This is a genomic window from Algoriphagus persicinus, from assembly GCF_035156415.1.
Classification (GTDB): Bacteria; Bacteroidota; Bacteroidia; order Cytophagales; family Cyclobacteriaceae; genus Algoriphagus; species Algoriphagus persicinus.
The window spans coordinates 1-115,343 of record NZ_JAYEEY010000010.1; the positions used below are offsets into that span (position 1 = coordinate 1).

The following is a 115,343-nucleotide window of genomic DNA, read 5'->3' on the forward strand; positions in this document are numbered from 1 at the left end:
GAGAATAGTCCTCCATCATTATATAGCAAGTTGACCAATTGAGAGAGGTACATGAAAGAGCTCTCATTCATTCTGAAGAGTTCAAGTCTGACCTTATCTCCTTCGTCGAAAGAATAATTCAACTCCAGACCCTCTTCAAAAAATCTTAAGCCGAATGTATCATCGAACAGCAAATAATCTTCGCGGTCATTCTTCAGTGTATCGTTTTCTATCACTCGGATTCTATAATAATTATTTTCTTCAAATGGGATTTCACCATACACTTTTATATAATATCCTTCATCCCGAAAGAGACGATCTTCTTGATATTGATAGGTAACGCTATCGACTGTAGGGGGAGCTAGTAGCGTTCCTGAAGACCTGTACTCATTATTATTCCAAACTACATGTAATTGATAAGTCTCTCCCACCTTTGCTACTTCCCCAGAATAAAGCGGCAGATAACTCTGGGATATCTCATTGAATAAAAAAGGTAGTTTTAATGTACTGCTTGGACTGCTAATAAAAACCTGTGCATCAGACACTACCTTGGTCTCTACCAAATCAAAATAATTTCTTGCCAGCGAAATATTTACTTCATTGTAGTAAGAATCATTAGTCCAAATGGCTTCGATTATCGGTACTTCTCCGTCGATGGTGGCCAATGGAAGGTTTACTTCTTCTTGGCAAGAAAAAGCCGCTATTCCTAAAATCACAATCCAAACTCTCCTCATATCAAAACTGGAAATTATAGGTGATCGATGGTAAAAAGGTAAATAAATAGGTCATTACTATACCCTGCTTAGTTGACACTACCGGTCCATCCTCACGACCATCGTATCGGAAATTGTCATTATAAATCTCTCTGAATTCATAGGCAAAAGGATTTTTTCTTCCATATAAATTATAAACTGAGAAGTTCCAGCTCCCTTTCCATTTTCTTCCTTTATCGGCATTTTTCCAAGTGATGGAGGCATCCATTCTATGATAATCCGGAAAACGATCCTCATTTCTATAAGCTGAATACAACGGGACAGATTGATAATCCAGGTCATACACTCCAATAGGAAATGAAACGGCCTGCCCTGTAGTGTAAATAAACGTCAGGCCCGCAGACCACGACGGGGAAAATTCATGATTGATAACTAGGGTAATATCATGTGGCCTGTCGAATCTCGGATTGTATTTCTGTCCCAAAGAAATATCAGGAATCTTCCTCCAAGTTCTGGAATAGGTATATGCCAGCCAACCCGTCGTTTTACCGATATTTTTTCTCAGCAAAAACTCCGCTCCATAAGCCCAGCCATTTCCAGTGAGAAGTTCAGTCTCTACATTATCCGTAAATAATACCTGGGCTCCATTGCGCAGATCGATTACATTTCTTAGATCTTTGTAGTATCCTTCTACAGAAAATTCCCAGCGGTTTTCATTGAAATTACGAAATAGCCCAAGTGAAATCTGATCAGATCGTATCGGAGGCACATAAGTTCCTGCCAGAATCCAGCGATCTATCGGCAATCCTGCCGAGCTATTTGATGCTATTTGCACATATTGAAAATTGCGGTTGTATGCAGCTTTCACCGAAAACTCATCGTTGATCAAATATCGGAAAGCTATTCTTGGCTCTAGTCCCTGATAAAACTTCATATTTTCAAGCATTTTGTATCTCACCGTATCTATGATCGGACTATCCGGACCTACTTCGTTGCTTTCATAGATGTAGTTGACACCTTTCCCTATTTGATTGAAAAAACCCCATCGAAGTCCGACTTCAGTGCTGAGTTTGGGGGTGATAGCGTAAGTGATACCTGCAAAAGCACTATTGAGTAAACCGTTCTTTGGATTAGTCAGGATTGACCCTATACTGCTGTTCTCCGCAGGGTTCAATGCTATTGGGGCAAAATGATACAACTGACTTTGAAAACCCCAATAGCTTTGGATTTTATCATTTTTAAGAAATGTCCATTGCCCCTTTACGCCTGTTTCAGAAAGTCTGTTTTTCCATTCAAAACCCGTATCAGGATCATCGAATTCTACACGGTAATTATAGCGTGAATGATACCCTTGTAAATCGAAAAACAACTTCTCAGAAATATTCCTACTCCATTGAGTTGAGGAAATCCAATTTGTCCATCCCAATCCAAATTGATCATCAAGACCAAGAAAATCGCTGCCCTGATAGCTGGATACTGTCAGTTTATCTCTTTCACTTAGAATAAAAGCTAATTTTCCGCTTAAATCATGAAAATTAAGTTTGTTGTTTTTAATGTCTTGGTCATTTGAAAGTTTCAAAAACACATCTGCATAAGTCCTTCTTCCAGATATTACAAAGGTGGACTTATCAGAAAAAAGTGGCCCGTCTAGTGTCAATCGCGACGAAATAGTACCTATTCCTCCTTCTCCGTGAATCTGTTCCTTATTTCCTTCCCGCAAAGTCACATCAATCAGAGAGGATAGTCTCCCTCCAAAAGAAGCTGGCATATTACCTTTGTAAAGCTCCACTTGATCCAGCGCATCGGGATTAAATACTGAAAAGAATCCAAAAAAGTGAGAAGCATTGTAAATAGGTGCGCCGTCCAATTGCACCAAATTCTGATCTGCCGAACCACCACGCACAAACAATCCGGTAGTCCCCTCCCCCGCTGTCTGCACTCCTGGCAGCAATTGCAGACTCCGGAGCAAATCTACTTCACCAAAAAGAGCTGGAATGTTTTTAATAGTTGCGATTGGAATAGTCGCCTTGCCTGTTTCCATATTTCTGACTTGCTCATCAGGTCTCCTCTCCCGGATGATTATTTCATCGAGAGACATTTCTTCGGGTTTGAGGAAAAATCGTTGGGATTTTTCCAGATCTTTCACGGTGATGACACGTGTGGAAGTTTTAAAGCCTATAAAAGAAACTACAATCCGGGTAGGCAAGGAGTTGATTTTTATCTGAAAAAAACCATTGACCCCTGATACGACTCCTGAAGAAACTTCATTTTCCCAATAAACACTAGCCCCTTCAAGTGGTGATGAGTTGCTTACATCAAGCACTTCCGCAGTAAAAACGTTGGTTTCCTGTGCATTAACCTCAGAAAATGTCAAAACAAAAAGCGATAGTAGTATGAATTTACTCAGATTGGCAAGTGGCCTCATGCTTCAATTATTAGAATACTGAACCTAAAGCTAGACGATTCCAAAAAATTAATGTTTGTTAATAATGAAGAAGATTTGAATTTAGCCCCACCACTTATCGAATTCACCCTTTTAAAGTAATCTTTATTTTATAATTTCAAGCTATGATTTGGGCTTATCCGGATGTAAAACTCACCCTATTGCTAGCCGGTATTTTCGGTTTGCTGTACTTTATTTATCTATTTCGCTACTGGAAGATCAACCGTAAGCTTATCGTAGAGAAGCGAAGGCTATTCACCAAGATGGTCATCAGAACTAGCTATTTTGTGTTATTCCTGATTGCCTTTGCCGGCCCTTCCATCGGCACATCGATGAAGGAAATCCAGGAAGAAGGTAAAGATATCTTCATCGCAGTGGATCTATCCCAGTCGATGAATGCTACCGATATTGGCCCTAGCCGACTGCAGCGTATCAAGTTTGAATTGAAAAACTTAACCAAAAGTTTTCCTTCCGATAGAATAGGCCTGATTATTTTCAGTTCCGAAGCTTTCATGCAGTGCCCGCTTACTTTTGATCAAAGCGTACTTCAATTATACATAGATGGGCTGAATACAGGTTTGGTTCCTAATTTTGGCACCGACCTCAATAGCCCGCTGAGGATGGCTGAAGAACGATTTATGAATGATGAAAGCCCAGAGGTGAAGTCCAAAACAATTATCCTGATTTCTGACGGAGAAAATTTCGGAGATGATCTTGATGATATTGGCTCTCGCTTGAATAGTGAAGGAATAAAAGTCTTTTCCTTAGGAATTGGGACGGTGGGTGGCAGTAGCATCCCCAGAGGGAACGGTTTGGTAATAGATCCTCAAACCGGCAAACCTGCACAAACGATCCTTGACCGTGTGCCTCTTCAGCAGATTGCTGTCGAAACTAATGGACAGTACTTTGAGATTTCTGATGAAGTTCAAGAAATCGGGGATTTAACAGCTGCATTAGAGCGAGTAGAAGGCGGAGTCACAGGGTCCAGAGTAGTGGAGGCTTCCGCAAATAAATATTTTTATTTCCTATTGGCAGGTCTAGTCCTCTCTTTGCTGGACATGATGTTGCCAATTAAAACTATCAAATTATAAATGAGCTGGAGTAAGCTAACCTTAGCAATTTTCCTTTTGATTCCCGCATCTTGGACTCGGGTTTCCAGGTTGAATACAGCCATTGACTTGGCAGCAGAAAGCTACGCCAAAGCTGAATATGAGCAGTCTATCACGAATCATCAGCTTCTAATTGACGAATTTGGATATGCTTCTCCGGAGCTGGATTACAATCTCGGATTGAGTAATCAATATGCAGAGAAAGTAGATGAAGCCAGTGGTTTTTACGACAAAGCTTCAATTGCTCCAAATAAGGTGCTTTCTTCCTTTGCTTTTAATCAAGGAGGAGTGATTTTGGGAAATAAAAAGGAATATGAACCAGCGCTGAGCAAATTCAAATCCGCGCTGATCCAAGATCCTACTAATGAAGTCGCCAGATACAATTATGAAATGCTGGCAAGGTGGTTGCAACGGGATGAGGAGCGCAAAAAAGAAGATCAAAACAAACCTGAACCATCTGACTTTGCGAAGCGAAAAAAAGCAGAGGCAGACCGGATGGTGGAACAATTCCGCTTCAAAAATGCGTTGAACCTTATGAATGAAGCTATGCAACAAGACGAAACAGTTGCTGCTTATCAAGATTTTATCACGAGCCTACAAGAAATCACAGAGATCGATGAGAAATAAATTTCTATTACTTGTGGCATTTGCTTTCAGCCTAAGCTTATCCTACAGCATAGCCCAAACCTCCGGCGAATACTTCAATCGTGCGGCTCGCTCCTATGTCAAAACTGAAAAGGACCAGGCCTTAGCCACTGTGAATGATGGATTGTCCAAATTCCCTTCAGATGCAAAGCTTCAAGCATTAAAAGAAAAGCTCGAAAAAGAACAAGAGGAGCAGGATAAGCAGAACCAAGAGAAGCAAGACCAGCAGAACCAGGAGGAAAAACAGCAGCAGGAAGATCAGGAAAGCCAGGGAGAAGATGGTGAACAGCAAGAATCCAAGGAAGATGGCGAGAAAACCAATGAAGACAAAGCCAAAGAATCCCAAGCTGGAGATCCATCAGAGCAAAGTGACGATAAGCCAGGAGAAAATGCAAACGATCAGATGGATGCCAATCTAGCTGACAAGCAAAAAGCCATGGAAGAATTTAAAGAAAAGCTGAAGGCTATGAATCTCACTCCTGAGCAAGCTGCTCAAATCCTAGAAAGCATGAATGCTGCCGAGTTACGCTACATTCAGCAAAACAAGAAAAAGGCGACAGAGAGACCTAAGAGAGGTATTCCTGATTGGTGAAAATGTCGGATGCTGGATGTTAGATGACCGATGAACCATCTACACCGGGCATCCTACATCGGTCACCTAACAGCAACAAAACCCAACTAATCATGATCAAAGAAGTATATATCGTTTCAGCCATAAGAACTCCTTTGGGAAGTTTTGGTGGTAAATTAGCTGGGCTGACAGCAGTTGAGTTAGGAAGTATTGCCATTAAAGGTGCCTTAGAGAAATCAGGTGTGAAATCAGAAGCAGTTCAGGAAGTTTTTATGGGGAATGTGATTTCCGCAAATCTCGGACAAGCGCCTGCCAGGCAAGCATCGATTGGTGCTGGAATCGGCTACAATGTTCCCTGTACGACTGTCAATAAAGTTTGTGCTTCCGGCATGAAAGCGGTGATGTTTGGTGCTCAGTCCATCATGCTAGGCATCAATGAGGTAGTAGTGACAGGGGGAATGGAAAGCATGTCAAATTCACCTTTCTATGTACCTAAAGCGAGATTTGGCTACAAATATGGAAATGCTGAATTTGTGGATGGCCTGGTAAAAGACGGGCTTTTCGAAGCGTATTATAAATTCCCGATGGGAAACTGCGCAGACAACACTGCCAAGGAAATGAACCTCAGCCGTGAAGAGCAAGATGCGTATGCCATTCAGTCTTACCAGAGATCCGCAGACTCATGGGCAAAGGGCTATTTCAAAGATGAGGTGGTGCCGGTAGAAATGAAAGGCAGAAAAGGCGAAACTATTGTCATAGACGAAGATGAGGAATACAAAAATGTAATGTTTGATAAGATTTCTTCACTTAGACCTGTATTTGATAAGGAGGGAACTGTCACAGCAGCCAATGCCTCTACGATGAATGACGGAGCTTCCGCTTTGGTGTTAGTTAGCAAAGAAAAAGCAGAGGAACTGGGACTTAAGCCACTGGCGAAAATCAGAGGCTTTGCCGATGCCGCTACCGATCCACTTTGGTTCACCACGGCTCCTGCCTTGGCTATCCCAAAGGCGATCAAGCATGCAGGATTAACTGCTGAGGACATAGACTTTTACGAAATCAATGAAGCCTTTGCAGCCGTAGCATTAGCCAATCTTAAGGAATTGAACTTGGACAACAACAAAGTCAACGTCTTCGGTGGAGCAGTCTCTTTGGGACATCCACTTGGCGCTTCAGGAGCCAGAATTATCAGTACGCTGAACTCAGTATTGCATCAGAAAAACGGCGCCATAGGTGTTGCCGGAATATGCAACGGGGGAGGTGGCGCTTCTGCGCTGGTTATTGAGAAAATGTAATTTTCAACCATTATTTAACCACAAGATTTTTTGTCTTGTGGTTTCTTTTTACCCATGTATAAAACACTCCTTCTTATCGCGATTGCGTCCAGCATACTTGCCAATATTACATTGGCTCAGGATACTGTACGCACCTATTATGATGAGGAAGAAACCCTTATCAAGGAATTGTACTTCACAGTGAACGGCATAGCAAATGGTGAAATTAAGCGATTTGACGAAGAAGGTAAGCTAGTTCAGATTGGTCAATTGAAAAATGAACAAAGATACGGGCTGTTTATCGATTTGAATCCAGATACCGGTGATACGGTGAGGATAATCCCATTTGTGGATAATGTCAGGTCAGGACAATCGAAAAGCTTTTACCCTGATGGAAAGCTAAAACAGATTTCTACCTACCAGGATAATAAAATTGAAGGTCACGTGATTAGCTATTTTGAATCTGGGCAGATTAGTGACCAAACCAATTTCAAAAACAATAAACCTGATGGCCTAAGCGAATCCTTTTATGAATCGGGAAAGCAAGCGTCCAACGTGTATTTTTCAGAAGGTAGATACGATGGGCTTTTTGAAGAATTTTCCGAAAACGGGCAGCTCATCGTCTCAGCTACTTATGATGAAGGAGAATTGGATGGGCGGGAAACGCAATATTATGAGGACGGACAAGTGCTATCTAAGATTGATTATTCTAAAGGGCTGTTGGATGGGATCTATGAACTGAACTATCCTGATGGATCTCCTGAGCGAAGGGGGATTTATAAAAAGGGATATGAGGAAGGTGCATTGATTTCATATCACCAAAATGGGACTGTGAGAGAGAAATCCTTGTTCAAAAAAGGTATTCCTGTGCAGCCAACAGAGAAATATTACGCATCCGGAAATATCGAGCAGAAAAAGTCCTTTGATAAACTGGGAAATCCTGTTTTGGAAATAAATTATTTTGAAAATGGCCAAGTTCACTTCGCCGTCAATTACTTCAACAAGGAGCTTCAAGGTGAGATGAGAATTTACAGAGAAGATGGTTCATTGGAGGAAATCAGACGTTTTCAAGCTGGAAAACTACAGGGTAAACGTGAGTATTTTGATGAAAATGGAGGCCTCGTGATTATGGAAACCTACGAAAACGGAAACAAAACCAATAAATAATAGATCCGGGAAGAGAAGAAAGGCAAAGCTTTTTCTATTTTTGCCCAAACAATAAAAGGATGAGTAACGCAATCAAAGAAACCCATTTTCGATTTCCCGGACAGCAGGAATTTTACAAAGGTAAAGTTCGTGATGTTTATATGTTTGACAAAGAATTGGTTGTAGTTGCATCTGACAGAATCTCAGCCTTCGATGTAGTGTTACCCCGCCCAATTCCATACAAAGGGCAGGTTCTGAATCAAATCGCTGCCAAATTCCTGGCAGCCACTGCTGACATTGTACCGAATTGGGTAACTTCTATTCCTGACCCCAATGTCACGATTGGTATCCGTTGCGAGCCAATCAAGGTAGAAATGGTCATACGCGGGTATATGTCAGGACATGCTGCCAGAGAATATAAAGCTGGTAAGCGAATCATCTGCGGGGTAGCGATGCCTGAGCATATGCGCGAAAATGATCCTTTTCCTGAGCCACTTATCACTCCTACTACCAAAGCCGACGAAGGGCACGACGAGGATATTTCCAGAGAAGAAATCCTGAAGCAGGGAATAGTAAGCGAAGCAGATTATACACAACTGGAAAAGTACACCCGGGAATTATTCCAGCGAGGTCAGTCCATGGCCAATGAAATGGGGCTGATTCTGGTGGATACTAAATATGAATTTGGAAAAGTCGGCGATCAGATTCTCCTGATCGACGAAATACATACACCTGATTCTTCTCGCTATTTCTATGCCGATGGCTACACGGAAAATCAAGAAAAAGGTATTTCGCAGAAACAACTTTCAAAGGAATTTGTGAGGCAATGGTTAATTTCGAATGGTTTTCAAGGTAAGGATGGACAATCTGTACCTGAAATGACAGACGAAATTGTAGAAAGCATCTCTGATCGCTATATTGAGCTCTTCGAAAAAATAACTGGAGAAAAATTCCATAAAGCAAACACAACAGAAATTGAGTCTAGAATTGAAAAGGCAATTCTTTCACATTTAGGCTAAAAGAACAATCAAATCATACTATGAAATATTCAATTGATAAAAAAGAACAGTACGTCATCTTCACTCCACAGGAAGAAAAATTGGATTCTTTACTTGCTCCGGTTTTAAAATCTGAATTCTTGACAATTCACGCTGAAGGCTTCGAAAATCTTGTTCTGGACATGAGCGAAGTGAAATATGTAGATTCATCCGGACTAAGCGCATTGCTAGTTGGCGATCGGGAATTTACTAAAAACGGTGGTGTTTTTATCATCTCCAGTGTTCAGGATCATGTGATGAAACTGTTGAAAATCTCTATGCTTGACAAAAAACTTAACTTGGTTAGCTCCCTTGAAGAAGCAAGTGAAGCCATCTTCATGCATGCAATAGAAAGCGGAGAAGAAGAAGAAGAGGAGGAGGAAGGTTGAAACCAGACTTTGAAGTCACCATATTAGGAAACACTTCCTCCATCCCCGTGCATGGAAGACATCATACTGCCCAGGTCGTTAGATTTGGGCAGGATTTTTTACTGATCGACTGTGGAGAAGCCATGCAGCTCCAGGCACACGCTTTCAAGATCAAAGTCTCCAAGATCAATCGTATTTTCATTTCCCATCTACATGGGGATCATTACCTAGGGCTGGTAGGATTGCTCTCAAGCTACAATCTAGGGAAGCGAACCACTCCCCTGACTATTTTCGGACCGAAAGGACTAGATGAGATAATTACGACCAATTTTAGATTTAGCAACACCAAGCTACACTATCCACTGAACTTTGTGGAAACAAAGGATGATGGACTGTATTTGATATTGGAAGACAGCCTCTACGATGTGTTTAGTTTTCCACTCAAACACAGACTTCCTACCACTGGTTTTTTGATTCGAGAGAAAGCTGGACTTCGAAGTATGATCAAGGAAAAGCTACAGCAAGCTCCTATTCCATTCGCAGCAATTCAGGCTTTGCGCTCAGGAGAAAATTTTAGGGACGATCAGGGCAATCTTTTCAAGGTCAAAGATTACACCTATCCTCTACCTCCTTTACGGACATATGGCTATTGTTCCGACACGGTTTTCAATCCTGATTTAAAACACTATCTGAAAAATGTAGATTTACTTTATCACGAATCTACATTTATGGAAGACAATAAGGAGCGGGCTGCCATGACATTTCATAGCACAGCTATGCAGGCAGCTGAAGTGGCCAAAGTCAGTAAGGTCAAAAAGCTATTGCTTGGCCATTTTTCGTCAAGATATGTGCATTTGGAACCACTGCTTGATGAAGCGAAGAGTGTATTTCCAGCTAGTATATTGAGTGAGGAAGGTCAGACTTATGCCATATGAACAAGACCCAAAACTCCAGAAAGACTAATCTTTTCATCATACTGGGAAGCATCTTTCTGACCAATGCAATTTTGGCAGAAATCATTGGAGTTAAGATTTTTTCTGCTGAGAAAACTCTTGGTTTTGATCCTGTCAATTGGACTTTTTTCAAAGAGTATCTATTGGATTTCAACCTGACTGCCGGCGCGATTATCTGGCCCGTTGTGTTCATCACCACCGACATTATCAATGAATATTTTGGTAAAAAAGGGGTGAAGAAAATCTCTTTTATTACAGCCGGATTGATTGCCTATGCATTTATCGTAATCAGCTTAGTCACGGTCTTAACACCGGCAGATTTCTGGTTGGATGTGAATGCTACAACTCCTGATGGAGAGCGTTTTAATATCAGCTATGCCTTCAATACCATCTTCCGCCAGGGATTGGGTATTATTATCGGTTCACTTACAGCATTTCTCCTAGGTCAACTGATCGATGTCTATGTGTTCCAAAAGCTGAGAGCTATCACCGGAGAAAACAAGATTTGGCTCAGAGCCACTGGATCTACTTTAGTCAGCCAGTTCATCGATTCATTTGTGGTACTGGGTATCGCTTTTTATGTGTTTGGAAACTGGAGTATCAGCCAAATCATCGCGGTAGGAATAATGAATTACCTCTACAAAATGACGGTTGCGATCATTCTTACTCCTCTCCTATACCTTGCTCATGGTATTATTGACCGATACTTGGGAAATGAACTTGCTGAGAAAATGACCGTGGAAGCGAGTGAGAATACATCGTTTTTATGAGATAGGATTGAAAGTTGCTTCGATTAAAAACTTTTCTAACATGAAATCGATAAAGCCAGCTTTATCAATAGCTTACTTAAAGCAATCTTTGAAAAGACTATCTAAGGAAGAAAAGAAGGCGCTATATTTTTCCATGGAAAAGGAACTAGCGAATGATAAAGTAGAAGATCCCATATCTAAGTATTTAATATCAGAAAAATCATTGTCCAAAGATTGGCTCTTGAAGGAAGAAGATGAACAGTGGAGAAATTTATAAAATCTCAATACATTCAATAGATTCCCCTGAAAAAAACCTTCCCTCCTAGCCATACCAAATATTTTTCGTCAAAATCCTCCGTTATCTCACGATTATTCTAAATACTTTTGGAAGCAGTTTGGTATTCCAAAATAATAATCCTACTTTTGTGCCGTCAATAAGACAAAGAACAATTTTTCGTGCCGTGAATTCCTTACTGTCGCTTGTCGGGATATTTATTAGGACCGAATGGCAGGGAAATTAAGGAAACATCATGGATCAAACACTCAAGTTCTCAGACTTGGGAATTTCTTCAGAAATTCTTAAGTCAGTGGAAGAGATGGGCTATACCCAACCTTCCCCAATTCAAATTCAAACAATCCCTTTTATCCTACAAGGTAGAGATGTCATAGGACAGGCTCAAACCGGTACAGGTAAAACTGCTGCTTTTGGTATTCCAATCATCGATTTGGTGGATGCTGATTTAAACAAGCCGCAAGCAATCATTCTATGCCCTACCCGCGAACTTGCTGTTCAGGTAGAAGGCGAAATCCAAAAACTTGCCAGGTATCACAGAGCAATCAATTCTGTAGCTATCTACGGTGGAGAATCTATTGATCGTCAGATCAGAGTTCTCCGTAAAGGCGTTCAGATCGTCGTAGGTACTCCAGGCCGTGTACAAGATCACATCAACCGTGGCACATTGAAGCTTGACTCTGTCGGCATCATAGTTTTGGATGAGGCTGATGAGATGCTAGATATGGGTTTCAGAGATGATATCGAGGCGATTCTTAAGGAAATGCCACAGGAAAGACAGACAGTATTCTTCTCTGCTACTATGGCCAAGCCAATTATGGATTTGACTAGAAAGTATCAGACAAATCCTGAAATTGTTAAAATTGACAAAAAGGAACTTACTGTTTCTAACATCGAGCAAACATTCTACGAAGTCAAAAATCCATTGAAACTGGAATTGATGGCTCGTCTGATGAACGTCCACAACATCAACCTAAGCGTAGTATTCTGTAACACTAAGAGAATGGTAGATGAGGTGACTGAAGGCTTGATCGCTAGAGGAATATCTGCTGATGCACTTCATGGTGATCTTTCTCAAGCTCAGCGTGATAAAGTAATGGGCAAATTCCGTAAGGGACATTGCAAAGTATTGGTAGCGACTGATGTGGCAGCAAGAGGTATTGACGTGGATAATGTGGAAGCCGTATTCAATTTCGACCTTCCATTAGACGAAGAATATTATGTACACAGAATCGGACGTACTGGCCGTGCAGGCAAAAGCGGTAAAGCAATCAGCTTTGTGACTGGCAGAAGAGATAGCTTCAAGATGAGAGATTTGGAAAGATATACCAAAGCTACTATCACCAAGATGTCCCCTCCTTCCGCTACGGAATTGATCGAATTGAAAAAAGCAAAATTCGTAAAAGACGTAACTGAACAAGTACAGAAAGAAGAAGACAATCAAATCTTCGAAGCAACTATCGGACAGATGCTTGCTGAAGGACTTACACTTGATCAAGTTGCAGTGGGTTTGATCAAACTAGTAATGGGTTCTTCCATTAAAGAAATGGCTGATCAGAACTTTAGCATAGACGCATCCGGTGGAGACAGAAGAAGAGAAGGTGGACGTGACGGCGGAAGAAGTGAGCGTTTCGGAAGAGGCGAACGCAGTGAAAGAGGAGGAAGAAATGAAAGAGGCGGTGAGAGAAGAAGAGAATTTGGAAGCCGTGAAGCTGGCTCCAGAGATGGTGGTAAAAGACCCGAAAGAGCTCGCGAAGCGAACATGACCCGTCTATTCTTAAATCTTGGTGCAAAAGATAGGATCCGTCCAAATGATATCGTAGGTGCAATCGCAGGTGAAACCGGTGTACCAGGACGTAGCATTGGCGGAATTGATATCTATGACAATTTCTCTTTCGTGGATGTTCCTTCCAAAGACGCTGATCAAGTGATCAACGGAATGAAGAACAACACCATCAAGGGCAAAAGTGTCAGCATGGAAGTTTCAAAAGGTTAATAGTTTAAAAGGTTTATACTGTACTAAAGCACATTTCCTCGGGAAATGTGCTTTTTTTGTGTCTAAGTAAATTTACCTATGCAGCTCTTTTTTCAAGAAAACATAACCCCTCCCCATATTGCTCTTGAGCCAGATGAATCCAAACATCTCTGTAGAGTGCTGCGCAAAAAGCAGGGAGATCATGTCTTCGTCACAAATGGACAAGGGACTCTATTTGAATGTGTACTACTCGATGCTAATCCAAAAAAGACTAGTCTCAAAGTTATTTACACCACCAAAGTAGAAGAGGATAATTTCCACATCCATCTAGCCATTGCTCCTACCAAAAGCCCAGACAGAATGGAGTGGATGGTGGAGAAAATCACAGAAATTGGCTTTCATGAACTTACGCTTTTGGAAACCACGAACTCTGAAAGAAGTTATCTGAAGACTGATCGGTTGGAAAAAAAAATAATATCTGCCTGCAAGCAAAGCCTCAAGTATCAAATCCCCAGTCTTCATTCCATTTCAAAGCTGAATGAAATTTTAGAAGCCGAAGAATTTGAAGATTATCAGAAATTCATCGCCTACGTGGATCAAAACCATAAGCATCATTTGTTTGACTGTGCCGAACCCAAAGGAAAATACCTCATTTTAATTGGCCCAGAAGGTGATTTTGATCCAATAGAAATTCAGAAAGCATTTCAGGCAGGTTTTAAACCTGTGTCGCTTGGTACAGCCAGACTCCGCACGGAGACCGCTGGACTTGCTGCAGTTCAGATGCTGCAAACACTAAACCGATAAATTAATCGCTTTTTTCTTAATGAGTTAAAGTTCTTCTTGAAGAAACTATTGCATTTTCATTAATTTAGAGTCAAAGACAATTTTTACCGTGCCGTACAAAGAGCGAGAAATAGAAAAGAAATATCATTCCATCGGAGAAGTAGCGCAGATGTTCAAAGTTGCGCCTTCGCTGATTCGATATTGGGAAGGTGAGTTTGATATAATCCGTCCTAAAAAAGATAGAAAAGGCAATCGCCGCTACACCAAGATCGATATCCAGAAGATCAAATACATCTATCATCTGGTAAAGGAAAAAGGATATACCCTACAGGGAGCCCAGGAGGTAATTAAAGCTGGTAAAGAACAGGGATTTGATAAAGTTCAGGCGGTACAAAGGCTCCAAGAAATCAAAGATTTTTTAATAAATATCCGGGACGAATTCAATGCAAAATCAAGCTCATGAAGATTTACGATATCATCTAGCATTAGCTCTAGCTCCAAAAATAGGCCCCGGAGTCTTTAAAGCTATAGTCGCTTATTCAGGATCAGCAGTCCATTTTTTTAAACTACCCAAAGGTAAAGTTGCCAAGACTCCAAAAGTGGGAGATAAACTCTTATCACTTCGAAATCAAGAAAATGAATTGCTTCGTGCAGCCGACGGGCTGATCAATGAATGTGAAAAAAAACATTATCAAATTCTCACCCCACTTCACCCTGATTTCCCACATCGTTTTAAAATGCAGGAAGATAGTCCTGTGGTGATTTTCGCACAAGGCAACAGCAAGTTAAATTTTGATCGCACAGTGGGAATAGTGGGTACTCGAAGTGCCACTTCGTATGGAAAATCCGCTACTCGGAAGATTATAGAGGATCTGCTGGTTTATCAACCAGCCATTATTTCTGGCCTAGCCTACGGAATAGACATTGAGGCTCACCGCGCAGCGCTAGCTGTGGGGTTGCCCACTATAGCAGTTCTCGGATCTCCCATCGGTCATATATACCCTGCTGTTCATAAGAAAACGGCAGAAGCAATTATGGAATCCGGCGCATTGCTCAGTGAATATGCACCGGGCAGCCCGATGGTTCCAGGTAATTTCCCAGCCCGAAACCGAATAATTGCCAGCCTCTCTGACGCACTCATCGTGGTGGAAGCCGCCGAAAAAGGAGGAGCTTTAATCACCGCAGAGATTGCATACAGCTACGATAAGGATGTTTTTGCCGTTCCCGGAAATCTACAATCTCAGTATAGCGAAGGCTGTAATTTGCTGATCAAAAAGATGAAAGCGAATATCTACACGGGTCCTAATGACGTAGCAGAAGCGCTTTTCTGGAGCAAACCCGGAGAAATCAAAATGCAGAAACCTAAAATTGACTTGACAAACCGTGATGACGAAGAACAGCAGATTTTGAAGCTATTGATGGACAATGGTGAGATGGAAATTGACTCCCTAAGTCTAACTACAGAAATCCCGCTTGGACTTCTTTCTTCTAAACTTTTATCATTGGAATTTGAAGGAATTGTCAAGTCACTTCCGGGGAAAAAATATAGAATACTGATCTAGGATGACGCAAGACTAAGGGTTAAACACAAAATTTGCCAGCTTCATAGCCTCAGTGAATTCTGCTTTATTGAGTTTTAGGTCAAAACCTACTGATTCCAAGGTTTCAATCATCACCTCTGTTGCCATATTTCCCACTAGCTCATCATTCGCCATTGGGCAACCACCAAAGCCTTTCAGCGCACTATCAAATCTTCTGCAACCTGCCTTAGCTCCAGCTTTTATTTTTGCCGCAATAGCTTCTGGTTTGCTATGCAGATGTGCACCGAATTCTATGTGGGGAAAGGCTGATATCTGAAGTTTTAACAAACTTTCGATCAATACCACATCAGCCACACCTACAGTATCTGATAAGGAGATTATCTTTACCCCCAGCTGATCCAGCTTTTCTACTAAGCCTGCTACCAATTCCGGTGAATAAGGATCTCCATAGGGATTACCAAAGCCCATACTCAGGTAAGTGACCAAGGTTTTGCCCTTTACTTCACAAAGGTTCTGAATCTCCTCTACAGTACCTAAAGCTTGCTTGATGCTGGCATTTGTATTTCTCTTCTGAAAAGTCTCTGAGACGGAAAGCGGAAAACCTAAATAATCAATCTCAGGAAAGTCCATAGCATCTTCTGCACCTCGCACATTGGCAACTATTGCCAAAAGCTTGCTCTTAGCATGGTGCAAATCCAATAAACTCAGTACCTCAGCCGTATCACGCATTTGAGGAATTGCCTTTGGACTCACAAAACTCCCAAAATCAATGGTATCAAATCCAACCTCCAATAATTGATTGATATACGCAGCTTTGATAGCTGTATCAATAAACTCAGGCATTCCCTGCATCGCATCCCGTGGACATTCTATCAATTTAATCATGGCTCAAGTTACCAAAGATCAGCTACTCTCTTACTGATATGCCAAAGGAAGTGGGTTTCTTGATGTTGAAATCAGTCTCCCTTTATTCTACGGAAATCACTGACACCTATATACAAAATGTATAGAGAATGGAGTAGTTGGGCAATAATTCTCATAAACTGGGGAATATGACAAATACAAGCAAATCAACAAGCCCGGAGAAAACCAAGGAATAGAGCGAATAAAAGCACTTTTCAGAATCCTTTCTTAGGCTAACGAAAGCTTGGAAACAGTATTGCAGCTGCTTCTATAGAATTAACCATCAACAACCTTAAGTAATAATATCAAACCAATAGATAAAATGAAAACTAAAGCAACCCTAATTATCGGAGCAGCAGTAGTAGCAATGTATTCATGTGATACCAAAAACTACACGGAAGCTGATCGTGTACAAGCCACCGAGAACCTTGAAAATTACGTGGACAGCGTAGAAACTGCTGTCAAGATTATACCGGTTCATAACTGGTCAATAATCGACGAACGGTATGACAGTTTAGATTCCAGGGCTGAGAAAGTCTATAATGACCTAAAAGCGGACGATGATAATCTTGAAATGATTGAAGAACGCTATGAAACCGTGGTAAAAAATGCCAAGTCAGAAGCTGAAAACTTCGAGAGAACCGCCAACATGCACATGGGAAATGTGGAGACTTGGTGGGAGAAAATGGCTGAAAACATGGAATCTGGAACCAAAACCACCACTGAAGAACTTGAAGAATCTACTCAAGAAAGTATGGATTGGCTGGAGAAAAACTTCGACAAACTAGGTGATGAGACCAAGAAGAAATATGAGGAAATCACCATAAAACTTAATAAAGACTAAAAACTACCAATCAAGCAAAAGCCTTTTGAATTAACTTTCAAAAGGCTTTTTTGTCATCAAATAACGCTTAATCTAAAATATTTCCTTAGCAATCTTGTATGTAGTTTCAGCTTTACTCATCGTATAGAAATGCAAGGAAGGCACCTTCCTATTCACAAGTTCCTTGCACTGCTGAATAGACCACTCTACCCCCACTTGCTTGACTTCAGCATTGGTTTGGCACTTTTCCAATTCATCCATCAGCGGATCAGGCAAGGACAAAAAGAAAGTTCGTGGAAGCATGGTGATTTGTCCAATAGTGGTAATCGGCTTGATCCCAGGAATAATAGGAACCATAATTCCAGCGGCTCGAACTTGGTCTACAAATTCAAAGTATTTCTCATTGTCAAAAAACATTTGAGTCACGATATACTCAGCTCCTTTGTCAACTTTTTCTTTTAAATATTTCAGATCAAACCTCATAGAAGGTGCTTCAAAATGCTTCTCAGGATAACCCGCTACTCCTACACAAAAATCAGTTTGGAATCCTATTTCGGTTTCCTCATGCAGGTATCTCCCTTGATTCATTTTTAATATCTGCTCTACTAGTTCACTGGCGAAGCCATGACCTTCAGTTTCTGGGACAAACTTTCCTTCAGTCTTTGGCGCATCTCCACGTAGCGCAAGCACATTTTCTACTCCTATGAAGTTTAGATCAATAAGTGCGTTCTCTGTTTCTTCTTTGGTAAAGCCCCCACACAGCAAATGTGGGACAGCATCAATGTGAAAGCGATTCATAATGGCAGCACAGATGCCCACCGTTCCCGGGCGTTTTTTAGTGCTGATTTTCTGCAGCAATCCATTGGGATGCTTCTTATAGATATACTCTTCTCTGTGATAAGTCACATCCACAAATGGTGGCTTGAAATCCATCAGAGGAGCGATTCCCTCCAGCAATTCTTTCAGGCTTTGGCCCTTCAGCGGAGGTAATATTTCAAAGGAGAATACCGTGTTTTTGGCATTCGCTAGGTGTTCTGTTATTTTCATCTGTTTATATTTTTCTTTCAAAGGTCATAACCTGTCCCGTGACTAAGGAAACGGGATAGACTATTCCGAACTCGATTCGGGAGAATCTCGCATGATTGATAATCATCACGCTCTGTGTCGCCTTCGACATACTTGATTTTATGAAATAGGTTCTACTAGAGTTAAATTAGGTTGATAGGCTAGGTTCGGTGAGAGCAAACGCTCCGCATCTTTGAGAGCTATTCCTTTTCGCTCTGCATAGCTGGCCACTTGATCCTCTCCTATTTTGCCAAGTCCAAAATATTTACTCTCTGGATGACCGAAGAAATATCCGGAAACTGATGATGTGGGATACATCGCAAAGCTGGATGTCAATTCGATTCCAATTTCCTTCTCCATATCTAGCAGCTTGGAGATCGTCATCTTTTCTGAGTGCTCAGGGCAAGCAGGATAGCCCGGGGCAGGACGGATTCCTGGATATTCTTCTCTGATCAAAGAATCATTTTTTAGATTTTCATCTTTAGAGTAACCCCAATATTCCTTTCTCACCTGTTCATGGATGTACTCAGCAGCAGCCTCAGCCAGCCTGTCTGCGATAGATTTGAACATAATATCATTGAAATCATCACCATCTTTCTGGAATTCAGCCAATTTGGTTTCCATTCCTATACCTGATGTCACTGCAAAGCATCCCATATAGTCTGTCTGCGTAGGATGTAAATAATCAGCCAATGAACGGTTAGGTACACCTCTACCTTTTTTACCTTGCTGGCGCAAAAAGTGAAAAGTTCCTGCTTGATTTCCGTCCACATCAAATACTGCTGCATCATCATCGTTTCTTCGTACTGGATAAAGGCCAAAAACGGCATTCGCAGAAAGCCACTTTTCAGCAATAGCCTTATCCAGCATTTCATTCGCTTCATCAAAGACTTTCTTGGCTTCGACTCCGACTATAGGATCCGAGAAAATCTTGGGGAATTTCCCACTTAGCATCCAGGTACTAAAGAATGGAGTCCAATCGATGTACTTGCGGACTAAGTTCAAATCCAACTCTTTCAGCACTGTTCTGCCAAGTTTCTTAGGAACTACAGGCAGATATGAACTCCAATCAATCTCAACTGGATTGCCTTTGGCTTGCTCGTAGGTTACTAATTGTTTGAGTGATTGTTTTGCCTCATGCTCTACTCTAAGTTGCTTATAGATTTCTTTGTATTTCAGTCTATAAGCCTCCTTAGTTTCTTCAGAGATCGCTTCTCCAGCGATAGGAACAGATTTGCTTGCATCCATTACATGGATTACTGTCCCGCTATAAACAGGATCGATTTTTACGGCAGTATGAATCCTGGATGTGGTAGCACCTCCGATTAGCAAAGGAATCTTGATTCCTTGTCGCTCCATCTCAGAGGCCACATTCACCATTTCATCCAAGGAAGGCGTGATCAAACCACTCAGTCCGATGATATCCACTTTATTCTTTACAGCTTCATCTATTATCTTCTGAGCATCCACCATCACGCCCAAATCTATGATTTGATAGCTATTACAGGCCAAAACCACACCCACGATATTCTTTCCTATATCGTGCACATCGCCTTTTACAGTGGCCAAAAGGATTTTTTTCAAAGAAGATTCTTCTTCACCTTCTTTGGGCAGTGGCATAAATGGTTCCAAATAAGCAACTGCCTTTTTCATCACGCGGGCAGATTTCACCACCTGAGGCAGGAACATTTTCCCCTCGCCAAAAAGATCACCTACCACATTCATCCCATCCATCAATGGCCCTTCTATTACCTTGAGCGGATTTTTAAGTTCTATTCTCGCTTCTTCAGTATCTTCTACGATAAAATCCAAAATTCCCTTCACCAAGGCATGTTCCATACGCTTAGATACCGGGTCAGAACGCCAAGCTTCGTTTACTACATCCTTCTTATCTGCCGATTTTACCGTCTCTGCAAACTCAAGCATACGCTCGGTAGCATCTTCCCTTCGATCAAAAAGCACATCTTCTACTCGATCAAGCAAGTCCTTGGGAATATCGTCGTAGATCTCCAACATAGTTGGATTCACGATTCCCATGTCCATTCCGCTCTTGATCGCATGGTAGAGAAATGCCGCGTGCATTGCTTCTCTCACCGGGTTATTGCCCCGGAAAGAAAAGCTGACATTACTCACGCCTCCACTCACCTTGGCACCAGAGAGATTTGCTTTGATCCATTTGGTAGCATTAAAGAAATCCAACGCATTTTTTCTATGCTCATCCATTCCCGTAGCTACTGGGAAGATATTCGGGTCAAAAATGATATCCTGAGGATTAAACTTCACTTGATCTACCAGCAGTCTATAGCTTCTCTCACAGATCTCTATTCGTCTCTCGTACGTATCAGCCTGTCCATCTTCATCAAAAGCCATCACCACCACAGCAGCACCAAATTTCTTGACAGTTTTGGCTTGCTGGATAAATTCCTCCTCTCCGTTTTTCAACGAGATAGAATTCACTATTCCTTTTCCCTGTACGCATTTCAATCCAGCTACAATGATCTTCCATTTGGAACTATCAATCATAATCGGGATTCGAGAAATCTCCGGCTCTGAAGCAATAAGATTCAGGAATTTGACCATAGCAAATTCACCATCAAGCATTCCTTCGTCCATGCAGACATCCAGCACCTGCGCACCGCCTCTTACTTGATCCAATGCTACTTCCAGTGCTTCATCGTAGTTCCCATTCAATATCAATCTGGCAAACTTCTTCGAACCGGTGATATTGGTCCGCTCGCCTACATTGACAAAATTGATTTCCGGGGTAAAAACCAGAGGCTCTAAGCCCGATAGTTTCATGTAATTAATTCTTATCATCTTCTCAGTCCAACGTTTCTTCTAATTCTTCTTCTTGTAATTTTCTAGGCTGAAAATTGGCAGCCATATTTGCTAAGGCCGAAATATGCTCAGGAGTGGTTCCGCAGCAACCTCCCAGGATGTTTAGCATTCCTTCTTTCAAAAAGTCTCTCACTTGATCTGCCATTTCATTGGCTCCCTGATCGTACTGGCCAAATTCATTCGGCAAGCCTGCATTAGGATAAGCACTTACGAAGAAGGGGGCTTTATTTGCAAGTACTTTCAAATAGGGTCTTAATTCTTTGGCTCCCAAAGCACAATTCAATCCAACTGAAAGCAATGGTACATGAGATATTGAAATCAAAAATGCTTCCGTGGTCTGTCCTGAAAGTGTGCGTCCGGAAGCATCCGTGATTGTCCCGGAAATCATGATTGGAATTCCACCCTCTTTGGGGTCTAATGGAATATTTCTTTCCTCATATACATCTTGAATAGCATATAATGCTGCTTTAGCATTCAGTGTATCAAAAATCGTTTCTACCAAAATTATATCAACTCCACCATCTAGCAGGCCTCGAACTTGCTCAGCATAAGCTTCTGCCAGCTGATCAAAAGTTACCGCACGGTACCCTGGATCATTTACATCAGGTGAAAGCGAGGCTGTCCTATTTGTTGGGCCTATAGCTCCAGCGACGAAGCGGGGTTTCTTAGGATTTTTGGTAGTGAATTCGTTAGCCACCTCCCTCGCTAGTTTCGCAGATTCTATATTAATAGTATATGCCAAATGAGAGAGCTCATAATCTGCTTGAGCAATGTTAGTAGCAGAGAAAGTGTTGGTTTCAATAATATCTGCTCCTGCTTTGAAGTATTCTGCATGAATATCCTTGATGATCTGAGGCTTACTCAAAGACAACAGGTCATTGTTTCCCTTGAGTGATTTAGGATGTGAGGCTAGTTCGGGAGTTCGAAAATCCTCCTCAGTCAATGTATATCGTTGAATCATGGTACCCATGGCTCCATCGAGTATCAAAATTCGCTGAGAAAGTTGTTGAAGTAGGGATTCCGTTCTGTTTTGCATACTTTTTTTTTTGATTCAAAAAGCTTGTCGAGCAAAACACGGAGAAAAGTACCAAGTACTTGTCCGCTCATCTGTTCCCGATGAATCGGGATGGGAGTTAGCACCTTGGCTACAGGTTGCTAAGACGTCATTGGGCCCTTCCCTCAGTCTTTCTCGATAAGCTGCCCAAAGTTAATACCATTTTGATAATAAAACAGGAGATTTACCTAAAAGGACACACTAAAAGTAGAGTTAGATTGACTAAAGGACAAAATCATGGCCTCACGCCTACTCCAAAACTCAGATAAGGTCCCCCAATATAATTTGCCATACCAAAATCCCCAAGGTTGTAATTTGCCAAGGGGAGTTCATATCCTGCTGCCGCAGTAAATACAAGGTCAAAAAGTTTACGTTTTGTCATTGGAAAGCCATATTCTACAAAGACTTCTGGTTTTAGCATTAACCCACTGTTTTTCATATACCCGTCAAATTCACGCTGCTCAAATAGCTCTGGAAAATCAGGTTTTCCATTTTTCGTAAGAGTATATCGAATATTGCCAAAGCCAAGACCTGCTAATGCTCCCAATCCAAAATTTCTATATTCAATCAAATTGAATCCCATATTCCCGAAAACTCTTAAGCTATTTAAAGCGTGCTCTTTTTCAGTAGTTGCATTTCCGCTGATGGCAAGATTATAGAGCTCTGCACCATAAAGTAACCGCTCCGTATTCCCTAAAATCCTCAAGCCCCAGTTGGACGGAGTCCCATTGAGTGGATTGAGACCGGCAGCTTTCAACTTTGCATTGAATTCTTTGGCAGTAGTGAAGTGAATACCTCGAATCAACGAAATACTGATGCTGGCGTCTTTGTAGAAGAAATTTCGATCAGGAAGTGAAATCCCAGCGCCTACTCTTACAAATGCTCCGTTTTGGGCGTTGTCAAAGGATATTCCATTCATATTCCATTTCCCTTCCAGCGGACTGAAGGCATAGCCCAATTTGGTTATAAGCTGCAGTGCCTCAGATCTACCGGGCAGGTCCAAATCATAACTCAACTGAAAGCCAATTTCTGTTAGGAAATTACCATAATGGAATGTTCCCTTTTGTATATCCTTTTTCCTAAGTATAAAACCCTGCTCTGGATTCGCCAAAAAAGCATCTAATTCATCAGGTTGGTCTGAGGGTAGCATTTGAAAGTTGAGAAAACCAACGCCTAATGACATGTAATGTATCAGCTGAAAGCGGGATTCTTCTGTGAATGAGTAGCCAATATTTAACAAGGCCCTTGAAGTCCTGTATCTCATCCTAAAATCATCTAACTCACTAACTCCGCCTCTATTATGGAATATATCCATCCCAAGTACAAAATCGTTGATTCTAGCCTGATAGCCCAACCCTATGGTATGGTACCTATTTCTTAGTCCTGACAAGCCTCTGCTATCCAGTATTTTGTCAAATTGATTGAGTTTTCCTCCTGAAGTGCCCATGAGCGCATAGAAGGAAGAGCGTTTGGTGACTAATTGCTGTCCATGCGATTTAGCTATACTAAAAAAGATGAATAACAGGACGATGTATCTACTAAAAAGGGGCATTGAATGGTCGATTTGAACTAAGCTGGGGAAACCCTCAGCTTCTAGGCAAAATTAATGCTAAACCGATATCAGCGGAGATCTTTTGACTTAAGATATTGAGTTAATTTCTCATATAAACCTTCCGGAGTGAAGGGCTTTTCTATAAAATCGTCAATCTCAAATTTTCCCATCTCCTCCTTAATCTCTTGATAAGAAGTAGCAGAAAGAACTAGTATGGGAATCTGACTTTTGTTAGAATCCTTGTTCGCACGAATGACTTTGGCTACCGAAAACCCATCAAGTACAGGCATCTGAATATCCAAGAGTATGATATCAAATTCACCTCGATCAAACTCATCAAGTGCCTCTTGTCCATCCGAAGCAATTACTAATTTGCCTACCTGCCATTTTCTGAGGAATTTCTTGATCAGGATCTGGTTTACCAGGTTATCTTCTGCCACCAAGATTGATGCATCCTGCAAGGATTTTTCCTTGTATTCTAATTGCTGAGTATGATCAAAACTATTTCTTTCCACACTTATAAATATCAAAGTAAACTCGAAGATATTCCCTTTATTCAAAGTTATCCAAAAGTTAATTTTCGAACCATGAAGTTCAATTAATCTTCTTACAATAGCTAATTCAAGTCAAGCAACTTAAAATTTTTAAGGTATCAAATCATTACTAAGTCACATTCCAAGTAGCTCCTTGAAAGGCCCAAAGAAGTAATACGAATTTTCGCGCAAACCTTTTACCCTATATATTCGTGAATTCGGACAGCAATATTTATTTTAAAACTAACAACATATCACGATGATAGTAACTACCACAAATTCACTTGACGGCTACACCGTAGAGCAATACCTAGGAATTGTTTCAGGAGAAACTATAATTGGTGCCAACGTTTTTAAAGACTTTTTCGCGAGCATCACCGACATTGTAGGTGGTCGTTCATCCGCTTATGAGCGGGTTTTGCGAGAAGCAAAAGCAACTGCAATGTCTGAGATGGAAATGCAGGCTAGAGCTTTTGGAGCAAATGCGATAATCGGCATTGACCTGGATTATGAAACTATCCGTGATGGAATGCTGATGGTCACAGCAAGTGGCACTGCTGTGAAAGTGCTGAAAAACTAAAATATAAGTCCTGGGATTTCAGGACTTTTTTATTTGCACTAAGATTGTTTCGGCTGATGCCTTTTTACAAAAATGGTCTCCGACGATTACATTTGGAGCTGTCTTGCACATATCCATACACTTGGTTTTGATGAATTTACAACTCCCTTTGAGTGCTGCTTCATCAGTCATCCCTTTCAGTTCTTTGTATAACTTCTTGGCTCCTTGTTTTTTACAATCGGAACCATTACATATAAAAACTAATTTCCTGGTATGTTTCATTATCCTACTGAAATAGCCTGCATCATCAATCCACAAAGATAAGCACCATACGTACCTGCAGCATACCCAAGCACAGCCAATAGCACACCAACAGGCGCCAGTGATGCATCGAAAGCTGCCGCGACAATAGGGGCAGATGCGGCGCCTCCTATATTAGCCTGAGATCCTACTGCTACGTAGAAGAATGGCGCTTTGATTACAAAGGCGACGATAAGCATGATGATGATATGAAAAATCATCCATACAATACCGACAACAAATAAAAGAGGATTGTCCAATACAGCCCCGAGATCCATTTGCATGCCTATTGTCGCCACGAGCACATAAAGTAATACACTGCCCATACGCGAGGCTCCTGCTCCTTCTAGTTTTCTTACCCTGGTGAAGGACAATAAAAGTCCCGCAGTAGTGGCTATGACGACAATCCAGAAAAAAGCTGAATCTAAAGAATATTGCCTCAGATCAGGGTAATTCTCCCCTATGTAGGGAGCTAAGTAATCTGCTATCAAATGAGCTAAACCAGTCACACCAAATCCAACTCCTAGAATAATCATGGTATCCGACAGCGTCGGGATTATCATGATGCCTCTCCTGAATTCTTCAATTTTATCCCGAAGCTCATAGATTCTGCTGCTATCGGCTTTGAACAGTTTGTCTATCTTTTCGGGCTTTGCTGCCCAATATAACAATACTGCCATCCATAGATTTGCCACCAGCACATCCACCGCAATCATCTGACTAAACAATGCTGGACTAGGGCCAAATACTTCCAACATGGCAGTCTGATTAGCTCCACCCCCGATCCAAGAACCTGCAATAGTAGCTAAACCTCTCCAGACTTCATCGGGTCCACTCCCTCCTAATAAATCAGGAAACAAAGTACCAACCGTCAGTAAAGCCATCGGTCCGCCCAGCATGATCCCAATGGTACCCGCCAAAAACATAGTGAGTGCCTTAGGCCCTAGTTTCAAAATCCCCTTGATGTCAATACTGATCGTAAATAGAACCAATGAAGCCGGAAGCAAATACCTACTTGCTACCTGATACAATGAGGAACTTTCGCCTGAAATCAGCCCAAAAGAATTTGCAAGTGCTGGTATGAAATAGCAAAGCAGGACAGTAGGAACTACTCCATAGAACTTCTTCCAAAAAGGTTTATCACTAGCTGAAGTAGCAAAAATTATAGCCAGAATGGCCATAAGCAATCCAAAAACTACAGCGTCATTCGTAAGCAGGGGAGTATTTTCTTCCATTATATCTGGGTAATTGACTGCAACAATACCAACAATTGTCCAAAAAGACCAGAACTCTAATTCTTTCCGTTTTCCAGAATCTGCAAAAACTCACTTAAAATCATCGCTGTCGCTCCCCAGACCATCTCTTGATCCACTTCAAAATAGGGCGTATCCAAGCGGAAATTATTACTGAATTCTAAAATTTTCTGCTTGCGAAAAGCTGGCTCATAAAGTGTGCTCACGGCAGTCTGGATGATTCTTGCCACTTCTTTTTCTTCTGGGACAAAATCCGGCACCACCTCAGAATATCCCAAAATAGGACTTACCAAAAAATTGCTGGTCGGGATAAACAAATCACTCATCCGGCCAATCAGTTTGACTTGCTCAGGAAGGATCCCGACTTCTTCCCATGCCTCGCGAAGAGCAGTCTCTATTTCATCCTCGTCTTCTACTTCCATTTTCCCTCCAGGAAAAGCAATCTGTCCACTGTGAACTCCCGGATAAACAGGCCTTTTGATAAGAGGGAAATACGCCTTGTTTTCATGAGGATAAATCAATATCAAAACAGATCCTTTGCGATGATCTTTTGGAAGTTTTGGGTTAAACCTCCGAATATCAACAGGGTTGGGTGACATGGAAAGCTGCGCTTCTTGGCCGGGCAGTGGACGTTTCATTCCATTTTCCAACAAACTTAAAACGCTTCTAAAATCCATTATCCTAAATCTATCTGTTTGATTTTCTTATTAATGTAGGATTGAGATTCATAGGTCGGAGCCACTCGTTCAAATCGAAATTGCTTCAACAAATGATGCTCCACATTGATCAGCCAGGCCATAGGCCTATATCCAGACTCCTCCTGAAAAAAGCCAAATACTAAAAACTCTTTTTCGTTCAGCCACATACCATCTTCAAACATCCCCGATGGCCCCATGAAAAGTAAGCGCTCTTTCATCCCATCTGCTTTATACCAAACTACCTCCGAATCTGGATTCAAAAATGGAGACTCGACTGCTTCCTGAGCTTCTACTTTATAACTGTATATATCTATAGTTCCATTCCCAGTCGGATGAGGAAACTGATAAGGGTAAAGAGGGTCTCCACTTAGGATGGGGTTTTTCTCTGGCATCTCCATGGGATCTATGGAATCAGTCATCACTAAGTCAAATTGTGAAGCATCGAACATCCCAAGATCGGTACTCCAATGGCTATACCAAGTTTTATTTTGAGCTAATGCCTCATCTATCAGCGCTCTATTTCGGTTTATTTCTTCTTCACTATCCGAAATGTTTTCAACACGCTCATTAGCTTGTTGAGCTTTAGGATCACAAGCTAAAAGAGACATTAAAGCAATGCCAACCGTAGTCAAATAATAAAACGTGAATTTTGAGCTCCTCATGGAAGATTGAATTGAGAAGGTTAAGCTAAGTCAGGACGACTAAAAAACAAAAAAGGTTGGGACATTGACCCAACCTTTTCCTGCTCTCAAACCTATTAAACCTATTGTAGATATTCGTTTTATAAATACCTGCGAAAATTAGAAAATGTTTTCATATCCTCCAAACAATCGATTGCGAAAGATTTTCAAAATTATATTTCCCCAAAGATATTCTTTTATAAACCCTTAAAAATCAATGAAATTATATCTTAGCTAAACTTTTAAATATTTTATATATTTTTTTGTTTTTGCTCAATGTCCGAATAGTTTACTCTCTATGATTACAATACTAGCACAGCAAGTCGCCACTAAAATCCATAATGGCTTCATTACTTACATGAAGCTCTTCAATACTTATACTCGATTGGCTCCAAAATATTTCAGCGAAAGAGCCTGGCAAGCCACCCATCTTAATAACAAACAGCGACTTCGCCTTTACAAGGATTTGCTCTTTCCTCTGGCTGCAGAATGCACAGAATTACTGGCTGACCAAGCAGCTGATTCCTCCAGCTGGATGAAAATAAAATATGAGTATCAAGGTCTGATTGCTGATAGACCTGATAAGGAATTAGCTGAAACATTTTTCAATTCAGTAATCAGAAAAAGTTTTCCGAAAATGACCATTGATGAGGAGTTGATGTTTGTCATGGAGGAATTTGATTCCTGTACCGTAAGAGAGTCAGTTGAACTCCTGAGAACATACCCTTCTTTCTTAGGATTGGAAAAAAACATCCGGCAAATCCTCGATGATTACGATTTCGGAGTGCCTTTTATGGACAAAGAGCAAGACATCAAATTTCTGATAGCGGAAGTCAGAAAAGTGATTTTAACAAGATACCGTGTTGGCACAGATTCTAAAACACAGATTCTAAAATCAGTTTTCTATAGGAACAAGGCTGCCTATCTCATAGGAAGGACATTTTTAGGGCATAAATGGATGCCTTTTATCATTCCTGTGCTGCATGGAGAAAAAGGAGTATTTGTAGATACCTTGATCTTTGATCCTAATCTTATGAGTAGCATGTTCAGCTTTACACGGTCATACTTTATGGTCGAAGCTGAAATACCCTCACAAGTAGTAGGCTTTCTCAACTCTGTCATTCCACACAAGAAACTTCACGAGCTCTATAATGCCATCGGGTTCAATAAACATGGCAAAACCTTATTCTATCGGGATTATCTACATCACATGGATGCCAGCGATGACCAATTCGTAGTGGCTGCCGGAATAAAGGGCATGGTAATGACTGTGTTCACTTTGCCGTCTTTAAATATAGTTTTCAAGTTGATTAAAGATCATTTTGAACCACCAAAAACCATGACCCGGCAAGAAGTGAAGGGTAAATACAAATTGGTATCCCTCCATGATCGTGTGGGCCGAATGGCAGACACCCATGAATTTGAATACTTCAAAATCCCTATTGGGCGAATCAGTGGCGAGTTGATGACAGAGCTGCGGAAGACAACTAATTCACTTTTGAAGGTCACTGATTCTTATTTAATTATCAACCACTTATACACCGAGAGAAGAATGGAACCTTTAAATCTATTCTTGGAGCATTGCAGTACGGAGGAGGGAATGCGTGCATCAGAAGACTATGGCAGAGCTATCCTGCAATTGGCTCAGGCAAATATTTTCCCAGGTGATATGATGACCAAAAACTTTGGACTCACACGGCAAAAGCGCGTAATTTTTTATGATTACGATGAGATCGAATTTTTGACAGATATGAATTTCGGAGAAAAGCCAAAGGCAGAAACTTATGAACAAATTTACGCTGCTGAGCCCTGGTATTCCATCGCAAAAAATGATGTCTTCCCAGAAGATTTTAAACGGTGGATGATTGGCAGAAAGGACATTAAAGATCATTTCCTAGACTATCACAAAGACCTTTTTGATCCATTGTATTGGCAGGAAGTACAGCAAAGAATCACTGCGGGGGAACTGATACACGCCTTCCCCTACCCTGACGAAATCCGCTTTCGCCCAGATGAAAAAATTTAAGATTTTAAGTTTATTTCATTGGTATGTCAGCAAAAGTTATTTTTGCAAGCTGGGTTCGGCCCAAAATCACCCCACTGAATGAATTCTGAATCACAAGAAAATACATCTATCACGGAAGTAGGTAATACAAAAACCTTAATTCTGAACACCCCGGATGACGATCAAAGACCGGTCTATATTGCGGGCAATTTCAATAACTGGATGACTCAAGATCGCCGTTTTCTTATGAAAAAAGTCGCAAAGGGAAAGTATGAATTTACTTTTCCCACTGGTGATAAGTTTGAAAAGGAGCTAATCTACAAGTTCACCAAAGGTGACTGGTCCGAGGTAGAAATTGATCGATTTGGAAACAGAACTCCAAACAGGCATTGGTATGACGGCAATGAGACCAAAGTAGAAAAAGTAGCCAAATGGCGTAAAAACTGGCTACCCTACCGGCCAAGTCAATTACCTGAAATACATTTGATTTCTGAGGAATTTGAAATTCCGCAACTCAATAAAACTAGAAGAGTGTGGGCGCTATTACCGCATGATTATAGCACTAGCGAGGAAGAATACCCTGTACTATACCTACATGACGCTCAAAATCTATTCAACGAAAACGCTGAATTCGGAAACTGGCAAATAGACAAGAAACTAGCCGTAATGTCGGACTATGGAATTGGCAAAATCATTATCGTTGCTGTAGAACATGGGGAATCAGAACGCCTTCAAGAATATAATGTTGGAAAAACAATTCTTGGTATAGGAAGCGGCAAGAAATACATTCGATTTATCACAGATACATTAAAACCTTTTGTCGATAAAACGTACAGAACCAAACCTGAACGTGAATTTACGGGAATAGGCGGAAGCTCGATGGGGGGATTAGTAAGCATTTTCTCTGGCCTGATTTATCCTGAAGTTTTTGGAAAGCTGATGGTCTTTTCACCCTCTCTTTGGGTGATCCCAAAAATCAAACTGGGATTTCTTGATATTTTTGAACCTCAGGATACCAGACTTTATCTGTATGCCGGTGGCGATGAAAGTGAAACGATGGTAAAACATGTCACTAAATTCCGTAAGCGCTTACTCAAAAGAGAGAACTTGAAGGGAAAAATGAAAGTACATCTGAGCATTAATGAAGAGGGGCAGCACAATGAGACGTATTGGAGCGATGAGTTCCCCAAAGCCATAGAATGGCTATTTTTCAGTACTAAAGAAGACTAAATCAGCAAAAGCGACACACTATGCAATTCCATATCCCTACCGAAATGAGTGAGAATTCAGGACTTCGGATCATTCCTTTGTTGGGTGAAAATTCAGAAGAAATTCTAATAGAAAAACTCAACGGATTTTCGGTCAACGCCTCCCTTTTCAAAGGAAAAAAAGACAGTTCCTACCAGTTGGACATCAATGGAAAACTGATTTTACTTATTGGATTGGGAGAAAACACGGACGTTTGCAGTATGGAAAAGTCATTCCGAAGGGTACTTTCCAAAAATAAAGAGCTGGTAGAAACTACTGTTACAATTGATTTCCCCGATAATTTCCCTGCAGAATTAATTGAAAGTGCCTTGATTGGCTTTCAGCTTGGAGCATACAATATTGGTTTTTTCAAACAAAAGAAAGAAGGACAACAGGACTTTGAAAACTTAGAAGTCAGTGTGATTTCCTCAATCATTGAGCTGCAACCAACACTTGATCGTGCTGCTAAGATTGCGTCAGCGAAAATTGAAGGATTCAAATTAGTTGATCTTCCCCCAAACGTAGTGACCCCAGAATACCTCGCAAACTGGGCAGCGGAGAAGGGAGCCAAACATGGCTTTTCGGTTAGGGTTTTTGGCGAAGAAAAAGCTAAATCAGAAGGATTGGATGCCTTTTTGGCTGTAGCCCGTGGCAGTGCAAAGGCACCAAAGTTCATCATCATGGAGTATAGAAGCCCAGATGCCAAATTCCACTTAGGTTTGGTAGGAAAAGGAGTCACATTCGATACCGGAGGTCTGAACATCAAAACTCAGGGCATGGTGTATATGAAATCCGACATGGGTGGAGCTGCGGCAGTACTAGCTGCCACCCAACTTATCGCTTCGCTAAAACTTCCGATTAATCTCACCGCAATCGTTCCTGCTGTAGAAAATTCAGTAGATAAGGATGCATACCTTCCATCGGAGGTCATTGGTTCACATGCCGGGTTGAGCATAGAAGTGATCGATACCGATGCTGAAGGTCGGCTGATCTTGGCTGATGGGTTGTCTTATCTAGTGAAAAATTATCAGGTAGATCAACTCATCGATCTGGCAACTTTGACAGGGAGCAGTGTGGGCACTTTCGGATATGAATGTGGTGCTCTTTTCTCCAATTCTGACGCTATTTCCGATGCCCTGAGCAAAGCTGGAATGCAATCCGGAGAGAAAGTATGGCCACTTCCGATGTGGGAATCCTATCGCTCTGAAATGGATTCTGAAATTGCAGATATCAAAAATTATCATGGCAAGCCAATAGCAGGAGCTATTACCGCTGCCAAATTTCTTGAAGCTTTTATTCATGAGCATCCTGCTTGGGCACATCTGGATATAGCGGGAGTGGCATTCGGAGATAGTGAATTTTCGAAAACCAAGTCAGGGACTGCTTTTGGAGTCCAATTATTACTTAAATTCATCGAAAATCAAGTGTAATTATGGACGATCAGGGCAAGACTTTTCTTTGTATTTCTAACTTTTTCAAGGGAAATGCTTTTTTGACTCAGCTGAAAAAGCAAGGCAATCGGGTGTTTCTAGTCACTTCTGAAAAGCTAAAAGACAAGCCTTGGGCATTTGAGTACATTGATGAAATTTTTTATATGCCTGGCCAGGATTTGGATTGGGATCTTGATCTATTGATAAAAGGCATCGGAGGATTGATGAAGAATCACAAAATAGAAAGTATCGTTGCCCTAGATGATTATGATGTAGAAAAAGCCACCTATCTACGTGAGAATCTTAGAATTCCAGGGATGGGCCAAACTACGGGACGATTTTTCCGCGATAAGCTCGCCATGCGTATAAAAGCGCATGACTCAGACATAAAAGTCCCGGCATTTGCACCGCTATTCAACGACGACGATATCAATCAGTTTGCTGACCATATCCCAGCTCCCTGGGTGCTAAAACCTCGATCTGAAGCCTCTGCACATGGAATCATCAAAGTTCATGACAAAGAATCTCTTTGGGAGAATATTCATGAACTGGGAGATAATCGACTGTATTATTTGGTGGAGCAATTCAAGCCAGGAGATGTCTATCATGCCGATGGATTGATGCTGGATGGGAAGAATCTTTTCTGCTCAGTATCGAGATACTTATCTACCCCTATGGAAATTTCCCAAGGTGGGGGGATCTTTCGTTCGGCAAATTTGAAGTATGGATCTGACGATGAAAAGGCGATCAAAAAAGCAAATACTGCGATTATGAAGGCATTTGGAATGAAGTCAGGAGCTACACATACAGAATTCATCAAGTGCCAAGAAAATGGAGAAATTTACTTCTTGGAAACTTCCTCCCGAGTAGGTGGAGCACATTTGGCAGAAATGGTAGAGGCTGCCACAGACATCAATCTCTGGGCAGAATGGGCCAAAATTGAAGATTCGCTAGCGAAAAACTATACCTATAAACTCCCACAGGTTGCCAAAAACTACGCTGGGATCTTGCTGACACTTTCTAAATACGAGCATCCTGATTTGAGTAGTTTTGATGATCCGGAAGTTTACTTTCGAGTTCCACTTGAATACCATGCTGGCTTGATCGTAAAGTCCAAAAATCAGGATCGAGTGATGCAACTATTAGATAATTATGCTGAGAGAATCGCTCGAGAATTTTCTACTGTGGCTGATGCGCCTGAACTTAAAAAGTTTCACTAATTCGGTTAGATAGTAACTCGACCAATCCGTCAAAACTTCTCCTCTACTCCCAGTCCAAAAAGGGCAAAGTCGTATTTGACAGGGTCAGCAGAGTCAAACTCTCGGAGTTTCTGGGTCAATTCCATCGCTGTCCTCCAGTCGGTTTGCTTTCTGCTGATTATACCCAGTTTCCTCCCCACCCTATCCACGTGAAGGTCACAAGGGCAGATCAACTGAGACGGTGATATTTTCTTCCATAGTCCAAAATCAACTCCCTTATCATCATCCCTTACCATCCACCTGAGGTACATATTGATACGCTTGCAAGCTGATTTGCGGCTTGGTGTAGCGATGTGCTTTCGAGTACGTGGCGGAGAATCAGGAATGGAAAAGAAGAATTCCTGAAACTTCATTAAAATAGATTCCATTGAATCTTTCTCGCCTGTTTGCCCGAGTAGAAAAGCTTCCTCCAGAGACTCATGCTTTTTAAAAAACCAACTCAAAAAGTGGATAAAATATAAGGTATCGATGTCATTGAAGGTTCTATGCTTGAAGTTCAAAAACGGTTTTAAATCATCTTCTTTGTGATTCAGCAAAAAGTCATGAGGAGCATTGTCCATCATCTGGAATAATTCCACACATTTATTAATGATTGTTTTGCGCTGTCCCCAAGCCAAAATAGCGGCGAAAAATCCTGAGATTTCAATATCCTCTTTCTTGGAAAATCGATGTGGAATGGAAATCGGATCAAGTGCGATAAAACTAGGCTGGTTGTATTGCTCGACTTTCTCGTCTAAAAAATCCTTGAGATTATGCATCAAAGAGCAACTTTAACTTCGCCTCCCTGAGTACCATCAAACCATTTGAAGCAAAGTTCATTCTCTATTTTTTCTGAAACATGCCAATCAAAACACTTGATGTTCGTAAGTGAGCGGAGTGAATCCTGGTCTGGATCATACAAGCAAATATCAAAATCCGGTAAATCCTTAGATTCTGTGCTATTCCATTTTTCCAGAATAAAGCCCTCTTCGAGTACGCGGACTTTTCTCCCAAAAACATAATCTGAAAGAACTGAAGGAACTCCGTCTTTCCTTCTAAACTTAAATCCAGAGGGTCCAAACACGATATGCTTGATCAATTTGGCCTCCAACAAATCCCCCGAATTTGGCAAGTCTTCCCACTCAGATTCTTTCAGCACTACTTTCTTCCCTTCAGGACGAAGTCTATTCAGAAATCTGGAAAGCAAGGAAAACACATACGTCACACCGATAAATAGCAAGCCAAAACTCGCCAGTATCGGATAGGAAATAATAAAGATCAGATTCCAAATAAATCGGAAAATGTGGTGAAATATGAGTTGGACTTTATTCATAGCTCGATTGCAAAAGTAGCAGTGGCTCAGTGGAAACCAAAATTCCCTTTAAAAACTTAAGGAGCAAACTATAGGTTCAAAACGAAAGAAGACCGCCATTTTTGACGGTCTTCCAATAGGTTTGATTTGCTGTGGCTAATACATCACTTCAACGGGGAACCTACCATTCACAGCTTTCAGCTGGTCAAATGCTGCCTGAGAAAGCTTGATCACCAATTTGGCATTGTCTCCTGTTTCAGGAAGTGTCCCTACTACTCTAGCAAAAATCGTCACGTCATTTTCCTCATTTTTCACCCGCATGATCGTGCCCACTGGAGCAGTTCTGTGAAGCACCAGGTATTTTTTATGACCGCCAGTGCCTTCGATAAGCTCAGCCTGACCAGTTTCCTTAATATTTTTAAAACCACCGGAAGTATTGGAATCTGCGGGCTCCACCATCATTTCATCCACACTGGACACGACTCTGGGCGTTCCTATTACAGGGACAGTAGATTCTTGCATGGCACCACGACCTACTTTCAACACCTGGCCTTGCTGCAAATTGTTTGAAGTCAATGCATTCCAGGTAATTATATCTTCTACACGAGTAGAATATTGACCAGCAATAGAAAATAGTGTCTCACCACTCTGAACAGTATGAGATCTCCATTCTCCAGGAACCATTGGCTTGCTCATTGGTTCAACTGCCTCAGGATTGGCAGGTCTGATCGCTTCAGGTCTGGGAGATGACTCTATTTTCTCCTTTACTTTTGGAGCTTCTTCAGCATTCTTCGCTGCTTTTTCATTTGCCTTGGTTTCTGATTTACTAGATACGGTACTTGTAGCCACGGCTACAACAGCTGGTGAAGGATCTTTGGCCACAGCGACCGGCACAGCAGGCTCTATAATCAAGGACTGACCAACACTCAGGTCATTGCCTTTCAAGCCATTGTCTTTCATTACGCTTTCCACAGTGACGCCATATTTTTTGGAAATGGAGAAAAGTGTTTCCCCCGGTACCACATTATGCAATACAGATCCAGCAGGAAGCTCAGCCATAGATACAAATGGAACTTTGATTGTCTGGCCAATTTTCAATCCTTCTTTTAAGACAGGGTTTGCATTGACAATATCACCGACGGCTGCCTTATATCGACGGGAAATACCAAATAGTGTCTCCTTTGGATCAACCTCATGTAGGATATAGGACTGCTCTCCTATGCGCTCCACTCCCACCGAATCGATAGAAGAAAGCTCGGAAGCCATTGATAATGAAGAGGAAAGCAATAAAATAAGAAGAAAGGACCAGAAAAACTGTGATCTATTATTCATAGGGATGTGCTGAGTTGGGAATAAACGAATTAGAAATACAAGAATAATTTCCAAAGTCACGTGGCGCAAGAATTATGCTAGAAAAGAAATGGACTGATCAAGATGATGTATTATGGACAAAGATCAAGGAATAGTCAGAGAATCGGAATTTAAGCGTTAAAAATACTTCCACAAATCACAGCTATCTAAAGAAAATAGTCAGTTTTTACGCGTATTTCGTATCTTTTATCCTTCGAACCTGCAGATCCAAAATGAAAATCTATTTCAGTTCATTACTCATCTTCCTTGTCCTTTCTTCCCAACTTGTTCTGAGCCAAAGCACTACTGGAAGTGACAAGAAAGTTTTCACCTTCAAAATCGATACGGATATAGATCCTGCTATGACTCGTCGGGTGAAGCTGGCGCTGGAGCAAGCCGAACTAGATGATGTGGATCTGATTGTTATTGACATGGACACGTATGGTGGAGCAGTAAATGATGCAGATGAAATCAGGACTATGATTCTCAATTCTACGATTCCTATATATGTATTCATTAACAAAGATGCAGCATCGGCTGGAGCGCTGATTTCCATTGCTACAGACAGTATTTATATGGCTCCCGGAGCAAGTATAGGTGCAGCTACAGTGGTCAATGGTGCAGATGGAGCTGCGGCACCTGACAAATACCAATCCTACATGCGCTCGATGATGAGAAGTACCGCCGAAGCAAAAGGACGTGATCCTAAAATCGCAGAAGCGATGGTAGATGAGAAAATCGAGATTGAAGGAATATCGGAAGCAGGCTCAGTGATCACATTTTCTGTGACTGAAGCGGAAAAGAATGGCTTTTGTGAAGGTCAGTACGATTCGATTCAAGCAATTCTAGCTGCACAAAACCTTGCTGATGCTCAAATAATTGAATACGAAACTGGCATCGCAGAACAGATAATCGCCTTCTTTTTAAATCCTGCGGTAAGTGGATTTTTGATCTTGATTATAATCGGAGGCTTATACTTTGAGTTGCAAACTCCTGGTGTGGGCTTCCCTATTCTAGCCTCTGCAGTAGCAGTGATTCTTTACTTTATTCCCTATTATTTGAATGGACTAGCTGAGAATTGGGAGATTTTGGTCTTCATTATTGGAGTTGTTTTATTAGCAGTAGAATTGTTTGTAATACCTGGTTTCGGAATATTTGGCGTACTCGGAATCATCGGGATTTTGGCAGGATTAGTACTTGGGATGATTCCCAATCAAAATTTCAACTTTGATTTTGTTCCAGCCACAGATCTATTTGCAGCCTTGCTCACAGTTATTTTAGCTGCCATCGCTTCGGTGGGGCTAGTCTTCTGGCTTACTCCCAAAGTCAATGAATGGGGAGCTTTCAAAACCATCACACTTGCCTCGACGCAGCAACGAAGTGAAGGCTATACCTCCTCATCCTATGCAGACACACTTAAAGGAAAGACAGGTGTAGTTCACTCTAGATTGAGACCAAGTGGGAAAATTGAAATAGATGGAGATATTTACGATGCATATTCCAGAGGGGATTTTATTGATCAAGGCGAAAAAATCATTGTCATTTCCACCGAAGGCACTTCCCTGAAAGTAAAAAAACATGAGGCTTGATAGAATTTGGTAAGTTTGCGCCATGAATACCTCTCAGACGATATACGACCTGATCGGCGAAGAACAAATCCGCATACTTACCAAGTATTTCTATCAAGAAGTCTTGAAAAATGAAGTCTTGAAAAAGCTCTATCCCGAAGATCTGGATCCTGCAGAAGAACGTCTTTTCTTATTTTTACTTCAAGTATTTGGAGGACCTGAGACTTACTCCGAGCGACGAGGTCATCCACGTCTGAGAATGAGGCACGCCAAATGGAAAATTGATGCTGCCATGCGTGATCATTGGATGAATGCAATGCTCCTCGCACTTGACCATCTTGACCTAGACCCAACTGTTCGCGAAACTATGATGAGTTACTTTGTTAATGCAGCTAATCACATGATCAACCATGAGTAACCTGCTTGCAAGACTGTATTCGATTTACGCCATACTAATCTTTGCACTTAGTTTCCTGATTATTTTCCCATTTATTCTGCTTTGTATCTGGATTCCTTGTTGGAAAAAATATGGCAGAAAGATCAATCGATACTGGGCACGAGGATATTTCCTGTGCATTTTCCTTCCTGTGAAGATTGAGAAAAGTGAAAAGATAGAAAAAGACCAAACTTACATTTATCTGGCAAATCACTTCAGTTACCTAGACATAGCCATGATGGGATTTATTCCAGGTGATGTAGTATTTGTAGGGAAAGCCTCCGTTCGCAAAGCCCCACTTTTCGGCTATTATTTCAAGAATCTTCATATCGCTGTAGATCGAGACAGACTAAGAAGTCGTGCTGAGACGATGAAACGCACTGATGAAGCACTTCATGCTGGTAGTAGTGTGATCATTTTCCCCGAAGGAGGAATCTTCACCAATAATCCTCCTGAAATGATTCCTTTTAAAAATGGAGCTTTTCGGCTGGCCAAGGAGAAACAAATCCCAATTATTCCTGTCACTTTATCCTATAATCACCTAATTTTACCCGACGACGGGAAACTACTAATTCACTGGAGAGCTGCTAAGATGATGCTCCACGAGCCGTTAATTCCTGAGAGGTATGATTCTGAAAGAGCTTTGAAAGAACAATGCTTCCAAGTAATTCAGTCTCAACTCAACCTAGATAATTCAAACACATAAAATCGAGCATGACTCAAGCGCCACACAGCCGGATGATTATAACCTGCGAGATTCAATCCCGTTTCCTTGGTCACGGGACAGGTTATGACCTATAAAAAACAAATTATAAACAAATGAAAATAGATACCAATTCAATCAAGAAAATCGCCCATTTGGCAAGATTGGAATTTGACGAAAGCAGTGCTGAAAAAATGTCGAAAGACATGAGCCAAATCCTCGACTGGGTGGAGCAATTGAACGAAGTGGACACTGAAGATGTAGCCCCACTAACCACCATGTCATCAGAAGTGAATGATATGAGAGAGGATAAAGTAGGGCATCAGTTGGCGCATGAATCTGGGCTAAAAAATGCACCCAAGAGAGACTCTGACTACTTCCGTGTACCCAAAGTAATGGAATAGCATCTTTGAAAAACACCTTGAAAATCTCCCAAGTATTTAAAATAATCACCCTCCTATTTATTGGTTCAGGTGGGCTTTTTGCGCTGTATTACTTGATTTTTGACCCACAGCCCTACATCAATATTCAGGCAGGCTCATTTCTGGATACAATAGCAATCCCATTTGACTGGGTACAGATCGGCCCCATTTCATTTCCGATCAAGGTCGATAATTACCTGGTTTTCCAGGAGTTTAAAGCGCTGGCTCCCGAGATTCATCTAAGTGAATCTTATTTTTATGCCGGACTTGTCTGGCTCGCAGCAGTATCAGTGCTCACTTTACTTTCTGAATTCAAAAAGGCATACTTCCTAGTTGGCGCTATTCTTTGGATTGTATTGCTCACTTTTAGCAATTTCAACGGTCTCAATATTGGAGGCCAAAGTGCCAATTATCCCCTGATCCTACTTCTAGCAGGGACACTAGTCCCTTTGATCTATTTTCACCTCTGGGGTCAGCACGTTCATTTGGCTATCAAATGGCTGGCAATTTTTAGCAGCACATGCTCTTCACTAGTCATCCTTTTCACACTAAGTCCAATAACCAGTCCCGCAATCTACATCGCAGAGCACAGCCTAACAATTGGCTTTGGTCTTGCACTGGCATGGATCTTTTGGAATGGACACGGAATACTTTCCGGGATCTACATTTTGCTCGCTAGAGCCAATCGCTATCTAAACCTGAACATAACTGTCCAAATAAGTATCATAGCATTACTGTACTTAGGCACGCTTTTCTTTCTTCTTCTGGACTTACAGGGAGAATTAAATTTCTCTTTTCCCGCCTTCTCACCTTTACTTCTCCTTTTGCCACTTGGCTTGTTTGGTTGGATTTCCATTGGAGAAAAAGTAACCCAAAGCGACCAGTTAATATCTACTCCTGGCATCATCAAAGCACTTCATTTAATTGGGTTTGGACTTGCGTTATGGCTCGTCTGGAAATTAAAATTATCAGGCAATCAACCTGCAGAAGAGCTTTTCAAACATCTGCTTGTTTATTCCCAACTTGGTTTTTCTTTATTTTTCTTTATCTACTTATTGGCAAATTTCATGTCTGTCATGAACTCTGGAAAAGCAGTTGAAAAAATTCTTTACAAACCATATTCACTTGTATATTACCATATTAGAATAGGTGGATTAATCGTAATTCTAGTTATCACTACCTATACCGGTGGAATAGTGGGCGTTCAGGCCAATGCCATGACCAGTAATATTCTTGCGGATTATTACTATCAGATAGACAAGAAACTTGAGGCGAGCATTTTATACGAAAATGCCTGGATGCGTTATCGCAAAAACCCAAAAGCCAAGTTTGCCACAGCTCAATTACTGCTAAATCTTAAGCAACCAACTCTTGCTAAACAAAATTTGGAGGAGAGCTTTACCGAAGCACCTCAAGTAGATAATATCTTGCTCCTGAGCGAGAGACTTCACGATGAAAACAAAGTTTTTGAAGCTATCTATTACCTAGAAAAGGGACTTTCTGTTTTTCCAAGCGAACCACACTTGCTCAATAATCTGAGTTTGCTCTATACCAAAGTCAACAAGTCAACTGAAGCGTTAGATTTGATGTCTAAGTCTGAAAGTGCTGATCCAATTTTGAATTCAAATCTCAGTGCTTTAAAAACCAAGCTTGGTCAGCCAGAGGTCAATCCAACTCATTCGTCAGATTTGATTTCACAACTCAATGAGCTGGCGGCATCAAATGCTTTAGCCAATATTCCATCTGAAGAACTCGTACAATCCATAAAAGATAAATTGCAGGCAGAGACCTCTCCCATGCATATTAATGCTGGATGGAGGAATTTAATGTCGGAGATCAATAGAAATGACCCGAGTACAGACTTGGAATTGCTAGATAGCTTGGGGCAGAAACCTGAAATGACAGACTATCTAATGGATCTTCAGGAAACTGCAGTGATTAGAAGTCTGGCGGCCGGCAGAGTAACTGAGGCAGTGAAAAACCTAAATGGTTTAGCATTTAGAAACCCAACTGATGCCGCCTACTATTTGCAACTTTCCGGAAGTATTTTAGCTCAAAATCTGGATTTCCGAAAAGCTGCCAATGAATTTATCGCCGCAGAGGAAAAAGGGTTTCAAGGATTCACCACCCATCACTGGAGCATTTTCGGGCTTGCGGGAATGCCTGAAAAAGCAGTAGAAATTCGTGAAAAATATCAAATTCAACTTCCTGCTTATCTGTCTGATACAGATAGTGCCATTCCAGAATACTTCAAAATCATCAGCAGATTTCACCAATCCATCCCTCAAAATCTACTGTCTCAATGGCGTGCACTTCCTGAAAGTGAATTAAAAACGGACATAGCAATTCGCTTGATTGCTTACAAGTCTCATGGCTTGGAAAAACAAAATTTAATCGAATTAGAAAAGTTTATATCTACCAAAATAGGTTTACAAGCTGAACTTAAAGCCTTTGTGAACAATCCGGATTTGAAGAATAAGAGCTCGGTAAATTCATTTATTTCCTGGATCCATGCCAGTCAGGATCCAAGTGCCAATCCATATCTTAGTCCTTTGATTATAAGTGAATTAGTGACAAAAACAGATCCATTGGATCAATATGAAATCTTGAATTCTGCTACCGAATTCAATCAAGACCCAATCCTATGGATCAAGAAAATAAAGGCTGCGAGAGAGAGTGGACTCGATACCTACGCGAATGAATCCTTAGAACTTTTAAAACAATGGATAAGTCCAGAAGACCTTGTACAAATCCAAAACGAGAACTATTGATTCCTATTAACGTTTTTTGTGTAAGTAGAAATTTATTTTTCACCCCCAAAATAGTAACTTTAACAAACCCCCAGCCATGACGAAAATTATAGAAACCCACGAAATCAACAAAACATACAGAATGGGCTCTGAAATAATTCAAGCGCTCAAATCAGTCTCCATTTCTGTTGACAAAGGAGAATATGTGGCTTTCATGGGGCCTTCCGGTTCGGGAAAATCAACGTTGATGAATATCATCGGCTGTTTGGATACACCTACTTCAGGAACCTATGTCTTGAATAACAAAGATGTCTCGGACATGACCGAAAATGAATTGGCAGAAATTAGAAATAAGGAAATCGGATTCGTATTTCAAACATTCAATCTGCTGCCCAGAGCAAGCTGCTTAGAAAACGTAGCCCTTCCCCTGGTATATGCTGGAATGAGCAAATCTGATCGGGAAGAAATTGCCTTTCAGTCACTTGATAATGTGGGACTTGGAGATAGAACTAGGCACCGCCCCAATGAGCTTTCGGGAGGTCAGCGTCAGCGTGTAGCTATTGCAAGGGCTTTGGTAAACACACCGAGTATCATTCTAGCTGATGAGCCCACCGGTAACTTGGATTCCAAAACATCCTACGGTATCATGGAACTTTTCCATGAATTGCATTCTAAAGGCAATACAATCATCATGGTGACACACGAAGACGAAATTGCTCATTACGCCCATAGAGTTGTTAGATTGCGTGATGGATTGGTCGAATCAGACACGATAAATCCGAATCCTACACGAGGCATGGCAATGCATGTCTAATCACACCTTATAATTTCAAATAGATTCTTATTTTTGTCCCGAGAGAATCAAGGACAAAAAGATGAAAATCTATACGAAAACAGGCGATCAAGGAACTACCTCATTATTAGGCGGGGGGCGTGTTCCCAAATCTAACTTGCGAATAGATGCTTATGGCACTGTGGATGAACTCAACTCATACATTGGCCTACTTCGAGATCAAGCCGTAAATGAAAGTAGAACTGATTTATTAAAGGAAATTCAGGATAGATTATTTACACTCGGTGCAGACCTAGCTTCGGCTCCCGGTAAAGACAGGGTGAAAAAGCCGGATTTGCATCATGAGGATATAGAGATACTAGAGCAGAAAATAGATCAAATGCAAGCATTGCTCCCTCCTCTCACATCTTTTATACTGCCAGGAGGTCATCAATCCGTTTCATTTTGCCATCTTGCACGTACAGTCTGTCGTCGTGCTGAGCGGATAGCAGTTGAACTAGCTTCTTTAGAACTTGTTTCTGAATTAGTCATTCAATATTTAAATCGCCTCTCAGACTTTCTTTTTGTACTTGGCCGAATGATGGCTCATGAACTTAAAGTAGATGAAGTAACCTGGAATCCCAGAAAATAATAATTAGCTACCTGGCTCAGCCAGCTTAAAGGCAAAACCAATGAAGACACAACTTGCCCTACCGATAACTAAAGTGGAGAACTCTAGATTACCGGACACAGATTTTTCCAACCTAGTTTTTGGACGTACAATCAGCGACCACATGTTTGTGGCAGATTTCAAAAATGGTGAATGGACTGATCTAAGAATTGAGCCATATGCACCACTTAGCCTAAATCCAGCCAACGCGACACTTCACTATGGCCAATCAATTTTTGAAGGATTGAAAGCCTATAAAAATGATAATGGAAAGGTCATTGTCTTTCGCGCAGATGCAAATTGGAGAAGGTTGAATAAATCAGCAGAAAGGATGTGTATGCCCTATCTTCCAGAAGAGATTTTCATGGAAGGTATGACTCAATTACTCGACTTGGACAGAGACTGGGTGCCTACTGCTAAAGGAGCATCTCTTTATGTGCGACCTTACATGTTTGCTACAGACGATTACATAGGCGTAAAACCTTCAGAGACATACAAATTTATCATATTCACTTGTCCGGTAGGAAGCTATTACAACAAACCGGTAAGTGTAAAAGTAGAAACCACTTTTACCCGCGCAACTGAAGGGGGAACAGGTGCGGCAAAAACTGCTGGTAATTATGCCGCTTCGCTATACCCTGCCTTGAAAGCACAAAAAGAAGGCTATGATCAGCTCCTATGGACTGATGGAAAGTCCCACAGCAAAATAGAAGAAAGCGGTACTATGAATGTCATGTTCAAAATAAATGGTACGCTTATTACAGCTCCTACTGATACAGGAACAATCCTGAAAGGTATCACCAGAGACTCTGTCATTCAATTGGCTAAGGACTGGAATGAACCTCTGGTAGAAAGATTCCTTACTGTATTAGAACTGGAAACAGCCCTGAATGAAGGGACGCTGGAAGAAGCTTTTGGTACCGGAACCGCTGCCACTATCGCTCAAGTACAGCGAATCAACGTCAATGGTAAAGACTACATGCTACCTCAGAAATCCACTGAGGCATTCTCCTATAGAGTTCTCGCCGAATTGGATGGAATAAAGTATGGTGAAATAGCTGATCCGCATGAATGGATCATTTCAATTTAAAAAACCTTCATTTATTTAGGTGAAAAAGGCTGTCCATTGCGAATGGGCAGCCTTTTTTATGCTGTATTAGCGGGTGCATGGACACTAAGTATTTTAAGTTTTTTCAGTCCACCCGGCAACATTCATTCGATTACCATGCCTTCATGAAAACCAATTAGAGCAACCCCAAAAGGAGATAGAATTGATAGTCTCTTCTCAGCGATATTGCCAAACTTGGGCAAAGTCAATTGGAATTTTAACCCGGCCTATGCATTAGGATTCGTAGCGAGGGTTTAAACTATAAGAAAATCAGTCACTTTGGAGATCGAGTCGTAGCGCCGCTACGGTGAGAGCGAAAAGTAAAGCATAGCGACTGATTTTGAGGTGGTTTGAAGCCGTAGTGGATTTTCTAATGCATAATGCGGGTTAAAAAGTTGAACTTTTCACCAGAACTGAATTCACATCCCCATTTCATGTGATTATAAGTGTTGTTCAAAGGCCATAACCTGTCCCGTGACGAAGGAAACGGGATGGAATCTCGCAAGTCTTATAATCATCCCAGTGTGTGACGCTTTAGTCATGCTCGATTTCATATCCACAAAGATCAAAATCAGTAAACTGGAGGTTTTACTCCGTGTCCACTTTCTTCCAGTTCCAATAGTCATCTTCCCATTCCAATTCCTCCTCCTCGGCTTCAATATGCTGTTTTACAGCTACCAATTGATCAGGATCAGCCACTTCTTGGATTTGGTTGAAAAGAATACGCTCTTCAAATCGAATGTGTTTTTCTAGAGCTACCTGAAGATAATTCAGAAATTCATAGTCCATTTCCTCTTGAGCAAACAGCTTTTTCAATTCGGCATGTTCGGCAAGTGCCTGCCGGATCAGTTCATTTTCCGCGCCCAAAATGGGAAATACAACTCCTTCTTCTTCTGCAAAATGCGAAACTAAATGTGTATTCCAGAACCAAATCGCATGAGCTTGCATTCTGCTTACCTCAATGCCGCGCTTCACTCCAGATCTGATCTTCCAGCAGAATAATAAGCCGTGATGATGATCACGGCTCAAAGGCTGAAGTGCTAAATGTCTCTTTATTGGTTGATTAGGCATATACCAGGGATTTTTCTAATTCAATCGCTTTAGGGAATAAAATATTATTCTCCAGGTGGATATGCAAATGCAAATCCTGCTCAAATTCCTTCAGCAAGGAAAAGGTAACCATATAAGTAGTACATGCACCCTTCGGTGGAGTATAATCACCTGTCAATTCAGCAATTTTTCTAAATCGCTCCCCTTCTACAGCATGATCATCCATCATCATGGCTACTGGATTGGCTACAGAGCCAAGGTGGCCGGGAGTCAGTTCGCCTTTTCCTTCAGAAGCATATACTAACTTTTTGACAAAAGGAAACAAGACGAACTCCTCTTTTTTCATATGCGCAGTGAGTTCTCCGGCTGACTCTAGGAATAGCTCCTCGACTTCAAATAATTCTGGGTGTAGCTCTCCGTGAACCTTGACGATTTTAGCAAGCATTGGTTTGATCTCAGTAATTCGGGACTCTACGTATCGATGGTGCTTTTTCTCAATATAATCAGCCAGTAAATCAAGCGGCCAAGAATTAAAATCCGTGGAAGCTATGTCATTTACCTTGTCCGTTTGGCTTAATTCATCCAATAAGGCATCGATTTTCACATTTTTTTTGTCACAAGCTTGCTGAATTGTTCTATCGCCTTGGCAGCAAAAATCAATTTTGTTTTTCTGAAATACAGTAGCATAGCGATAATCCTGAGCCACTAATTCACCGATAATAGATTGTTCTGTAAGAATCATGATTTTAAAGTTTTGAAGTGAGAAATTCCAAATAGTGTAAGTGTTATTATTTTTATGACTTCCATAGCTACGTAGTAGATGTGGAGATTAGAAGGTGGTAAATCATGTACATGTATAATCATTTCTGCCAAGGCATCCAGCGCAGGTAAAGTCCAGAAAGTCTGAATAATCAATAGCAGTATGGGAATGGCAAAAGCAAAGCTTTTGGGGCTAAACCATCTTTCTTTTACAAAGATTCTGCTCACCAAGATCGCTATCGCAAACACCCACTCTACCTTATTGAGTGCATCAAAAACAAGTCTGCCTATTCCTAATCCTAGCGGCAAAGTAATTCCTGGAGCTCTGAACTTCATCCAGGCCTCCATGAAACTGATCGCACATACAAATCCTATCCAAAGGAAAGTACATATAAGTGATATGGGGTTTCTGACAACGATCATATCTTATGAAGTTCTAGACAAATGATTTGTAAAAATCCGGTCTGAGATACATGATAAGATAGAAGAGTGCAAATCCGACAAAGGATAATACCAGAGCCCATATCCAAGCAGGTATTCCTTTGGGGTTTTCAGAGCCTGTCACTATGAACAAATCACTTCTTTCACTACCATAGGCATTGACAGTGATAGATATTTGTTCATTGACTACTTCATTTGGGTTTAATCCAATGACTGAGATAGAAGGCCCATTCCGAACCTCAAAAGGTATGTGTTTAATACCTTCCTTTCCATTTGAGGAAACTGCCACAATTTTTAATTCATGTTTTCCGTCAGGTATTTTAGTAGAATCGAAGACAAACTTCACTGGCGGTGAAAACTCCGCAAATGGTATTGGATCCTCGTCTAGGAAAATTCTAATGCTTCTCTTGTCTTCCATGATTTATAAATGATCTAGGATGCTATTTTTAATATGATCAGGTCGGTTTTCTTGAGGCTTGATCAGAAATTTTAAACTTAAGACTAATGTTATAGTCACAATGATTGCAGCACCCCACACTATCATATAGTCAAGATTTCCCCCCGGACCTGATCCATGTGTGATATCTGCAAACCCTTTAGGCTGCTTACTTTTACACACTTCACATGCTATAGAAGCTCCTGTAGATAGCACTACAAACAGGATTGAAAGATATATTCTATTTATTTTCATGATCCTAATTGCTTGATTGTTTTACGATTTCTCTGATTTTTTTCACTTCATCAGAAGTTACATTTTTAGCAGTATTCCCCCAGCTACTTCGTTCATGGCTAATAATTGCTGCAATATCTTCATCCGAAAGTTGATCTGCGAAAGGAGGCATAGCCCCAAATTCTGGTCTTGCATCATATCCTTGCAATACGATTCTTATGAGAGTTTCCGGATCGTCGTCGTTGACAATCTCCGATCCAGCAATAGGCGGGAATGCCCCAGGTAGTCCTTGCCCATTTGCTTGATGACATGCAGCGCAAGTCTGAGCATAAAGCATTAATCCATCTGGAAGCACCGCTTCTCCATCTGAAGAAGAACTAATTATACCTTTTTTCTTAGACGATGGTATGAAAGCTGCGGCATCCATTCCAGGTATTTTAGGCTGCTTTAAGGATTGGAGATAAGCTACCAATTGCATTACTTTTTTCGTAGCCACGATTTTATTGTCAGGATGGCTCAAATATTCCGCAGGTACTGATACGAGTAAATCGGTTTCTTTTACTTGATCTGGAGCCTTCTCCTCAAACATCCATGGATAAGCAGGCATGATAGATTCGTTCACGACTATCCGTGGATTGTATAGGTGCATTAGGTGCCAATCTTTTCCAGGTTGTCTTTGCCCAACATTGGTCAAGTCCGGGCCAGTTCGTTCGCTTCCCAATACAGAAGGTGACTGTTGCCAAACATTCATTCGCTGCTTACTGTAGTAGTAATCTGAAGGAATAGATGGTCTATCTCCCCAGATTTGATCCATTTCAATATTTCTTACTTGCTGGGTATGGCATGCCAAGCAATTTTCTCCAACATAAATCTTTAAACCTTCCAATTCGTCTGCGGTAGGCTTAGGCATAGATGGAAGTGGTTCAGTTTTCTGTAGCTGAAAAGCTGGCATCACTGCCACCAACATACTCAGGCCTAGAAAAACTAGAAAGGCTGTCAGTACTAGACTATTTAAATTTTTATGGAAATTAAACATGACTTATACGTTATCAAGTGTGGATTTAACAGGAATTACCACAGGTTTAGGTGATCCCTTTCTTTGCTTTACCATTTCATAGAAATTATAAGCAAAGACCAAATGGGAAATGAACATTAGCGTACCCCCTATCGCACGCCATACCCAAAAAGGCTGCATCAATACCACTGATTCTATAAAACTTTCTCCAGCTATCCAGCTCAGACCACGAAGGGTGCCTCCAGCCATCAATGAAATCATGTAAGCAAACAATCCCACGAAGGCTAGCCAAAAATGAACTCCCACTAGAAGCTGTTTGGGTTCATATCCGGTGATTTTCGGTAGTAAAGCATAGATACAAGCCCACAGCAAAAATGTAATAATGCCATACATCGTCATGTGTGAGTGAGCCACATTAAAGTCTGTGAAGTGCCATACGAAATTAGTAAAACGGAATGCTTGCAAACTTCCTTGAGTAGATCCTACAAAATAGAATACCACGCCGACCAAGAAGAAAGGCAACACATAACTCTTAGAGATCTCATTCCAGCTTCCCCGCATGGTCATCAGAAAATTCGTAGTACCTGCCACCACAGGAATGAACATTCCAGCACTGAAAACTATCGCCACCGTCTGCAACCACCATGGAAGTGGGCTAAACACAAAGTGGTGAGTACCGATCATGGTATAAAACAGCATCTGAGTCCAAAATGCTAAAACACCAAGAGAATAAGAATAGATTGGTTTATTCAGTGAGGACGGCAGATAATAATAGACTAAGCCGAGTGTAAAAGTCATAAACCACATTCCAACACCTTGATGCATGTAATAGCCTTGCACTACGGTCTCTCCCAATCCATTTTGATACCATGGTAAGTATCCAATTACCGCTAAGACGATAGTCCAGATAAGGGCACCTAGAATATACCAGTTGGAAATGTAGATTTCTTCAATTTTTCTAAGTTGAATAGTCTTAAAGAAATTATAGAATGTCAGAATCAACCCAATGGCAAATAGGGCCATTACTGGCCAGATGTATTCCCGGTACTCTCCTCCTCCATTGTTGATCCCCAAAACCAAACAAATATTGCCTATCAATAAAGTCAGGTTGATCAGTGTCCAAGTGATCCAGGCAATTGTATAATTATAAATTTTGGTATTGGAGGTTTTTGCTATTACAAAATACCCTAAGCCTATCATTGCCAAAGATGCCCATCCCCAAAACACAGTGTTGGTATGAACAGGTCTTAATCTACCAAATGAAAGAAAAGACACATGGTCTAGATCAGGCCACATAAATTTCATCCCCAAATATTGACCAACAGTAGTCCCGAAAACCAACCAAAAAATAGCTGCGCCCAAGTACCATACTACCAATTTTTTTAACGCAACAGGGATTTGTAAAATAGTTCGAGAACGCTTCTTCTCATCTACCAGCGGATTTTCCGGATCATGGGTGTAAGTCGAAACTATTCCTTTACGGTCAACTGCACCTCCGCCTTTGTATAGCTCATTTCCTGTCAGCTTATATACATTAGCCGCTTTTCGTTCTTCAAGAACTTCATCTATCCCTTCATCCTCAAGCGTATAAAGCTCTTCTCTCAGCTTTCTAGCAGAAATTCTTTCATTTTTCTGCTGAAAAAAATCCATGATTGAAGATGCTCGCTTTACTATGATCAAAATTGCAATCATCAACACTAGTGCAATCAATATTAGAGAACCTATTATTCCCGGGCTGGCAAGCCAATTTTCTATACTTGGGTTGGGTGTTGGCTGTGCCAAAAGTGGCACATGAGCCAGACAAACAAGAAAAATAGATAAGGAAACTCTTTTTTCAGACCTTTTTATCGTAAATAGAATTAAATTTTTTTTCATCTCATTAAAATAGATTTTCCAGATTTTAGACCTTCCGCTAGTTCCAAAATGGAAGTGGAATTCAGCATATCCTTTAGATCAGCTCTGACTTTTACAAATTTGGAATGCATCGGGCAGGGCTGTTCTGCATCACATTCTTTCAGCCCTAGACCACAGCCGTTAAATACAGAATCACCATCTATCGCTATGACGATGTCACTCATCTTGATCTGATCCATGCGATACCGATCTATGTAAAATCCTCCATACGGGCCTGTGACAGATTGAACTATATTTTCCTTAACTAATGCTCCTACGATTTTGGCAGTGAAAGCCACAGGCGAATCTATATGTGCCACCACCTCACCTATTTTTACCCGTCTTTCGAGTATAGACTGAGAGGCGATATAGATGATGGCTTTGATTCCGTATTCACAGGCTTTTGAAAACATCTCTAAGTATTAATATTCCAAATGTAGAAGGTTTTTTTCAATTAAGACAATTTTATCGTAAATAAAGTCTCTACAGAAACAAAAGGGTTTGAGATTAAAACGTTCCTACTGAAAACCACCTGAAAAACTTTTGCTTCGGACTATAATTCTATAAAATCACACATGATTTTTCCTCAATTTGTTTTTAATTAGAGAAATGAAAAACCTAGTAGTTATTTTTCTGCTTTTTACTGCATCTCTATCCTCATTAGCCCAAGGAACAGATTTCATTCTTCTTAAAAGAGGCATAAAGCAAAAATCCCAAATCCGGTATTACCCAGGCCAGACTATTACCTACAAAAGCACAAAAATTGATTTTTTCGTCACCGATGTGATTCATAGCATTGATCAAAATTTCATTTACCTCAGCGAAAACATCCTTTCTCCTGAGACTATTACCGAAATAGATATCCGAGATAAAGACCGTAGAAATGGGACCTTGAGAGCACTCAACGTCTTAACCCTGAGTGCCGGAATCATATTACTTGGAGCTGAATCCATCAATAGCATTTACCACGACAACGCATTCTCAATCAGTAGTGGAGTTGGACTTACATCCGGTGTATTATTGGGAACTGGCCTAGCTATGCTTCCTTGGCGGTACAAAACATTTAAAAATACAGGGCGAAATAAAATCCAGCTGATTCAAATGCGGATGGATTAATGGAAGATTACTGGTATAAACAGATATTATTTCGGACTTTTGCAGCCTAAATTTTAACCTAGACAGATGACTTCAGAACAACTGAAAGACTTGAAAGCCCGCACATCGGCTTTGAGGAGGTATCTTTGACTACGATCGTAAGATTGCAGAAATAGAAGACCTAGAGGCCGTATCGGCCCAGCCTGACTTTTGGAATAACCCAGAAGAGGCAGAAAAAAGCATGAAGCAGATTCAAGCCCGAAAAGCTTGGACGAGTTCATTTGAATCACTCAATAAGCTCATCGAGGATCTCGAGGTATTATATGAGTTCTATAGCGCAGGCGAGGTTTCTGAAGAAGAAATCAAAGCTGAGTTCACTAAAGCTGAGGCTGAAGTACAAGAGCTAGAACTTAAGAAAATGCTCTCTTCGGAAGAGGACCAGCTTAATGCAGTATTAGAAATCAACCCAGGTGCCGGAGGAACAGAAAGCAATGACTGGGCCTCAATTCTCATGAGAATGTATATCATGTGGGGAGAGAAAAACGGTTACAAAGTAACGGAAGTGGATCTGCAGCCCGGGGAAGTAGCCGGTATCAAATCCTGTACTTTGGAATTTGAAGGCCCGCTCGCTTATGGATTTTTAAAATCCGAAACGGGTGTTCACCGCTTAGTTCGAATCTCTCCATTTGATTCAGGAGGAAGAAGACACACATCTTTTGCCTCTGTGTACGCATACCCGGAAGTAGATGATTCGATTGAAATCGAAATCAATCCTGCAGATGTGGAATTGCATACATCTAGATCGGGTGGTGCAGGCGGACAGAACGTGAATAAGGTAGAGACCAAAGTTCAATTGACACACAAGCCAACCGGAATCGTGGTGGTTTGTCAGATTGAGCGTTCTCAACTTGCCAACCGGGAAAAGGCCATGCAGATGCTTAAATCACGCTTGTTTCAGATGGAATTGGAAAAGAGAAATGCAGAAATCGCAAAGATAGAATCCTCCAAGATGCGTGTAGATTTTGGTTCACAGATCCGAAACTATGTGCTCCATCCCTACAAGCTGGTAAAAGACAACAGGACTGGACATGAAACTTCAGACACCCAGCATGTGCTGGATGGAGGATTAAATGAGTTTATGAAAGCTTTCCTGCTGGCGCAAAGTGAAGAGCAGATAAGCAAAGACTAATACATGAGGCCAGGGTTAATATCCTGGCCTTTTTCCATGTCAGTGTAAAGATGAAAACAAACTCCACTTTTTTCACAGTAGATTTCTCCCTTCTCTGTTTGAGCTCATTTCTGTTTTTCTCTTCTTTCAATATGATTATCCCAGAGCTACCAGCGTACCTGACATCGCTAGGCGGAGAAGATTACAAAGGATTTATCATCGCTTTATTTACACTATCAGCTGGACTCTCAAGACCTTTCAGTGGCAAGCTTGCTGACAAAATCGGAAGAATTCCTGTGATGATGATTGGGGCAAGTGTTTGTTTTGTAGTTGGAATGCTTTACCCCCTAATGAGCTTTGTAGGCGGATTCTTATTTCTACGGTTTGCTCATGGCTTTTCTACCGGCTTTACTCCTACTGGTGCTTCAGCTTATGTTGCAGATATTGTCCCTTATCAAAAGCGCGGCGAAGCGATGGGCTTATTTTCGCTATTTGGATCTATGGGAATGGCAGCCGGACCAGCAATAGGCGGATGGCTAGCCACATTCTTCTCTATAGCTACTGTTTTCTATGTATCAGCCTTTACAGCAATATTTTCTATTCTGATTCTACTTAAACTCAAAGAAACGCTACCAAACAGAGAGCGGATTTCTTGGAAAATGTTTCAATTGACAAAAGATGAAATTATAGAAAGAAGAGTCCTGATACCCTCTGGAATACTTTTTCTCTGTGTTTTTTCTTTTGGTGTGGTGTTGACAATTATTCCAGATTTCTCCACCCATCTGGGAATCGAGAATAAAGGACTTTTCTTTGGAGTCTTTACGCTCTCTTCCTTAGGGATTAGACTTTTAGCAGGTAAAACTTCCGACCGCTATGGAAGAATACCCGTAATGCGGGCAGCAAGTGTAACCCTTGTTTTTGCCATGATCTTAATCGCTTTTGCAGAAAGTAAATTTGCTTTATTGGGATCTGGTGTTCTCTTCGGCTGTGCAGTCGGGATGTATAGTCCTACCACTGCTGCTTGGGTGGTAGATTTATCATTGGATCAGTTTCGAGGACGTGCTTTAGCTACGATGTACATAGCCCTGGAAGCTGGGATAGGCATAGGTGCTTTGGTTTCAGGATTTCTTTTTGCAAATAACCCCGAGAACTTTAGGCTGGTATTCCTTAGCAGTGCCGGCATGGCAGGAATGGCATTCATTTTTTTACTTTTCATCAAAAGAGAAAAACGGATTTTAGAAATGACATAATCAATATCCAAGATGCTTATTAACTCGTGGAATTGAGTAAAACTCCTTCTGATAGCTTTTTGATCATATTAGGATTCATTTTGACTGGATACAAAACAGAAATTGGAAGAAGTATTAGGGTTCAGAATACTTAGGCAGTGACGGTAGGGGAATTTGCAGCAATCATTCTTTTGCTCAGCTTATTAAATCTATAAAATAAGACCACAGCGGTAATGCTCAATCCAATCAATAATCCATACCAGATGCCTTTTTCAGCCATTTCAAGCTCAAATGCCAGAAAATAGCCCAGCGGTAGCCCTATTACCCAATACGCCACCAGCGTGATCACTGTCGGGAATTTAACATCCTCCAGACCTCGAAGCACACCTAATCCTGCCACCTGAATACCATCTGAAAGTTGAAACATTCCTGCAATAATCAGCAAGGAAGCTGCTAATGCTACTACCTCCTCATTTTCTATATAGAGTGTAGGTAGATAGGCTCTCATCACAATGAATAGCAATCCTGTAATCGCCATAAAAACCAGAGCCATCCCAAAAACCACCATGCCAGCTTCCCGCATGGCCTTAAAATTATTCTTACCGATCTGATTACTTACGCGTATCATGCCAGCAGTGCTCAACCCCGACACCATCATATAACTAATCGATGCCAGATTAATTGCAATCTGGTGAGCTGCGAGTGCATTGACACCTATCCAGCCCATCATAATAGCGGCAGCGCTGAAGGCACTTACCTCAAAAATATATTGAAAACCAGTAGGTACACCGATTTTCAAGATCCTATTCAACAGTAAAAATCTCAGCTTACCTAGTCCCAACTGTAGCTTGTATATGCTATACCTTTGAGAGTGCATTACGTACCAGCCCATCATGAAAGGCATCATTATTCTGGAAATTAACGTAGCCAGTCCGGCTCCATTCAGTCCCATTTCTGGTGCACCAAGATGCCCGTAGATCAGTACCCAGTTAAGAAACACATTGACTAGATTACAAAATATGGTGACATACATCGCCTGCTTTGTTTGCGATATACCCTCAGCCAATTGCTTAAATGATTGGAAAATCATAAAAGGAAAAAGAGATGCAGTGATTATAAAAAGGTAAGGAATCGTAAGTGTTACCACCTCTTCCGGCTGATTTAAGAAATATAGTCCTTGTGACAAACTAATAATCACCACTGTCAGCAGCAATGCAGTAGCTATATTGATCCATAGTCCATGCTGAAAAAGATGACCTATTCTCTTGAATTTCCCTTTGCCATCTGCAACAGAAACCAAAGGAGTGATTCCCATTGAAATCCCCATTCCAAACATCAGTAACACAAAAAATATGCTATTTCCTAAAGAGGCTGCTGCTAAGGGTACTGCACCCAACCTACCTACCATCATGCTATCCGCTACCCCTACAGACACTTGACCTAATTGGCTCAAGACTACGGGGAAGGCCAGATTGAAGGTTATATTAAAATGATTCTTAATCGTCATGTCATAAATTTAAGATCCTGGCAGTCTTGAGAATTCCCGCTACACTGATTCCATCAGTGATCTCACCATTCATTACCATTTCCAGGACTTCAGCAAAAGGCAATTTCTTTATTTTAAGTACTTCAGTTTCCTCAAATTCAGTTTCTCCCTGACGTAATTCTTCGGCTAAATACACAAACCCAACCTCGTCGGTCACTGAGTTTGAGGTATGGATTTTCATTATTTCAGTCCATTTCTCTGCAATCAAACCAGTTTCTTCTTTTAATTCACGCTTCGCACTTTCAAGCATACCCTTCTCAATGTATCCACCTCCCATTGGGATTTCCCATGTATATTCATCCAACGTATAGCGGAACTGACCAATAAGCCAGGTATTGCCGTCCTTGTCAATAGGAATTATTCCCAATGCTCTATTTTTAAAATGCACTTTGCCATAAATACCATCGTTGCCAGCAGGGTTAATGATCTCATGGTGCTCTACTTTAATCCAAGGATTTTCGTAAATCGGATTAATCTTCTTGGTTTTCCAGGGATTTTGTTCCATTTGTTCAAAAAAAAAGGGTGACTTACGCCACCCAATAGAATTTAATTAAGGCTGATTAAGCAGGGATCGGCATTACTTTAGAATCCTTGAAAGTAGATAAAATAACCATGGATTGCATGGAATCAACTTCCTTGATTTCGGATACTTTTTCGAGCATCAAATTCTGATATGAGGTAATATCCTTAGCTATAATTTTCAAGATAAAATCTCCGGTACCAGTAATATGATGACATTCAATTACTTCAGGAATTATATTAATTTCCCTCATAAAGGCATCAATATTTCCTTTGTTGTGTCCAATCAAGCTCACCAAAACAAAAGTGCTAACCCCAAGGCCAATCTTCTCCGGATCCAGCTTAGCGTGATAACTCTTTATGATTCCAGATTGCTCCAATTTCTTCACTCGCTCTAATGTAGGCGCTGGAGAAAGTCCGATATCTTTTGACAATTGGGCATTGGTGATTTTGGCATTGGCTTGGAGGATTTCCAGAATCTTCCTATCAATTTTATCGAATTTTATCGAATTTTATTCTTAAGCTATGATCCATGATCTCGTGCATTTACAAAATTTTGTATGGTGCAAAGTTAATATAATTGAGGATTGTTTTAAACCATTCATCAGAATTTTAAAGAGGAAATACGAAATTTTCTTAATATTTCTTAATGTTTATAGATGCAATCCTTTCAAAATCACTTGCCTCCTTTAAAAAATTCAAATTATCTCCTGTTATAACGGTTAAAAATGTCACATTTTCAATTAAAGTTTATTCTTTTTGACAAATTCTCTCGCTTCTTGATGAGCGGGATGTTTTCGCTTTGCGTATTTCTTCACTTCCTTGAAGTATTTCTTTGCCAAAGCTTTGTTTTTTTCCGCAGTTGCCATTTTTCCAAGTTGCAACAAAGAATGTAGGTAATACCCACTTTCTTGTGATTCAGATTCCTCTCCATAGGATAGCGTCTTGAGGTAAAACTTCTTGGCTTCCTCTCGATTCCCTAGACGATCATTGAATTGGGCAATGAAAAATGCTGCATACCTCCCACTATTAGATTCATAGCCTGACTGCTTTGCCTCAATGCGTGCCAGAATCTCCTCTGATTGCTCTACAGCTTCTGGCCATCGACCCACTGCATATAGATGTCTGGCATAAGATCGATGGAAATAAGGGTTATTGGGGAATTTAGAATGCAAATACTCTGAAATCTGTAATGCTTTGAACGGCTCCTTCTCTTCAGAGGCATAAAGTCTAAATAAAAAATACTGCGCTTCCACCCGGGTATAGAACGCATTGTTAGCTACTTGCTCGAGTTGCTGTAAGCCCAGTGCCTTGCTCCCCTTTGGAAAAAGAGCCATGATGGGTCTCAAAAGTGGGTAATTCTCTGGTATCCACTGGGAGAAGTAATTAAATAAAGCATCTCCTAAAAGCAACTCTGGGTTAAACTCCTCTTCTCCCCTACTCAAATCCATGTATTTCAGCGCATTTCTACCTGCCCAGGCAGCTTTAGTCCAGCTTTTTCTTTCAGAATACAAGCGCGCTTGAAATCCATATCCCGCAGCCAAAAAGAACGCTGCTTCCTTATTGGTCTCATCGGCTTCAAACATGACTGTGGCTTTATCGATTGCCCGATCTAAATATTTCACAAAAGTAACATCATACTTTTCATTGCTAACATCTACTTCGATTCTCCACCAATATCCTAAGGCAACCAAAAACTCTGGCAAGGGATGATCTGGATATTGGATGGCAAGCACTGCAAAATCTCGCTCAGCAGTAGGGAAATCAAAATTATACAGACTGTTGATCGCCTTGGTGATCCTAAATTGCAGGCTTTTATCCAGTAACAGATACTTTGAAGGGGCAAAAAGCATAGAATCTTCTTCTACACTCTGGGCTTGGGCGAGACTAACTCCAGTCAACCAAATACCTAGAATCATTACGATTCGTGCTAGCATATATTTCTTACTATTTAGATTTCAAAATTAGAGGTATTCCCAAACAAAATTTTAGATTTGGACAAGATTCATCTTAAAAATGGCTAAAACTTTAACTCCTGAAGGACAACGTCTGAAAGAACTAATAGATTTCGATAAGCGGGTTTATTTTTTGGTACTGGTATTTTTGTTTTTACTGATCAGGTATCTCACCAATACCTTGATTCTTGAAGCCATTCCTGATTACACCAATTTGGAAGCCAGAGGGGATTTCATGATTTTCCATATTTTCAATGCATTAAACTATCTCTGGACACCTTTTGCCTTACTTTGGAAATTCACAGTTATATCATTTCTTTTTTGGCTTGGTGCCTTTCTGATGGGCTACAAAGTGCCCTATAAGGAATTATGGCAGTTTGCACTGATAGCAGAAGTAGTATTTATATTCCCAGAACTGGTTAGGCTTTTAGTTTACATTTCTCCATCTACTGGAGTGACATATATTGAAATAGATGAATTTAGAGCGCTTTCATTGCTCTCACTTCTAGATCCTGGAAATGTAGCCCCCCAATATCACTACGCCTTCGCCACTGTCAATATCTTTGAGATAATCTACGGTATCGTATGGCTATATGGATTTCATATGATCAGTCGAAGACCTTTTGCAGAATGTGGTCTCGTTGTTTTCGTAGGCTATTATATTCCCTTGATGATATGGCTCACTTGGTATATTATGGTGTATCGAGGTTGAGCAATTTTCAAAATAATACGATGGATTAATTTTTACATTGACATTAGTTCTGTAGCAATAATGTAAATACCCATAATTAGCACAAACCACCCAAATCCCTTTCTCAGTGCCTTTTCGTTTATTTTTTTAGAGAGGGCACTTCCGATGAATATGCCTATTATCGATAATCCGGTAAAAATCAACAGCAATTTCCAATCAATTGTTTGAGTTGACACATCCCCTAAAAACCCAATGAGTGATTTGGCTGAAATAATCAAAAGAGAGGTCCCCACGGCCATTTTCATCGGAAGCTTAGCCAGAAGAACAAGAGCGGGGATGATCAAAAATCCTCCACCAGCGCCCACCAAACCTGTAATCAATCCCACCACAAGTCCCTCAGCTGCAATGAGTGGAATATTAAATTTAACTTCACTTTCCTCGTCGGCACTAGCCTGACCATTTCCTTTGATCATGGAATAAGATGCCGCCAGCATAATCAAGGCAAAGAACACCATGATACCAATGCTCTTGGTAATCTCCGCCCCTCCTAATTCAAATAAAGGATCAGGAAGAGCTAGGACAAAAAACTTCCTGGTCAAAAACACTGCGATGAAGGATGGTATAGCAAATACTAAAGCTGTCTTGTAATCCACCAGCTGCTTCCTCATATAGGTGATTGAACCAGCGAGCGAGGTGCTTCCTACCACAAAAAGTGAATAGGCCGTACCCAATACAGGATCAATACCCAAAATATAAACGAGTACAGGCACAGTCAAAATAGATCCTCCACCTCCGATAAGTCCCAAACTTATGCCTATGATTACTGCCGCTACATACCCTACTAATGCAATTATTTCCATTATAAATTTCTCAGATTTAATATGACAAAAGTACCAGTGATCCTCCAGGCAAGAAGTGACAAATGTTACACTGGTTTTAAATAGCAATAATGCTCAGGAAATATTTTAAGAAAATCAAGAAGCTTATAGTTGTAAATTAATTCAGCGCATAGCTATAAAATCCCTCCCGTATTCCTCCACAATTATCTAAATTAATATAAGTAAATTCATGACCATGAAAATAATTATCCCAATAGATTTTTCTGACAATTCCACGAATGCATTAGAGTTTGGAATAGCCCTGGCCGGAAAAAAAGATGGTGAAATAATCCTAGTTCATGTGATAGAAGCCGTTTATGATTTTGCCTCGCAGGCTACTATCGCCATGGAAAGTATGCATCGAGATGCTGAATCCCTGATGCAAGAGACGTTGGAGAAATATCAGCCCTCCAAACTAAAGTTCACTACACTTATCAAAGAGGGGACAGCTTCCATAGCTGTAGCAAGGATTGCAAGAGACATGAATGCTACCATGATCGTAATGGGGACACAAGGTGCAAGTGGTATTAAGATTGCCCTGATTGGTAGCACTACCATCAATCTAATCAGAGAATCGTCTGTGCCTGTTTTGGTCGTGCCGGCAGAATCAAATGCTTTTGAAATCAGAAAAGTAGCCTTAGCCTTAGAATTTGCGAATCATGAAGAAAAGTTCATCGACTGGGTCATAGATATGAGTATAAGGTGGGAACGCGGTATAGAATTCGTCCACGTACAAACAGCTGCGGACTTTGAGGAAGAACCTGGAATCAAAAAATTAGAGGATTTCATAGCAACACATCATCCGGGATTACCTGTGAAAATCCACACTTTTTATGCTAAAACTCCTGTGGAAGGATTAGACCAATTTTTAGAAGAAAATGAAAAAGTAATTCTTGTAATGTGTCATGAACACAAAAACCTCTGGGAACAAGTGCTCAGCCGCAGTCAAACCATTCAAATGGTTTTTCACTCTAAAGTCCCTCTGCTGGTAATGCCATGATTATTTACTGATCAACTCCTCAAAATCATCCCGGATATAGATCACATTTCTTCCCAGTTCGATCCATTTCTTTCTTTCCAATTGCTTCAAAAGTCGGGACACCACTTCTCTGGAAGTAGTTAGTTCGTTTGCGATTTCCTGATGTGTGGTACGCAGTTCATTAGACTTTAGCTGCTTCATTTTAGTCACAATGTACCTCATCAATCGTTCGTCCATTCGCTTGAAGGCCACAGCATCCAGCGCCACCAGTATTTCCTGAAAACGGTCCTGATAGGTGTTGGCCACAAAATCCTTCCATTGCTTAAACTCATTAGAAAATTGGTCAATAGCTGAAATAGGTATGGCGATAATCTTGGCATCTTCCTCCACCACTGCTTTAATCTCACTGGCTTTTGATGAGGAGCAACAGGTCAATGACAAAGCACATGTCTCTCCTGCATCCAAAAAATACAGGAATAACTCTCTTCCTTCATCGTCCATCCGGGATATTTTGATAGAGCCATCTAGGACTATTGGTACCATTTTTATAAACTGTCCTGGCTCCATTAGCACTTTACCAGCCTCCAAATTCATGAGTTGGCCCTTCTCCAAAATTTGCGCTAGCAAGGCAGGGTCAGTAAAATTTGGGAATGCTTCTTTTAGTTCTTCCGTAGTCATATTGTATTAAAAAGATGGCGAATTTAAGAATCTACGGTTTTTGTCCGAGTGATTTATATCACGTACAAATAAATAAATTTACTCGAAAAACCCATTCATGAATCAGTACTTCTCAAAATGGTGAGACAAGTAATCAATCTGATTAAAAACACGTGCGTAAATCTGGGTCTTTTTCGATTTCAACCTGATGTCATTAGGCCTGAGTAAACAAATCAAAGAATTTCAGAAAAAAGAGTTTTTGCTCGATTTTACCGTCAATATATTCAGACAGGAAGGCAAAGAATTCAGGCTGAACCATGGCCAACTTTCCATCAACTAATTCCTTGAATTAAAAACATGATAAAAATCTTCTTTATTTTTCTTTAGATTCATTCCAAATAATTCTATTTTTGCACGCGGTCAAAAGATCGAAACAATCAAATGATGATAACAGCTGATTCTATACCTATCACCCGGGCAGCAATTATCCAAGAAATCCTAGATTCTCCATTGAAAATCAACTTGATGGAACTTGGGTTTTTGCCAGGGAAAACGATAACACTCCATCATTCTGCACCATTAGGCGGTCCTATGGCATTCAAACTTGACGAAACCATACTTGCCTTAAGAAAAACCGAAGCTTCGCTCATAGAAGTAAAATTGCTCTGAATTTCATGAAGCAGTCCACAATTCCTTCTCAAGTTAAATCACCAAAAGTAGCCATCATCGGAAATCCGAACGTTGGGAAATCGACCATCTTCAACCAACTCACAGGACTGAACCAAAAAATCGGCAATTATCCTGGAGTAACCGTCGATAAAAAGATTGGGTGGATGCAATACCAGGGAAGCAGTTATGAGATTATAGACCTTCCGGGCACCTATAGTCTCTATCCAAATTCCGAAGACGAAATCATCGCGCATCGTGTATTGAACCAACTGAGCATAGAGGAAAGACCGGATTTTGTCTTAATGGTCATTGATTCTTGCCAACTTTCCCGTGGTCTTTTCTTAGCTACTCAACTGATAGACTTAGGTCTTAATCTGGCCTTGGTTCTCAACATGGCAGATATTGCCACTAGAAAGAACATCACGATCAAAAGCTTCGAAATATTCAAAGCACTTGAAGTGCCTATTTTGAGTACGGATGCCAGAGGAGAAAAGGGATTAGATCAAATTCGAGAGTTAATTCATCAGCAAAATTTCAGCAAAAAATCATCTTTTATCAATATAGAAGAGGTCGTTCCGGGCACTTTACTCGCTGAAGTGAAAGATAAGTTCAACTTTTCTAATTCCTACCAGGCATATCAAATGCTACGGTTTGGTGAAAAAGATAAAACTATTACTGTAGAAAACAGGAATTGGATAAAGGCAAAACTAGCTGAAGGAAATTTTAACTTAGAAAAAGCCCAGCTTGAAGAGACCAAGATTCGATACAGAATCATTACCAAGATCGTTGAAAAAGCTGTTGTAAAAACCCAGGATGTAAAAAAAGAGTCTGGAGTTGACAAAGTCTTCCTTCACCCGGTTTTCGGGTATCTTATTTTCGGGGGAATTCTCCTCATCATTTTTCAGGCGATTTTTGCTTGGGCTGCAGTCCCAATGGATCTGATAGATGGTTTCTTTGCTGAGCTTGCGGGTTCAGTTTCAACCCTTTTGCCGGAAGGCCCTCTTTCTAGTCTGATTACCGAAGGCCTTATTCCTGGCATCGGAGGAATAGTGATTTTTATTCCTCAGATTGCTATGCTTTTTGGATTTCTTGCTATCCTAGAAGACACTGGATACATGTCCAGAGTCGTATTCCTGATGGATCGCTGGATGCGTCCCTTCGGCCTTCATGGTAAAAGTATTGTGCCACTCGTATCAGGTGTAGCATGTGCCATCCCAGGAATCATGGCCGCCCGGAATATTGGAAACTGGAAGGAAAAAATCATCACGATTATGGTGACTCCTCTGATGAGTTGCTCTGCACGTCTGCCAGTCTATGTTATTCTCATTGGGTTAGTAGTGCCAAATGAGCGAATCTTGGGTGTTGTGAACCTCCAAGCACTTGCATTGCTTTCGCTTTATTTATTAGGAGTAATCGGGGTATTGTTCACCGCATTGCTCTTGAAAAACATTCTACAAACCAAAGAGAAAAGTTTCCTTATGGTCGAGCTACCGCCATATCGTGCTCCTCGATGGCTGGACGTATTGCTCACTATGTATAACAAATCCAGAACATTTGTATTGGAAGCAGGTAAAGTAATCTTGGCGATTTCGGTGATTCTCTGGGTTCTGGCATCTTATGGTCCTCCAGAAAAAATGGATGCCATCCGCGCTGAAAGTGAAGTGAAATTAGCCCAAGCGTCCCCTGAGGAAGTCCCCATAATAGCAAACGAAACATCCTCCCTACTACTTGAGAACTCCTTTATAGGGATCATGGGAAGGGCGATTGAGCCTGCTATTCGTCCTTTGGGATACGATTGGAAAATCGGAATTGCATTGATCGCATCATTTGCCGCCCGAGAAGTGTTCGTATCGACTATTGCTACCATCTACAGTATAGGGTCAGACACCGAAGATGAATTGACGATTAGGGAAAAACTCAATCAGCAAATCAACCCAGCCACTGGGGACAAAGTCTATAATAAAGCCACGGCATTTTCGCTTATGGTATTCTATGCATTTGCTATGCAATGTATGAGTACTCTTGCCGTAGTGTATCGGGAAACCAATGGTTGGAAATGGCCGTTGATTCAGACAGTGTACATGACGGCTCTGGCGTATGTGTCTGCGCTGTTGGTCTATCAAATTCTATCGTAATATGTGGCAGGAAATATTAGTTGGTGTAATCGTTTTAGCAGCTTTGGCTTATTTAGTGAAGAAGTATTTCTTTAAATCAAAGAAAGAAGCTGGTTGTGACAAATGTGCCAAACCTTGAATTTTATCTGAAACAATCTCTTAATGCTAGTTTTTTGATACTTTTAAGCTCATGGGCAAAGTAGCCAAGCAGAGCATTCAAACCACCATTTTTTCTTACCTGGGAGTTGTCATAGGTTATGTCAATGTGCTCTGGCTTTATCCTTATGCTTTAGATGCCTCCCAATTAGGGACTTTCAGAACCATCCAAGATCTCGGGTTGCTATTTGTTCCCTTTGCCCAATTGGGAGTTGGGCATGGCATCACGCGCTTTTTCCCAAAACTCAAATCCAATCAATCCGCTTTCCTGAGTTATGGCTTGGTCTTTTCGCTAGTCGGTTTTGCTGTAGTAAGCACGATCTTCTTTGGGTTCAAAACTCAAATCATTGACTTATTTGCAGTTAATTCTCCTGAAGTAATTGACTTTTTCGGGATCGTACTTTTGATCACCTTATTTGCATTGCTGAGTAGTATTTTGGATGCATATAGTCGATCATTTTTGAAAATAGCAGTGCCTACACTTGTCCGCGAAGTGTTTTTGCGCTTACTCACGGGGATTCTTGTGGGAGCTTACTTAGTAGAATGGATCTCCTTCCCGCAAGTAATGCAGGGCTTAGTGGCAGTATATGGATTTGCCCTATTGGGTGTCTTAGTCTATTTACTTTGGCTCGGAGTTTTGAAATTGGATTTCCGTTGGAATACTTTCCCAAATGGTTTCCGAACGTCCTTTATTCAGTTCAGCCTCATTACCTTCTTGGCTACAGCTGCATCGACCTTAATTATGAAGATTGACAGCATCATGGTGAGCTCCATGATCAGTCTTGAAGCTAATGCTATTTACACCATTGCTTTTAGCATGGCACTGGTGATAGAACTGCCTAGGCGGGCAATCTCTCAGGTGGTAATGCCCGTGATTTCAGATCATTTTACCCAAGGCAATTATAGGGAAATCAACAAGTTGTACAAGCAGGTTTCAAATCGTCAACTGTATATTTGTTTACTTCTTTTTATAGGAATCTGGTCAAACCTGGATGCGTTGTATTACTTTATCCCTAACGGTGAACTCTACCAGACAGGAAAGCAGGTAGTCGTGTTGATTGGTTTGGGAAAACTATTTGACGTGGCATTCTCAGTTAATAGTGAAATCCTGGTTTTCTCTAAGCACTACCGCTTCAATCTGATCGCAACGATCGGTATGAGCATTTTAATTGTTATGTTGAATTACTTACTTATTCCACTCTATGGAATCGAAGGAGCAGCCATGGCTTCGGTTGTTGTGATGTTTTTATTCAACCTTGTGAAATACATGTTTCTTAAAATCAAGCTAGGATTCGATCCTTTCTCTACTGATACAGTGAAAATACTTTTTGTAGGAATGACGGCTTACATTCCTGGATATCTCACATTCTCCTCACTTTCGCCTATCCCCAACATCATTTTAACTAGCTTATTAATTCTTGGGATGTATCTATTTTGGTCTAGAATACTAGGTGTAGGAAATGAAGAATGGGAATGGGTGAAGAATAGGATAAAAAAATCCGGGTCTTAGAGTGTTGCAAACCTCCTATACGACAAGATTTGAGCTGCCTGTTAACCGCAAACTTCCACTGTTATCCTGCCTTTTGAAGGGCGAGGTCCCGATGGCTATCGGGATGAGGCCTGCTTTTGGGAAGGGCTTCACTCGGTAAAATTGATAATTGTGAAGTTTGAACATGTCAACGACCCGGACAGTCCAAATATACGATTTATTAAACGGCAGGTTGGCAATTGTAAAGGATGATTCCGATAATGTATGGTGAAGTATTAGAAATCATTTGGGTTTCAATGGCTTATCTCAGAATATTATTCCAGCATAACACCTGTTTCAAATCTCTGAATGCAGCAATTCGATGAAATATGATTTTATTCAAAATTTTATTTTACTTAATACTTAAAGATTTACTTGTATTACGCTTAAATTTGCAATCCTAAAACCATTGGCGCTTTATGTATTTGATTAAAAAAATGGTCGTTTGCTTGGATCAGACTTCATTGGATCAAACCTTGATTCAGCACGCAGCTTTTATAGCTCAAGTCAATCTAACCAAAAAAATCTATTTCGTAAATGTGATTAAGAACCTCAGCATCCCAAAAGAAGTGTTGGAGGAATTTCCGAATTTGGTGGAGAACATGGTCAACGAAAGACAGGAAGCCATGGAGTCAATGGTCACAGCGCATTTCAAAAACCCCAAAGGAATTTCTTTAAACTACATAGTAAAGGAGGGCTCACTCTCAAAAAAAATATTAAAGCTTGCAGAGGAAAAATCGGCGGATATGATCTTAATTGGACGAAAAGTGCACCTCCCAGGTACAGGAGTTGCCTCCACGAGACTCGCAAGACGCGCTAGCTGTTCGTTACTCATCGTCCCAGAAGGCTCTGTTACTAAAATGCAGCGATTGTTGGTTCCAAGTGATTTTTCAGATTATTCCAAAGATGCCTTAGAAGAGGCTATTATGATTGCTGAAAAGCACGGTGGCCTTGAAATTGTGTGTCAAAATGTGTTCACAGTACCTTCAGGCTATCATTATACAGGAAAAAGCTACGAGGAATTCACGAAAATTATGCGCATGCATGCGGAGATTAATTACAAAAAATTCATTCGAAAAATAGACACCAAAGGAAACAAAATCACCCCTGTATATACCCAGGATGTCAACGATGACCCAGTTGAGGAGATAGTCGCCAAGGCAAAGGAAATCGGTGCAGATGGAATTATCATTGGCGCCAAGGGACGTACGGCTGCCACAGCGCTATTTATAGGAAGTATGGCTGAGCGTTTGATCCAGTACAATGACAGTATTCCTCTTTTGGTGACTAGACCAAAAGGCAAGAATGCCGGTATTCTGGATTATATCCTCGAAATTTAGTAGTCAATTTTGGAACATAATTATTTTTCTCACTGACTATCAAGGCATAATGTTCATTTTTCCTGCTTCTGTAAACCCTTTTGCATAAATTGGGTCTAAAAGGTGAATGAAGAAAAATGGTGACCAGGAAATCCTCCAACTCATCCAAGATCCCAAAACTCGGGAGGTGGGTTTCAGGCAGCTTATCCAGACTTACCAAAAACGAGTATATCATGTGATCAGGAGAATGGTTTTGATCCATGAAGATGCAGATGATATCACCCAAAACACCTTTATAAAGGCGCATCATCACATCGGTAAATTCCAAGGGCAATCAAGTCTTTTCACATGGCTCTATAGGATCGCAACGAATGAATCTCTGAGTTTTCTAGAAAAGAAGAAAAAGAAGTACTTCTTCTCAATAGAGGATCATCAGGAGAAATTGGAATCCTATATTGATCAGCCTGGAAATATGGATGGAGACGAAATCCAGCGCTTACTTCAAAAAGCATTGCTGACCCTACCTGATAAGCAAAGACTCGTATTTCATCTGAAATATCAGGAAGAGCTTACTTATGAGGAAATGTCTGAAATCACCGGCACCAGTGTAGGTGCACTCAAGGCCAGCTATCATCATGCAGTAAAAAAAATCGAACATTCCTTATCTAGAGAATAAACTATTGACCATCAACCCAGTCTAAACTTATACCATGCAAAAACTTCCTAAAGTTAAGGATTTCAGGGCACCCGAAGGTTATTTTGATAGGCTTCCAGACCAGATAATAGAAAGAACACAGCCATCAAGTTATGGCAATTGGATGAACTATGCAGCAGCTGCCGCTATACTGGTGGTAAGCTTGGGCGTATGGCAATTCAATACCTCCCCTACGCAATTTGAAACACTATCCATGGATGAAGAGGTCAATTTATATATAGAAAGTCAATATTGGTCTGCAGAAGATGTACTAAGTATGGTAGATAATCCAGAGGAAATTCTGGATCAGATCATTGCAGAAGAAATGGTTTATGAAGTGGATTTAGTGAATGAAATTGATCAAAATTGGTATTAAGGATATGAAAAGATATACATGTATAGCATTCTTGATGTTATTGGCCATAGGTACCGCATTTGCCCAGCGCCCAGAAGCAAGATATGACCGGGAAAAACTAGAAGCCGCCCGAGTAGCCTTTATCACGACTAGGCTGGATCTAAAACCAGAACAGGCACAAAAATTCTGGCCAATTTTCAATGTTTATAACGAGGCTAGAGAAAAAAATCTGAGAGAGATGTCTGAATTAGGCAGAGTAAAAGACCTTCAATTAGCTGAATCAGAAGCAAAATCCAGAATTAGCCGGAAATTCGAAATTGAACGCAAAATGATCGTGGACGAAGAAAAATTCGTCAAAGACCTTTCCAGTGTTATCACATATAATCAAATCATCCAGCTGAATGGTTTGTCGAGGGAGTTTGCCCGACATATCTATCAAAGACGAAGAGAGGGTGATAAAAAGTAAAAAAAGCAACACAAAGCCGCTTTTTTTACTTTTTATCTTTTTTCAGTAGATCTCTGATTTCTTCAAGCAAAACTTCAGATTTGGAAAGTGCTGGAGGCGGCGGCGTAGGAGCTTCAGCTTCTTTCTTCTTCAATCTATTGACTCCCTTCACCGCCATAAAAATAACAAAAGCAATGATGACGAAATCGACCACGTTTTGGACAAAAATACCGTAGGTCAGCAGCACCGGCCCTTGATCTTCACCTGCAGGGCCCACACTGCTTTCCTTTAGCACAATAGCCAAATCAGTAAAGCTGACGCCCCCTAGCAAAACTCCAATTGGTGGCATTACGATATCTTTCACAAAAGATGCGACAATCTTACCAAAAGCTCCACCAATAATCACAGCTACTGCCAGATCGATTACATTGCCTTTGACAGCAAACTCTCTAAACTCTTTCAGAAATCCCATAGAAATTTGGTTAATGGTTGAATTATTTACTGAATATTTCAAAAAATAATATTTTTATCCAAGACCTACTACTATTCTAATTCATTTTATGATACAAAACTGCAACTGAACCACCTTTTTCCTCCTGGAAACAGAACTCAACACCCAATTTTTTCCTTAACATTGCAACCTTAACTACTTAATAAAATGCAGGCACCACAAGCCAAAAAGATAGCTCAGCTCTTAGAATCACACGGTCATCAGCGTACTGACAATTATTATTGGATGCGTGATAGAGAAAATCCAGAGGTCTTAGACTATCTCAATGCTGAAAACGAATACCTCAAAACAAGCCTAAAATCTACAGAATTATTTCAGGAAAGATTATTTCAAGAAATGAAAGGGCGAATCAAGGAAGATGACGAAAGTGTCCCCTACTTCAAATCTGGCTATTACTGGTATGTTAAATACGAAACAGGCGGAGAATACCCGTTGTATTGTCGTAAGAAAGGTAATCTGAATACCAAGGAAGAGATCTTTCTTGATGTCAATTTACTTGCCGAAGGAAAAGCTTATTATCAGGTAGGCGGCACAGCAGCTACTTCCGATCTGACAACGCTTGCTTTTGCTGCAGATGCCATAGGAAGAAGAATCTATGAGATCTATTTCAAAGATCTTAATACAGGGGAAATTCTGCCTGATCACATTCCAGCCATCACTGGAAATTTTGCTTGGGCAGCTGATAATCAAACACTTTTTTACTCCAAGCAAGATCCTGACACCCTGCGCTCCTTTCAGATTTATTCACATATGTTAGGCACAGCTTCGGCTGATGATATTCTTATTTATGAGGAAAAAGACGAGGAGTTTTCCTGTGCGGTTCATAAGACAAAATCTGAACAATACATCCTCATCCATTCAGAGAGTACCATCTCTTCAGAAATGAGATTTCTTGATGCTGCTGATCCAGTTGGAGAATTCAGACTTCTTCAGCCTAGAATTCCGTTTTTGGAATATGCAGCAGACCATTATCAAGATCACTTTTGGATCAGAACCAACCATGAAGCTCAAAATTTCAAGCTAGTGAAAGCCCCTATCACTAATCCATCTTTAGAAAACTGGGAGGATGTGATTCCGCACCGTGAGTCTGTTCTTTTAGAAGACTTTGATATATTTTCAAATTTCCTAGTGGTACAAGAAAGGTCAAATGGGTTATGCAATATCAACATCAAGCCATGGGATGGTACGGCCGGACATCCCTTGGAGTTTGATGATGAAACTTACACTGCCTGGATCAGTACCAATCCCGAGTTTGACACTTCCATACTGCGCTTTGGATACAATTCACTGGTAACTCCTGCCAGTACCTTCGATTACCATATGGTGACGAAGGAGAAGACTCTGCTCAAGCAGCAAGAAATCGTCGGAGGATATGATAGTTCTGAATATACTTCTGCCAGGATATGGGCAAAGGCACCAGACGGAAAAATGGTGCCGGTTTCTCTAGTTTACAAAATCGATAAGTTCTCACCTGATGGTTCAAATCCATTGCTACTCTATTCCTATGGCTCGTATGGCTACAGCATGGATGCCTATTTCTCCAGCAGCCGCTTAAGCTTATTGGACAGAGGCTTCGTCTTTGCGATAGCACATATAAGAGGTGGAGAAGACCTGGGCCGAATATGGTATGAAGATGGAAAAATGCTGAGAAAGCGCAACACCTTCAGTGACTACGTCGCATGTGCTGAGCATCTAATCACGGAGAAATATACTTCATCAGAGCATTTGTATGCCATGGGAGGAAGTGCCGGTGGTCTGCTGATGGGGGCAGTCATGAATATGCGCCCAGAATTATTCAAAGGCCTGATTGCGGCTGTGCCATTCGTGGATGTGGTGACCACCATGCTCGATGAAAGTATCCCGCTGACCACAGGGGAATTTCAGGAATGGGGTAATCCTAAGGATAAGGAATACTATGAATACATGCTTTCCTACTCACCATATGATAATGTGGAAGCAAAAGACTATCCTAATCTACTGATCACCTCAGGACTTCATGACAGCCAGGTACAATATTGGGAGCCCACCAAATGGGTAGCAAAACTTCGTGAAATGAAAACTGATTCTAATCTTCTTTTACTGCATACCAATATGGATGCAGGACACGGAGGAGCTTCGGGTAGGTTTAACTCACTGAAAGAATTGGCCTTGGAATATACCTTCTTGCTTTATTTGGAAAATCTAATTCGAACCTAACATGAAAGTAGCCTTTAAATAACCTCAGTCGACCAATCAGGGAAATATTTTTTCCTAACTTTGGCATGAACCTATTACCCTAAAACTCGATGAAAATAGCTCTTATAGCCCATGATGGTAAAAAAGCCGACATGGTTCATTTTTTAAGTGGATTCCGAGACAGACTACTACAGGCAGATGTGGATTTGGTAGCTACAGGCACCACTGGTGCTCATATTGAAAAGGCTGGATTTGAAGTTCAAAAACTGCTCTCTGGCCCTTATGGAGGTGATGCCCAGATTGCGGCCATGGCTGCTCAGAAAGACCTTGCAATGGTCGTCTTCTTCAGAGATCCCCTAGATAAGCATCCACATGAACCGGATGTACAAATGCTCATGCGGATTTGTGATGTACACAACATCCCATTGGCAACAAACCCAGCTTCGGCCGAACTTATGTTTAAAGCCTTCACTCAAACCTAAAATGGAAATTAAAACCATTAAAAAAATTGGCGTCCTGACTTCTGGAGGAGACTCCCCGGGAATGAATGCCGCAATCCGTGCTGTAGTACGAGCAGGATTGTACTACGATATAGAAATGTATGGAATCTACCGCGGCTATGAGGGTATGATTCTAAATGATATCAAAAAGCTAGAATCAAAGCACATTACTCATGTACTGGAACGTGGTGGAACATTCCTGAAATCCGCCAGAAGTGCTGAATTCCGAACTCCAGAAGGCAGAAAAACTGCTTATGAAAATCTGAATATACATGGGATAGATGCATTGGTGGTGATCGGTGGTGATGGATCCCTCACTGGTGCACACTTATTCTACAAAGAGTTTGGCGTGCCGGCAATTGGGCTACCTGGTACGATAGACAATGACCTGTCGGGCACAGATTCTACCATTGGTTTTGACACCGCCTGCAATACGGCCATTGAGGCTATAGATAAGATACGCGATACAGCCACTTCTCACGATAGACTTTTCTTCGTGGAAGTAATGGGAAGAGATGCAGGGTTCATTGCGATCAATGCAGGCATTGGCAGTGCGGCAGCAGCTATTCTGATTCCCGAGAAAAAAATGCCTATCGAGCACTTGGTTGACAAATTAAGAATCAGAACCAAAGCCAAAAAAGCGTCCAATATTGTGATCGTAGCAGAAGGCGGAAAAAGTGGCGGAGCTACTGAAATCGCGGCGCTGGTGAAAAAGCACCTTCCATATTACGATATCAAAGTAACCATACTTGGACATTTGCAACGCGGTGGCTCTCCTAGTTCATATGATCGTCTTCTGGCCTCCAAACTCGGGGTAGCAGCTGTAGAGGGCTTGCTTCAGGGCAAATACGATGTCATGGCAGGATTGATCAACAACAAAGTAGTATACACTCCTATCAAGAAAGCGATCGTCGATGATAAATCGGTGGATGAGGATGATTTCCGTGTAGCGAAGATCCTATCTACTTAATTAACTCTAAAAATTAGAAAAATTATAGTCCAAGTTCATTAGCTTGGACTTTTTGCATTATTTTAGATTTTTGTTTAGTTCCAATCTTATAATACCTCATGAAGAACTATTTTCTAATCACGCTATTTTTATTTCTTTCATCCATTCTATTAGCACAAACCCCAAAGACTTATATCAATGCTGCCGGAGATAAACATTTGGCTGGGGAATTTAAGCTAGAAATTCTTAAATCTGATAGCTCTTATCAAACTTGGTATGTTGAGAATGAACGTTTATTCAACCTTTCTGGAAAAAATACAGATTGGAAAAATGCATTTGAAAATTCAGAAGTTGAAATATTTCTTGGGACTTGGTGCGGGGATAGCAAACGCTGGGTACCACAGTTTGTCAAACTTTGGAACGAGCTCGGTCTTGAGGAAAGCCAATTAAAATTCACTGCACTTTATGATGGGGAAGCACTTTATAAACAAGGGCCAAACGGAGAGGAAAAGGGAAAATTAATTCATCGAGTACCAACTTTTATTTTCAAAAAAGAGGGAAAAGAATTCTCAAGGATTGTCGAGTTCCCAGTCAATGATCTGGAGACAGATTTAGCTCAAATTGCATTAGGTTATGCATCTGAACCTAATTACAGGGCTGCTACATACCTTCTTGAATTATTTGAGTCAGAACCACTGGATTCGGTTTATAGAAATATACAAACTCACTTCAACAATGTTTACAGGTTAGTTGGGAAGGAAAAAGAATTAAATACACTAGGCTATGTATTTAAATATTCTGGTCGAATGCCAGAGGCATTACTGACATTTGAGATCAACTCTGCGATATTTCCTTACTCTCCAAATGTGCTTCATAGCTATGGTGAAGCTCTTATGGCTGATAACCAAAAAGATCGTGCTATTCAACTGTTTACACGTGTCATAGAACTGGAACCAGACAATGAAACCGCAGCCAATCAATTGAAACAATTGCAAGATGAAATCGAGAACGTCAAAGCAAATAACTAATCCTGGATAGAAGCTACAGTTTTTAAAGATTAATAAGATGGCATCCGTCCTAGGGTAAGTTTGTTTTAATTCCCGTAGGGTTACGGGAATACAGAAATATCAAAAAAACATTATGATTATCCGCTAATTTGCCTGTAGCCATAATTTCTTTGCTCACCCGGCCGAATGACCGAAGACGTCCCGATATCGGGAGACCGAAGTGGTCTTAAAATCTAGAGTTTAGCTTATTTTATGATGCTTTTATCTTCTTACCTGGTAAAAAAGCGGATATACATAAAAAATATTATATGTGTATTCGCATGTATGCACGTACTAGAATTATGTCTTGTGCTAGCCTGAAAAAAATCCCCCTTGCCCCCTTTTTGAAAGGGGGATTTGCCGAATTTGAACTTCTAGCATTAATTCAAAGTACATACGAGCAGTTAAGCGGATATACATAAAAACCAATGTCACCAACTATTTTCGACCACATTGTCCACAACTAAAAAGTCACCCTTGCAGGTGACTTTATAATTCTTAAGATAATGAAAGTTTAATTCCTATTAACGGCATTAAGCATGTCAAATGCAAGCTCAAGACGCTTTACGAAGTTCTCTTCGCCTTTACGCAACCAGTTTCTTGGATCGTAATACTTCTTATTTGGGCTATCAGCGCCATCTGGGCTACCCAGCTGTGTCTGAAGATATGCCTCGTTCTTTTTATAGTTGTTCAAGATACCTTCCCAGAATGCCCACTGCATATCTGTATCGATGTTCATCTTGATAGAGCCATAGCTATTTGCTTCTCTGATCTCCTCTACTGTAGATCCAGATCCACCGTGGAATACAAAATTCAATGGCTTACCCGTCAATCCATGCTTTTCTTTGATGAAATCCTGAGAGTTTTTCAAGATAATTGGCTTCAAGCTCACGTTTCCTGGCTTGTACACACCGTGCACATTACCGAAAGCAGCAGCAATAGTGAATAGATCACCGATTTCTTTCAGGTGCTCGTAAGCATAAGCCACTTCCTCGGGCTGTGTATAAAGTTTAGAAGAATCAATATCCGTATTATCTACACCATCTTCTTCACCTCCTGTTACGCCCAATTCAATCTCGATAGCCATCTCCAACTTTTCGAATTCTTTAAAGTAGTTGCAAGAGATCTCTACATTTTCTTCCAAAGGCTCTTCGGAAAGATCAAGCATGTGTGAACTATACAAAGGTCTCTTGTGGGTTGCGTAATACGCCTTCCCTGCTTCCAAAAGTCCGTCAATCCATGGTAACAATTTCTTAGCTGCGTGATCTGTATGCAAAATAACCGGTACTCCGTATGCCTCAGCCATTAAATGCACGTGATGAGCACCTGAGATACCTCCAGCGATACTGGCCTGCTGCTTATCGTTAGCAAGAGATTTGCCGGCATAAAACTGTGCTCCACCGTTTGAAAATTGGATGATTACAGGAGAATTTAACTTCTTAGCGGTCTCCAATACAGCATTCACTGAATTGGTGTTGATTACATTTACTGCCGGCATTGCGAACTCATTCTCTTTTGCGTAAGCATAAAGATCTCTTAGCTCTTCTCCGTATTTTACTCCAGGTTTAAATTTCATATCTAAGTAGGTTTGTTTATTTCAATTTAAAAGTGCCCAAATAGCACCCGACTTCCATTGTAGGCATCAAAGATATAAATCCCTTACTTATAATTACCCACATCCAATTCTAAATATCCCTCAAAAAGAATTTTCTTGCCCGCAATCGATTCCAAAATATCAGAACTTTAAAAATGAAGGTCAAAGCGACCTAGACAGCCTTTTCAGAATTGTCCCCTGTCTTAAAGTGTTGCTTGTAAAAGGATAGGTTGAAATTGTTTCAATTGAAGCGCTCTTTGTTATTTTTGCCTCTTGCAATACATCAACTATGAAAACCCTTAGAATCACCGGAGTTCCTGAACATTTTAATTTTCCTTGGAAAAAAGTAGTAGCAGCGCAACCGTTCAAAAATGGGGGAATAATGCTCCAATGGACCGATGAATCCAGAGGTTCCGGTCGGATGAATAAGGATTTACGAGAGGATAAAACCGATATCGCGATTGTTTTGACAGAGAGTTTTCTGAAGGATTTTGAATCTGGAAACCCGTCTAAAATGATTGGCTTACATGTCAAATCTCCCTTGAACTGGGGAATTCATATTTCTGGAGACTCAGCTGTCAATTCATTGGATGAAATCAATAGTCCTACTTTTCTGATCAGTAGGCTAGGATCAGGATCACAGCTCATGAGCTATGTACTTGCAAAGCGGGAAAACTGGAATTCCGAAAAACTGGAATTTAAAATAGTCAACAACCTTCCTGGCGCTCTAGAAGCTATGACTCCAGAAAAGCCAGAAATGTTTCTCTGGGAAAAATACACCACCAAACCCTGGGTGGATTCAAAGCAGTTTAAAAGAATCGGAGAAGTCTCAAGCCCTTGGCCTTGCTTTGCCATCATAGCAACAGACAAAGCGTTGAAGGAGTTTGGGGATACGATTTTCGAATTACGGGAGTTGGTCTACCAAGCTTCTAAAGAAATTCAAACTAACAGAGATTCTATAGATGAGCTTGCCAAAAACTACGAGCTAAACATAGCCGATGTAAAGGAATGGTTGGCGCAGACAACTTGGGCAACTGATGCGGAGGTTTCGAAATCACAACTGAGTGCATGCATGGGAATAATGAAAGAACTAGGGATTATTACTAAAAAAATCGCTTTGGACAAATTCCTTACTCAGGAGAAGATGTCAATTACGGACTAGCGTCTTGCTCACAGGGATCTTAATACACACCTTGGTTTCCTCTCCTAATTTGCTTTTTATAGTTAATTCTCCACCGTTCATGCGCGTAAATTCCTTGCAAATCTGAAGCCCCAAGCCGGATCCTTTCTCTTTTTTGGTGCCTAATTTAGAATTAGTGATGACATAATCTAAAGAAAGCAACTTATTGATTTGCTCTTCCTTTATCCCTATTCCTTGATCCTGTACACACCAGATAATCAACCACTTATCTCGCTCTGCCGAAAGCTGTATAGTATCACCAGGCTTAGAGAATTTCACTGCATTGTTTAAAATATTTCGGATCACTACTTCCAGCAAATCCCGATCTGCATGAATCTCTAAGTCTGTGAACAATGATGAATTTTCTATCTCAAGTGATTTCTCTTTAAGCTTTGGCATGATCAGCCTAATATTGGAGCTTACTAGCTCGGACAGATTAAAATCCACTTTATGGAGTTTAAAGCCTTCCATTTGAGCCATAGACCAATTCAGTGTATTATTCAACGTGAAATACACTGAGTCCACATCCTTTTTTAAATTTTGAATTAGTTCATCAAATTCGTCCTGATTCAGATGTCCGGCAATCAATAAATCCACGATAGACTTCACTTGGCCCACCGGGCCTCGCAGATCATGCCCTACTATAGAAAACAGCTTATTTTTAGTCTGGTTTATTTCTTGAAGCTGCTTGGATTTAGCTTCCAAATCTTCATTTTGTTTCCAGATTTGCTGCTGTTGAGAAATCAGGTCAGCATTGTATTTTTTGATATTCCGATTGAGATAAAACAACCAAATCACCAGCCCCAAAATCAAGATAGAACCTGCGCTAACTAAAAAAATTATTCTTCGATTTAATGCCAATTTAGTAGTTTGATTTTCATATTGAGCTACCAATAATTCAAGCTCTGATTGAGCTAAATCATCCTGAAACATCCCCTGCATCAGAGCTAATCTATCTCTGCTGGATTTATTGACCAATGAATCATTCATGGCTATAAACTTGGATTGCTGTTCAAAAGCCTCTTTATACTCTCCCTTGAGTCTGTAATATTCAGCGAGGTATTTATGGCTTTGGGCAAGCTCATCAAGAAAACTATTTTTACTAGATAACGCCACACCTTCAAGCAATACTTTCTTAGCTTCTTCCAGTTTCCCATTTAATAGAAATGTGCGGCCCAGTCGATGAAGGATACTGGCTTGAATCGTATTGATGCCTTGCGCTTTTCCATTTTCAAGCGCTATTTCATACATCTTCTCCGCAGAATCAAGTTGATTTCTTTTCATGTAAACATCTCCAATAATACGGTTAGAAAACGAAAGCAAGTAGGGCGAGCCTGCGCTTCTATTGGTCTCTATAGCTTTATTCGCATAATACAAAGCAGAATCTAGCTTATTCAAATAAATAAAATTGAAGGCGACGTTATTCAGACTTCTTATCATCGTATAGAGATCTTCTGCCCTACTACTGATTTCATAGGCCTTTTTAAACTGGACAATAGCGAAAGGATAATTTTGCTGCTCATAGTATAAAGCCCCCATGCTGTTCAGTACTCGTGCTGCCCCCTCTAGATTATTTGCCTCAATAGAAAGTTTGTATGCCGATTTTGAATAATCAAATGATTTCTGCCACTTCCCTTTACGGTAAAAAATCCAGCCCAAGTTTTCCTTGGCCTTTGCTTCTCCTGATTTATTTTTGAGTATTTGCGCTAGTTTTTCTGCTTCCAAAGCATAATCATGCGCCACCTGCTGCTCAATTTCGCGTAGATAGAATGACAATTCATTCAAAACGGTCAGCCTTTCCTCTCCATTGGTGGTAGGTAGCAGATTTTTGAGGCTATCTATATCCGAGATTTGAGAAAAAGCTTCCGAAGAAGTAGCTAGGACAAAAAATAGAAATATGAGTATTTTTCGATTCAAACGGTCTATACTAATTTACAGTGGTAAAAATAACGAAAAGCATTTAATCACTCTGGGTAAATATTTAGCCGTTAAACATTTACCTTTTGAGCACTTCCCAATCCCATTCTTTGTTTATCTGAGCAATGGCATGATGGGCAGTCAAATCATATTGACAAGGAACAATGGAAACATAATTGTTTGCAATCGCCCATTCGTCATTATCTTCTCCTTTATCAAAATTTACAAAGTTACCCGCGAGCCAAAAATACTTTCGCCCATTGGGGTCAAATCGCTCATCAAACTCTTCTTGCCATTTGGCTTCAGCCTGACGGCAAACTTTGATTCCTTTGATGTCCTCATTTTGTTTTGGAGGAAAGTTAACATTTAAAGCAATACCCTTAGGTATTCCTTTATCAAGAACTTGCCGTGCGATTTTCTCCACCCAATCTTCCACATGTGAAAAATCAGCATGAGATGAATAGTCACACAGGCTAAAACCAATCGACGGATAACCTTCCAGAGCACCTTCAATAGCCGCCGACATGGTGCCGGAATAAAGCACAGAGATGGATGTATTCGAACCGTGATTAATCCCACTCACAATCAAATCTGGACTTCTCTCCATCATTACATAATGCTTAGCCAGCTTCACACAGTCGGCAGGAGTTCCGCTTGATTTATATGCTTTTACTCCCTCGAATATATCAACCTCTTCCAAACGGAGCGTTTCTCCGATCGTAATCGCATGCCCCATGCCCGACTGAGGGCTATCAGGGGCCACTACCACCACGTCTCCAAGTTTCTTCATAGCAGATACGAGTACGCGTATCCCTTTGGATGTGATCCCATCGTCATTTGAGACGAGAATTAACGGCTTAGACATTTAATTATGATTCAGTTCGTTGTAATAGGCTGTGATGCGAAGAAGATCTCCTCTTTTATCGTAGTCTAGGCGATTTTTGCGCATAAAAAGTGAAATCTGGTCATCATGACCAGGAAGCATCTCAAAAAGGTCTTTTTTCTTCATGCTGTATTGTTCAATTTTTCCATTTTTTAAAAAGTAATATTTGAACGCCAATTTGTAGCCCATAGACTGAGGGCCATAGAAAGGATTCATGCCATATCCCCCCATCATACCATAGCCACCCATGCCTCTGGAATCAGTAGCAACATATTCTCGGCACAACAGCGCTAGATCCTCCCCTTCAGTCAATACCTCAAAAAAGATGGGCGTAGCGTAATCATTGCCTAGCGCATATGGCAAGCTGTAAAACTTGCGTATGCCGCCATAAACCTCATCATATAATTCAAAATTGGTGACGTTTGTTGACGTAAAGGTATTTACGGTTTTATCCTGAAGCTGTACTACATTATTCTCCAGATCGTACTTGATATCGCCTCCATAGACCTGTCCGTCCGTAGTATAAATGTTTCCCTTGTGCCAGACCTGGGAAGGGAATTGATTCTGCGCAAATGATGAAGCTATGCTCAGAAATAATAAGCTAAGGAAGAAAATTGCTTTTTTCATGGTTTCCATCATGCTTTTACTTACGCAATAATAAGTGTCAGGTTGAAACTCATTAGTGATTATTAACAAATATCAAGATTAAAGCAGGATTTTACTTCAAAATATTGTGACCCATTTTATCCCTCTTGGTTTGAAGATACTTTTCGTTATGCACATTAGGCACGATCTCAATAGGAACTTGCTCTACGATTTGGAGACCATAACCTAATAAGCCTACTCGTTTCTGTGGATTATTAGAGATTAACCGTAATTTACGCACTTCCAAATCTCTCAAAATCTGAGCTCCTACTCCATAATCACGGCTATCCGAGGGTAAGCCAAGTGCAAGGTTGGCTTGCACCGTATCCATTCCTTCTTCCTGAAGCTTATACGCTTTCAATTTATTGATAAGACCTATGCCTCTACCTTCTTGATTCATATAAAGAATAACTCCTTTGCCTTCTTTTTGAACCATCTGCATAGCACCATGAAGCTGCGGACCGCAGTCACATCTACATGAGCCAAAGATATCACCTGTCATGCAGGATGAATGGACACGAACCAAGATCGGTTCGTCTTTTTCCCATTTCCCTTTGATAAGGGCGAGATGCAGCTCTTGGGTATTAGTCTGTCGAAAGGCAATCAATTCAAAGTCGCCAAAATCTGTAGGTAGATCCACTCCGATTTCACGCTGGATTAGCGACTCATGCTTTAATCTATAAGCGATCAAATCTTTGATAGAAATCAACTTCAAATTGAATTTCTTGGCAACTTCCACCAAATCCGGAAGACGAGCCATCGTCCCATTTTCATTCATGATTTCCACGAGTACGCCCGCGGGAGAAAAGCCAGAAAGACGGGCTAAATCTATAGCAGCTTCAGTATGCCCAGCTCTTCTTAGTACTCCCCCTCTTTTGGCTTTGAGCGGAAAAATATGTCCAGGTTTACCCAATTCACTGGGATCAATAGAATCATCTACGAGGGCTTTGATGGTTTTGGATCTGTCTGCAGCAGAAATCCCTGTGGTGCAGCCATGGCCAATTAAATCAACAGACACGGTAAAAGGCGTTTCAAAAGCAGCAGTATTATTTCCCACCATGAGTTCTAATCCCAATTTTTCGCATCGATCCTCGATCAGCGGCGCACAGATCAAGCCCCGTCCGTGAGTGGCCATGAAATTGATGATCTCTGGAGTCACAGTCTCCGCTGCACATACAAAATCACCCTCATTTTCCCTGTCCTCGTCGTCCACGACGATTATTACTTCCCCTTTTCTGATTGCTTCTATCGCATCTTCTATAGGATCCAAAATATATTTTTCCACGAAATTTGTGTTTGAATTACTAGTTAGAAAGGCAAATTTACACGCTTTCAAATCTTAAACAGGCAGCACCCAAATAAAGTTTGGGTTTATCCGATCACAATACCTAGCTCCCTATCAATCTCAAGCTGTACTTTCTTGAGTTCGAAATAGATCATCTGAAACTCATTTACCTTTGCATCATCAAGATGTTCTGACTCAGCATTTTTTATTTTCCCCTTCGCTTCTTCCATTAGCTTTTGCACCATCTTTCTTTTTAAACGCAAGATGGATTTGAAACCTGTCAGTGTAAGATCATCGGATTCCATATTAATAACAATCTGGTGTGTGTCCACCCAATGGCTGGATATTTCATACCGAACTGTCACTAAATCAATCACTTCTTTTTGAACTTCCTGATCACCTAGCCCAATAAAATATTCTGAGGTAGGAATTTCTCCCTGTTGCAGACTTTGGCGATATAAGTTTAATATTTTGATGTAAATAGGCGTGGTGAATTCTAGCTCCTCTGTTTCTGAAAGCAAATATTGGCACAGATGTATTTCTTCATCGACTAGCTTTTGCCACCCATAGTTTACTAAAATCCGAACCATCTCCCGCTCTTGGATTTTAATAATCTCTGTCAACGATGTAGCCGTCTCGCCAGGAATAAGGTCCGCTACAGCTTGCTCAGCAATAACATCATCCTTCTGCTTATTGGCATGTGCCCGCTGACTCTTAAGCAGCAATTTATTCAGCTCAGCATGGATGACATCCTCTTCTATCCCCAAAAGCCCCGAAGCTTCCTTAGCATATACAGAGCGAATTATAGGATCAGGAATTTTTCCAATGCTTTGAACTACCTCGCGAATTACTTCGGCTTTGCGAATCGGATCCTTCGTAAACTCCTCTTTGTACAAACTAATTTTAAACCCAATAAAATCGCGGCTATTATTCTCCAGATATTCCTGAAATGCCTGCGAACCTACCTTTCTAGAATAACTATCGGGATCTTCCCCGTCTGGAAAAACAACAGCTTTCACATTCAGCCCACCTTCCAGCAAAAGGTCAATCCCACGAAGTGAGGCCTTGATCCCCGCAGCATCACCATCGTAAAGTACCGTGACCTGATCCGTAAATCGCTTAATCAGTTTGATCTGACCCTCCGTAAGAGATGTACCAGAAGAAGCTACCACATTCTCAATTCCTGAGAGATGCATACTCACCACATCTGTGTAGCCCTCTACCAGGTAGCAATTATCTTTCTCGCGAATAGCTTTTTTCGCCTGAAACATCCCGTAGAGCACATCACTTTTATGATAAACCGGTGTCTCGGGTGAGTTGATATACTTGGGTTGATTTTTGTCTTTGGTGAGAATCCGTGCACCAAAACCTAGGGGCTTACCACTGATGTTGTGTATGGCAAAAATCACCCGATTCCTAAAGCGATCATAAACTCGGGATGCATCCCCTTCTTTCTGTAGGATCAGCCCGGCTTTCAATAAGATTTCTTCTTTAAAGCCAGCTGATTTGGCTTCCTTCAGGAGATTGTCCCAGCCTTCTAATGCATAGCCTAAGTCGAACTTTTCAATAATTGCCGGGGTAAATCCACGCTCCTTGAAATAGCTAAGTCCGATTGATTTGCCTTCAGCAGTTTGAAGGTTTTTAACAAAAAAGTCTCGGGCAAAGCCTAAAGCAATCAGTAAACTTTCCCGCTCATTTTGTGCCTCGTTCTGCTCCGGTGTTCGGGTTTCGTCCTCTTCTACCTCAATCCCATATCTACCCGCAATATGCTTGATGGCCTCTTGAAAACCAATGCCTTCTATGTCCATCACAAACTGAATGGGATCACCGGCTTTGCCACAGCCAAAGCATTTATAGATCTGCTTTGCCGGAGAAATCGAAAATGACGGTGTCTTTTCTCCATGAAACGGACAATTGGCCCAGAGATTCTGCCCTTTCTTTTTCATGGGCAAGTAATCGCCGATCACCTCTTCGATGTCCATGCGTTCTTTGACCCTGTCCGTAGTAAGTTTGCTGATGCCCATAGGAAAATGAATGAAACAAAGTTAACTCCTCAATCCAAAAAATGAGAACTTTCTGTAGTTTCTCCTAGTTCACAAGTGCAATACATTTCACTTCTTACTTTATTTAGAAGTCTTTAAGCTTTAAATTGCGGAAAATTACAACAATCACCACATGCAGTTAACGAAGGATAATATCCTGAAAACACTTTCCCGAGTACAAGACCCTGATTTAAAAAAGGATTTGGTGACTTTGGGAATGATACAAAAAATTGAAATCAAGGGTAATAAAGTGAGTTTCCATGTAGTCCTAACTACTCCAGCTTGCCCCCTTAAGGAGGTTATTAAAAATAACTGCTTAGAAGTATTGGCGGAAGACTTTGGACAAGAAGTTGGATGGGATTTATTCATGACTTCTCAAGTGACTACGATTAGAGAAGCAGCTCCAGTTTTGCCTCAAGTGAAAAACATTATCGCCATAGCCTCTGGTAAGGGAGGAGTAGGCAAATCTACCACAGCGGTGAATTTGGCGGTTTCTCTGGCAAATTCAGGAGCAAAAGTGGGGTTGATTGATGCTGATATTTCTGGCCCATCTATTCCCACCATGTTCAATGTAGAAGCTGAGCAGCCGGCGGTGAAAAAAGTCGGTGAAAAGAACGTGATCATACCCATAGAACAATATGGAGTAAAGTTAATGTCTATCGGGTTTCTAACGCCTGTGGATAGTGCAGTAGTGTGGAGAGGCCCTATGGCCAGTTCAGCACTGAAGCAGTTTATCTCTGACGTGGAATGGGGCGAGCTAGACTACCTACTGATCGATTTGCCTCCGGGGACTTCAGACATACACCTGACCATGGTGCAAACCGTCCCTGTGACAGGTGCTGTGATCGTAACGACACCTCAGAAAGTAGCTTTGGCAGATGCTAATAAGGCATTATCCATGTTCAGACAGCCACAAATTAACGTACCTATCTTAGGTGTTATTGAAAATATGGCTTATTTTACACCCCAAGAACTGCCGGATAATAAGTATTACCTATTCGGAAAAGAGGGGGGCAAAAGACTGGCAGAAAAATACGATGTGCCATTTTTGGGAGAAATTCCAATTGTCCAGAGCATAAGAGAAAGTGGAGATTCTGGCTACCCAGCTGTATTAAAAAACGGAATAACTCAAGAATCTTACATGAGACTAGCAGAAGAAATAGCTAGGCAAATTGCCATAAGAAATGCCTCTAAGACCAAAACCGAGGTGGTAGAAATTAAAGCTTAATGAAAATGCAACCAGAACTTAGAGAACAAATAGAATTTGCACTAGACACAATTCGCCCTTATCTGGAAGCAGATGGAGGCAATGTTAGGATTGTGGAGCTAAGCGATGATATGGTTTTGAAATTAGAATTACTCGGATCATGCGGTACTTGCCCCATGTCCACCATGACGCTAAAGGCTGGTGTAGAAGAAGCCATCAAGCGTGCAATTCCTGAAATCATACGAGTAGAAGCCGTCAACCTAACTGTTGTTTAATTAGAATTTGAATGAAAAAAGGTTTTCGGGTTCGTGACAAGGCCAGTATGCTCCTTCTGGGAGCGTTTTTTGTGTTTTCATCAGGCTTTGCGCAGCAATTCCAAACTTTTGACCTCACAGATCAATTAAACCAGATTAATTCTCATACGCATAGAGAAAAATGCGGTCATGTGATTATAGAACAAAAAATGGAAAAGGAATTGGGCTATTTTGGTTCCAAACCATTTTTTGAGAAATGGATAAATGATAAAATAGAGGACAGAACTTATACTCCTCAAATCTTATCCCGAAACAACGCTGACCCAATCCTTATTCCTGTTGTCGTCCATGTGGTGCACAATGGAAGCCCGATTGGCCAAGGCGCCAACGTCCCGCTTTCCCAGATAGAGGCGCAAATCAGAATTTTAAATGAAGATTTCCAGAGATTAAATGCTGACGCAGCAAATACCCCTGCTGAATTCCTACCCGTTGCAGGTCTGATTAATATTGAATTTGTTCTTGCCAGACAAGATCCGTCTGGACTGCCCACAGATGGGATTACCCGTACGGTCGGACCAAAATCCTCCTACGATCCCAATACGGATGCTAGCACCATAGGACAAGTAATTCAGTGGAATCCAAATGAGTACATGAATCTGTACGTGACCCCACTAGTCAGCCCTTTCATAGGTTATTCATCTTTCCCTATATCCGATTTACCAGGCCTTACAGGTGCACCGACTTCCTCTATTACAGATGGGGTAGTTATTGACTATAGGTATTTTGGCATTGGAGGAAGTTCAGTATCCTCATCAAAAGGAAGAACAGCTACCCACGAAGTAGGTCATTTTTTCGGCTTGCGACATATTTGGGGAGATGGAGGCTGTGGTGTGGATGATTTCGTAGCAGATACGCCACTGCAGGATAACTCCAACAGCATTTGTAGCCCTAATGCCACCCGCTTCAGTTGCGATTCTCAAGATATGATCCAAAACTACATGGATTATACTCCTGACGCCTGTATGAATTTGTTTACTAAAGGCCAGGTGGAGCGTTTTGACGTAGTGCTTAAAAATAGCCCACGAAGAGTCACTCTGGTCAACAACCGAGCTACCAAAGAACCCGTGCTTGCTGAAAATGATTTGGCAATCGCAAGGGTAATCGAACCTGGTGAATTTGAGTGCGATCCTTTCATTAACCCATCAATAGAATTGCTAAATGCAGGAAAAAATATCCTGACATCCGGTAGAGTAGAGCTTTGGAGAAATGGAACACTGCTAGAATCCAAGCGGGTCACTTTCAATCTTAAGACTGGAGACCGTTATGTAGTGAATTTTAATGCGTTCACGCTTCTTCCCAATACCAATACAGTTGAATTCAAAATCACTCAGGCAAATGATGTAACCGATACCTCCACCACCAATAATAATCGGACGATTACACCTATTCTTGAGCAAGCCGTAAGTCTCCCTTATACTGAAGATTTCAGCACCTTCCCTACACCTTGGTCGATTTCCAATCCTGATGATTTGATGACTTGGGAAAGCAGAAATTTAACTATTTCGGGTACTTCTCAAGATTTGGTATATGTCAGGCACTACGAATATGAGGCACAAGGACAGCTTGATTACTTCATTTCCCCAATTATCAACTTGGCTCAATTCCCCAATGCACAACTTGTTTTTGAAATGGCTTATGCTCAGTATGATCAATCTGGATTTACGGACGAATTAACTGTAGCTATTTCGCAAGATTGTGGAAATACATTTGATATCGCAAATGCCCCATACAAAAAGAGTGGACGACAACTGGAGACTACATCAGCTACACTTGATGAATTTATCCCAACCAATAACAATCAATTTAGAACAGAATTGGTAAACCTTGCGGAATACGCTGAGCTTGGATCGGTGCGCCTGGCATTTATCACAGAAAATGCCTATGGAAATAATATTTATATCAAAAATATCAGAATCCTGCCAAATGAAGAGTACAAATATGATATAAGTGTAGATGCTATTGTGTCACCTTCTCCAATTTCTGATGGTACCCATGAAACTGAGATTGTAACATTAACCAACAGAGGTAATCTGCCTTTCTCAACTTTCTTATTTGCTACAAGTACGAATAATGCTACAGCTCAAACATACGTCGCTAGTGGCAACATCGTACAGCCTGGGGAAAGTTTTAACGTCACCACTCCAAACTCTACTCGCCAAGGGAAAAATAAACTTAATTTCGTGGCCTCTGAACCTAACTTTGATCAGAATGGAGACAATTCAGGAAGTCTTATACGGTATGTGATAGAAGATGCAACCACTATTCCTGTACCTTGGAGGCAAAACTTTAACAACTCTGGGGCTTTTACCCCTTGGCAAACTATAAATCCTGAATCAGATGCTCAGGCTTGGTCAGTATCTTCTGTACCCTCTGCAGAAGGCCCGAATAATGTGGCTAGACTTTCTTCATTAACTGAAACTCATAGCTATTGGCTGGGAACTCCTATTTTCGACCTTTCTGTAAGTCGTCAAGCAAGTATCTTCTTTGATTTGGCTGCTGGACAGGTCAGTTCCACTACCACTTTGAGCGTAATGGCCAGTGAAAATGGAGGGATTGATTTTACAGAAGTATGGACGGCAAGTGGAGCAGAACTTTCTACTGTTTCTGTAGGAGAGGCTAATCCATCTAGTGCCGGAGATTATGAGCGCAAATTTGTCAATTTAACCGAATTTGCAGGATCAGGAAAAACTCAGGTTCGTCTAGCATTTGTGGTGAAAAATGGCAATGAATCAGATGCTCCTATTTATCTGGATAATATTGAGCTCTTCTTAAATGCGAATCCTGATCCCGTGATCCCGGCTTTGGGTCTGTCTCTCCTATATCCAAATCCTGCTCACGAAGTATTCAATATTTCATTCAATCTACCTGTTGATGAAGATGTAACCATTCAGGTGATTTCGAGTACAGGAGCAATAGTACAGGAAATCGACTACCCGGGCACACTTAACCAGACTTATTCATTTAGCACCCAGCTGTTTTCTAAGGGTGTATTTATTGTGAAAATATCCAGTAATACGATACAGGAAACGAGAAGGTTAATTATAAATTAATCCAAAATAAGCTGAAGAAATCCTCTTCGGCTTATTTTTTGCCTTAGGATTTCACCAGTTTTAGAGGAATTCTTCGTTGTAAGGATTGAATTTCCAGCTTATCTTTAACTTTTAAAATTTCTCAGGTATTTCATTCCATATCCCTTTTGAAAAAGATATTAATTAACCTCCTAGTAATTATAGGAATTTCAGTTTTGCTGGGCTTCCTTTTTTTGAAAATGTACCTTCCCATGTACACCAATCACGGGGAGTCCGTCTCAGTCCCTGATCTATCCGGCTACACCTTCGATGAGGGTGTCGATATTCTAGATCGTGCCGGACTTCAATATAACGTTTCGCTAGACTCAGGATTCAATACCGATCTCAAGACCTTTGCTATTTTGAAACAGATTCCGGAAGCAAACTCGCAGGTGAAAAGTGGGAAAACTATTTACCTTACGTTGAATGCACGAAATCCTCCAATGCTGAAAATGCCCAATTTGGTCAATACTCCTCTCAAGAATGTGCAGGAGATTTTGGCCAATATGGGACTAGAGAGAGGTGATATCGTGTATGTACCGGATATTGGGATCAATGTGGTATTGGAGCAAAAATACCGGGGTGTCAACGTGTCAGAAGGATTCGAAATCCCCAAAGGAGCAAGAATAGACCTTGTGGTAGGCGACGGCTTAGGAAATCAAATTCTTGCAGTTCCTAATTTGAAAGGTATGGACGAAGTGGATGCAGAATTCTTGATTTTGGGTTCAAGCCTTCGAGTAGGCAATAAATATTACCTTGATACTGATTCGGTGGGTGCAGGAAAAGTATTGAGACAGACTCCTCCAGCTAGTACCCAAGTGAAAACCGGTGAATTGATCGATCTTTGGATTGCTAAGGATAATTTATAAGCTACATGCTCAAAACTCTCCATATTCTTCGAATGGTAGGGCTGTTTATAGCACTATTTATCTCGACTATGGCTCATGGCCAAGTGGTGGAGTTTGCACCTATACAACATTTCAAAATCAAAAGCCATACACTTTCTGAAGTAAATTCGAGAATTTCCCAAGGCAATAGTCTCCCTTTTTGGGATGATTTCTCCCAAGGCATAGACACGTTGAAATGGACTGCTGAAGGGGCTTCTTACACTGCAACCATAGGATTGAACGCCTCATCCATTGGCATGATACTATTAGATGGCGTAGATGCAAATGGCGTCCCTTATTCTTTATCCCAGCGTGATCAGGGTGACACTGACTACCTAACCTCTAAGCCATTTGACTTGAGCTCCTTAAGTACTTCAGACAGTGAAAGTTTGTATTTAAGCTTCTTTTGGCAAGCCGCCGGTAGAGCCGAGCTGCCTGATGAAAGTGATCAGTTGACTTTGCAGGTTCTGACTTCAGAAGGAAGCTGGATGACGATCTGGTCACAACTTGGTGGCGTTGGTCTTGATACCGAAGTTTTCACTCAAGAAATCATACAAATACTGCCTGCTTGGCAACATGCCGCTTTCCAGTTCCGATTCTTCGCCGAAGGCAGACAATCGGGTCCATTTGACAGCTGGCTGCTGGACTACATTTACCTCAATGATGGCCGATCAACCTCCGATCTAGCCTACAGGGACAGAAGTCTCACTCGAACAAATGAACTTAGAATCGGAGATTACGGAGCATATCCCTTTGTGCTACTAGAAGGCCATCAAAAAGGACTTTGGAGTACCGTAGTGAATGAATTCTACAATTTGGAAAATCGCTTTCGAGCCATGGAATATTCCATTGTGATCAATGATTCTTCGACGATGATCCCCTCTCCTGTCAATCTCAATACACCTTTCAACCCAGTACCCAATGCCCTGGAGCGTAGAGTGTTTGAAAGTAGGAAAATTGAAGAAATACCTGTGCCCAAGAATGAAACCAGCTTGGAGATAATTTCTTCCATTACCTCAGGAGATGGATTACTTTACGAAGTGGTATCCGGTGACACTACCTATTTTGCCAGCGTAAATTATGAACTCAACGATACGGTGAAAACATCGCTTCCACTCTTGGACTATTTTGCCTACGATAATGGTTCTGCTGATTATGCTGCCGGAATCAATCAACGGTCAGGGCAACTAGCAGTGCAATACAATACGCCTGAGGAAGTTTACCTCAAAGGTATTTCGATCAATTTCACCAACCCTATGCAGGCCAATCAGGCGGTAGATATTAATGTATGGAAAGACCTTGACGAGGATCCTATTTTCACCAGAGAAGATCTCATAGCGGTGAAGGAAGCCGGAAAAGAGTTTCTTTACTATTCTCTAGACACCAACATACGAGTTGATGGCGATTTTTACATTGGATTTACCCAATTTACCAATGACTTCATCCATGTAGGACTAGATAAGGTTAATGACAGTGGAGACAAGCTATTTTACAACGTAGTGGGCGCATGGGCTCAAAATACTGAAGTGCACGGGTCTCTGATGATCAGACCGCATATCAGTATGGTAGCGCCATTTAATGTTGCTGCAGCTCCAGAACAAAGTATTCGGATTTATCCAAATCCTGTAGAAACGCTTTTGTATCTGGAAGGAAGATTTAGCGAAGCAAGCGTGTTTGATTCTTTCGGAAGAGAGTTTTTTCTTGAGCGTCAACTTTCATCCAAGGGAGAAATTGTTAATTTTATCGGACAGCGTCCCGGATTGTATGTAATAAATTTGACTACCGAGGATGGCATGCAATCGTATAGAATTTTAGTTAAATAAGAATATGGAAGATATAACTGTAGAAGACCTGAAATCCAGATTGGATAAAAAAGAAAAATTCGTGTTTCTAGACGTTCGTGAAGAATGGGAATACGACGATGACAACTTGGGAGCAATAAATATCCCATTGGCAGATTTGCCAACTAGACTCGATGAAATAGAAGCGTACAAAGACAACGAAATCATCGTCCATTGTCGCTCTGGAGCTAGAAGCATGAATGCTAAAAAATTCCTAGAGTCCAAAGGCTTTTCCAAAGTCCGAAATACTATCGGAGGAATTTTAGCTTACAGAAATCTTTGACACGCACTCCCTTCGGGGAGTTTTTTTTTATGTGAAAATAAACGGCTTTGGAGAAAAGCAAAGAATAAAAACCACAATGGCTATTATTCCCAAAACTTTCCTTTTCCCATCTAATTCTTTAAACCCAGATACTTCAGGATGCCTTAGTCCCATTATTCTGCCAAGTAGAAAACAATAAAACAGCCAGCCTTGGTAGCCCTGAATATCAGGAATCATATAAGCCAAAGCATATTGCAATGCAGCTATGGTGAGAGTAAGTGAGATTCTATTCTGCAAACTGAGTCCAGACCTGCTGAAGCAAATAAATAGAAACCCTACATACAAAGGAATCCATAGCATCAGATCTTTCACAGGCGAGTAAGGACTGATCATACCCATGCCCGCATAGGCAATAAACAAGACATAGGCAACCAGTGAGATCTCCTTGTGGCGCTTTGGGAAAAGCCCAAAAACAACATGTCCACCATCCAACTGACCAATAGGCAGCAGGTTTAAAGCCGTGAAAAACAGCGCTAAAAATCCTGCAAATAAATAAGGGTAATGGATCACCTCCGACATGGCCGGCAATCGGTCAGGATCTGCAAAAACTTCCCCCAACCCCCAGAAAAGCAAGTTATTTCCAAGTTCAAAGTCCAGTGCTCCTTCCTCATATCCTTGAAAATCAGAATCAGCATACTCTGGATGAACGGAATAAATATAATCTGATTCAGGCAGGGTAGTAAATCCATAAACTAGTACAACGAGAGCCAGAACAAATCCTGCCAAAGGTCCAGCCACACCGATATCAAAGAATTTCTTTCGACTGTTGACAAACCCTTTCATTTGGATCACCGCTCCAAAGGTTCCGATAGTTGGAATACCGATAAAACCCAACCAGCCGGGAATGAAAAATGGCAGGGTACACTTGACCTTATGATAAATAGCCGTGAAAAAATGCCCTAGCTCGTGAATGAGTAAAATCCCTATAAAAGGAATAGAGAAGGCCATGGATCTCCAGAAATACTCCCAGGTGAGCAGGCTATCTCCCTCTCCGAGTACTGATTTTCCGTAAACCCACTCTGCACCAGCCAGTGTGGTAGAGATCAAAGTAACCAGAAACAGAATTCCATGACGGAGGTATTCTTTGTTGCTATACATTCTTAAAAAAATCGAAAATTACTTCAGGCCCCGTTACATGCACCGCCTGAATTCCTACTTCTTTAGCTCCTTCCACATTGGCAAGTAGATCATCAAAAAATACCACCCGGTCTCCTGAAGTCCCAAGGTCAACAAGCATTTTCTCATAGATTTCTGGTGAAGGCTTAGCAAGTCCCATTTCATGACTCAAAAACACCCAATCAAAAATCGGATCGAAATTTTCCAGGTTATGATCATTCTTCAAAATTCTGTTTACACCTAGGATATGTATGGGATTTGTATTGCTCAATACACCTACTTGAAATTTTTCTCTCAATTTTGAAATTAATTCCAGTCTTTCTTCAGGAATTTTTAGCAACAAATCATTCCATAATTCATCTACTTTATCGTCATTCCAGTCCTGCTGAAAATAGCCTCTTACCTCTTCTCTAAACTGGTCTGAATTGATTCTTCCGACTTCATAATCCTTGTGAAAATCAGTAAGATAAAAAGCATTTACCTGATCATGTAACTCAGCTGAAACTTCTTGTTTGATGCGTTGCATTGCTTTGTGGTAATCAATATCAATAATGACATTTCCTAAATCAAAAATCAAAAAGTCTGCATCGGGAGCATTTTTCATTCGAAATATTGGTTGTGTATTTGCATTCAAATATGTAACATTGCACTCCCAAAACCAAGGTTTAAGGCGAATACAAGCCAAAACTAAAGGTTTTAATAGTAAAGGGCCTATAGCTCATTCGGTTAGAGCAACTGACTCATAATCAGTAGGTGGCTGGTTCGATTCCAGCTGGGCCCACTTAATAATCAGACACTTACGATAAATAATTCGTAGGTGTCTTTTTCATTTGCACACGATTTGCACAAAGAAACTAAATCACTATGGACTTCAAGTCCATAGGTTAAGGTAGCGACTAGAAGTCGTCTTGGACCTCATCACTCTATTATAAAATTGTCGTTGTTGTCATCTTTTGGCCGTCTATGATGCTCAAGATATTCGTTGACCATCTCATCCGTTATATTTCCTGTACTCCAACATCCATAACCTATGGCCCAAAAGTGACGACCCCAATACCTTTTCTTCAATTCAGGAAATTCCTGCTGAAGCTTTCGAGAGCTGCGACCTTTTAGCCTTTTCACTAGACTTCTCAAACTTTGCGACGGTCGATTGTCAATATGCATGTGAATATGATCTTTCGATACAACCCCCTTCAGGATTCTCACGTCCTCTGACTCGCAAATTTGGATCAAGAGCGTTCGACAACGCATTTTAATGTCACCTTTGAGAACCGAATATCTATACTTCGTGCACCAAACTATATGGACTGTAAGCCAAGCAACTGTATGTCCATTGCTCGGTTGTTCTGACATACCTCAAAAGTAACCGTTTTTAGAAGCTAAAGCGAAATGCACTAAAATGCATAGTTTAAACTATTTTTGAAACCAATGAAATTCCGAAGAGGAGTTTTATCCAGAGGATTGTCGGATTTATAGGTTCCCATTTGAAATCTGGCACTGGCAGATGGAGTAAGTAGCCACTTTACCTCAACCCCATTTTCCAGACCAAAATTTTCTATTTCGATCCACCTCGTATTGAACACCTCGATTGTAGCCTGGGTAGAAAGGTAAACCTGTTTGATAGTCGGAAAACGTTGTATGATTTCCTCGATGTCTGTAAAAGTGATTTCTGAAAAGTCCCTACAAATGGAGGCATCACTGTAGGATTTTAACGCTTCCCGATGAGCAGGATTCTGGCTATCTGCCTCCTCTATGCTGTAAATCAAATCTGACAGGGCAATCCTGTGTTGCTTGCAAAACAGTTTCCACACTCTGGCATGAATACCTTTCCGTTTTAAACTCAGTTCTGAATCAAACATCCTAGGCAATACATCCTAGAAGTAATTATTTCTGACTCTGCCATAAAACCATTCCGCATAATTTCCTTCAGGCCATGTTGGGTTAAAGGTGCCCACGATTAGTATTTCCGGTAGGAAATCGAGTTTATCCAGATTTAGGTATTCTTGGGATTTATGAGGACAAGACATATTTAAGACCCTAATTCTGTTTTGAATTTCTGGAAAAACACAGTGTAGCTGATTATGCAAACCTGTTGAACCTTTCCCACACGGCCCAGTCCAATAAATTCAAGAAATTGAATCTGGAAAATCCCGAGGAAATCATCAAAAACAGAATTCTCTTAGAAGCCAAGAGACTTCTGAAGAATTCAGGAAAAAGCATCAAAGATGGAAGCGGACACTTCACTACACAGAGTTCCGTCCTGAACAAAACCCAGTATTCATTTAACAGCCGATTTGCGGAAGGAATTGGCACCAATCCTTAGGAACTATTGGCAGCAACTCAAGCCGGTTGCTTCTCTATGAAACTGAGCTCGGATCTAACCTACACCGGGGATAGGCTAACCTACCTGTATTACGACTGCTATAAAGATTTTTCAAAGTTGTCACTATTAGGTCAGTGATGTCAGCTCAATCATAGACCCACCAATCAGGTCTTATCGAAACGAACTTTTTCCCCAAGGCCCTATCTTCACATGTCAAACATTCTGCTGGATAATCTAATCTGGGCTTTCCCAAAACAAACAAACAAGGTGGGTGCAAATAAACAGGTGATATTACAGAAGTCACATAAAATCGGGTGACTTGGGATTTGGCAACTTCGAAAAATCCCAAAACCTTCTCATTGGGATCATTTGTATTTTTAATATTTCCAATGATGGGAGCAGGCGGAATATCAAATAAGGAGCCCTGATTTTCAATCACGGTTTTAATTTTTTCCCAATATTCATAAGCATCCCGATTTATGCTCAATTGTTTGACGCTGATAAACATTGGGAACAAGAATGAATTGTCAATTTTTCTTGTAGCCAATAGCTGATCAAAGGTTTGTGTTTTGCTGGATGATCCGTCAAAAATGTTGACTTTTGCAGGTTCCATGATATCAAAAATAAAACATGGAGGAGGTAATGGAGGAGGGATTCCTGGAGCATATATCCATACCAATTCCCAATATGCTGTCTCTTCTACAATCCATCTTAAATAAACAGGTTCATTATTCTGGGGAAGTCTGGTTTTAGTGTACACCTTGAATACATGTTCTCGGAATGTAGTCGTAAACGGTTCATAGGCGATATCGTAACTTAAGCTATCAACTCCATTTGAATTTGGGATCTCTTGAAATGTTGATCTATATACTTTTTCACCGACCATAACTTCAAGTGAATAGCTTTGTCCTTCAATTGGATCAAAATTATGTAGTTCATAATTTCCATTGCCGAGAGAAGTATATCTAAAAGTACCTCCTTCTTGACCCAATAAATTAACTTCGGCATTGGGTATGGCACTCTGTGTAAAGCCAGAACTTCTGCTTAACCCTACATTTACTGTATGGATGTTTTCCCCTGCTGACAGCAATCCATAGATGATTATTTGACCTTCTTTAGTATCACCTATAAAATCCAGTCTGTCGATACATGAGGATATCAAAAAAATCCATGCGAGATTTAGTAAGTAACTGAAATGGAATATATTTAAAAATTTCTTCATTTATTAAATGTTACGCTGTAGGTAATCGAAGGAAAAGCCGAACCCAAAATAGAAACTTGGTAAGGTCTTAACCGGGGCGAATTCTCTTCTCTTTGAAAAAACACCGAATAGGCATTTCTTCTTCCCAATAAGTTATACACACTGAGGTTGATATTATCATTCCAATCTCTTACAAATCCTTTTGCAAGATATGAGAGGTCAATTCTAAAATAATTTGGTATTCTAAATTGGTTTCTGTCACTGTAATCAGGTATTAAAACCCTACCGATCAGATAGTTAGTTGAAGGTGAAGTGACAGGCCTTCCAGTTGAAAAATTGAAATTGAAATTGAAATTCCTTCCTTTTCCCAAATGGAAGTTTGTCACCAGCGAAACAATGTGGGGTCTATCAAAATTCGCTGGAAACCAATTGCCTCGGTTGACCTGAATTGCACTAAATTCAGAGGTTGTTCTGATTAGTGAACGGCTATATGTATATGCTAACCAACCTGTAATTCCTCCACTGTTTCTTCGGATAAGCAATTCGGCGCCATATGCAAGTCCTTGGCCCTGGACCACTTCTGTTTCAAGATGTGGGTTAAGGAACAAATCAGCAAAATCCCTATATTCTAACTGGTTTTCGGTAGTTCGGTAAAACCCTTCAAATGAAGTAGACCATTCATTTTCTTTGAAATTTCTGAAATAACCTAACGATAAATTATGGGATTTCTGTGGTTGAATGTAAGTGGTACTCAATTGCCATAAATCAATAGGTGTTGGGCCAGTGGCATTGGAAATAGTCTGTAGATATTGGAACATGCTGGAATAGCCAGCTTTGATAGAATTCACTTCATTGAATGTCCATCTCATAGAGGCTCGGGGCTCGAATCCACCATACTGGACTATGGCACCTTCCTCATGTGCATCAATTCCTGAAATGGTAAGTCTTGTCCGGGGCAAACCTTCCTGATATCTATAAACCGAATCAGGTTCCAACTGAAGATACTGAGAGTACCTCAACCCACCTGAAATCGAAAAGCTTTCAGTGGGGTTCCAATCAATCGAAACAAATGGCGCAAATTCCAATCCTCTTTGTTTTTCTACTTTTTCCTGAAAAATCCCTGACTCAGCTGTAAAGGGCATGAGAGTTTCGGGTCTCATCTGATATTGGATAGCTTCTCCTCCAAAAGTGATATTGGTGTTTTCAAGTGTTAACAATCCAGTAATTTTTCCCTGATAATAATACAGACCGTTTTTTATAATGGATGGGTCGGTTCCCGAAGGCTCAAACAACCCATTGTTAAATGAACCATACGCAGCCATTCCAACAAGTGAAAAGTTTTCCGACAATAGGTTATTGCTTGTAAGAGAGGTGACAAAATTGTTCCATTCAAATCCAAACTCATCAGAAAATCAAAAATAGTCTCCCGTATTGAGCAATGAAAAATCAAGAGAATGTTTTTGGGAGAACTTGTGGTTAAGTCCCAGGTAAATATCATGAAATTTGATGTTACTGTTTCTGACATCCGGTTCATCCACCTTTTGCAACATCCAATTTGAATTGGATTTCCGCAATCCGGCAATCAGGCTTGTTTTTTCTGGCAGGATAGGGCCTTCAATTAAAATCTTGCTCACAGCAGTCCCAAGTGAACCTGTAAAATCCCATTTTTCGAAATCACCTTTTCGCATTTCTATATTCAGTGCAGCGGCACTCCTGCCACCAAAATTACTGGGTACAGTACCTTTATATAAGGTAAAGTTCCTGACCACATCACCATTAAAAGCAGAAAGAAAACCCAATGCATGACTGTTGCTAAGGACAATAGCCTCATTCATCAGGATAAGATTCTGATCGGCCTGACCACCTCTTATATTCAATCCCGACGAACCTTCACCTACAGAAGTGACTCCAGGTATAGTCTGAAGGATATTGAAAACATCAGGTTCACCCATCAATGCAGGTATCAAATTAATGTCCTCTATATTCATTTTAACAATACCGGTGATTGGGTTTTTTATATTCCTGTCTTTTTCCTCTTCCCGGACAATGAAAGTCTCCAATTCAAAACTAAGGTTGTCCAATTCTGTATCCACAATCCCATCTCCATACAGTTCTACAATAAAATACTGCGCCTTTTTCCCAAACTCCCTAAAAACTATCCGGTGTCTGCCAGAATCCAAATATGCCAGGTACATACCATAACTATCGGTATTAATCCCAGTAAAAAATCCATCTACGTGAACTGCAGCACCCGAAATCAATTCACCGGTTAGTTTGTCTGTGACTTTGCCTGTCAGGACGTATTTGGCTTTTTTTCTCTCAGGGTCCCCCTGGATTTTTACTGTAGTAATTTCGGTTTGGGCATGTGCATTCAAATGGCCAATGGTCAATAATATGCCAAACGCTATCAAAAAATAAATCCGGATCTTATGTGAATGTTGAAATTCAAACAGCATTTCCGCAAACTTTTTCCATCTGACTTTTAAAAATTATTAGTTTACAATTAATCGATTTATTTCTTGCTAAAAAAGTACTGAGTGATGATTGAATTACTAATAATGAGTATCCGCAATCTTGTACATTCCAGTAAAAGTGAGGGTTTTGAGTCCACGCATTCCAGGACAAGTTTATTTATCTAAATCAGAAAAAACATCTTTGTTTCTGAACTAACGGGAAGCAAGAAAGAGTAAATAAATAACTCAAGTTTTACACTAGAAAGAATATGGTTAAATAGCTATAATAAGTAATCCTTTCACCGCCATTCGTGATCGCACGAACAGCGGTGAAAGGATTACGCCTAGTTTCCGGAGACAATAGCAACTCCCCCTTCAAGCACTTGCAATCTTCGATTTCAATACCTAAATAACTAAAAGGAATCTACAATAAAGGGTAAAAAATCCGAAGATTCCCAACGCGCAAGGCTGGCTTCCCGAATATCTTCGCTCTCAGAACAGGACCTTCGCTAAATCTCTTCAGTGAAGAGATTTTAAACGCTTGTCACTTATGTGTAAAGTGTTTTTTTAGCTGAAAACCAAAAAGTCATCTGCATTTAGGAAGAAAACTGTTAATATTAAATTTCAAAAGCATACCAAATAAATATCGTGGGCCCTTGATTTTTGCCCAAAGTAGTTATTTGATGATAAAAGTAGCGGTAAGCAATGGTAGTACATTTAATAGGTGAACAACCTCATTGCAAAGCCAATAAATACCAAAACAATTCTCTAATTATTGATATATACCGATTGTTCTAAGTAGCCGAGCATCCGAACTGGTAAGTATCGATTTCATTCCATAATCTGCACCTATGAAAACCCTTGGACTATTGACTGCAATCAGCCTTTTTTCACTTTCAGCATCTGCCCAACAAGGAGAGAAAGTCTATCAAATGTATTGCATGGGTTGTCATGGAGCAGAATTGAAAGGTACGCCTGCAGGCTCTTCTCTTTTAGCTGAAAATCTAAAGCAAGGCAACGACAGCGTGGCTATCAGCCAAAGTATCAGCAAAGGTGTGGCTGGCACCACCATGATCAGCTGGAGTAGTTCGTTAAACCCTGCCGACATCGAAGCAGTAACCGAATATATTCTTCAATCCAGAAAATCACCTACATCCACTCAATCTTCCAAAAACCTGCTCACCGCAGCTACACAAAATTACACTCTAAAAATTGAGAAACTGATAACGGAAGGAATGGATACTCCTTGGGGAATTGAGTTTGTCGATGCCAAACGGGCATTGATCACGGGAAACAAGGGAGAACTATACTGGATAGTGGATGGGAAACTGGATACCAAGAAAATCACTGGGCTTCCGTTTGTCTATGGTTCAGATTTGGTTGGTGGAATGATGGATTTGGCCTTGGATCCCAATTATTCTGAAAATGGATGGATCTATTTTGCCTTTAGCCACAATCCAAAAAACACGGTGGACAAAACTTCCCCAGCCATGACCAAAGTAGTCCGGGGGAAATTAATAGAATACCAGTGGCAGGAAGAGAAAACACTTTTCGAAGCTCCGGATTCCATTTTGGTTAGTGGAGGAATGCGTTGGGGAAGCAGACTGCTTTTTGATAAAGAAGGGTATCTGTATTTCACAATTGGTGATATGCAGCAGTCTATTCAATCCGGAATGAATCCACAACTACCCCACCGGGCCGAAGGGAAAATCTTCCGAATTTATCCTGACGGACGAATTCCAAGCGACAACCCTTTTTATGGACAAGTTGCCACACTTCAAGGAATCTATGCATGGGGAACACGAAATGTACAAGGACTGGCTCAGCATCCGGTAACCGGTGAAATTTATTTTACAGACCATGGCCCAAAGGGTGGAGACGAAGTGAATCGGCTCAAGAAATCCGGGAATTATGGTTGGCCGCTGATCACTTACGGGGTGAATTACGATGGAACTCCGGTCTCCGAATTGAGTGAAAAGGAAGGAATGGAGCAGCCCCTCACCTATTGGGATCCTTCCATTGCAGTTTGTGCAGCCGAATTTGTCCAAAGTAATCTGTTTCCTAAATGGGAAAATCAACTCTTGGTCACCTCACTGAAAGACCAGGAAATCCGAAGACTCGTCATCCAAGGTGATGAAGTAATCAGCCAAGAAGTGATCTTGAAAGGAATGGGCCGAGTGCGCGATGTTAAATTTGGATTAGATGGTGCACTGTATGTATTGACCAACTCACCGGATGCCCTGCTTCGGATTACCCCTGAATGATTTTCTAAGTCAAAACTCTAGCAAAAACAGAGTATTTTTAAAGACTATATAACAAAACAATTCTTACCTAATTCTAAATAATATCATAATCACTTTTGTGCAGTGATCTATGAGGGAGAAGTAAGTTGCGGAACTCATTCATACGTCAGTGATTTGACTGGATTGATCATTGCAACCTTGATGGTATGGACACTGACAGTAAGAATAGTGATAATCACTACAGTAAAGCTCGGAATGGCAAAAATCCACCAGGATAAAGGAATTCGGGTGGCAAAATCCTGAAGCCAGGAATTCATAATCCATATAGAAAGTGGGACTGAAAACAGAATAGCTATGAAGATCAGAATGATAAAATCTTTGTTGATCAGCCGCAACAAACCAACTAATGAGGCGCCCATTACCTTGCGGATTCCTATCTCTTTTGTGCGCTGGATGGCTGTAAGTGAAGACAAGCCAAATAAGCCCAAGCTGGCTATAAAAATTGCCAGTGCTGAGAAAATACTGAAGATGGTTCCAAATTGTTGATCAGACTTATATTGCTGATCAAAATGCTCATCCAGAAAGAAGTATTCAAAAGGATTGCCTGGAAAAACCCCCTGCCAATCTGATTCAAGAGTTGTGATGAGTTCTTTGATTTCCCCGGTATTTACTTTGACTGAATAAAACCCATTTGGTGCTTCATCATATCGAAAGATCAGGGCGTCAAATGATTTCTTGAGAGATTCCTGATGGTAATCTTTCATTACTCCCACAATGTTGAAGGTGTCTCCCCAGAAGAAAATCTCATCATTGATCGCCTCTTCAGGTAAGGCAAAACCCATCAGTCGGGTGGCAGTTTCGTTTAGTAGAACATTCTTGTGTTCATTGGCGACATCATCCGAAAATTCACGTCCGAAAAGCATCTCCAGCCCAAAATTTTCGTTGAACGAGCCATCGGTCATGATGACCCGATATTGGTTTTGTTCATCCTCACCTTGGCTCAATCTTCGGATCCCACCTGCATTCCAGCCAGGTTGACTACCTGGTACTGAAGTTGAGGCTGTCACAGAAATCACTCCTGTATTTCTTGAAATATTCTGCTTGAAAACCTGATATTTTTGTCTATAGGTCGAGTCAGTTACACTTGGAGCCCGAAGGACCACTGTTTGCTCAATATTGACTCCCAAGTCTTGATTCTGCATAAAACTCAACTGCTGATAGACTGTAAAAGTCCCCACCATCAGGGTAATGGAAGCAATGAACTGGGTGACCACCATACCTTTTCTCAACCAAACCCCAGAGTCTGAATTTTTGAATTTTCCTTTCAAAACCTCCACCGGCCGGAAAGATGAAAGAACAAATGCCGGATATAATCCTGACATCAATGCGCCTAAAATTATCAGGCCAAGCAAAATCAACCAAAAAGCGGGTTGCAAAAATAGCTGATATCCGAGCTCTCTTCCGGTGAGGCTGCTAAACCAAGGTGTCAGTAAAATGGCCAAGCCCGCAGCAAGAATTACTGCTATAAAATTTAAAAACAGTGATTCTGTCAAAAACTGCTGGATAAGCTGGGCTCGATACCCTCCCATCACCTTGCGAATGCCCACTTCGCGGGCGCGCTCGATAGATTTTGCAGTAGAAAGATTGATGTAATTGATCCAGGCAATGATCATAATCAAAAGAGCCACGATAGACAAAAAATTAACCGACTGCCGGTTCCCATTTGGTTTAAATTCCATGATGTAATCTGAATCCAAATGAATGTCAGCGACTGGTTGGAGGTGAAATTCAACTCCGGCATTGTATTTTTTCAACTCCTCACCATGTGTGGTCTGGACAAAATCCGGGAATTTGGCTTCTAATGATTTTGCATCGGTATTTTCCTCCAAAAGGATATAAGTCAGAAAGCCATCCCAATTCCAAGTCAAAAAAGGATCATTCGATAGTTTCTCCAACGTGATAAATGAACCCAACACATCAATTTTCATATGGGTATTTACCGGAAGATCTTCAAAAACACCAGAAATTTCAAATTCCAGGTTTCCGTTTGCCTTCAATGTTTTGCCTATTGGATCCTCATTTCCAAAATACTTTTTGGCCATGGATTGAGAAAGAACCATCTTATTTGGTTCCTTTAAAACCATGGAATCAATTCCTTCGACAAGTTTTATAGAAAAAATAGAAAAGAAATCCTTTGATGCAAAATACAAGTGCTCCTCTTTGAAGAATGTATCCCCAGTGGAAAGCGTAGATGCCCTGTTGGTCAGTCGGGTATAAGCTTTAACCTCTGCAAAATTAGACTTTAAGTCTGGCCCAATACCTGCAGCCCCGGCAGCCCATTGGGTAGAGAGTTCCCCTTTGTCATATCGGTCTTGCTGTATCCTGAAAATCCTGTCCTTTTTATCTAGGAAATTATCATAACTCAATTCATGCAATACAAATTGCGTAATTAGAATACAAGCCAACATCCCGATGGCGAGCCCTGCAATATTGATAAAAGTAAAAACTTTGTTTTTAGAAATATGTCTCCAGAGTGAAGTGAGATAGTTTTGAAACATAATCTTTATCAAAAAGAGTTTATGAGATAGGAACCAAAGGATTTTATACACCCAAATCTATACCGAAAGGAAAAACTACACCAGTTTGCTTGAAATGGAAGTTTAAAAAATTTAAATCAGTGATTTTCGGACAGGATTGATCGACAGCGGTCAAAAAAATATATCAATTCCTGTTTGTAAATCACAGTGCGAAAAAGCAATCCATAAATTTATCCACTTGATTAGCAGCAAGGTGAATAAGGATACCTAACTATTAAATTACTACCCCTCTAACAAAGACACTGGGAAAAGGCACCATTGTTTAAAACCATCTTTCTTCCAAAGTTAGTGCCTACGCTCAGGCTTGTGCCGATTCCCAACCAATTGAGCAAAGTGCAAATATGCCTAGGTGTGTGGCAAGTACTCAATCCCCGGCAGCTTAAAGCCTTAGACTTCGAACTGCCTGGGATTAAGACTTACACCCGCTTATTTCAGGATTTCCAAACCAACCATTGTTTCCAATCTTGCAATAACACCCCAACCATAGAAGTCATTGGCCACTGCGATGATGAGCTCATTTTCCCCTTGCTTGAGTGGCAGAGAGAATTTTGCGTTTTGAATGGAAATCCTACCCTCCGGGTACTTTCTCATGGCTGGCTGGAGGTACAGGTTCTTGTCCAGAAATGCTAACTGTCCATTTACAAATACCCAAACCTCATCACTGAAGCCAAGCTGTATACTGGGGTTTGTTGCTTCTTGGCTTCTGATTGTGGCTTTTAGAAAGAGTAGTTTGCGGGATTCATTAGCGCCAAATTTTCTAGTGAGATTGATTAGTCCTGCATTTTCAGCCAAGAGTATCTCGGTGAATTCTTCGCTTTTCGGCAAATTGGAAGCAAGGGGCTCATTGCCCGGTGCGAAGTCGATTGGAAGGGTTGACCTCCATTGTCTAATATAATTGGCATCGTGCTCGGTGAGGTCCGGCCCAGGAATAGCTGGCAGATCTTCCACCTGATCCGGTTTCACTTGGAAATTTGACACCACCATCCCTCCATCGATACCGATCATCGTACCTTTGCCTGTGCCTTCCAGTTTCGGAATCTGGAGTGCAGGCTTATCCATGTCGTTCACGTAAACTCTCATCTGTGCACCGTTTACCAATATTTTCAGGTGGTTTGATTTGTTGGCTTCAAAAAATGCCGGGCCCTGGAATTGGGGATACATATCCCACATGTTGACGCCTGCAAGGATGGGGGCATATTGAATGGCATCATTTGCCTGCGGGTTGGAAGGACGTGCCCGTATATAAAATATTTCTGAATTATTTCCCAAGGAATCTGCCCGGAAGTACACTGTGGGCGAAGAGCCAAGGGACATTGTCCCTGTAGGCTCAAAATCAAACTCGATGGTTCCATTCCAAAATTTAACCTCTTTGAGTACCACCGCTCCTTGATTACCAGCCATGATCTGCATATAACGGGTACCGTTCCTTTCGGAAAACGCTACTTTCCCTTCCTTGTATTGCCATTTATCCGGGGTCAGTTCAAGCTGTTGTGCCATTGCCGTTTGGCAAAACAGGAAGAGACAAAATAATAGTTTTTTCATTTTCATTTGCAGTTAGTTTACCCTGCAAATGATAGAAAAATGCTGGATAAGGGGTGTTCAAATTCATTTCAAGTTCATTCAAGATCGTTCCAAGGCATAAATTCATTAATTTGTAATCAAACCAAATGACCATGGCTATACCGGCACTTCTGGCAGCGATCGAAGAAAAGCTTAACCGAGGGAAATCAGAAAACTGGACTCAGTATGATTTTGAGCAATTGAGTGAGGCGATTTTTGAAGCTATCCATGTGCGGCTCAGTGTGACCACCCTAAAGCGCATCTGGGGCAAGGTTAAAAATACACATACGCCCGCTGTCCAAACGCTAAATACACTTTCACAATTTGTCGGTTATGTTGATTGGCGGGATTTTGAGCAAAACTATCCTCGTCAGGACATCCTGGAAATGCCTGAAGCATCCAATACTAAGTCAAAAAGAAGACTCGTGCCGCCTACCAGACTGGCTTGGAGTCTTGCCGGGGTGTTATTTATTAGCGTCATATATTTTGGATTCCAAAGGGTGATGGAGCCGGATGTCAATCCAGCGGAGTATTCCTTTTCTCTCAGCAAAATCAAGACGACAGGAGTACCGAACTCTGTGGTCTTTAGCTATGATGCGTCCAACTCACCAAGCGATTCAGTGTATATAGTGCAGACTTGGGATATTAGGCGAAAAACCCTGGTTCCCAAGAAGGGCAAAAAGCATTCGGCGATCTATTATTACCCAGGTTTTTTTAACACAAAGCTGATCATCAACAACCAGGTCGTCAGCAATCAAGGTCTCCAAATCAGCACCGATGGCTGGCTAGGCTTAGTAGAAACTCCAGACAAGCCTATCTATTTTTCCAAGGAGGAGATTCAGTCAAATGAAGGTGTAAAAGTTGATGGAGACTTACTGCAAAACCACCAAATCGCAACCAAGCCCTCCTCACCAAAAATACGTTTTTTCAACCAACAAGACCTGGGGGAATTGATGAATGATACGTATGAATTCGAGACCGAAATCAGAAATCCTAATCAGGGATCAGACAATATTTGTCATTATGTTGAGGTACTCATCCAATGTAAAAATGACATCATCATCATTCCTCTGGCAGACAGCGCTTGCATCGGAGATTTGGGGCTGGCATATTTAGGACATTATCTGGAAGCCAAGTATGAAGATTTAAGTGGTTTTGGCGCTGATTTGAGAGAATGGACCAAACTGAAAATCATCTCTCGCAATGGTAAGGCAGAGATTTTTGTGAATGACTCAGTGGCCTTAGAACTAACTGCAAAAAATACTCCAGTCGGGATTGTGGGAGTCCAATACCGATTTTATGGTGAGGGAGAGGTCAGGTATGCAAACTTTCGTGACAAAAATGGACAGGTAATTCAATTGTAAGGATTAATTCCGAAGAAATTATCCTGATAAAGAATATTTTATATACCTCTATGGGCAGCGTCAATAAAGGGAACAATCTATTTGTAAGACTGTACTTTTCAAGTATTTCGAAGCAACAAAAGTTTCATAGGTAAAGGGCTTGTCAGGGATACGAATGACTAAAGAAGCTGATTACTCCGTCTTTAAGCTAAAGGCGGGATTCATTGCTGCTGCACGGATGACTTGATATCCTACTGTCAGGGCAGCGACCAACAAGGAGCAAGTCACCGCAATTGCAAATGTCCAAATTGATTTTGCATTCAAAATCTTAGAGCCAATTGCTCATAAACCACCAGCCAATCGGCGCAGCAATTAGGAATGCGATCAAAATCAATCGCACAAATTCCTTCCCGAATATCCAGATGATATGGGCTACCCGCCACCCATTACCTTTCTGACACCTACTTCTTTCGACCTCTTTAAGGCCTGAGCTGTTTTTGATTTCATAAAGTTGATTTTATTAATTAAGGCCGTGGATAAAATTTTACTTTGTGAGGGCAAAATTCTGATTACAAGGGGGATGTAATCGTTGACTTAGGTTAAGAAATAGAAATAGCCAAAAAGAATCTAAATTTTAGGCCCAACACCTAAATAAAAGGTTTTGAAAAAATCAGATCGATTCTGTCTGCAGAAGTCTAGGTCGATCTAATACCTGAGAACTGCGCATAGCCAGATACAATATCTTTTTAACCCGGACTATGCATTAGGATTCGTAACGAGGGTTCAAACTGCAAGAAAATCAGTCACTTTGGAGATCGAGTCGTAGCACCGCTACGGTGAGAGCGAAAAGTGAAGCATAGCGACTGATTTTGAAGCGGTTTGAAGCCGTAGTAGATTTGCTAATGCATAATGCGGGTTTAACTTCTTTCAAAAAAAGCCCCACAGGATCTTTTGTACTTTCAAAAGAAATTAGGGGGGACAGATTACGAACAATGCATATATGAATTACACCTAATTTATCCAAACCCCATTCCTCACCTCAGCTAGATTTAAAATCAGCTAAATATTCTCTTTTTTTGGCCTAAATCTCCTTTAGGAAAAAGAATTTTTTTTGGTTCGGGTAAAAATCTCATCCAGAATACTAAAAGGAGGACTGTCTGGTGTGGAATTAAAAAAACACACCTTCCTATAGAAGGTGGCTTTGGATAACTCCAGTAAGAGGCGGCAATTATTGTCTCAGAAAGCAAAACCCATTTATTGATCTTCTCCCTTCCTCTCCTTTTCCTTTAGTCATTTTACATATCGGTTGAACATTTCCTCATCAAGCCCTAGCGTATTTACTAAATAACCCTTTCCCAAAATCGGTTTCCCCAAAACGGCTTCATATTCAATTTTGGGTAGCTCATAAAAAGATATAATAAATGTAGCAAGATGGTTATGCTCACTATTCATTGTTTTAAGTCCAATTCCTACAAAAAATGTCGCCAATTTACTGGAATCTACACTTTTGGGCTAATCATACATTTAGCTTAAATCTGGAATAGCATCTGCCTGAAGAGAAATGTCCAACAACCAGGCTTACATGGCAGGCGTAGCACTACCTGCTCCGCCTAAGAGGAGTGCAAAGAAATCTCATTGGGTGTGCTTTGCATATAGAAAATAGCTCTAAATGGAGGGTCATTCTAACGGATAAAATGCGAAGCATTCATGAATGCCTTAAACTTAAAACACTTCGTGAAAAAAATCCTCGCAACGCAAAGGCAACCGCGATTCTCAGGACAGACAGTCCTAAAGTCAAGCAATTGGCAACGATATAGGCATAGTTTGCTGTAATCAGCTAAACCGTAAAGAAAAAATCTGGTGGATGCTTTTAGAGATTAGCCAGGGTTTAGGTAAGTGCCTAAGCTATACGGTAACATCTGTACTGACGATTACGCACGAAAACTATACGCCGAAGAGGGCATTTGATTTCAATAATCTCTTACAAACCGTACACTTTTTATAGATCCATTTATGACTTCATAAATTGAAACGTATTTTGTTTCAATGCCATCTTCCGTTACAATTTCATGATTGATAACATGATTGCCATTGCTCATTTGACTGACAATTTCAACCTGTATCGATTTGGCCGCAAACTTGGGCTTAAAAATCGAAGCTATATTTTCTTTGCCTACTCCTACTAGTTTATCAGGATAAGTATAAATTTTAACATCTTCTGCATAGAGTACAATAAAGTCTGTAAAGTTGTGTTCATTATAAAAATACATTCTTTTGTTTACAGTTTCCAATGGTGAGATATGCAGATCTTGAGCCTGTGTCATTCCAAAATTGATTGACATTAAAAACACTGTATATAGTAGCACCTTTTTCATTTTAGTTCATTTTTTATAATTTGATATACTGATTTTCAAATTTACCAAGTAGTAAGTATATACCCTATACGTTGGTAGCAATTACTTTTTTGAAGTAATAAATAATTCCGTTATTTTATATGCCACATCAAGCAAGTCCGCTGACTTTCCATTTTTGTTCATGGTGACGGCAACAGTTGTATTGTATTCAGGCAATAAAATCAACATTGCAGTAGAACCCATTGCGGTCCCCCCGTGATGAATAGTATTTACGCTTCGTCTATCTTCAAATATATTCTCAATAACATCATTCCTCCAACCTAATCCGTAGTTTTGTTCATTCTCCTCTCCATTAATAAGTGTAACTGGTTTGAACAATAATTGGGTAGTAGTAGAGTCCAATAGCCGGTAATTTATTACTGCATTTCCAAATTTCACCAAATCATTTGTGGTTGAGAGAAACCCTCCGCCAGCCCATTTATTGCTGCTGTTAGTAGCATATGCTTCTTTGATTTCACCATTTTCTAGCTCATAAAATTTTGATGTATTTTCGATATTTTCACCCTTATTATCAGCTTGGGTTTGAATCATTTGTAAAGAGTGGAATACGTTCTCTTGCATAAATGACACAAAATCTTGTCCAGAGGCTCCTTCTATCATACCACTCAATAAAGTATAGTTGTATGTACTATAGCCAAAATCAGTCCCAGGTTCAAAAAGCAAGTTGTCATTATTAAAAACTGAAATACTTTCTTCTATCGAGTTGTATTCATCATTGGAGTAGTATTCCCAGATTGGGAAACATAGGCACGTTTCATAATTTCTAATTCCTGAAGTATGGGAAGCTAATTGTTCTAATGTTAATTTTGATAATCCATTACTAGCGTATGGAACAAAGTCTTCAACCAAGGATTGAGGTTGAAGTTCCTTTCCTTGTATTAAAACCCCCAGTCCCACGGAAGTAAACGTTTTTGAAGTACTTCCAATCCTAAATTTAGTTAATGAATCTGCGCTTATTAGGTTTTCGACATCTGAATAGCCTATGGTATTCGACCAAATAAGTACGTCATCAATGCCAATAGACACAGATAATGAAGGTGTATTAAGATGATCAAATTCCGACTTTAATATCTTATCTGCCTGTTTTTTTATTGGATCGCTGTGTTTTATTTTTGGCTGTAAATTACTTAAATCAGTCAGTTTTTTCCTTCCAAAATTATGAAGTAAAATGGGCTCGAACCAAAAGTAACATAATACAAACAATATTATAGGGACCGAAATCTTAAGTAGTTTTTTCAATTATGTTGACATCTCTGCTTATAGGTTATTACTGCTGTACTTGGAGATTTTTCTTAGCTGAACAAGTGATAAAACATGCATAAACACAGCTGATGGCATTAAAAATGAAGGTACTAATATGTAAGGGTATTTTAAAAATTCAATAGGGAAAGGTTCTATATCCCCATATATCTCGGGAATATAAATGGTAGATTGAAACAGGAATATAATGATTGCTATAAATACTAACCCAAGGTAATTCCACCAAATAATGAGGTGCCTATGCTTATCAAAATGTTTAAAGGTAAGGAGTCCAATAACCAGCACAGTAACAGCATAAATTAAATCAAAATTATACCCAGCAATTGAAACATTAGGATGCAATATTCCTTTGGCTACGGTAAAAACAAATAGTACTTCGATACCTATTCTAAACGACTGGTAAAAAAATAACCAATGAGGAGGTATGCACTGTACCCAAGAGTTATTTCTGTTTTTAAACAAGAATATCCCTATAAATACAAATGTCGGTAGAATTGTGAAAATGAAAAACTTGGGAGGAAAACGTAAGTCAAGCATAAAGTCGGTTGATGCCAGTATAAACACGTATAAATGCCAGCCTATTAAGGATGCTATAAGTAAAACACTCTTTTTTCTGACTATTGATCTATCTCCAAAGGTTTTGCTAATCGCTTTTAACCCTAGTAAGATTAGGATAGCTGTCATCAAAATTGAAAGTCCAATATATCCAAGTTGTAACATCATATTTTAATTTATTAGTCTTTTATGAACAAGGTCTAATGCCATTTTACCATCGTCTCCCAACAATTCACTTATTTCATCCATTGCCTTTCTCCACTCAGGTACAATGCTATTAACAAACGATTTTCCTAGATGTGTTATTTGAATAGTTGGAAAGTCAATCCTGGATAGGTAGTTTTTATCAAAAAGTCGCTTTAAATTTCTATTGAGAGATGATTTTTCAAGTTGAACTATGTTTGATAATTGCTTTTGGGTTAACCCTCCTTTTTTGATTAGAACAAATAGAATACTTAATTGGCTATCAGTGATTTTGTACGGCATCAAGTACTTTCGGAACACGTTGGCAGTAATACGGTTAAGCCTCATTATTTTCCCTGAAATGCATACAGAGGGATCAAAGCTTTTAAGGTTTTCAAATTCCATAACATAATTATACAACAAAAGAGTTGTATATACAACTCTTTTGTTGGTTGATTTCGTAAATGAGAAAAACTGCAGGCTGTGGTTCATCAAATCAAATTAAGTCTATGGGTTTAAACATTCCTTAAACAAAAGACTAGGTATTTAGAAAGCTCGATTCCAAAACGTTTCCTTAATTTTATTTGAAAACCAATGAGTTGCTCAATACCCTCCCATTCGACTCAAGTAAGCCAGAAGATCCCTTAAATCCTGATTGCTTAACCTTTCTTCCAAGCCCTCTGGCATCAGAGATTCTTTGACCATACCATACTCATCGATCTCCTTTTTGTAAACTGAGATGAAGCCCTTGGCTTGGGTATAGAGTACGATTTGATCGTTGCCCACATCAATTTGGCGTCCCTGCACCAAACTCCCGTCCAGGAGTTTGATGTACCATCCCTGCCACTCAGGACTCATTTCGGCAGAAGGCTTTAAGATTGATGAGATCAATCCTTTCTGCTCTTTGGACTTCCCAACTTGGCTGAGATCGGGACCAATGTCTCCTCCTCTACCGTCGTTTTGGTGGCAGCTAGAACAGAGCGAAGTATTAGAAAAGAACACCCTCCTACCTCGTTCCGGATCTCCTTGCCCTTGAATCAATTCATTCCAAAGTTTCTCCTCATCATTATTCGGTCTTCCTGCCATCTTCTGATCCAGTGTAAGAATCAACTGCTCCTGAAATGCATCTTGATCCGATGTTTCACTCCTCCGACTTTCAAAAGCGACTTTGACTTCTGGGCTGGAAATTTTACTCCTGAGGTACCTTGCCGCCTCTATCCTTACATTTTCTTCTCGATCATCCAATAGCGAGATAATGCTTTCCCAATTTTCTAAAGGTTGAGATTCCAAAACTGCCAAGGCATCCGATCGAATGATTTCCGGGTTTTCGATGTCCAAAGCCACTTTCAGAAGATTTGCAGCCACATCCTTATCAGGAAGCCCCTGAACGGTCCATATTGTTTCCTGTCTAATCTGAGTCTCCTGATCTTTTTCTAAAAAAGAAAGCAGGAAATCTTTATGCAAGGTCAAGTCCTTGAGGTATCGGAATGCAAAAACCTTAATATCAGCAGGTTTGGTGCTATCCTGGATAAATTGTGAGATAAAATCCGCCGGAAGTTCTCTTGGAAGCGATTTGCTCCTGGTTATTTCTTGATTTTGAAAAGCTTTTACGAATTGCGGCTGAATTAATTTGACCGTTTCCAGGTACGTTTCAAAAAGATCATTGTCCACTTCACCAGAAGTTAGCGCAGTTTCTAGTTGATTTTCATACTGTGTCAATTGGGCAGAACCCACCCAAATCAGAGCCATTTTCCGAATTCTTAGATCCTCATCCTTAATAAAATCCCCTACCAAATATTCCAAAGATTTGTCCTTAGTCTTCATTGCCGCCAAAAGTGCCGCCAGTCTTACCGAAGCGATGGAGTCCTTGGCAGCAGACTTTATTCTCTCATTATCTTTTTCTAAAATCATCAAAGCCGCATGAGCCTCAAAAGGATCATCTGAAACCAAATGATCTTTGATTACTTCATAAGAAACAAGACTTAAATCTGATTTTTCAAATGAATTTCCGATCTCAGGAGTCTGATAGATTTTGGTTCTTTCCAGAACTTTTTCATCCTTTTTGGCACTCAATTTCCAAATTCGGCCTTTTCCGTGATTGGGGTAAAAGCGAATTACCCAATCTGTGAAATAGATATTTCCCTTGGAATCCGCTGCAAAAGCAATCGGCCTAAAATCCTCTCCACCTTGAACAACCACCTCAGTTTGCCCTGACACTGACCATCCTTTCACTTTAAACCTGACTCGGACGATTGAACTTTCCTCCCAGATAGTAGCCAGCATCTGATCTTTATAATCCTCCGGCAACTTTGCCAGATTTGCATTTATAAGTCCTGATGGGGCTTCACCTAAAGCTACTGCGTAGGGAAGTGTACCCGGAAGCTCAGCATTCCATGCGGAATAGGGATGAATGCCGCTTCCTCCAAAAAGTGATTTGTATCCAAAGTCAGAACCCTGAACCGCATGAAGTAAGCGATTTGGCCCACGACTGTCCGGATCATTGTCTGCGACCAACAGCCGACCATAAGTGTCAAATTTCAAGTCAAATGGATTCCAATAACCCGTACTAAAAATCGCTACCTCCGAACCATCGTTTCTGGCTCTAATAATATTACCTCCATCCCCAAAACCAGTCACCTCACTGCCATCACTCCCCTGCATAATCCAGAGGTCACTTCCTGTATTTCCTCTACCCACATACATCCACCCATCTGATGAAAAAGTAATGCTCAACAATGCCGCGTGGGCATAAACTTCATCCGGTTTGATTAGCTCTAACAGCTTCTTTCTTTCTTCTGCTACTCCATCCTTGTCGTGGTCGTAGAATACCCAAACCGCTTTTGAGGTAACTAAATAGAGATCTCCTTCCGGAGAAAAGGCAAGATTCATCCCCTCATCAATTTCTCCTGCAAAAACTCCTACACTATCGAGTGTTCCATCCCCATTGGTATCCTGGAAAACCTTGATTAGGTCTCCATCAGGGCCTGAATATTCCTTCGGAGGCAAATGAGTGTGGGATTCCAAAACATAGACACGATCCTGATCATCTATTGCGATTCCAATTGGGGTGACAATGGCAGGATCCTCCACTGCCAAGGAAAGCTCAAGTCTAGGATCCAAAACGGTAATTCCACTTAGGGAATTCTGATCGGGTGAAGCATTTTTTTTGCAGGAAAAAAATAAGAATGCTGGAATCAAAAAAAATAGAAAGCGGGTATTTTTTCTGAGTTTAAGAAAGACTGTACTCATGATTTTGGGTTTAGGCTATTTGATGAGAGAGAACAATATTCAGCTAGAAACTGGATTACTTTAGGGAAAACTTAAAGTGATTCTAAGAAGGTGATTCATACTTTTTAAACAAATCATGAGCTCTCCTGAGGTCGGCTACCAAAGTATTTTCATCTCTTGGAGGCGCCATTTCAATCAACAAATATCCTTCGTAGCCATATTCCAACATCTTCTGAATTACCGCATCATTCCTGGTAACGCCCTCTCCAAAATTTACGACTTTATGAATTCCAAACCTTTCGGTGTCTTTTAGGTCGATATGTAGGATTTTGGAATGAAATCGATCAACCACTTCAAGCAGGTCAACTTGGGATCCATCGAAGTGTGCATTGTCCATGCACATCCCAACATAGGGCGAATCCACAGCCTGGAATATGCGATCGTAGTCTTCCAAAAACTCAATGTTGTTGTTGGCGTGGTTTTCTACTAAAACCAGCACATCCATCTCTTCGGCAGCAGGAGCAATTTCTTTCAAACAGGAGATTACAGCGTCCAAACCACCATCTTTGCCCCTTCCTGCTCCGGTAAATTTCACCCTTCTACAACCAAGTTGCTTGGCCGCATGAATATTCCATAGCTTGTGAGCGACATCTTTTATTATGTTTCCTTCCGCCCCAAAGGAGCTTCCCTGAACACAAATTGGTGTAAGTCCATGCTGATTACATCTATCCTTTATGCCTTGAATCCCCTTTGGAGTGATGGTTCGGCCATACCAACAATTAAACTCCACATTTTTAAAAGGCAGTTGGGGCAGAATTTCGAAGGCTTTTTCGAAATTCTGGTCTCCAAACCCATCCATTGTAATGGATGCGATGGCCAGCTCCACTTTTTTAATTACAGATTGGGAGTTTTGAATTTGGGTTGCAGCAAAAGACTCATCCATCAACAAACCGACTCCTGCCAATCCTAATCCGGCCTTTTTGACAAAATTTCTCCTAGTGTTGTTCATATCTTATTAGTTAATACGGATCAAAGCGAATTGACTCCAACCGTCGATACTACTTTAATGGCTCCCCATTTTTGGGGTGGGTAAAAACGGTTGAAGGACTACCACTAAATTACTACAATAAGAATTAACCCACATTGCAGCTATCCGGTTAGAAGTCTTTGATTTTTAGCAATTTCCGTTTTTTTGTTTTCAAGTTTGTGTACTACAGATTTTCTTTTCCTTGGAGGGGATTTTGACCTCCAGATAATAATCCGTGTTCTTTTCTGTAGTGTGGGATCTGAGCCGAATGGTCTTGTTTGACTTGGTATCCAATAAGGTTGTTAGCCTGTTGGGGACATAGGTATACTCTCTGAGCCTGGTACGGCTTACACAGAGGTATTTGTATCCCTTGGCTTAAATAAGCTTGAGGTTTTTCTTCTGTAGCGAAGCCTGCATCGAGACCACCACTGCAGGGCTCCGACAGGTATGGGAGGCGATATTCTCTATCATCGCTGACAGGGTATTGCAGTCGGCAATGCTTCCTTCAAGAATAGAGGGGTATTTTATAGCTTTTCCCATGTTTGATAGGCAAAGTTTTCCGCTACGATTTCTCAGGCTTTGCTGTGTTGCAGGGTGTTTTCTAATGAGAACTTGAAATACATGCCATAAAGTACTGCTCAGGAAAAACAATTATAATCATATGAAATCGAGCATGACTCAAGCGTCACACACTGGGATGATTATCTACCATGCGAGATTCCATCTGACCTTTGAAAATCAAAATAATAAACAGATGAAATTATGAGTGATGGTATTATTGAGTAAAATAATTTTACTAGT

The 115,343-nt window shown here is 40.7% G+C and carries 105 protein-coding genes, 1 tRNA gene, 2 pseudogenes and 1 riboswitch; of the genes and pseudogenes, 56 read left to right on the plus strand and 52 right to left on the minus strand.

Translation table 11 applies throughout. From position 1 onward, the window contains the following. Both U3A58_RS09215 and U3A58_RS09220 read right to left on the minus strand, forming a co-directional pair. Positions 1-713 (minus strand): DUF4249 family protein (locus U3A58_RS09215; protein WP_323823129.1); only part of this gene is annotated, 713 nt, incomplete at its 3' end. 1 nt (position 714) lies between these two features. Beyond that, positions 715-3,117 (minus strand): TonB-dependent receptor, encoded by a 2,403-nt coding sequence (locus tag U3A58_RS09220; protein WP_323823130.1) that lies wholly within the window; start codon positions 3,115-3,117, stop codon positions 715-717. Positions 3,118-3,260: 143 nt separating this feature from the next. Between U3A58_RS09220 and U3A58_RS09225 the strand changes: the two genes are divergently transcribed. From U3A58_RS09225 to dprA, 14 genes are all read left to right on the plus strand, one after another. Next, complete coding sequence (locus U3A58_RS09225) at positions 3,261-4,226, plus strand: VWA domain-containing protein (RefSeq protein ID WP_323823131.1); 966 nt, start codon at positions 3,261-3,263, stop codon at positions 4,224-4,226. Continuing rightward, complete coding sequence (locus U3A58_RS09230) at positions 4,227-4,871, plus strand: hypothetical protein (RefSeq protein ID WP_323823132.1); 645 nt, start codon at positions 4,227-4,229, stop codon at positions 4,869-4,871. Continuing rightward, positions 4,861-5,481, plus strand: coding sequence for a hypothetical protein (locus U3A58_RS09235; protein ID WP_323823133.1), 621 nt, complete (start codon positions 4,861-4,863; stop codon positions 5,479-5,481). Before U3A58_RS09230 ends, U3A58_RS09235 begins: the two co-directional genes overlap by 11 nt. A 95-nt stretch (positions 5,482-5,576) precedes the next feature. Beyond that, positions 5,577-6,755, plus strand: coding sequence for an acetyl-CoA C-acyltransferase (locus U3A58_RS09240; protein ID WP_323823273.1), 1,179 nt, complete (start codon positions 5,577-5,579; stop codon positions 6,753-6,755). Positions 6,756-6,809: 54 nt separating this feature from the next. Then, complete coding sequence (locus U3A58_RS09245) at positions 6,810-7,901, plus strand: toxin-antitoxin system YwqK family antitoxin (RefSeq protein WP_323823134.1); 1,092 nt, start codon at positions 6,810-6,812, stop codon at positions 7,899-7,901. Positions 7,902-7,960: 59 nt separating this feature from the next. Further along, the gene (locus tag U3A58_RS09250) at positions 7,961-8,899 is read left to right on the plus strand and encodes a phosphoribosylaminoimidazolesuccinocarboxamide synthase (RefSeq protein WP_323823135.1); all 939 of its coding nucleotides are present in this window, start codon (positions 7,961-7,963) and stop codon (positions 8,897-8,899) included. Between the two features lie 20 nt (positions 8,900-8,919). Further along, the gene (locus U3A58_RS09255) at positions 8,920-9,306 is read left to right on the plus strand and encodes an STAS domain-containing protein (RefSeq protein ID WP_323823136.1); all 387 of its coding nucleotides are present in this window, start codon (positions 8,920-8,922) and stop codon (positions 9,304-9,306) included. Then, positions 9,303-10,220, plus strand: coding sequence for a ribonuclease Z (locus U3A58_RS09260; RefSeq protein WP_323823137.1), 918 nt, complete (start codon positions 9,303-9,305; stop codon positions 10,218-10,220). The genes U3A58_RS09255 and U3A58_RS09260 overlap by 4 nt, the downstream gene beginning before the upstream one ends. Next, entirely contained in the window at positions 10,217-11,008 is a 792-nt protein-coding gene (locus U3A58_RS09265) for a queuosine precursor transporter (protein WP_323823138.1), read from the plus strand. Before U3A58_RS09260 ends, U3A58_RS09265 begins: the two co-directional genes overlap by 4 nt. Before the next feature lie 40 nt (positions 11,009-11,048). Beyond that, a complete protein-coding gene (locus U3A58_RS09270; RefSeq protein ID WP_323823139.1) occupies positions 11,049-11,264 on the plus strand; it encodes a hypothetical protein in 216 nt (71 codons plus the stop codon). A gap of 253 nt (positions 11,265-11,517) precedes the next feature. Then, positions 11,518-13,275, plus strand: a complete 1,758-nt coding sequence (locus U3A58_RS09275) for a DEAD/DEAH box helicase (protein ID WP_323823140.1) — start codon at positions 11,518-11,520, stop codon at positions 13,273-13,275. A gap of 78 nt (positions 13,276-13,353) precedes the next feature. Then, a complete protein-coding gene (locus U3A58_RS09280) occupies positions 13,354-14,058 on the plus strand; it encodes a 16S rRNA (uracil(1498)-N(3))-methyltransferase (protein ID WP_323823141.1) in 705 nt (234 codons plus the stop codon). 88 nt (positions 14,059-14,146) lie between these two features. Then, positions 14,147-14,500 (plus strand): MerR family transcriptional regulator, encoded by a 354-nt coding sequence (locus U3A58_RS09285; RefSeq protein WP_323823142.1) that lies wholly within the window; start codon positions 14,147-14,149, stop codon positions 14,498-14,500. Further along, positions 14,481-15,599: a DNA-processing protein DprA gene (gene dprA, locus U3A58_RS09290; protein ID WP_323823143.1), complete on the plus strand. Its 1,119-nt coding sequence runs from the start codon at positions 14,481-14,483 to the stop codon at positions 15,597-15,599. The genes U3A58_RS09285 and dprA overlap by 20 nt, the downstream gene beginning before the upstream one ends. A gap of 12 nt (positions 15,600-15,611) precedes the next feature. On the opposite strand, the gene U3A58_RS09295 is transcribed toward dprA, so the two are convergent. Further along, entirely contained in the window at positions 15,612-16,463 is an 852-nt protein-coding gene (locus U3A58_RS09295) for a beta/alpha barrel domain-containing protein (RefSeq protein ID WP_323823144.1), read from the minus strand. 340 nt (positions 16,464-16,803) lie between these two features. Between U3A58_RS09295 and U3A58_RS09300 the strand changes: the two genes are divergently transcribed. Next, complete coding sequence (locus U3A58_RS09300; RefSeq protein ID WP_323823145.1) at positions 16,804-17,325, plus strand: hypothetical protein; 522 nt, start codon at positions 16,804-16,806, stop codon at positions 17,323-17,325. 72 nt (positions 17,326-17,397) lie between these two features. Here the strand turns inward: U3A58_RS09300 and metF are convergent, their stop codons facing one another. The 6 genes from metF to U3A58_RS09330 form a co-directional block, all read right to left on the minus strand. Next, a complete protein-coding gene (metF, locus tag U3A58_RS09305; RefSeq protein WP_323823146.1) occupies positions 17,398-18,351 on the minus strand; it encodes a methylenetetrahydrofolate reductase [NAD(P)H] in 954 nt (317 codons plus the stop codon). Between the two features lie 4 nt (positions 18,352-18,355). Further along, on the minus strand, positions 18,356-18,481 hold the full coding sequence (locus U3A58_RS09310; protein WP_323823147.1) for a hypothetical protein: 126 nt from the start codon (positions 18,479-18,481) through the stop codon (positions 18,356-18,358). Between the two features lie 8 nt (positions 18,482-18,489). Next, positions 18,490-21,168, minus strand: coding sequence for a methionine synthase (gene metH / locus U3A58_RS09315; RefSeq protein ID WP_323823148.1), 2,679 nt, complete (start codon positions 21,166-21,168; stop codon positions 18,490-18,492). Between the two features lie 22 nt (positions 21,169-21,190). Further along, a complete protein-coding gene (locus tag U3A58_RS09320; protein ID WP_323823149.1) occupies positions 21,191-22,243 on the minus strand; it encodes a homocysteine S-methyltransferase family protein in 1,053 nt (350 codons plus the stop codon). A gap of 64 nt (positions 22,244-22,307) precedes the next feature. Next, positions 22,308-22,406, minus strand: a riboswitch (SAM riboswitch). A gap of 90 nt (positions 22,407-22,496) precedes the next feature. Then, positions 22,497-23,813 (minus strand): hypothetical protein, encoded by a 1,317-nt coding sequence (locus U3A58_RS09325; protein WP_323823150.1) that lies wholly within the window; start codon positions 23,811-23,813, stop codon positions 22,497-22,499. Positions 23,814-23,881: 68 nt separating this feature from the next. Then, a complete protein-coding gene (locus U3A58_RS09330; protein WP_323823151.1) occupies positions 23,882-24,373 on the minus strand; it encodes a response regulator in 492 nt (163 codons plus the stop codon). Between the two features lie 232 nt (positions 24,374-24,605). On the opposite strand from U3A58_RS09330, the gene U3A58_RS09335 reads away from it, so the two are divergent. Next, positions 24,606-24,926, plus strand: a complete 321-nt coding sequence (locus tag U3A58_RS09335; protein ID WP_323823152.1) for a YbjQ family protein — start codon at positions 24,606-24,608, stop codon at positions 24,924-24,926. Positions 24,927-24,944: 18 nt separating this feature from the next. On the opposite strand, the gene U3A58_RS09340 is transcribed toward U3A58_RS09335, so the two are convergent. Genes U3A58_RS09340 through U3A58_RS09355 form a run of 4 tightly spaced genes read right to left on the minus strand, consistent with a single transcriptional unit; the run spans position 24,945 to position 27,818 of the window. Then, positions 24,945-25,187: a (2Fe-2S) ferredoxin domain-containing protein gene (locus U3A58_RS09340; protein WP_323823153.1), complete on the minus strand. Its 243-nt coding sequence runs from the start codon at positions 25,185-25,187 to the stop codon at positions 24,945-24,947. Further along, positions 25,187-26,440, minus strand: a complete 1,254-nt coding sequence (locus tag U3A58_RS09345) for a DUF819 family protein (RefSeq protein WP_323823154.1) — start codon at positions 26,438-26,440, stop codon at positions 25,187-25,189. The genes U3A58_RS09340 and U3A58_RS09345 overlap by 1 nt, the downstream gene beginning before the upstream one ends. Positions 26,441-26,496: 56 nt before the next feature. Next, positions 26,497-27,096, minus strand: coding sequence for an NUDIX hydrolase (locus U3A58_RS09350; RefSeq protein ID WP_323823155.1), 600 nt, complete (start codon positions 27,094-27,096; stop codon positions 26,497-26,499). Positions 27,097-27,134: 38 nt separating this feature from the next. Beyond that, positions 27,135-27,818: a hypothetical protein gene (locus U3A58_RS09355; protein ID WP_323823156.1), complete on the minus strand. Its 684-nt coding sequence runs from the start codon at positions 27,816-27,818 to the stop codon at positions 27,135-27,137. Between the two features lie 316 nt (positions 27,819-28,134). On the opposite strand from U3A58_RS09355, the gene aceK reads away from it, so the two are divergent. The 4 genes from aceK (at position 28,135) to U3A58_RS09375 (ending at position 33,739) form a co-directional block, all read left to right on the plus strand. Further along, positions 28,135-29,862: a bifunctional isocitrate dehydrogenase kinase/phosphatase gene (aceK, locus tag U3A58_RS09360; RefSeq protein ID WP_323823157.1), complete on the plus strand. Its 1,728-nt coding sequence runs from the start codon at positions 28,135-28,137 to the stop codon at positions 29,860-29,862. A gap of 78 nt (positions 29,863-29,940) precedes the next feature. Beyond that, complete coding sequence (locus U3A58_RS09365) at positions 29,941-31,071, plus strand: alpha/beta hydrolase (protein ID WP_323823158.1); 1,131 nt, start codon at positions 29,941-29,943, stop codon at positions 31,069-31,071. Positions 31,072-31,091: 20 nt separating this feature from the next. Then, on the plus strand, positions 31,092-32,519 hold the full coding sequence (locus U3A58_RS09370; RefSeq protein WP_323823159.1) for a leucyl aminopeptidase family protein: 1,428 nt from the start codon (positions 31,092-31,094) through the stop codon (positions 32,517-32,519). A 2-nt stretch (positions 32,520-32,521) separates the two neighbouring features. After that, positions 32,522-33,739 (plus strand): ATP-grasp domain-containing protein, encoded by a 1,218-nt coding sequence (locus tag U3A58_RS09375; RefSeq protein ID WP_323823160.1) that lies wholly within the window; start codon positions 32,522-32,524, stop codon positions 33,737-33,739. 29 nt (positions 33,740-33,768) lie between these two features. Here U3A58_RS09375 and U3A58_RS09380 read toward each other — a convergent pair whose 3' ends face one another. The 3 genes from U3A58_RS09380 to U3A58_RS09390 form a co-directional block, all read right to left on the minus strand. Beyond that, positions 33,769-34,536, minus strand: coding sequence for a TIGR02757 family protein (locus U3A58_RS09380; RefSeq protein ID WP_323823161.1), 768 nt, complete (start codon positions 34,534-34,536; stop codon positions 33,769-33,771). Continuing rightward, entirely contained in the window at positions 34,536-35,090 is a 555-nt protein-coding gene (locus U3A58_RS09385) for a hypothetical protein (RefSeq protein WP_323823162.1), read from the minus strand. Before U3A58_RS09385 ends, U3A58_RS09380 begins: the two co-directional genes overlap by 1 nt. Before the next feature lie 135 nt (positions 35,091-35,225). Then, entirely contained in the window at positions 35,226-36,401 is a 1,176-nt protein-coding gene (locus tag U3A58_RS09390) for a LysM peptidoglycan-binding domain-containing protein (RefSeq protein ID WP_323823163.1), read from the minus strand. Positions 36,402-36,652: 251 nt separating this feature from the next. Here U3A58_RS09390 and U3A58_RS09395 point away from each other — a divergent pair, with 251 nt between their 5' ends. From U3A58_RS09395 to U3A58_RS09430, 8 genes are all read left to right on the plus strand, one after another. Continuing rightward, positions 36,653-38,008 carry an NfeD family protein gene (locus tag U3A58_RS09395; protein WP_323823164.1) on the plus strand — a complete coding sequence of 452 codons (1,356 nt, stop codon included), beginning with the start codon at positions 36,653-36,655 and terminating at the stop codon, positions 38,006-38,008. Positions 38,009-38,030: 22 nt separating this feature from the next. After that, positions 38,031-38,405, plus strand: coding sequence for a globin domain-containing protein (locus tag U3A58_RS09400; RefSeq protein ID WP_323823165.1), 375 nt, complete (start codon positions 38,031-38,033; stop codon positions 38,403-38,405). Next, positions 38,398-39,129, plus strand: a complete 732-nt coding sequence (locus U3A58_RS09405; protein ID WP_323823166.1) for a lysophospholipid acyltransferase family protein — start codon at positions 38,398-38,400, stop codon at positions 39,127-39,129. Before U3A58_RS09400 ends, U3A58_RS09405 begins: the two co-directional genes overlap by 8 nt. A 113-nt stretch (positions 39,130-39,242) precedes the next feature. After that, a complete protein-coding gene (gatC, locus tag U3A58_RS09410; protein WP_323823167.1) occupies positions 39,243-39,530 on the plus strand; it encodes an Asp-tRNA(Asn)/Glu-tRNA(Gln) amidotransferase subunit GatC in 288 nt (95 codons plus the stop codon). Positions 39,531-39,547: 17 nt separating this feature from the next. Next, a complete protein-coding gene (locus U3A58_RS09415; RefSeq protein ID WP_323823168.1) occupies positions 39,548-42,319 on the plus strand; it encodes a hypothetical protein in 2,772 nt (923 codons plus the stop codon). Between the two features lie 76 nt (positions 42,320-42,395). Continuing rightward, positions 42,396-43,112, plus strand: a complete 717-nt coding sequence (locus U3A58_RS09420; protein WP_323823169.1) for an ABC transporter ATP-binding protein — start codon at positions 42,396-42,398, stop codon at positions 43,110-43,112. A 61-nt stretch (positions 43,113-43,173) separates the two neighbouring features. Further along, positions 43,174-43,722 carry a cob(I)yrinic acid a,c-diamide adenosyltransferase gene (locus tag U3A58_RS09425; RefSeq protein ID WP_323823170.1) on the plus strand — a complete coding sequence of 183 codons (549 nt, stop codon included), beginning with the start codon at positions 43,174-43,176 and terminating at the stop codon, positions 43,720-43,722. Positions 43,723-43,762: 40 nt separating this feature from the next. After that, positions 43,763-44,830: a branched-chain amino acid aminotransferase gene (locus U3A58_RS09430; RefSeq protein WP_323823171.1), complete on the plus strand. Its 1,068-nt coding sequence runs from the start codon at positions 43,763-43,765 to the stop codon at positions 44,828-44,830. 606 nt (positions 44,831-45,436) lie between these two features. Here the strand turns inward: U3A58_RS09430 and U3A58_RS09435 are convergent. The 7 genes from U3A58_RS09435 to U3A58_RS09465 form a co-directional block, all read right to left on the minus strand. After that, complete coding sequence (locus U3A58_RS09435) at positions 45,437-45,919, minus strand: hemerythrin domain-containing protein (protein WP_323823172.1); 483 nt, start codon at positions 45,917-45,919, stop codon at positions 45,437-45,439. Further along, the gene (ric, locus tag U3A58_RS09440) at positions 45,912-46,640 is read right to left on the minus strand and encodes an iron-sulfur cluster repair di-iron protein (protein ID WP_323823173.1); all 729 of its coding nucleotides are present in this window, start codon (positions 46,638-46,640) and stop codon (positions 45,912-45,914) included. The genes U3A58_RS09435 and ric overlap by 8 nt, the downstream gene beginning before the upstream one ends. Continuing rightward, positions 46,637-47,080 (minus strand): hypothetical protein, encoded by a 444-nt coding sequence (locus U3A58_RS09445; protein ID WP_323823174.1) that lies wholly within the window; start codon positions 47,078-47,080, stop codon positions 46,637-46,639. The genes ric and U3A58_RS09445 overlap by 4 nt, the downstream gene beginning before the upstream one ends. A gap of 13 nt (positions 47,081-47,093) precedes the next feature. Next, positions 47,094-47,516: a cytochrome C gene (locus U3A58_RS09450; RefSeq protein ID WP_323823175.1), complete on the minus strand. Its 423-nt coding sequence runs from the start codon at positions 47,514-47,516 to the stop codon at positions 47,094-47,096. A 277-nt stretch (positions 47,517-47,793) separates the two neighbouring features. Beyond that, positions 47,794-48,804, minus strand: a complete 1,011-nt coding sequence (locus tag U3A58_RS09455) for a cbb3-type cytochrome c oxidase subunit II (RefSeq protein WP_323823176.1) — start codon at positions 48,802-48,804, stop codon at positions 47,794-47,796. Between the two features lie 3 nt (positions 48,805-48,807). Continuing rightward, complete coding sequence (locus U3A58_RS09460; RefSeq protein WP_323823177.1) at positions 48,808-50,658, minus strand: cbb3-type cytochrome c oxidase subunit I; 1,851 nt, start codon at positions 50,656-50,658, stop codon at positions 48,808-48,810. Further along, complete coding sequence (locus U3A58_RS09465; protein WP_323823178.1) at positions 50,655-51,089, minus strand: RrF2 family transcriptional regulator; 435 nt, start codon at positions 51,087-51,089, stop codon at positions 50,655-50,657. Before U3A58_RS09465 ends, U3A58_RS09460 begins: the two co-directional genes overlap by 4 nt. A gap of 196 nt (positions 51,090-51,285) precedes the next feature. Between U3A58_RS09465 and U3A58_RS09470 the strand changes: the two genes are divergently transcribed. The 3 genes from U3A58_RS09470 (at position 51,286) to U3A58_RS09480 (ending at position 54,189) form a co-directional block, all read left to right on the plus strand. Further along, positions 51,286-51,792: a hypothetical protein gene (locus U3A58_RS09470; RefSeq protein ID WP_323823179.1), complete on the plus strand. Its 507-nt coding sequence runs from the start codon at positions 51,286-51,288 to the stop codon at positions 51,790-51,792. Positions 51,793-51,858: 66 nt separating this feature from the next. Next, positions 51,859-52,960 (plus strand): peptide chain release factor 2 gene (gene prfB / locus U3A58_RS09475; protein ID WP_323823180.1). Its coding sequence is split into 2 segments (ribosomal slippage): positions 51,859-51,918 and positions 51,920-52,960, totalling 1,101 coding nucleotides; the frame shifts between segments, so codons are not numbered across the junction. 50 nt (positions 52,961-53,010) lie between these two features. Further along, positions 53,011-54,189: an MFS transporter gene (locus tag U3A58_RS09480; RefSeq protein WP_323823181.1), complete on the plus strand. Its 1,179-nt coding sequence runs from the start codon at positions 53,011-53,013 to the stop codon at positions 54,187-54,189. 130 nt (positions 54,190-54,319) lie between these two features. Here U3A58_RS09480 and U3A58_RS09485 read toward each other — a convergent pair whose 3' ends face one another. The 4 genes from U3A58_RS09485 to U3A58_RS09500 form a co-directional block, all read right to left on the minus strand. Beyond that, positions 54,320-55,675: an MATE family efflux transporter gene (locus U3A58_RS09485; protein WP_323823182.1), complete on the minus strand. Its 1,356-nt coding sequence runs from the start codon at positions 55,673-55,675 to the stop codon at positions 54,320-54,322. Between the two features lies 1 nt (position 55,676). Next, positions 55,677-56,219 carry an NUDIX hydrolase gene (locus U3A58_RS09490; protein ID WP_323823183.1) on the minus strand — a complete coding sequence of 181 codons (543 nt, stop codon included), beginning with the start codon at positions 56,217-56,219 and terminating at the stop codon, positions 55,677-55,679. A 55-nt stretch (positions 56,220-56,274) separates the two neighbouring features. Then, a complete protein-coding gene (locus tag U3A58_RS09495) occupies positions 56,275-56,739 on the minus strand; it encodes an Lrp/AsnC family transcriptional regulator (RefSeq protein WP_323823274.1) in 465 nt (154 codons plus the stop codon). Positions 56,740-56,976: 237 nt separating this feature from the next. After that, a complete protein-coding gene (locus U3A58_RS09500; RefSeq protein WP_323823184.1) occupies positions 56,977-58,170 on the minus strand; it encodes a tetratricopeptide repeat protein in 1,194 nt (397 codons plus the stop codon). A 79-nt stretch (positions 58,171-58,249) separates the two neighbouring features. On the opposite strand from U3A58_RS09500, the gene U3A58_RS09505 reads away from it, so the two are divergent. Continuing rightward, the gene (locus U3A58_RS09505; protein WP_323823185.1) at positions 58,250-58,900 is read left to right on the plus strand and encodes a sulfate ABC transporter permease; all 651 of its coding nucleotides are present in this window, start codon (positions 58,250-58,252) and stop codon (positions 58,898-58,900) included. Between the two features lie 32 nt (positions 58,901-58,932). On the opposite strand, the gene U3A58_RS09510 is transcribed toward U3A58_RS09505, so the two are convergent. Continuing rightward, positions 58,933-59,739 (minus strand): sulfite exporter TauE/SafE family protein, encoded by an 807-nt coding sequence (locus tag U3A58_RS09510; RefSeq protein ID WP_323823186.1) that lies wholly within the window; start codon positions 59,737-59,739, stop codon positions 58,933-58,935. Between the two features lie 214 nt (positions 59,740-59,953). On the opposite strand from U3A58_RS09510, the gene U3A58_RS09515 reads away from it, so the two are divergent. Continuing rightward, positions 59,954-60,757, plus strand: a complete 804-nt coding sequence (locus U3A58_RS09515) for a universal stress protein (protein WP_323823187.1) — start codon at positions 59,954-59,956, stop codon at positions 60,755-60,757. Here the strand turns inward: U3A58_RS09515 and U3A58_RS09520 are convergent, their stop codons facing one another. Beyond that, positions 60,758-61,414 carry a Crp/Fnr family transcriptional regulator gene (locus U3A58_RS09520; RefSeq protein ID WP_323823188.1) on the minus strand — a complete coding sequence of 219 codons (657 nt, stop codon included), beginning with the start codon at positions 61,412-61,414 and terminating at the stop codon, positions 60,758-60,760. A 420-nt stretch (positions 61,415-61,834) separates the two neighbouring features. Between U3A58_RS09520 and U3A58_RS09525 the strand changes: the two genes are divergently transcribed. From U3A58_RS09525 to U3A58_RS09555, 8 genes are all read left to right on the plus strand, one after another. Continuing rightward, positions 61,835-62,062, plus strand: coding sequence for a FeoA family protein (locus tag U3A58_RS09525; protein WP_323823189.1), 228 nt, complete (start codon positions 61,835-61,837; stop codon positions 62,060-62,062). Between the two features lie 5 nt (positions 62,063-62,067). Next, positions 62,068-64,197: a ferrous iron transport protein B gene (feoB, locus tag U3A58_RS09530; RefSeq protein ID WP_323823190.1), complete on the plus strand. Its 2,130-nt coding sequence runs from the start codon at positions 62,068-62,070 to the stop codon at positions 64,195-64,197. A gap of 1 nt (position 64,198) precedes the next feature. Continuing rightward, positions 64,199-64,315 carry a FeoB-associated Cys-rich membrane protein gene (locus tag U3A58_RS21815; protein WP_416377296.1) on the plus strand — a complete coding sequence of 39 codons (117 nt, stop codon included), beginning with the start codon at positions 64,199-64,201 and terminating at the stop codon, positions 64,313-64,315. A 51-nt stretch (positions 64,316-64,366) separates the two neighbouring features. Beyond that, a complete protein-coding gene (locus U3A58_RS09535) occupies positions 64,367-65,842 on the plus strand; it encodes a lipopolysaccharide biosynthesis protein (protein ID WP_323823191.1) in 1,476 nt (491 codons plus the stop codon). A gap of 437 nt (positions 65,843-66,279) precedes the next feature. Then, positions 66,280-67,200 (plus strand): universal stress protein, encoded by a 921-nt coding sequence (locus U3A58_RS09540; RefSeq protein ID WP_323823192.1) that lies wholly within the window; start codon positions 66,280-66,282, stop codon positions 67,198-67,200. 106 nt (positions 67,201-67,306) lie between these two features. Beyond that, positions 67,307-67,855 carry an RNA polymerase sigma factor gene (locus U3A58_RS09545; RefSeq protein ID WP_323823193.1) on the plus strand — a complete coding sequence of 183 codons (549 nt, stop codon included), beginning with the start codon at positions 67,307-67,309 and terminating at the stop codon, positions 67,853-67,855. Positions 67,856-67,889: 34 nt separating this feature from the next. Then, the gene (locus U3A58_RS09550; RefSeq protein ID WP_323823194.1) at positions 67,890-68,249 is read left to right on the plus strand and encodes a hypothetical protein; all 360 of its coding nucleotides are present in this window, start codon (positions 67,890-67,892) and stop codon (positions 68,247-68,249) included. Between the two features lie 4 nt (positions 68,250-68,253). Next, positions 68,254-68,694, plus strand: coding sequence for a hypothetical protein (locus U3A58_RS09555; RefSeq protein WP_323823195.1), 441 nt, complete (start codon positions 68,254-68,256; stop codon positions 68,692-68,694). A 25-nt stretch (positions 68,695-68,719) separates the two neighbouring features. Here U3A58_RS09555 and mscL read toward each other — a convergent pair whose 3' ends face one another. Beyond that, the gene (gene mscL / locus U3A58_RS09560) at positions 68,720-69,145 is read right to left on the minus strand and encodes a large-conductance mechanosensitive channel protein MscL (protein WP_323823196.1); all 426 of its coding nucleotides are present in this window, start codon (positions 69,143-69,145) and stop codon (positions 68,720-68,722) included. Between the two features lie 186 nt (positions 69,146-69,331). Here mscL and U3A58_RS09565 point away from each other — a divergent pair, with 186 nt between their 5' ends. The 4 genes from U3A58_RS09565 to U3A58_RS09580 all read left to right on the plus strand — a co-directional run bounded on the left by U3A58_RS09565 (position 69,332) and on the right by U3A58_RS09580 (position 73,836). After that, positions 69,332-71,380 (plus strand): S9 family peptidase, encoded by a 2,049-nt coding sequence (locus U3A58_RS09565; protein ID WP_323823197.1) that lies wholly within the window; start codon positions 69,332-69,334, stop codon positions 71,378-71,380. An 89-nt stretch (positions 71,381-71,469) separates the two neighbouring features. After that, positions 71,470-71,841 (plus strand): methylglyoxal synthase, encoded by a 372-nt coding sequence (locus U3A58_RS09570; RefSeq protein WP_323823198.1) that lies wholly within the window; start codon positions 71,470-71,472, stop codon positions 71,839-71,841. A 1-nt stretch (position 71,842) separates the two neighbouring features. After that, positions 71,843-72,829, plus strand: a complete 987-nt coding sequence (gene pfkA / locus U3A58_RS09575) for a 6-phosphofructokinase (protein WP_323823199.1) — start codon at positions 71,843-71,845, stop codon at positions 72,827-72,829. A 98-nt stretch (positions 72,830-72,927) separates the two neighbouring features. After that, positions 72,928-73,836, plus strand: coding sequence for a hypothetical protein (locus U3A58_RS09580; protein ID WP_323823200.1), 909 nt, complete (start codon positions 72,928-72,930; stop codon positions 73,834-73,836). A gap of 532 nt (positions 73,837-74,368) precedes the next feature. Here the strand turns inward: U3A58_RS09580 and fbaA are convergent. Then, positions 74,369-75,430 (minus strand): class II fructose-bisphosphate aldolase, encoded by a 1,062-nt coding sequence (gene fbaA, locus U3A58_RS09585; protein WP_323823201.1) that lies wholly within the window; start codon positions 75,428-75,430, stop codon positions 74,369-74,371. Between the two features lie 307 nt (positions 75,431-75,737). Between fbaA and U3A58_RS09590 the strand changes: the two genes are divergently transcribed. Then, positions 75,738-76,610 carry a type 2 periplasmic-binding domain-containing protein gene (locus tag U3A58_RS09590; RefSeq protein WP_323823202.1) on the plus strand — a complete coding sequence of 291 codons (873 nt, stop codon included), beginning with the start codon at positions 75,738-75,740 and terminating at the stop codon, positions 76,608-76,610. Here U3A58_RS09590 and U3A58_RS09595 read toward each other — a convergent pair. The 5 genes from U3A58_RS09595 to dnaG form a co-directional block, all read right to left on the minus strand. Continuing rightward, a complete protein-coding gene (locus tag U3A58_RS09595; RefSeq protein ID WP_323823203.1) occupies positions 76,596-78,545 on the minus strand; it encodes a tetratricopeptide repeat-containing sensor histidine kinase in 1,950 nt (649 codons plus the stop codon). The genes U3A58_RS09590 and U3A58_RS09595 overlap by 15 nt on opposite strands. Positions 78,546-78,624: 79 nt before the next feature. Further along, positions 78,625-79,410, minus strand: a complete 786-nt coding sequence (gene surE, locus U3A58_RS09600; protein WP_323823204.1) for a 5'/3'-nucleotidase SurE — start codon at positions 79,408-79,410, stop codon at positions 78,625-78,627. Continuing rightward, the gene (locus U3A58_RS09605) at positions 79,411-80,055 is read right to left on the minus strand and encodes a hypothetical protein (protein WP_323823205.1); all 645 of its coding nucleotides are present in this window, start codon (positions 80,053-80,055) and stop codon (positions 79,411-79,413) included. A gap of 91 nt (positions 80,056-80,146) precedes the next feature. Next, positions 80,147-81,358 (minus strand): bifunctional 3,4-dihydroxy-2-butanone-4-phosphate synthase/GTP cyclohydrolase II, encoded by a 1,212-nt coding sequence (locus tag U3A58_RS09610; protein ID WP_323823206.1) that lies wholly within the window; start codon positions 81,356-81,358, stop codon positions 80,147-80,149. An 86-nt stretch (positions 81,359-81,444) separates the two neighbouring features. Then, the gene (gene dnaG, locus U3A58_RS09615) at positions 81,445-83,382 is read right to left on the minus strand and encodes a DNA primase (RefSeq protein WP_323823207.1); all 1,938 of its coding nucleotides are present in this window, start codon (positions 83,380-83,382) and stop codon (positions 81,445-81,447) included. Positions 83,383-83,533: 151 nt separating this feature from the next. On the opposite strand from dnaG, the gene U3A58_RS09620 reads away from it, so the two are divergent. From U3A58_RS09620 to U3A58_RS09645, 6 genes are all read left to right on the plus strand, one after another. Further along, positions 83,534-84,628 carry an Mrp/NBP35 family ATP-binding protein gene (locus U3A58_RS09620; RefSeq protein ID WP_323823208.1) on the plus strand — a complete coding sequence of 365 codons (1,095 nt, stop codon included), beginning with the start codon at positions 83,534-83,536 and terminating at the stop codon, positions 84,626-84,628. Positions 84,629-84,633: 5 nt separating this feature from the next. Further along, positions 84,634-84,882: a NifU family protein gene (locus U3A58_RS09625; RefSeq protein WP_323823209.1), complete on the plus strand. Its 249-nt coding sequence runs from the start codon at positions 84,634-84,636 to the stop codon at positions 84,880-84,882. An 11-nt stretch (positions 84,883-84,893) separates the two neighbouring features. Beyond that, a complete protein-coding gene (locus tag U3A58_RS09630; protein WP_323823210.1) occupies positions 84,894-87,971 on the plus strand; it encodes a M43 family zinc metalloprotease in 3,078 nt (1,025 codons plus the stop codon). Between the two features lie 146 nt (positions 87,972-88,117). Then, complete coding sequence (locus tag U3A58_RS09635; protein WP_323823211.1) at positions 88,118-88,858, plus strand: PASTA domain-containing protein; 741 nt, start codon at positions 88,118-88,120, stop codon at positions 88,856-88,858. A 5-nt stretch (positions 88,859-88,863) separates the two neighbouring features. Next, positions 88,864-90,699: a T9SS type A sorting domain-containing protein gene (locus U3A58_RS09640; protein ID WP_323823212.1), complete on the plus strand. Its 1,836-nt coding sequence runs from the start codon at positions 88,864-88,866 to the stop codon at positions 90,697-90,699. Between the two features lie 4 nt (positions 90,700-90,703). Then, positions 90,704-91,000, plus strand: a complete 297-nt coding sequence (locus tag U3A58_RS09645; RefSeq protein WP_323823213.1) for a rhodanese-like domain-containing protein — start codon at positions 90,704-90,706, stop codon at positions 90,998-91,000. Between the two features lie 27 nt (positions 91,001-91,027). Here the strand turns inward: U3A58_RS09645 and U3A58_RS09650 are convergent, their stop codons facing one another. Beyond that, entirely contained in the window at positions 91,028-92,137 is a 1,110-nt protein-coding gene (locus U3A58_RS09650; RefSeq protein WP_323823214.1) for a site-2 protease family protein, read from the minus strand. Continuing rightward, on the minus strand, positions 92,130-92,759 hold the full coding sequence (locus tag U3A58_RS09655) for an HAD family hydrolase (RefSeq protein ID WP_323823215.1): 630 nt from the start codon (positions 92,757-92,759) through the stop codon (positions 92,130-92,132). Before U3A58_RS09655 ends, U3A58_RS09650 begins: the two co-directional genes overlap by 8 nt. Before the next feature lie 103 nt (positions 92,760-92,862). On the opposite strand from U3A58_RS09655, the gene U3A58_RS09660 reads away from it, so the two are divergent. Continuing rightward, positions 92,863-92,936 (plus strand) — tRNA-Ile (locus U3A58_RS09660). A gap of 137 nt (positions 92,937-93,073) precedes the next feature. Here U3A58_RS09660 and tnpA read toward each other — a convergent pair. After that, entirely contained in the window at positions 93,074-93,508 is a 435-nt protein-coding gene (tnpA, locus tag U3A58_RS09665) for an IS200/IS605 family transposase (RefSeq protein ID WP_323823216.1), read from the minus strand. 41 nt (positions 93,509-93,549) lie between these two features. Then, complete coding sequence (locus U3A58_RS09670; protein ID WP_323823217.1) at positions 93,550-93,921, minus strand: hypothetical protein; 372 nt, start codon at positions 93,919-93,921, stop codon at positions 93,550-93,552. A gap of 431 nt (positions 93,922-94,352) precedes the next feature. On the opposite strand from U3A58_RS09670, the pseudogene U3A58_RS21820 reads away from it, so the two are divergent. Further along, positions 94,353-94,547, plus strand: a pseudogene (locus U3A58_RS21820) (OsmC family protein); the annotation flags it as partial. Between the two features lie 76 nt (positions 94,548-94,623). Here U3A58_RS21820 and U3A58_RS09680 read toward each other — a convergent pair. From U3A58_RS09680 to U3A58_RS09690, 3 genes are all read right to left on the minus strand, one after another. Beyond that, positions 94,624-95,700, minus strand: coding sequence for a DUF4249 domain-containing protein (locus U3A58_RS09680; protein ID WP_323823218.1), 1,077 nt, complete (start codon positions 95,698-95,700; stop codon positions 94,624-94,626). Beyond that, a complete protein-coding gene (locus tag U3A58_RS09685; protein WP_323823219.1) occupies positions 95,697-97,028 on the minus strand; it encodes a TonB-dependent receptor plug domain-containing protein in 1,332 nt (443 codons plus the stop codon). The genes U3A58_RS09680 and U3A58_RS09685 overlap by 4 nt, the downstream gene beginning before the upstream one ends. Before the next feature lie 63 nt (positions 97,029-97,091). Further along, positions 97,092-98,135, minus strand: coding sequence for a TonB-dependent receptor (locus tag U3A58_RS09690; protein ID WP_323823220.1), 1,044 nt, complete (start codon positions 98,133-98,135; stop codon positions 97,092-97,094). Between the two features lie 848 nt (positions 98,136-98,983). Between U3A58_RS09690 and U3A58_RS09695 the strand changes: the two genes are divergently transcribed. Continuing rightward, positions 98,984-100,396: a PQQ-dependent sugar dehydrogenase gene (locus tag U3A58_RS09695; protein WP_323823221.1), complete on the plus strand. Its 1,413-nt coding sequence runs from the start codon at positions 98,984-98,986 to the stop codon at positions 100,394-100,396. A 134-nt stretch (positions 100,397-100,530) separates the two neighbouring features. Here U3A58_RS09695 and U3A58_RS09700 read toward each other — a convergent pair whose 3' ends face one another. Next, complete coding sequence (locus U3A58_RS09700) at positions 100,531-102,933, minus strand: ABC transporter permease (RefSeq protein WP_323823222.1); 2,403 nt, start codon at positions 102,931-102,933, stop codon at positions 100,531-100,533. A 465-nt stretch (positions 102,934-103,398) separates the two neighbouring features. Continuing rightward, positions 103,399-104,514, minus strand: a complete 1,116-nt coding sequence (locus tag U3A58_RS09705; RefSeq protein ID WP_323823223.1) for a hypothetical protein — start codon at positions 104,512-104,514, stop codon at positions 103,399-103,401. 131 nt (positions 104,515-104,645) lie between these two features. On the opposite strand from U3A58_RS09705, the gene U3A58_RS09710 reads away from it, so the two are divergent. Next, complete coding sequence (locus U3A58_RS09710; protein WP_323823224.1) at positions 104,646-105,896, plus strand: hypothetical protein; 1,251 nt, start codon at positions 104,646-104,648, stop codon at positions 105,894-105,896. 1,949 nt (positions 105,897-107,845) lie between these two features. Here the strand turns inward: U3A58_RS09710 and U3A58_RS09715 are convergent. The 7 genes and pseudogenes from U3A58_RS09715 to U3A58_RS21935 all read right to left on the minus strand — a co-directional run. Further along, entirely contained in the window at positions 107,846-108,250 is a 405-nt protein-coding gene (locus U3A58_RS09715; protein ID WP_323823225.1) for a nuclear transport factor 2 family protein, read from the minus strand. An 81-nt stretch (positions 108,251-108,331) separates the two neighbouring features. Further along, positions 108,332-109,528: a serine hydrolase domain-containing protein gene (locus tag U3A58_RS09720; protein ID WP_323823226.1), complete on the minus strand. Its 1,197-nt coding sequence runs from the start codon at positions 109,526-109,528 to the stop codon at positions 108,332-108,334. An 18-nt stretch (positions 109,529-109,546) separates the two neighbouring features. Continuing rightward, the gene (locus U3A58_RS09725; protein ID WP_323823227.1) at positions 109,547-110,272 is read right to left on the minus strand and encodes a hypothetical protein; all 726 of its coding nucleotides are present in this window, start codon (positions 110,270-110,272) and stop codon (positions 109,547-109,549) included. A gap of 3 nt (positions 110,273-110,275) precedes the next feature. After that, a complete protein-coding gene (locus U3A58_RS09730) occupies positions 110,276-110,779 on the minus strand; it encodes a MarR family winged helix-turn-helix transcriptional regulator (RefSeq protein ID WP_323823228.1) in 504 nt (167 codons plus the stop codon). A gap of 111 nt (positions 110,780-110,890) precedes the next feature. After that, the gene (locus U3A58_RS09735) at positions 110,891-113,536 is read right to left on the minus strand and encodes a PVC-type heme-binding CxxCH protein (RefSeq protein WP_323823229.1); all 2,646 of its coding nucleotides are present in this window, start codon (positions 113,534-113,536) and stop codon (positions 110,891-110,893) included. 82 nt (positions 113,537-113,618) lie between these two features. Next, positions 113,619-114,524, minus strand: a complete 906-nt coding sequence (locus U3A58_RS09740; protein ID WP_323823230.1) for a sugar phosphate isomerase/epimerase family protein — start codon at positions 114,522-114,524, stop codon at positions 113,619-113,621. Between the two features lie 210 nt (positions 114,525-114,734). After that, positions 114,735-115,085: pseudogene (locus tag U3A58_RS21935) on the minus strand (IS1634 family transposase); the annotation flags it as partial. Positions 115,086-115,343 lie beyond the last annotated feature (258 nt).

What these genes read in the sequence shown, in the direction of transcription:
- U3A58_RS09220 (WP_323823130.1), bottom strand. Translation starts at nt 3,117, where the DNA reads ATGAGGCCACTTGCCAATCTGAGTAAATTCATACTACTATCGCTTTTT.
- U3A58_RS09225 (WP_323823131.1), top strand. Translation starts at nt 3,261, where the DNA reads ATGATTTGGGCTTATCCGGATGTAAAACTCACCCTATTGCTAGCCGGT.
- U3A58_RS09230 (WP_323823132.1), top strand. Translation starts at nt 4,227, where the DNA reads ATGAGCTGGAGTAAGCTAACCTTAGCAATTTTCCTTTTGATTCCCGCA.
- U3A58_RS09235 (WP_323823133.1), top strand. Translation starts at nt 4,861, where the DNA reads ATGAGAAATAAATTTCTATTACTTGTGGCATTTGCTTTCAGCCTAAGC.
- U3A58_RS09245 (WP_323823134.1), top strand. Translation starts at nt 6,810, where the DNA reads ATGTATAAAACACTCCTTCTTATCGCGATTGCGTCCAGCATACTTGCC.
- U3A58_RS09250 (WP_323823135.1), top strand. Translation starts at nt 7,961, where the DNA reads ATGAGTAACGCAATCAAAGAAACCCATTTTCGATTTCCCGGACAGCAG.
- U3A58_RS09255 (WP_323823136.1), top strand. Translation starts at nt 8,920, where the DNA reads ATGAAATATTCAATTGATAAAAAAGAACAGTACGTCATCTTCACTCCA.
- U3A58_RS09265 (WP_323823138.1), top strand. Translation starts at nt 10,217, where the DNA reads ATGAACAAGACCCAAAACTCCAGAAAGACTAATCTTTTCATCATACTG.
- U3A58_RS09270 (WP_323823139.1), top strand. Translation starts at nt 11,049, where the DNA reads ATGAAATCGATAAAGCCAGCTTTATCAATAGCTTACTTAAAGCAATCT.
- U3A58_RS09275 (WP_323823140.1), top strand. Translation starts at nt 11,518, where the DNA reads ATGGATCAAACACTCAAGTTCTCAGACTTGGGAATTTCTTCAGAAATT.
- U3A58_RS09280 (WP_323823141.1), top strand. Translation starts at nt 13,354, where the DNA reads ATGCAGCTCTTTTTTCAAGAAAACATAACCCCTCCCCATATTGCTCTT.
- dprA (WP_323823143.1), top strand. Translation starts at nt 14,481, where the DNA reads ATGCAAAATCAAGCTCATGAAGATTTACGATATCATCTAGCATTAGCT.
- U3A58_RS09295 (WP_323823144.1), bottom strand. Translation starts at nt 16,463, where the DNA reads ATGATTAAATTGATAGAATGTCCACGGGATGCGATGCAGGGAATGCCT.
- U3A58_RS09300 (WP_323823145.1), top strand. Translation starts at nt 16,804, where the DNA reads ATGAAAACTAAAGCAACCCTAATTATCGGAGCAGCAGTAGTAGCAATG.
- metF (WP_323823146.1), bottom strand. Translation starts at nt 18,351, where the DNA reads ATGAAAATAACAGAACACCTAGCGAATGCCAAAAACACGGTATTCTCC.
- U3A58_RS09310 (WP_323823147.1), bottom strand. Translation starts at nt 18,481, where the DNA reads ATGTCGAAGGCGACACAGAGCGTGATGATTATCAATCATGCGAGATTC.
- metH (WP_323823148.1), bottom strand. Translation starts at nt 21,168, where the DNA reads ATGAAACTATCGGGCTTAGAGCCTCTGGTTTTTACCCCGGAAATCAAT.
- U3A58_RS09320 (WP_323823149.1), bottom strand. Translation starts at nt 22,243, where the DNA reads ATGCAAAACAGAACGGAATCCCTACTTCAACAACTTTCTCAGCGAATT.
- U3A58_RS09325 (WP_323823150.1), bottom strand. Translation starts at nt 23,813, where the DNA reads ATGCCCCTTTTTAGTAGATACATCGTCCTGTTATTCATCTTTTTTAGT.
- U3A58_RS09335 (WP_323823152.1), top strand. Translation starts at nt 24,606, where the DNA reads ATGATAGTAACTACCACAAATTCACTTGACGGCTACACCGTAGAGCAA.
- U3A58_RS09340 (WP_323823153.1), bottom strand. Translation starts at nt 25,187, where the DNA reads ATGAAACATACCAGGAAATTAGTTTTTATATGTAATGGTTCCGATTGT.
- U3A58_RS09345 (WP_323823154.1), bottom strand. Translation starts at nt 26,440, where the DNA reads ATGGAAGAAAATACTCCCCTGCTTACGAATGACGCTGTAGTTTTTGGA.
- U3A58_RS09350 (WP_323823155.1), bottom strand. Translation starts at nt 27,096, where the DNA reads ATGAAACGTCCACTGCCCGGCCAAGAAGCGCAGCTTTCCATGTCACCC.
- U3A58_RS09355 (WP_323823156.1), bottom strand. Translation starts at nt 27,818, where the DNA reads ATGAGGAGCTCAAAATTCACGTTTTATTATTTGACTACGGTTGGCATT.
- aceK (WP_323823157.1), top strand. Translation starts at nt 28,135, where the DNA reads ATGATTACAATACTAGCACAGCAAGTCGCCACTAAAATCCATAATGGC.
- U3A58_RS09365 (WP_323823158.1), top strand. Translation starts at nt 29,941, where the DNA reads ATGAATTCTGAATCACAAGAAAATACATCTATCACGGAAGTAGGTAAT.
- U3A58_RS09370 (WP_323823159.1), top strand. Translation starts at nt 31,092, where the DNA reads ATGCAATTCCATATCCCTACCGAAATGAGTGAGAATTCAGGACTTCGG.
- U3A58_RS09375 (WP_323823160.1), top strand. Translation starts at nt 32,522, where the DNA reads ATGGACGATCAGGGCAAGACTTTTCTTTGTATTTCTAACTTTTTCAAG.
- U3A58_RS09380 (WP_323823161.1), bottom strand. Translation starts at nt 34,536, where the DNA reads ATGCATAATCTCAAGGATTTTTTAGACGAGAAAGTCGAGCAATACAAC.
- U3A58_RS09385 (WP_323823162.1), bottom strand. Translation starts at nt 35,090, where the DNA reads ATGAATAAAGTCCAACTCATATTTCACCACATTTTCCGATTTATTTGG.
- U3A58_RS09390 (WP_323823163.1), bottom strand. Translation starts at nt 36,401, where the DNA reads ATGAATAATAGATCACAGTTTTTCTGGTCCTTTCTTCTTATTTTATTG.
- U3A58_RS09395 (WP_323823164.1), top strand. Translation starts at nt 36,653, where the DNA reads ATGAAAATCTATTTCAGTTCATTACTCATCTTCCTTGTCCTTTCTTCC.
- U3A58_RS09400 (WP_323823165.1), top strand. Translation starts at nt 38,031, where the DNA reads ATGAATACCTCTCAGACGATATACGACCTGATCGGCGAAGAACAAATC.
- U3A58_RS09405 (WP_323823166.1), top strand. Translation starts at nt 38,398, where the DNA reads ATGAGTAACCTGCTTGCAAGACTGTATTCGATTTACGCCATACTAATC.
- gatC (WP_323823167.1), top strand. Translation starts at nt 39,243, where the DNA reads ATGAAAATAGATACCAATTCAATCAAGAAAATCGCCCATTTGGCAAGA.
- U3A58_RS09420 (WP_323823169.1), top strand. Translation starts at nt 42,396, where the DNA reads ATGACGAAAATTATAGAAACCCACGAAATCAACAAAACATACAGAATG.
- U3A58_RS09425 (WP_323823170.1), top strand. Translation starts at nt 43,174, where the DNA reads ATGAAAATCTATACGAAAACAGGCGATCAAGGAACTACCTCATTATTA.
- U3A58_RS09430 (WP_323823171.1), top strand. Translation starts at nt 43,763, where the DNA reads ATGAAGACACAACTTGCCCTACCGATAACTAAAGTGGAGAACTCTAGA.
- U3A58_RS09435 (WP_323823172.1), bottom strand. Translation starts at nt 45,919, where the DNA reads ATGCCTAATCAACCAATAAAGAGACATTTAGCACTTCAGCCTTTGAGC.
- ric (WP_323823173.1), bottom strand. Translation starts at nt 46,640, where the DNA reads ATGATTCTTACAGAACAATCTATTATCGGTGAATTAGTGGCTCAGGAT.
- U3A58_RS09445 (WP_323823174.1), bottom strand. Translation starts at nt 47,080, where the DNA reads ATGATCGTTGTCAGAAACCCCATATCACTTATATGTACTTTCCTTTGG.
- U3A58_RS09450 (WP_323823175.1), bottom strand. Translation starts at nt 47,516, where the DNA reads ATGGAAGACAAGAGAAGCATTAGAATTTTCCTAGACGAGGATCCAATA.
- U3A58_RS09455 (WP_323823176.1), bottom strand. Translation starts at nt 48,804, where the DNA reads ATGTTTAATTTCCATAAAAATTTAAATAGTCTAGTACTGACAGCCTTT.
- U3A58_RS09460 (WP_323823177.1), bottom strand. Translation starts at nt 50,658, where the DNA reads ATGAAAAAAAATTTAATTCTATTTACGATAAAAAGGTCTGAAAAAAGA.
- U3A58_RS09465 (WP_323823178.1), bottom strand. Translation starts at nt 51,089, where the DNA reads ATGTTTTCAAAAGCCTGTGAATACGGAATCAAAGCCATCATCTATATC.
- U3A58_RS09470 (WP_323823179.1), top strand. Translation starts at nt 51,286, where the DNA reads ATGAAAAACCTAGTAGTTATTTTTCTGCTTTTTACTGCATCTCTATCC.
- U3A58_RS09480 (WP_323823181.1), top strand. Translation starts at nt 53,011, where the DNA reads ATGAAAACAAACTCCACTTTTTTCACAGTAGATTTCTCCCTTCTCTGT.
- U3A58_RS09485 (WP_323823182.1), bottom strand. Translation starts at nt 55,675, where the DNA reads ATGACGATTAAGAATCATTTTAATATAACCTTCAATCTGGCCTTCCCC.
- U3A58_RS09490 (WP_323823183.1), bottom strand. Translation starts at nt 56,219, where the DNA reads ATGGAACAAAATCCCTGGAAAACCAAGAAGATTAATCCGATTTACGAA.
- U3A58_RS09500 (WP_323823184.1), bottom strand. Translation starts at nt 58,170, where the DNA reads ATGCTAGCACGAATCGTAATGATTCTAGGTATTTGGTTGACTGGAGTT.
- U3A58_RS09505 (WP_323823185.1), top strand. Translation starts at nt 58,250, where the DNA reads ATGGCTAAAACTTTAACTCCTGAAGGACAACGTCTGAAAGAACTAATA.
- U3A58_RS09510 (WP_323823186.1), bottom strand. Translation starts at nt 59,739, where the DNA reads ATGGAAATAATTGCATTAGTAGGGTATGTAGCGGCAGTAATCATAGGC.
- U3A58_RS09515 (WP_323823187.1), top strand. Translation starts at nt 59,954, where the DNA reads ATGAAAATAATTATCCCAATAGATTTTTCTGACAATTCCACGAATGCA.
- U3A58_RS09520 (WP_323823188.1), bottom strand. Translation starts at nt 61,414, where the DNA reads ATGACTACGGAAGAACTAAAAGAAGCATTCCCAAATTTTACTGACCCT.
- U3A58_RS09525 (WP_323823189.1), top strand. Translation starts at nt 61,835, where the DNA reads ATGATGATAACAGCTGATTCTATACCTATCACCCGGGCAGCAATTATC.
- feoB (WP_323823190.1), top strand. Translation starts at nt 62,068, where the DNA reads ATGAAGCAGTCCACAATTCCTTCTCAAGTTAAATCACCAAAAGTAGCC.
- U3A58_RS21815 (WP_416377296.1), top strand. Translation starts at nt 64,199, where the DNA reads ATGTGGCAGGAAATATTAGTTGGTGTAATCGTTTTAGCAGCTTTGGCT.
- U3A58_RS09535 (WP_323823191.1), top strand. Translation starts at nt 64,367, where the DNA reads ATGGGCAAAGTAGCCAAGCAGAGCATTCAAACCACCATTTTTTCTTAC.
- U3A58_RS09540 (WP_323823192.1), top strand. Translation starts at nt 66,280, where the DNA reads ATGTATTTGATTAAAAAAATGGTCGTTTGCTTGGATCAGACTTCATTG.
- U3A58_RS09545 (WP_323823193.1), top strand. Translation starts at nt 67,307, where the DNA reads ATGAAGAAAAATGGTGACCAGGAAATCCTCCAACTCATCCAAGATCCC.
- U3A58_RS09550 (WP_323823194.1), top strand. Translation starts at nt 67,890, where the DNA reads ATGCAAAAACTTCCTAAAGTTAAGGATTTCAGGGCACCCGAAGGTTAT.
- U3A58_RS09555 (WP_323823195.1), top strand. Translation starts at nt 68,254, where the DNA reads ATGAAAAGATATACATGTATAGCATTCTTGATGTTATTGGCCATAGGT.
- mscL (WP_323823196.1), bottom strand. Translation starts at nt 69,145, where the DNA reads ATGGGATTTCTGAAAGAGTTTAGAGAGTTTGCTGTCAAAGGCAATGTA.
- U3A58_RS09565 (WP_323823197.1), top strand. Translation starts at nt 69,332, where the DNA reads ATGCAGGCACCACAAGCCAAAAAGATAGCTCAGCTCTTAGAATCACAC.
- U3A58_RS09570 (WP_323823198.1), top strand. Translation starts at nt 71,470, where the DNA reads ATGAAAATAGCTCTTATAGCCCATGATGGTAAAAAAGCCGACATGGTT.
- pfkA (WP_323823199.1), top strand. Translation starts at nt 71,843, where the DNA reads ATGGAAATTAAAACCATTAAAAAAATTGGCGTCCTGACTTCTGGAGGA.
- U3A58_RS09580 (WP_323823200.1), top strand. Translation starts at nt 72,928, where the DNA reads ATGAAGAACTATTTTCTAATCACGCTATTTTTATTTCTTTCATCCATT.
- fbaA (WP_323823201.1), bottom strand. Translation starts at nt 75,430, where the DNA reads ATGAAATTTAAACCTGGAGTAAAATACGGAGAAGAGCTAAGAGATCTT.
- U3A58_RS09590 (WP_323823202.1), top strand. Translation starts at nt 75,738, where the DNA reads ATGAAAACCCTTAGAATCACCGGAGTTCCTGAACATTTTAATTTTCCT.
- surE (WP_323823204.1), bottom strand. Translation starts at nt 79,410, where the DNA reads ATGTCTAAGCCGTTAATTCTCGTCTCAAATGACGATGGGATCACATCC.
- U3A58_RS09605 (WP_323823205.1), bottom strand. Translation starts at nt 80,055, where the DNA reads ATGAAAAAAGCAATTTTCTTCCTTAGCTTATTATTTCTGAGCATAGCT.
- dnaG (WP_323823207.1), bottom strand. Translation starts at nt 83,382, where the DNA reads ATGGGCATCAGCAAACTTACTACGGACAGGGTCAAAGAACGCATGGAC.
- U3A58_RS09620 (WP_323823208.1), top strand. Translation starts at nt 83,534, where the DNA reads ATGCAGTTAACGAAGGATAATATCCTGAAAACACTTTCCCGAGTACAA.
- U3A58_RS09625 (WP_323823209.1), top strand. Translation starts at nt 84,634, where the DNA reads ATGCAACCAGAACTTAGAGAACAAATAGAATTTGCACTAGACACAATT.
- U3A58_RS09630 (WP_323823210.1), top strand. Translation starts at nt 84,894, where the DNA reads ATGAAAAAAGGTTTTCGGGTTCGTGACAAGGCCAGTATGCTCCTTCTG.
- U3A58_RS09640 (WP_323823212.1), top strand. Translation starts at nt 88,864, where the DNA reads ATGCTCAAAACTCTCCATATTCTTCGAATGGTAGGGCTGTTTATAGCA.
- U3A58_RS09645 (WP_323823213.1), top strand. Translation starts at nt 90,704, where the DNA reads ATGGAAGATATAACTGTAGAAGACCTGAAATCCAGATTGGATAAAAAA.
- U3A58_RS09650 (WP_323823214.1), bottom strand. Translation starts at nt 92,137, where the DNA reads ATGTATAGCAACAAAGAATACCTCCGTCATGGAATTCTGTTTCTGGTT.
- U3A58_RS09655 (WP_323823215.1), bottom strand. Translation starts at nt 92,759, where the DNA reads ATGAAAAATGCTCCCGATGCAGACTTTTTGATTTTTGATTTAGGAAAT.
- tnpA (WP_323823216.1), bottom strand. Translation starts at nt 93,508, where the DNA reads ATGTCAGAACAACCGAGCAATGGACATACAGTTGCTTGGCTTACAGTC.
- U3A58_RS09680 (WP_323823218.1), bottom strand. Translation starts at nt 95,700, where the DNA reads ATGAAGAAATTTTTAAATATATTCCATTTCAGTTACTTACTAAATCTC.
- U3A58_RS09690 (WP_323823220.1), bottom strand. Translation starts at nt 98,135, where the DNA reads ATGCTGTTTGAATTTCAACATTCACATAAGATCCGGATTTATTTTTTG.
- U3A58_RS09695 (WP_323823221.1), top strand. Translation starts at nt 98,984, where the DNA reads ATGAAAACCCTTGGACTATTGACTGCAATCAGCCTTTTTTCACTTTCA.
- U3A58_RS09700 (WP_323823222.1), bottom strand. Translation starts at nt 102,933, where the DNA reads ATGTTTCAAAACTATCTCACTTCACTCTGGAGACATATTTCTAAAAAC.
- U3A58_RS09705 (WP_323823223.1), bottom strand. Translation starts at nt 104,514, where the DNA reads ATGAAAAAACTATTATTTTGTCTCTTCCTGTTTTGCCAAACGGCAATG.
- U3A58_RS09710 (WP_323823224.1), top strand. Translation starts at nt 104,646, where the DNA reads ATGGCTATACCGGCACTTCTGGCAGCGATCGAAGAAAAGCTTAACCGA.
- U3A58_RS09715 (WP_323823225.1), bottom strand. Translation starts at nt 108,250, where the DNA reads ATGAAAAAGGTGCTACTATATACAGTGTTTTTAATGTCAATCAATTTT.
- U3A58_RS09725 (WP_323823227.1), bottom strand. Translation starts at nt 110,272, where the DNA reads ATGATGTTACAACTTGGATATATTGGACTTTCAATTTTGATGACAGCT.
- U3A58_RS09730 (WP_323823228.1), bottom strand. Translation starts at nt 110,779, where the DNA reads ATGAACCACAGCCTGCAGTTTTTCTCATTTACGAAATCAACCAACAAA.
- U3A58_RS09735 (WP_323823229.1), bottom strand. Translation starts at nt 113,536, where the DNA reads ATGAGTACAGTCTTTCTTAAACTCAGAAAAAATACCCGCTTTCTATTT.
- U3A58_RS09740 (WP_323823230.1), bottom strand. Translation starts at nt 114,524, where the DNA reads ATGAACAACACTAGGAGAAATTTTGTCAAAAAGGCCGGATTAGGATTG.